The 100,393-nt window shown below is 60.1% G+C and carries 88 protein-coding genes, 1 tRNA gene and 2 pseudogenes; 24 read left to right on the forward strand and 67 right to left on the reverse strand.

Annotated elements, in window-relative coordinates; all coding sequences use genetic code 11:
* The 5 genes from NKH36_RS27175 to argE all read right to left on the reverse strand — a co-directional run.
* Positions 1 to 828: aldehyde dehydrogenase family protein (locus NKH36_RS27175; protein ID WP_352965233.1), on the reverse strand; the 828-nt coding region annotated here is incomplete at its 3' end.
* Positions 829 to 846: 18 nt separating this feature from the next.
* Positions 847 to 1,890 (reverse strand): tartrate dehydrogenase, encoded by a 1,044-nt coding sequence (locus NKH36_RS27180; protein WP_352959548.1) that lies wholly within the window; start codon positions 1,888 to 1,890, stop codon positions 847 to 849.
* 175 nt (positions 1,891 to 2,065) lie between these two features.
* Entirely contained in the window at positions 2,066 to 2,422 is a 357-nt protein-coding gene (locus NKH36_RS27185) for a cupin domain-containing protein (protein ID WP_352959545.1), read from the reverse strand.
* A gap of 13 nt (positions 2,423 to 2,435) precedes the next feature.
* The gene (locus tag NKH36_RS27190; RefSeq protein ID WP_352959542.1) at positions 2,436 to 3,359 is read right to left on the reverse strand and encodes a 2-hydroxyacid dehydrogenase; all 924 of its coding nucleotides are present in this window, start codon (positions 3,357 to 3,359) and stop codon (positions 2,436 to 2,438) included.
* Between the two features lie 17 nt (positions 3,360 to 3,376).
* The gene (gene argE / locus NKH36_RS27195) at positions 3,377 to 4,501 is read right to left on the reverse strand and encodes an acetylornithine deacetylase (protein ID WP_352959539.1); all 1,125 of its coding nucleotides are present in this window, start codon (positions 4,499 to 4,501) and stop codon (positions 3,377 to 3,379) included.
* A 252-nt stretch (positions 4,502 to 4,753) separates the two neighbouring features.
* Between argE and NKH36_RS27200 the strand changes: the two genes are divergently transcribed.
* Entirely contained in the window at positions 4,754 to 5,632 is an 879-nt protein-coding gene (locus NKH36_RS27200) for a GNAT family N-acetyltransferase (RefSeq protein WP_352959536.1), read from the forward strand.
* Positions 5,633 to 5,985: 353 nt separating this feature from the next.
* Here NKH36_RS27200 and NKH36_RS27205 read toward each other — a convergent pair whose 3' ends face one another.
* The gene (locus NKH36_RS27205) at positions 5,986 to 6,213 is read right to left on the reverse strand and encodes a hypothetical protein (RefSeq protein WP_352959533.1); all 228 of its coding nucleotides are present in this window, start codon (positions 6,211 to 6,213) and stop codon (positions 5,986 to 5,988) included.
* A 197-nt stretch (positions 6,214 to 6,410) separates the two neighbouring features.
* Here NKH36_RS27205 and NKH36_RS27210 point away from each other — a divergent pair, with 197 nt between their 5' ends.
* Complete coding sequence (locus NKH36_RS27210) at positions 6,411 to 6,905, forward strand: hypothetical protein (protein WP_352959530.1); 495 nt, start codon at positions 6,411 to 6,413, stop codon at positions 6,903 to 6,905.
* A 122-nt stretch (positions 6,906 to 7,027) separates the two neighbouring features.
* Positions 7,028 to 7,333 carry a beta C-S lyase family protein gene (locus NKH36_RS27215; RefSeq protein WP_352959527.1) on the forward strand — a complete coding sequence of 102 codons (306 nt, stop codon included), beginning with the start codon at positions 7,028 to 7,030 and terminating at the stop codon, positions 7,331 to 7,333.
* A 36-nt stretch (positions 7,334 to 7,369) separates the two neighbouring features.
* Here NKH36_RS27215 and NKH36_RS27220 read toward each other — a convergent pair whose 3' ends face one another.
* The 7 genes from NKH36_RS27220 to NKH36_RS27250 form a co-directional block, all read right to left on the reverse strand.
* Positions 7,370 to 8,275: an alpha/beta hydrolase gene (locus tag NKH36_RS27220; RefSeq protein ID WP_352959524.1), complete on the reverse strand. Its 906-nt coding sequence runs from the start codon at positions 8,273 to 8,275 to the stop codon at positions 7,370 to 7,372.
* Between the two features lie 359 nt (positions 8,276 to 8,634).
* A complete protein-coding gene (locus NKH36_RS27225) occupies positions 8,635 to 9,612 on the reverse strand; it encodes a LysR family transcriptional regulator (RefSeq protein WP_352959521.1) in 978 nt (325 codons plus the stop codon).
* On the reverse strand, positions 9,609 to 10,880 hold the full coding sequence (locus tag NKH36_RS27230; RefSeq protein ID WP_352959518.1) for a glycosyltransferase: 1,272 nt from the start codon (positions 10,878 to 10,880) through the stop codon (positions 9,609 to 9,611). Before NKH36_RS27230 ends, NKH36_RS27225 begins: the two co-directional genes overlap by 4 nt.
* A 277-nt stretch (positions 10,881 to 11,157) precedes the next feature.
* Positions 11,158 to 12,777 carry an ABC transporter ATP-binding protein gene (locus NKH36_RS27235; RefSeq protein WP_352959515.1) on the reverse strand — a complete coding sequence of 540 codons (1,620 nt, stop codon included), beginning with the start codon at positions 12,775 to 12,777 and terminating at the stop codon, positions 11,158 to 11,160.
* Between the two features lies 1 nt (position 12,778).
* Complete coding sequence (locus NKH36_RS27240) at positions 12,779 to 13,900, reverse strand: ABC transporter permease (protein ID WP_352959513.1); 1,122 nt, start codon at positions 13,898 to 13,900, stop codon at positions 12,779 to 12,781.
* Positions 13,893 to 14,816: an ABC transporter permease subunit gene (locus NKH36_RS27245; RefSeq protein ID WP_352959511.1), complete on the reverse strand. Its 924-nt coding sequence runs from the start codon at positions 14,814 to 14,816 to the stop codon at positions 13,893 to 13,895. Before NKH36_RS27245 ends, NKH36_RS27240 begins: the two co-directional genes overlap by 8 nt.
* A gap of 160 nt (positions 14,817 to 14,976) precedes the next feature.
* On the reverse strand, positions 14,977 to 16,569 hold the full coding sequence (locus NKH36_RS27250; RefSeq protein ID WP_352959509.1) for a peptide ABC transporter substrate-binding protein: 1,593 nt from the start codon (positions 16,567 to 16,569) through the stop codon (positions 14,977 to 14,979).
* Positions 16,570 to 16,939: 370 nt separating this feature from the next.
* Here NKH36_RS27250 and NKH36_RS27255 point away from each other — a divergent pair, with 370 nt between their 5' ends.
* Both NKH36_RS27255 and NKH36_RS27260 read left to right on the forward strand, forming a co-directional pair.
* Positions 16,940 to 17,419: a TadE/TadG family type IV pilus assembly protein gene (locus NKH36_RS27255; protein WP_352959507.1), complete on the forward strand. Its 480-nt coding sequence runs from the start codon at positions 16,940 to 16,942 to the stop codon at positions 17,417 to 17,419.
* Positions 17,420 to 19,204 carry a pilus assembly protein TadG-related protein gene (locus tag NKH36_RS27260; RefSeq protein ID WP_352959504.1) on the forward strand — a complete coding sequence of 595 codons (1,785 nt, stop codon included), beginning with the start codon at positions 17,420 to 17,422 and terminating at the stop codon, positions 19,202 to 19,204.
* Between the two features lie 18 nt (positions 19,205 to 19,222).
* Here NKH36_RS27260 and bglA read toward each other — a convergent pair whose 3' ends face one another.
* From bglA to NKH36_RS27310, 10 genes are all read right to left on the reverse strand, one after another.
* The gene (bglA, locus tag NKH36_RS27265) at positions 19,223 to 20,848 is read right to left on the reverse strand and encodes a beta-galactosidase BglA (protein WP_352959501.1); all 1,626 of its coding nucleotides are present in this window, start codon (positions 20,846 to 20,848) and stop codon (positions 19,223 to 19,225) included.
* The gene (gene glgX / locus NKH36_RS27270; protein ID WP_352959498.1) at positions 20,838 to 22,895 is read right to left on the reverse strand and encodes a glycogen debranching protein GlgX; all 2,058 of its coding nucleotides are present in this window, start codon (positions 22,893 to 22,895) and stop codon (positions 20,838 to 20,840) included. Before glgX ends, bglA begins: the two co-directional genes overlap by 11 nt.
* 73 nt (positions 22,896 to 22,968) lie before the next feature.
* Positions 22,969 to 24,597, reverse strand: coding sequence for an alpha-D-glucose phosphate-specific phosphoglucomutase (locus NKH36_RS27275; RefSeq protein WP_352959496.1), 1,629 nt, complete (start codon positions 24,595 to 24,597; stop codon positions 22,969 to 22,971).
* A gap of 3 nt (positions 24,598 to 24,600) precedes the next feature.
* Positions 24,601 to 26,046, reverse strand: a complete 1,446-nt coding sequence (glgA, locus tag NKH36_RS27280) for a glycogen synthase GlgA (protein ID WP_352959494.1) — start codon at positions 26,044 to 26,046, stop codon at positions 24,601 to 24,603.
* Positions 26,047 to 27,315, reverse strand: a complete 1,269-nt coding sequence (glgC, locus tag NKH36_RS27285) for a glucose-1-phosphate adenylyltransferase (protein WP_352959492.1) — start codon at positions 27,313 to 27,315, stop codon at positions 26,047 to 26,049.
* Between the two features lie 36 nt (positions 27,316 to 27,351).
* On the reverse strand, positions 27,352 to 29,565 hold the full coding sequence (gene glgB / locus NKH36_RS27290) for a 1,4-alpha-glucan branching protein GlgB (protein WP_352959489.1): 2,214 nt from the start codon (positions 29,563 to 29,565) through the stop codon (positions 27,352 to 27,354).
* A gap of 58 nt (positions 29,566 to 29,623) precedes the next feature.
* A complete protein-coding gene (locus tag NKH36_RS27295) occupies positions 29,624 to 32,086 on the reverse strand; it encodes a glycogen/starch/alpha-glucan phosphorylase (protein WP_352959487.1) in 2,463 nt (820 codons plus the stop codon).
* Positions 32,087 to 32,376: 290 nt separating this feature from the next.
* Positions 32,377 to 33,159, reverse strand: a complete 783-nt coding sequence (locus NKH36_RS27300; protein ID WP_029355791.1) for an ATP-binding cassette domain-containing protein — start codon at positions 33,157 to 33,159, stop codon at positions 32,377 to 32,379.
* A 2-nt stretch (positions 33,160 to 33,161) separates the two neighbouring features.
* Positions 33,162 to 34,226 (reverse strand): ABC transporter permease, encoded by a 1,065-nt coding sequence (locus NKH36_RS27305; protein WP_352959484.1) that lies wholly within the window; start codon positions 34,224 to 34,226, stop codon positions 33,162 to 33,164.
* Between the two features lie 158 nt (positions 34,227 to 34,384).
* On the reverse strand, positions 34,385 to 35,362 hold the full coding sequence (locus NKH36_RS27310) for a sugar ABC transporter substrate-binding protein (RefSeq protein WP_502912122.1): 978 nt from the start codon (positions 35,360 to 35,362) through the stop codon (positions 34,385 to 34,387).
* 271 nt (positions 35,363 to 35,633) lie between these two features.
* Between NKH36_RS27310 and NKH36_RS27315 the strand changes: the two genes are divergently transcribed.
* The 4 genes from NKH36_RS27315 (at position 35,634) to NKH36_RS27330 (ending at position 39,622) form a co-directional block, all read left to right on the forward strand.
* Complete coding sequence (locus tag NKH36_RS27315) at positions 35,634 to 36,857, forward strand: ROK family transcriptional regulator (protein ID WP_352959481.1); 1,224 nt, start codon at positions 35,634 to 35,636, stop codon at positions 36,855 to 36,857.
* Between the two features lie 2 nt (positions 36,858 to 36,859).
* Positions 36,860 to 37,306: an RbsD/FucU family protein gene (locus NKH36_RS27320; RefSeq protein ID WP_352959478.1), complete on the forward strand. Its 447-nt coding sequence runs from the start codon at positions 36,860 to 36,862 to the stop codon at positions 37,304 to 37,306.
* Positions 37,303 to 38,226: a carbohydrate kinase family protein gene (locus NKH36_RS27325; RefSeq protein WP_352959475.1), complete on the forward strand. Its 924-nt coding sequence runs from the start codon at positions 37,303 to 37,305 to the stop codon at positions 38,224 to 38,226. The genes NKH36_RS27320 and NKH36_RS27325 overlap by 4 nt, the downstream gene beginning before the upstream one ends.
* 253 nt (positions 38,227 to 38,479) lie before the next feature.
* Positions 38,480 to 39,622, forward strand: a complete 1,143-nt coding sequence (locus NKH36_RS27330) for a DegT/DnrJ/EryC1/StrS family aminotransferase (RefSeq protein ID WP_352959472.1) — start codon at positions 38,480 to 38,482, stop codon at positions 39,620 to 39,622.
* 94 nt (positions 39,623 to 39,716) lie between these two features.
* On the opposite strand, the gene NKH36_RS27335 is transcribed toward NKH36_RS27330, so the two are convergent.
* From NKH36_RS27335 to NKH36_RS27415, 17 genes are all read right to left on the reverse strand, one after another.
* Positions 39,717 to 40,145: a type II toxin-antitoxin system VapC family toxin gene (locus NKH36_RS27335; protein ID WP_352959469.1), complete on the reverse strand. Its 429-nt coding sequence runs from the start codon at positions 40,143 to 40,145 to the stop codon at positions 39,717 to 39,719.
* Positions 40,145 to 40,384 (reverse strand): type II toxin-antitoxin system VapB family antitoxin, encoded by a 240-nt coding sequence (locus tag NKH36_RS27340; protein ID WP_352959466.1) that lies wholly within the window; start codon positions 40,382 to 40,384, stop codon positions 40,145 to 40,147. The genes NKH36_RS27335 and NKH36_RS27340 overlap by 1 nt, the downstream gene beginning before the upstream one ends.
* Before the next feature lie 357 nt (positions 40,385 to 40,741).
* Positions 40,742 to 41,530: a 3'(2'),5'-bisphosphate nucleotidase CysQ gene (gene cysQ / locus NKH36_RS27345; RefSeq protein ID WP_352959560.1), complete on the reverse strand. Its 789-nt coding sequence runs from the start codon at positions 41,528 to 41,530 to the stop codon at positions 40,742 to 40,744.
* 10 nt (positions 41,531 to 41,540) lie between these two features.
* On the reverse strand, positions 41,541 to 43,478 hold the full coding sequence (gene cysN, locus NKH36_RS27350) for a sulfate adenylyltransferase subunit CysN (RefSeq protein WP_352959463.1): 1,938 nt from the start codon (positions 43,476 to 43,478) through the stop codon (positions 41,541 to 41,543).
* Between the two features lie 2 nt (positions 43,479 to 43,480).
* Positions 43,481 to 44,386: a sulfate adenylyltransferase subunit CysD gene (cysD, locus tag NKH36_RS27355; RefSeq protein WP_352959460.1), complete on the reverse strand. Its 906-nt coding sequence runs from the start codon at positions 44,384 to 44,386 to the stop codon at positions 43,481 to 43,483.
* Between the two features lie 493 nt (positions 44,387 to 44,879).
* Positions 44,880 to 46,199, reverse strand: a complete 1,320-nt coding sequence (locus NKH36_RS27360) for an O-antigen ligase family protein (RefSeq protein WP_352959457.1) — start codon at positions 46,197 to 46,199, stop codon at positions 44,880 to 44,882.
* Positions 46,196 to 47,455, reverse strand: a complete 1,260-nt coding sequence (locus NKH36_RS27365; RefSeq protein ID WP_352959454.1) for a tetratricopeptide repeat protein — start codon at positions 47,453 to 47,455, stop codon at positions 46,196 to 46,198. Before NKH36_RS27365 ends, NKH36_RS27360 begins: the two co-directional genes overlap by 4 nt.
* On the reverse strand, positions 47,343 to 49,721 hold the full coding sequence (locus NKH36_RS27370; RefSeq protein WP_352959451.1) for a GumC family protein: 2,379 nt from the start codon (positions 49,719 to 49,721) through the stop codon (positions 47,343 to 47,345). Before NKH36_RS27370 ends, NKH36_RS27365 begins: the two co-directional genes overlap by 113 nt.
* A gap of 48 nt (positions 49,722 to 49,769) precedes the next feature.
* Entirely contained in the window at positions 49,770 to 50,504 is a 735-nt protein-coding gene (locus tag NKH36_RS27375) for a polysaccharide biosynthesis/export family protein (RefSeq protein ID WP_352959448.1), read from the reverse strand.
* 47 nt (positions 50,505 to 50,551) lie between these two features.
* Positions 50,552 to 51,361 (reverse strand): tyrosine-protein phosphatase, encoded by an 810-nt coding sequence (locus NKH36_RS27380; protein ID WP_352959446.1) that lies wholly within the window; start codon positions 51,359 to 51,361, stop codon positions 50,552 to 50,554.
* 312 nt (positions 51,362 to 51,673) lie between these two features.
* Positions 51,674 to 52,165 (reverse strand): hypothetical protein, encoded by a 492-nt coding sequence (locus NKH36_RS27385; protein ID WP_352959443.1) that lies wholly within the window; start codon positions 52,163 to 52,165, stop codon positions 51,674 to 51,676.
* A 355-nt stretch (positions 52,166 to 52,520) separates the two neighbouring features.
* Positions 52,521 to 52,994 carry a hypothetical protein gene (locus NKH36_RS27390; protein WP_352959441.1) on the reverse strand — a complete coding sequence of 158 codons (474 nt, stop codon included), beginning with the start codon at positions 52,992 to 52,994 and terminating at the stop codon, positions 52,521 to 52,523.
* A 182-nt stretch (positions 52,995 to 53,176) separates the two neighbouring features.
* The gene (locus NKH36_RS27395; RefSeq protein ID WP_352959438.1) at positions 53,177 to 55,417 is read right to left on the reverse strand and encodes a mannose-1-phosphate guanylyltransferase/mannose-6-phosphate isomerase; all 2,241 of its coding nucleotides are present in this window, start codon (positions 55,415 to 55,417) and stop codon (positions 53,177 to 53,179) included.
* Positions 55,414 to 56,589 carry a glycosyltransferase family 4 protein gene (locus NKH36_RS27400; RefSeq protein WP_352959435.1) on the reverse strand — a complete coding sequence of 392 codons (1,176 nt, stop codon included), beginning with the start codon at positions 56,587 to 56,589 and terminating at the stop codon, positions 55,414 to 55,416. The genes NKH36_RS27395 and NKH36_RS27400 overlap by 4 nt, the downstream gene beginning before the upstream one ends.
* Positions 56,586 to 57,560 (reverse strand): NAD-dependent epimerase/dehydratase family protein, encoded by a 975-nt coding sequence (locus tag NKH36_RS27405; protein ID WP_352965247.1) that lies wholly within the window; start codon positions 57,558 to 57,560, stop codon positions 56,586 to 56,588. Before NKH36_RS27405 ends, NKH36_RS27400 begins: the two co-directional genes overlap by 4 nt.
* A 5-nt stretch (positions 57,561 to 57,565) precedes the next feature.
* Positions 57,566 to 58,390, reverse strand: coding sequence for a class I SAM-dependent methyltransferase (locus NKH36_RS27410; RefSeq protein WP_352959433.1), 825 nt, complete (start codon positions 58,388 to 58,390; stop codon positions 57,566 to 57,568).
* A gap of 7 nt (positions 58,391 to 58,397) precedes the next feature.
* Positions 58,398 to 58,538 carry a hypothetical protein gene (locus NKH36_RS27415; protein ID WP_352959430.1) on the reverse strand — a complete coding sequence of 47 codons (141 nt, stop codon included), beginning with the start codon at positions 58,536 to 58,538 and terminating at the stop codon, positions 58,398 to 58,400.
* 244 nt (positions 58,539 to 58,782) lie between these two features.
* Between NKH36_RS27415 and NKH36_RS27420 the strand changes: the two genes are divergently transcribed.
* Positions 58,783 to 59,586, forward strand: coding sequence for a hypothetical protein (locus NKH36_RS27420; protein WP_352959427.1), 804 nt, complete (start codon positions 58,783 to 58,785; stop codon positions 59,584 to 59,586).
* 16 nt (positions 59,587 to 59,602) lie between these two features.
* On the opposite strand, the gene NKH36_RS27425 is transcribed toward NKH36_RS27420, so the two are convergent.
* From NKH36_RS27425 to NKH36_RS27485, 13 genes and pseudogenes are all read right to left on the reverse strand, one after another.
* Positions 59,603 to 60,679, reverse strand: coding sequence for a glycosyltransferase family protein (locus NKH36_RS27425; protein ID WP_352959424.1), 1,077 nt, complete (start codon positions 60,677 to 60,679; stop codon positions 59,603 to 59,605).
* 213 nt (positions 60,680 to 60,892) lie between these two features.
* Complete coding sequence (locus NKH36_RS27430) at positions 60,893 to 62,188, reverse strand: O-antigen ligase family protein (protein ID WP_352959421.1); 1,296 nt, start codon at positions 62,186 to 62,188, stop codon at positions 60,893 to 60,895.
* Positions 62,189 to 62,192: 4 nt separating this feature from the next.
* A complete protein-coding gene (locus tag NKH36_RS27435) occupies positions 62,193 to 63,341 on the reverse strand; it encodes a polysaccharide pyruvyl transferase family protein (protein ID WP_352959419.1) in 1,149 nt (382 codons plus the stop codon).
* Complete coding sequence (locus NKH36_RS27440) at positions 63,338 to 64,426, reverse strand: nitroreductase family protein (RefSeq protein ID WP_352959417.1); 1,089 nt, start codon at positions 64,424 to 64,426, stop codon at positions 63,338 to 63,340. Before NKH36_RS27440 ends, NKH36_RS27435 begins: the two co-directional genes overlap by 4 nt.
* 2 nt (positions 64,427 to 64,428) lie before the next feature.
* Positions 64,429 to 65,745, reverse strand: coding sequence for a flippase (locus NKH36_RS27445; RefSeq protein ID WP_352959414.1), 1,317 nt, complete (start codon positions 65,743 to 65,745; stop codon positions 64,429 to 64,431).
* Entirely contained in the window at positions 65,742 to 66,257 is a 516-nt protein-coding gene (locus tag NKH36_RS27450; RefSeq protein WP_352959412.1) for an acyltransferase, read from the reverse strand. Before NKH36_RS27450 ends, NKH36_RS27445 begins: the two co-directional genes overlap by 4 nt.
* 86 nt (positions 66,258 to 66,343) lie before the next feature.
* Positions 66,344 to 67,576 carry a glycosyltransferase family 4 protein gene (locus NKH36_RS27455; protein WP_352959409.1) on the reverse strand — a complete coding sequence of 411 codons (1,233 nt, stop codon included), beginning with the start codon at positions 67,574 to 67,576 and terminating at the stop codon, positions 66,344 to 66,346.
* 29 nt (positions 67,577 to 67,605) lie between these two features.
* Positions 67,606 to 68,649: a glycosyltransferase family protein gene (locus NKH36_RS27460; RefSeq protein WP_352959406.1), complete on the reverse strand. Its 1,044-nt coding sequence runs from the start codon at positions 68,647 to 68,649 to the stop codon at positions 67,606 to 67,608.
* Positions 68,650 to 68,652: 3 nt separating this feature from the next.
* Positions 68,653 to 69,441, reverse strand: coding sequence for a glycosyltransferase family 2 protein (locus tag NKH36_RS27465; RefSeq protein WP_352959403.1), 789 nt, complete (start codon positions 69,439 to 69,441; stop codon positions 68,653 to 68,655).
* Positions 69,438 to 70,557: pseudogene (gene gmd / locus NKH36_RS27470) on the reverse strand (GDP-mannose 4,6-dehydratase). The gene NKH36_RS27465 and the pseudogene gmd overlap by 4 nt, the downstream one beginning before the upstream one ends.
* 88 nt (positions 70,558 to 70,645) lie before the next feature.
* A complete protein-coding gene (locus NKH36_RS27475; protein ID WP_352959400.1) occupies positions 70,646 to 71,923 on the reverse strand; it encodes a sugar transferase in 1,278 nt (425 codons plus the stop codon).
* Between the two features lie 283 nt (positions 71,924 to 72,206).
* Complete coding sequence (gene nusG, locus NKH36_RS27480) at positions 72,207 to 72,770, reverse strand: transcription termination/antitermination protein NusG (RefSeq protein WP_352959397.1); 564 nt, start codon at positions 72,768 to 72,770, stop codon at positions 72,207 to 72,209.
* Positions 72,771 to 73,256: 486 nt separating this feature from the next.
* Positions 73,257 to 73,847 (reverse strand): biotin transporter BioY, encoded by a 591-nt coding sequence (locus tag NKH36_RS27485; protein WP_352959394.1) that lies wholly within the window; start codon positions 73,845 to 73,847, stop codon positions 73,257 to 73,259.
* A gap of 220 nt (positions 73,848 to 74,067) precedes the next feature.
* Between NKH36_RS27485 and NKH36_RS27490 the strand changes: the two genes are divergently transcribed.
* Positions 74,068 to 74,976, forward strand: coding sequence for an MBL fold metallo-hydrolase (locus NKH36_RS27490; protein ID WP_352959391.1), 909 nt, complete (start codon positions 74,068 to 74,070; stop codon positions 74,974 to 74,976).
* A gap of 35 nt (positions 74,977 to 75,011) precedes the next feature.
* On the opposite strand, the gene NKH36_RS27495 is transcribed toward NKH36_RS27490, so the two are convergent.
* The 5 genes from NKH36_RS27495 to NKH36_RS27515 are packed head-to-tail and all read right to left on the reverse strand — an operon-like array spanning position 75,012 to position 79,708.
* Positions 75,012 to 75,920: a phosphorylase family protein gene (locus tag NKH36_RS27495; protein WP_352959388.1), complete on the reverse strand. Its 909-nt coding sequence runs from the start codon at positions 75,918 to 75,920 to the stop codon at positions 75,012 to 75,014.
* A gap of 14 nt (positions 75,921 to 75,934) precedes the next feature.
* Entirely contained in the window at positions 75,935 to 76,726 is a 792-nt protein-coding gene (locus tag NKH36_RS27500) for an ABC transporter permease (RefSeq protein WP_352959385.1), read from the reverse strand.
* Entirely contained in the window at positions 76,719 to 77,594 is an 876-nt protein-coding gene (locus NKH36_RS27505; protein ID WP_352959382.1) for an ABC transporter permease, read from the reverse strand. Before NKH36_RS27505 ends, NKH36_RS27500 begins: the two co-directional genes overlap by 8 nt.
* A gap of 8 nt (positions 77,595 to 77,602) precedes the next feature.
* Complete coding sequence (locus tag NKH36_RS27510; RefSeq protein ID WP_352959379.1) at positions 77,603 to 78,640, reverse strand: ABC transporter ATP-binding protein; 1,038 nt, start codon at positions 78,638 to 78,640, stop codon at positions 77,603 to 77,605.
* Positions 78,641 to 78,667: 27 nt separating this feature from the next.
* Positions 78,668 to 79,708 carry an ABC transporter substrate-binding protein gene (locus NKH36_RS27515; protein WP_352959376.1) on the reverse strand — a complete coding sequence of 347 codons (1,041 nt, stop codon included), beginning with the start codon at positions 79,706 to 79,708 and terminating at the stop codon, positions 78,668 to 78,670.
* 201 nt (positions 79,709 to 79,909) lie between these two features.
* Here NKH36_RS27515 and NKH36_RS27520 point away from each other — a divergent pair, with 201 nt between their 5' ends.
* Positions 79,910 to 80,908, forward strand: coding sequence for a LacI family DNA-binding transcriptional regulator (locus NKH36_RS27520; protein WP_352959373.1), 999 nt, complete (start codon positions 79,910 to 79,912; stop codon positions 80,906 to 80,908).
* 236 nt (positions 80,909 to 81,144) lie between these two features.
* Here NKH36_RS27520 and NKH36_RS27525 read toward each other — a convergent pair whose 3' ends face one another.
* Positions 81,145 to 81,927, reverse strand: a complete 783-nt coding sequence (locus tag NKH36_RS27525; protein WP_352959554.1) for a DUF1499 domain-containing protein — start codon at positions 81,925 to 81,927, stop codon at positions 81,145 to 81,147.
* A 79-nt stretch (positions 81,928 to 82,006) separates the two neighbouring features.
* Complete coding sequence (locus NKH36_RS27530) at positions 82,007 to 83,635, reverse strand: fatty-acid--CoA ligase (RefSeq protein WP_352959370.1); 1,629 nt, start codon at positions 83,633 to 83,635, stop codon at positions 82,007 to 82,009.
* Between the two features lie 180 nt (positions 83,636 to 83,815).
* Between NKH36_RS27530 and NKH36_RS27535 the strand changes: the two genes are divergently transcribed.
* Both NKH36_RS27535 and NKH36_RS27540 read left to right on the forward strand, forming a co-directional pair.
* Positions 83,816 to 84,172: a hypothetical protein gene (locus NKH36_RS27535; protein WP_352959367.1), complete on the forward strand. Its 357-nt coding sequence runs from the start codon at positions 83,816 to 83,818 to the stop codon at positions 84,170 to 84,172.
* A gap of 135 nt (positions 84,173 to 84,307) precedes the next feature.
* Positions 84,308 to 84,697, forward strand: coding sequence for a DUF427 domain-containing protein (locus tag NKH36_RS27540; protein ID WP_352959364.1), 390 nt, complete (start codon positions 84,308 to 84,310; stop codon positions 84,695 to 84,697).
* Here the strand turns inward: NKH36_RS27540 and NKH36_RS34920 are convergent.
* The 4 genes and pseudogenes from NKH36_RS34920 to ppdK all read right to left on the reverse strand — a co-directional run.
* Positions 84,658 to 84,895, reverse strand: a pseudogene (locus NKH36_RS34920) (hypothetical protein); the annotation flags it as partial. The gene NKH36_RS27540 and the pseudogene NKH36_RS34920 overlap by 40 nt on opposite strands.
* 177 nt (positions 84,896 to 85,072) lie before the next feature.
* Positions 85,073 to 85,450: a TylF/MycF/NovP-related O-methyltransferase gene (locus tag NKH36_RS27545; RefSeq protein WP_352959361.1), complete on the reverse strand. Its 378-nt coding sequence runs from the start codon at positions 85,448 to 85,450 to the stop codon at positions 85,073 to 85,075.
* Complete coding sequence (locus tag NKH36_RS27550; RefSeq protein WP_352959359.1) at positions 85,447 to 85,731, reverse strand: TylF/MycF/NovP-related O-methyltransferase; 285 nt, start codon at positions 85,729 to 85,731, stop codon at positions 85,447 to 85,449. Before NKH36_RS27550 ends, NKH36_RS27545 begins: the two co-directional genes overlap by 4 nt.
* Positions 85,732 to 85,875: 144 nt before the next feature.
* On the reverse strand, positions 85,876 to 88,563 hold the full coding sequence (gene ppdK / locus NKH36_RS27555; protein ID WP_352965256.1) for a pyruvate, phosphate dikinase: 2,688 nt from the start codon (positions 88,561 to 88,563) through the stop codon (positions 85,876 to 85,878).
* Between the two features lie 207 nt (positions 88,564 to 88,770).
* Between ppdK and NKH36_RS27560 the strand changes: the two genes are divergently transcribed.
* Both NKH36_RS27560 and NKH36_RS27565 read left to right on the forward strand, forming a co-directional pair.
* The gene (locus tag NKH36_RS27560; protein ID WP_352959355.1) at positions 88,771 to 89,115 is read left to right on the forward strand and encodes a VOC family protein; all 345 of its coding nucleotides are present in this window, start codon (positions 88,771 to 88,773) and stop codon (positions 89,113 to 89,115) included.
* Between the two features lie 148 nt (positions 89,116 to 89,263).
* Positions 89,264 to 89,338, forward strand: a tRNA-Gln gene (locus NKH36_RS27565).
* Between the two features lie 131 nt (positions 89,339 to 89,469).
* Here NKH36_RS27565 and NKH36_RS27570 read toward each other — a convergent pair.
* From NKH36_RS27570 to NKH36_RS27580, 3 genes are all read right to left on the reverse strand, one after another.
* Positions 89,470 to 91,242, reverse strand: coding sequence for an SLC13 family permease (locus NKH36_RS27570; RefSeq protein ID WP_352959353.1), 1,773 nt, complete (start codon positions 91,240 to 91,242; stop codon positions 89,470 to 89,472).
* Positions 91,243 to 91,414: 172 nt separating this feature from the next.
* A complete protein-coding gene (locus NKH36_RS27575) occupies positions 91,415 to 91,651 on the reverse strand; it encodes a metallothionein (protein ID WP_352959351.1) in 237 nt (78 codons plus the stop codon).
* Positions 91,652 to 91,759: 108 nt separating this feature from the next.
* A complete protein-coding gene (locus NKH36_RS27580; protein WP_352959349.1) occupies positions 91,760 to 92,692 on the reverse strand; it encodes a complex I NDUFA9 subunit family protein in 933 nt (310 codons plus the stop codon).
* Positions 92,693 to 93,018: 326 nt separating this feature from the next.
* Here NKH36_RS27580 and NKH36_RS27585 point away from each other — a divergent pair, with 326 nt between their 5' ends.
* The 8 genes from NKH36_RS27585 to NKH36_RS27620 all read left to right on the forward strand — a co-directional run bounded on the left by NKH36_RS27585 (position 93,019) and on the right by NKH36_RS27620 (position 100,213).
* Positions 93,019 to 93,630 (forward strand): cupin domain-containing protein, encoded by a 612-nt coding sequence (locus NKH36_RS27585; RefSeq protein WP_095492366.1) that lies wholly within the window; start codon positions 93,019 to 93,021, stop codon positions 93,628 to 93,630.
* Between the two features lie 119 nt (positions 93,631 to 93,749).
* Positions 93,750 to 94,688 (forward strand): ABC transporter substrate-binding protein, encoded by a 939-nt coding sequence (locus tag NKH36_RS27590; protein ID WP_352959347.1) that lies wholly within the window; start codon positions 93,750 to 93,752, stop codon positions 94,686 to 94,688.
* A 74-nt stretch (positions 94,689 to 94,762) separates the two neighbouring features.
* Positions 94,763 to 95,560, forward strand: a complete 798-nt coding sequence (locus NKH36_RS27595) for an ATP-binding cassette domain-containing protein (protein WP_352959345.1) — start codon at positions 94,763 to 94,765, stop codon at positions 95,558 to 95,560.
* Positions 95,557 to 96,567 carry an ABC transporter permease gene (locus NKH36_RS27600; protein ID WP_352959343.1) on the forward strand — a complete coding sequence of 337 codons (1,011 nt, stop codon included), beginning with the start codon at positions 95,557 to 95,559 and terminating at the stop codon, positions 96,565 to 96,567. Before NKH36_RS27595 ends, NKH36_RS27600 begins: the two co-directional genes overlap by 4 nt.
* A 4-nt stretch (positions 96,568 to 96,571) precedes the next feature.
* Entirely contained in the window at positions 96,572 to 97,663 is a 1,092-nt protein-coding gene (locus NKH36_RS27605) for a phosphotriesterase family protein (protein ID WP_352959341.1), read from the forward strand.
* Between the two features lie 40 nt (positions 97,664 to 97,703).
* Entirely contained in the window at positions 97,704 to 98,474 is a 771-nt protein-coding gene (locus tag NKH36_RS27610; protein ID WP_352959339.1) for a glutamine amidotransferase, read from the forward strand.
* 3 nt (positions 98,475 to 98,477) lie between these two features.
* Positions 98,478 to 99,386, forward strand: a complete 909-nt coding sequence (locus tag NKH36_RS27615; RefSeq protein WP_352959337.1) for a PfkB family carbohydrate kinase — start codon at positions 98,478 to 98,480, stop codon at positions 99,384 to 99,386.
* Positions 99,383 to 100,213, forward strand: a complete 831-nt coding sequence (locus tag NKH36_RS27620; protein WP_352959335.1) for a BtpA/SgcQ family protein — start codon at positions 99,383 to 99,385, stop codon at positions 100,211 to 100,213. The genes NKH36_RS27615 and NKH36_RS27620 overlap by 4 nt, the downstream gene beginning before the upstream one ends.
* Positions 100,214 to 100,393 lie beyond the last annotated feature (180 nt).

Below are 100,393 nucleotides of genomic sequence, written 5' to 3' on the forward strand. Positions count from 1 at the left end.
CGCGCCACACACCCCCCGACAACTCCCCCCCCCCCCCCTTGGTCGCCGGGCTCCCGTTTCCCCGGGGGCGGGGCCCAACCCCCCCGCCCCCCCGCCGACGCGGGTCGAACCTGTGAAGGAGATCTTGCGCACCGTTTCGTTGGCCATCAGCTCTTTGCCGATCTCCCCCGGCATGCCGGTTACGATGTTGATAACGCCTGCCGGGATGCCGGCTCGCTCCGCCAGGACGCCGAGCGCGAGCGCCGAAAATGGTGTGAACTCGGATGGCTTGATCACCACCGTGCAGCCGGCGGCAAGGGCGGGCGCCACCTTGCGCGTGATCATCGCATTTGGAAAATTCCACGGGGTGATGACGGCACAGACGCCGACGGCCTCCTTGAGAACCAGAATGCGGCGATCGGCGGTGGGTGATGGAATGGTCGAGCCACCGATCCGGCGCGCCTCCTCCGCAAACCATTTCACAAAAGATGCGCCGTAGCGGATTTCCGCCGACGCCTCGGCAAGCGGCTTGCCCTGTTCAAGCGTCAGCAGAAGCGCGAGATCCTGTTCGTGCTGGCGGATGAGATCGTGCCAGCGCTCCAGCAGACCCGCGCGCTCGGCTTGGGTCCTTTTCTTCCAGCTTTTGAAGGCCGCGGCCGCAGCGCTGATCGCGGCCCTGGTCTCGTCGCCGCCCATATCGGGAACGGTGCCAAGAACGGCCAGGCTGGCAGGATTGATGACATCGACGACGACCTTTGTATCAGCTTCCCGCCACACACCGCCAATCAACGCCTGCTGGCGGAACAGGTCCGCATCGTTATAGGTGCTAATCTTCGTGATCGCATTCATGGTCTTTCCTCTGCCCTTTCAGCTCAATGCCGCAAGCACGGCTTGCGTGATTGTTTCAGTCCGGTCCTTGCCTGCGATCGTGCCTATCCCCTGCGCGGTTACGGACTCGATTGCCGACATCACTTCTGCCGCAGCATGCCGCTCGCCCAGATGCTCCAGCATCATCGCACCGGACCAGATCGCGGCGATCGGATTGGCGACGCCGAGATGCGCGATGTCGGGCGCCGAACCATGGACCGGCTCGAACATGGAGGGTGCGCTGCGATCGGGATTGATATTGGCAGAGGCGGCATACCCCAGCCCGCCCTGAATGGCCGCTCCAATATCCGTGAGGATGTCGCCAAAAAGGTTCGAGGCGACGATCACGTCGAGGCTTTCCGGCGCCAGCACCATGCGGGCGGCAATGGCGTCGATGTGGTAGTGCGAGACTTCGACATCGGCGTAGTCCTTCGCCACCTCGCGGGTGACCTCATCCCAGAAAACCATGGAATGTTTTTGTGCGTTGGATTTGGTGACGGATGCGAGCTTCTTGCGGCGGGCCCGCGCCTGTTCGAAACCGAACCGGATGATCCGTTCGACACCCGCGCGCGTGAAGATCGCAGTCTCAACCGCGACCTCATTGGCCGTGCCGGAATGAATGCGCCCACCGGCGCCGGAATATTCGCCTTCCGTATTCTCGCGGATGCACAGGATGTCGAAACCATCGGAGCGGAGCGGGCCCTGAACGCCCGGCAACAGCCTGTGCGGCCGTATGTTGGCGTACTGCGTGAACCCTTTCCGGATCGGCAGGAGCAGTCCGTGTAGCGATACTGAGTCGGGCACTTCCGCGGACCAGCCGACAGCGCCGAGGTAGATCGCATCGAATTTTCGAAGTGTCTCGATGCCGTCTGGCGGCATCATTGCGCCGGTTTCCAGGTAATATGCGCAGGACCATGGGAAGCGTGTGCCGTCCAGGGCGAAACCGCCCCGTTTGGCCGCCGCCTGCATCACCTGCCATGCCGCCCCGGTCACGTCCTTGCCGATGCCGTCGCCGGGGATGAGCGCTATGTTGTAGGTCTTCATTTGTTGAGGTCCTCATTCGCACTAGCTTTTCATCGGAACAATAATGGACCGCGCGCCGCATTTTCCGTCGAGGATGAGCCGCCCGACGGCGTCGAACCGCGTCAGGCGGAACTTGGAAAGTCGATTGTTCTGGAGCCGCCGCGCGCTCTATTCGGCCGGACCTTGCGCATTAAGCTCAGTCATAAACGCAGACGTAGATCTTGCGCACGGTCTCGATCGTGCGCCAGACGCCGACGAAGCCGGGCTTCATCACGAAGCTGTCGCCGGCGCGATAGGTCTTCGTCTCGCCCGCTTTCTCCTCGATTTCGATCACACCCGAAATGATGTGGCAGAACTCGTAGGTGGTGCCCTTGATCGAATGCGTCTCGCCGGGCGTCGCCTCCCAGACGCCGGTCAGAACCTTCTCACCTTTCGAGGTATCCTGCGCCCAGGTCTTGAAGGATGGAGTGCCGGAAATGAGCCGCTCCGGCAGCGGCAATGCCTCCTTCGGCGTGAAGGCGGGATTTGTGTCAATCGTGGTCAGCAGTGACATGTTGGGTTCCTGGTTAGTAGCCGAGTGTCCGATCGACGAGGCCGATCAGAGCCTTCCCGGCGCGGTGGCGCCGGATGTTGTCCACAGCGGATTGCGCCGCCGTATGCGGTTGCGTCACCGAAGCGATGTGCGGCGTTATCATCACCTTCGGATGCGACCACAGCGGATGGTCTTCCGGGAGCGGTTCTGGGTCAGTGACATCGAGCATCGCCGCAGATAGGTGACCGGTGTCGAGCGCGTCGATCAGCGCGGCCTGTTCGAGTTGCGGACCCCTGCCGAGATGCAGCAGCCGCGCCCCTGCGGGCAGTAGGTCGAAGAGCTTTGCATCGAGCATGCCGCGCGTTTGTTCCGTCAGCGGCAGCAGGCAGACAAGAATATCCGTTTGCTTCAGAAAGCCGGCGAGTTGGCCCGCGCCATGAAAACAGGCGACGCCCTCTAGCCGCTTTTCGCTGCGGCTCCACCCGGCCAGCGGAAACTGGAACGGCTTCAAGCGCTCGATAGCCGCCTGCGCCAGCATGCCAAGGCCGAGAAAGCCAACCCGGCGTTCGGCCGCCTGTCGAGCGGCAATCGGCTGCCAGAGGCACCTTTTCTGCTGCTCGAGATAGGCGGGTATCTCCCGGTGGAGCGCCAACACGCCGAGCGCGACGTATTCCTGCATCATGCGTATGATGCCGTCCTCGATCATGCGCACAAGCTTCACATGGCTTGGCACTACGTCCTGCTTGAACTGGTCGACGCCCGCTCCGATGGAAAACAGCACTTCCAGTTTGCGGTAGCGCGAGATGTCGTCCGGCACCGTCCAGGTAATGAGATAGCACACCTCCTCCGGCTCCATCTCCTCGCCGGAATGGAAGAATTCCAGATCCGGGAGTTCGCGCGCGAAGATCTCGCGGAACACCGCAGCACGCGCCGGATCGGAATTGAAAAGAAATGCCATGGAACCCGCTTCTTCCTTCAGGCCGCGAGACGCGCGCCGAGCCCCTGGATCATCTTCCGGCAAGCGGCGAGTTCACCGGTCTCGATATATTCGTCGGCACGGTGAGCACGGCCGATGTCGCCGGGGCCGCAAATGATCGCATCGATACCGGCCTGCTGATAAAGCCCGGCCTCTGTGCCGTAACTGACCGCTGTGAGCGGCTCCTGCCCCGTCAGCTCGGTCAGAACCGCCGCTAGCTCGCTCCACTTCGCGGGTGCAAGGGCGGGATAGGAACTCAACTCGTGCCAAATTACCTCGAAGCCGCTGTTGCGTAGATCGAAAAGGCGGACCTTGACCGGCTCCAGCAGGAAGGATGGAGAAACGCCCGGCACGGCACGTACCTCGATATCGGCAGTGCAGTGGCCGGCGATGATGTTGACCGCCTGTCCACCGGCGATGACGCCCACCTGCAACGAAGAATATGGAGGCTCGAAATTGTCATCGAGCGGCCCGTCGGCGAGGGATTGGCCGTAGGCCACGGCGTGCGAGATGACGCCGGCCATGGCATGCACGGCATTGAGTCCGAGATCGGGGCGTGACGAATGGCCGGATCGCCCGATCACCTCGAGCCGCGCGGCGGCCTTCCCCTTGTGCGCGCGCACCGGCTGCATCCCGCTCGGCTCGCCGACAATCGCGCCAAGCGGCCTCTCGCATAGGCCTGGCAACGCAGCTAAGAGATGCGGCACGCCACGGCACCCCGCCTCTTCGTCGCAGGAGAATGCGAGATGAATTGGTTGCCGCAGGTTCATCGCCGCAAGTCCTGGGAGCGCGGCCAATGCGCAGGCGAGAAAGCCCTTCATGTCGGTGGCGCCGCGGCCGTAAAGCCTGCCGCCCTGGCGGCGCAGGACAAACGGATCCGAGCTCCATTCCGGCTCGCCGGCCGGCACGACATCCATATGTCCGGAGATGATGTAGCCCCGACCCTCGCGCGGGCCGATCGTGACGAAGAGGTTGGACCGGTCGCCCTCGGGACCGGGCAGAACCGTCACCTCGGCCCCTGCTGCCTGACAGTAGTCGCGGATCCAATCGACGATCGCGCCGTTTTGCGTGCCCACAACAGAGGGAAAGGCGATCAGGGTCGCGAGGATTTCTTCCACGTTCATGGCGGTCGCCTGCTTGCACATTATCACTGGGTGCGACCAGCCTATCCGTAGGCAGCAGTGTTCCCTGCCGAATCGCGTCGTGCTTTGGCTGAAGGTTGCGAAAAAACGCCTCAAACCAGCGAAACCTGCTGGCTTTCCCCTGTAAAGCTGCGGCAAATGAGGCCTGTCGCAAACATGGCTATCGGCGCCAGAATTAACACCGCGTGCCTTGGGGCATATTGGGGCATTCGTTGAAGGAGCGGATCGACTGAGATGCAGAGATCAGTGCGCCTGAAATCCTTTGAACTGGTCGCGCGGGACATCAATGATGTCGACGTTGATCTGCTGCATGCACTATCGATTTCTGTCAGCTGGCCGCATCGGCCCAAGGATTGGGATTTTCTGCGCCGTGCCGGCTGCGGCATCGTCGCCGTGGACGGCATTGGACGCGTTTTCGGAAGCGCGATGTGGTTTCCTCAAGGGGACGATTTCGCCACCATCGGCCTGGTGATCACAACGCCCCGCACACAAGCGCAAGGAGGCGGCCGATGGCTCATGGACCTAGTCCTTGAGCAGTGCGGCGATCGAAATCTCGCCCTGAACGCGACCCATGCCGCCTATCCCCTGTATGTTTCACTCGGCTTCACGAGCGAGGCGATCGTCTACATGCGCCAGGGACAGGTCTCCCAAACACTCCCGCCGATGCCAGCTCTCGATGGTGAACTAAGTGACCTGCCCAGCGACAGGCTCGGCGACATCACCGCGCTGGACGCGCGCGCATTCGGGACAAACCGTGCAAGGCTGCTTGCGTTGCTTTCGGAGGATGCTTCAATCGCCACTTTGAGTCGTGGCGGCGAGGTCGTTGGCTATTCCATGTGTCGCGAGTTCGGGCGCGGCCATGTGATTGGCCCCATTGTGGCTCAGAGCGACCAGGACGCGGTCCATCTCACCGCCGTCCATCTGAAGAAGTCGGCAGGTCGATTCGCGCGCGTCGATTCGCGCGAGAGGGATGGCTTATATGCAGAGTTTCTGCAGCACAGCGGCCTCAGGATTGACGAGACCGTGACGACAATGTCCAAAGGCCGCCGCTTCCTGAACCGGGAAAGCAACGAGCCTTGGGTCTATGGATTGGCCGGCCACGCCCTGAGCTGAAGCACGTTCCGCCCTGGAACACCATGGTCCGCGGCTGACCTTCACGACCGAGCTTTTCTCGGCGCGCTCCGCGTAGGTCGAGATACTGCGCCCGGGAAAGCTTCTGACCGGGCTCCGGATTGACGGACAGGCTGTAGAGATATTCGCGGCATTTGGTGAGGCCTTTTGCGTAGACGCCGGCGATACCGCCAGAAGGTCTGCCGCCCGCCGCAGGGTAATCCATGCGCTAACCATTCATCGTTCGCTTTCAAAGCAAGGTCCGCCGATAGTCAATCGATCGCGAAGGAACTCGGCGTCCGCTATGTCATCGAGGGCAGCGTGCGCCGCGTCGCAGGCCAGGTCAGAATTGGGGTTCATCTCACTGAGGCGACGATGAACAGATGTCTTTGGGCCGAGCGGTTGACGGCGATCTGGCCGACGTCTTTCGTCTGCAGGACCAAGTAGTGCGCAAGGTCGTCGCGGCTCTGGCGAACGTGCTGCCGCTTGAACCAGTGCTCGATGACGCGCCGCCTACCCGGCGCCGGGCGATGATTATCGAGGCGTATGATTTCCTCGTTCGCGGGCGCGTTCCTGTCATGCAATCGCCCGCCGGAAACGATCTTGCTCGTACTCTCCTCGCAAGGCCGCCGAGCTCGATCCGAATCTGGCGGAGGCCCACGCATGGCTCGCCGTTTCGCACTACGGCGCGGCGATCCACTACGGGGAGGACTTTAACGCGAACCAGGCTCTCGGGCTCGCTTACGCTCAGAAGGCTATATCGCTCGATATGAGCGATCCTATGGCGCATAGCGTTCTTGGGTTTGGTCGGCTCTGCAAGGGCTTACTCGAAGAGGCGGAGTCCGCATTCCAAACGACGCTACGGATCAACCCGAACCATGCCGACACGATGGTGAACATGGCGGGCTTGAGGGTCCTGCAAGGCCAACCCCACGATGCCGTCGAACTGGCCGAGAGTGCTCTCCGACTCAACCCCTATCCGCCGGGTTGGTACTACTGGGACCTCGGGTTCGCGTACTATGCTGCCGGCCACTATACCCTGGCGGTCAGGGTTCTCCGCAAGGAGGAGGTTGGCCGGCTACCGGCAAAGCGCATCCTTGCTGCGAGCTTGGCGCAGCTCGGTCAGTTCACCGAAGCTCACGAGGAAGCCTGTCGGTTCCTTGAGGTAAATCCCGGCTTCCTCGCATCTCGTTGGGCAGCTACGCAGCCTTTTAGACGCGATGAGGACCGGCAGCATTTCGTTGACGGCTATATCAAGGCGGGTTTGCCGCTGTAGGCCTAGCCGTCTAGATCGGCCCCAGATCGTCTTCTCCTTTAGCTGGAGTTCCTTCGGCAACCATTTCGGTAGCGAACAAAAAGCGTCGCGACGAGTTCCTTGTCGCAATGCAGGCGTCGTTCATGGTGAATGCGAACTTTTTCGGTCACCTGGCGTTGGAGGTCGCTTACAGCACGGGCGCACCATGGCTCGACCAACTCACGAGCTACATCGCCAGCAACATTGATCTCGTTTGCGAATTCGCCCCTGAACACCTTCCAGGCATTGCCCCTATAAGGCCCGACGCATTGTTTCTGGTGTGGTTGGATGCCCGCGCGCTCGATCTCAGAGTGGGCGGAATCCAGAAGTTCTTTGTCAATCGTGCCTGCGATGTCAGCTTTCAGGAAACGGCAAAGCTGCTCTATACGACCGAGATTGGCCATTCCTGAACGGGAAAATTGCCCCAGCAACTGCCTCACTCTGGGTCATAAATATTCCCGGACAAACATCCCCGCGCTGTGAAGAGCGCGCCGACCGGCACTCAACCCCGCATTCCAAACCGGCCAAGCGTGAATCATATGCGGCCAAACTTCGAGACGTACTTTGACGTCAGCCGCGCCAGCGGCTTCCGCGAGCCGAGTTGCGTCCGACAACAGCGTCTCGGCCGAACCGACTTGTACCAGCATTGGGGGAAATCCGCTCAGATCGGCGAACAACGGCGAGACCAGGGGATCGCGCCGACCGACGCCAAGGGGAACATAGGCGGTTGCCAGTTCCTCCAAATACGCCCGGTGGACGATAGGATCGATCGCGTCCTTAGTTGATAGTGTCGCGCCGGACATCGAAAGGTCCGTCCAGGGGGAAACCAGCCAAAGACATCGCGGCAACCGCTCCCCTGCCGCGCACAATATACTGACCAAGCACAGGGTGAGGTTGCCGCCCGCACTGTCTCCGCCTACCACGATGCGATCCGGCGCGATCCCTTGCCGGCTAAGAAAGCGCCATGCGGTGAGAGCGTCTTCATGTTGCGCAGGGAAAGGATGTTCCGGTGCGCGTCGATAGTCGATCGCGAGGGTGCGCATTCCCATTGCTCGACCTGACTCGGTCACCATTCGACGATGACTTTTGAGAGAGCCGGAGCAGTACCCACCACCGTGGAAAAAGAGCAGAACCTTATCCCTGTCACTCTCAGGCGCTAGGGACCACTCTCCCTCGAGGCCATCGAAAACCGCATCCTCGCATCGGATATCGTCCGCAATCGGCCACACCGAACCAACCTCATCGAGCCGTTCCCGGCGTTCGTCCCAGCCCACCGGTCGTGGCTTTGACGTCAACAATTTGCGGACGGCGTTGATCTCCGTCAGATCGAGGTGTTCGTCCACATCGCTCATTTTGCTTTCCTGGCCTCATCAAGCGTAGAAAACCCGCGGACAGCAGCAGCCACACGTCATCCATAAAGCGCCAATGCCAGCGCTGGGAGTTTTTCGTTTACAATTGCGCCATGGCGAATACACGGGAGACAGGTCGCCCGCAAACCCGCTCGTCATCTTTAGCACTGACCCAGGCCCCCGCACATGGTCGACTATTCCATCTGATATTTGGCCGCTTCGGGGGCTATTTCAGACAGTCGGCTTTCGGAAAGCATATTGCTAAAGCTGCCATTCCTCTTCGACCTCGTTGCGGCCATAACCGACGGACACAATGGAGGCTCGATTGAGCCCAAACCAGACGTTGAGATGAGCGCCTGTTTTCAGAATCCGCGCTCGCTCGGATTGGAGCCCGACCGATCTTCGGCGATCATGTCTACGAAGGCGCGCAAGGGCGCGGGCATAAACCTGCTGGGGAAGTAGAGGCGCGGTCCCTCGAACGATTGCCACCAGTCCGGGAGAACCGGCAGAAGCGCCCCCGTTTCCAGATCGGGATCGAGCCAGTTCCGGAACGTTGCTATGATGCCGCGCCCGGACCGTGCGAAGTCGATTGCAGATTCTACGGCGGTGACCGCCACGATCAGGCGGCCTGGGGGGCCCACAGTTAGGATGTCCTCGCTCCTCTGCATCTCCCATGGGACCAGCGCACCGCTGGAAAAGCGGAGGCGGATGCAGTCATGGCTCAGCAGGTCATGAGGATGGGCAGGCGTACCGCGCTCGGCAAGATAAGACGGTGCGGCGGCCAGGGCCAGCTGCTGGACGCGAGGGCCGATCGGCACCGCGATCATGTCCTGGGCCAGATGCTCGCCGTAGCGGATCCTGGCATCGCAACCCGCTGCAAAGGCATTGACCAGCCGGTCCTCGACCACCAACTCCACCCTCACCCGGGGATGAACCTCTAGGAAGCGGTTGATCAATGGCGGCAGAATGTCAGGCATCATCGCTCCCGGGACGTTGAGCCTCAGATTGCCGCGCACCTGCTGCCGCGAGCTGGCGGCATCGTGCAGCGCGGCCCTTGTCTCGGCGAGCAGGGGCGCGACGCGTTCCGCAAGCCCGCGCCCCGCCTCCGTCGCCATGACGCTGCGCGTTGTTCGCGTCAGAAGCGGAGTGCCCGGTTCTGCCTCCAGCCGCGAGACGGTTTCGCTGACGTTGGAGGGCGACAGGCCCAGCCGTTTGGCCGCTGCTCGAAATCCACCAGCCTCCAGCACGGCAAGGAAAACCGCCAGATTATCGATGGAAGGCTCGCCCTGAAGACGGACCGCAGTAGTCCGGGCGCAACCGCGGCGTTCCACAGCCGTCACTTTGCGGAGTCACTGCGCGTCGCCACCGCGTCCTTGACGGCATTCGCAAGGTTGGCGAGGATTCTCCATTCCTGCTTGAGACCTTCGAGCGTCGCCTCAAACGAACGAGTGCGGATAGCTCGGGCACCGGCATGGCTCGCGACGGCGTGCGAATAGAGATCGATGGTCTGCTGCGCGGTCGAAGATCGTGAATAGGAGGCCGCAGTCAGCCTGGCTTCTTCTTGCAATGCCGCTCGGCCCGGCACAGTGATCGCGCGGATTCTGGCGAGAGCCTTGGAGAAACGGCCTGGGGATGCATCGGCTGACAGGAGATAGCCGTTCTTTCCGTTGCGTACCACCTCACGGACTCCAGGTTCATTAAGCCCAACGACGGGAACGCCGGTCGCCATCGCCTCGACAAGAACAAGACCCTGAGTTTCGGAACGCGACGAGAAGGCGAAGACGTCCATGGCGGCATAGACGTCGGCCAGTTCGGCGCCTTCGACCACGCCTAGCAGATGGCATCTGCCCTGAAGACCCGTCTCGTCCAGCATTCGGCGCATTTCGGACGCCGACGCACCGTCGCCGGCGACAATAAAATGCGCGCGCGCATTTTGCGAAAGAAACAGGCAAACTGCTTCAGTGAGGTAAGTCAGGTTCTTCTCCGGCGCCAGCCGGCCTACATGCCCGACGATGAAATCGGTTTCCACTATTCCCAACAGGCTCCGCAATCTCAGCCGATCTCCATCGGCGAACCTGGCCAGGTCGATCCCGGTCGGGATTATGGTGATCGGTTTGGTGACGTCGTGGTGGCGCAAGAGGTCGGCAATGCTGCGAGTCGGAGCGATAATATGCTCGCACAGATCACAGTAGCCAGCCGCGAGGCTGAGCACGAGCCGTTGGAGGACCGGTGCATCCTGCGCAACGTAGTGGCCGTAGAGTTCGTAGCGGGTGTGATAGGTAAATATCGTCGGCAACGCTCGCGAAGCCGCGATGCGAAGGGCGGTGTCGCCGAGAAGAAACGGGTGGTGCGAATGGACGATATCCGGTTCGAAGGCGTTCAGTGTCTTCTCGAGGGAGCGGGTGAACGGGATCGGCACTGAAAAATCGCTCCCGTTAAAATTCTGGATCGCCGGGACGCGAAGAATGTCACTTTCTGATCGCGCTCTTTCCGCATAGTCCGGCGCGACGATCAGGACTGCATGCCCCAACTCACGCAGCATCTCCGACAACGACGCAACGCTGTGTGCAACCCCGCCGACATGCGGGGTGAATGTGTTGGTAAACATCACAATGTTCATGCAAGGCCTACCGCGCCCTGTCGATCGAAGGGACGCGGCCTCAAACGAATCGGCACGTCCAGATTCTCGGGCCGGCGCCGACCAGGCGGCAGGCTCGGCAACATTCGGGCCAAGCCTCGACCTTGCCCTCACGGTCCACCTTATCATCCTGAACGCCAACGCGGATAAGCCTGAGCTTCCGTTCCGGCCTCGCGCTTCAGCGCTGCCTCGTGCGTTTCTTGATGCAGGATACAACCACCATCTGCTACAGTCCTGACCGGTCGCGCTACGCGCTCAAGCGAAACCGTGTGACGTCGATGGCCGCGGCCATCAGCGTCTGCGTGTAGGTAGCTTGCGGATTGCTGAAGATCGCCTCGGTCGGGCCTTCCTCAACGATCTTGCCCTGCTTCATGACGATGATGTAGTCGGCCATGGCACGCACGACGGCGAGATCGTGGCTGATGAACAGGTAGGACAGTTCATGGTCGGCCTGCAGCTTGCGCAGCAGTTCGACGGTCTGCTTTTGGACGGAGCGGTCGAGCGCCGACGTCGGCTCGTCGAGAACGACCACTTTGGGCTTGAGGATCATCGCCCGCGCGATGGCGATGCGCTGGCGCTGGCCGCCGGAGAATTCGTGCGGGTAGCGATTGCGCGCATTCGGATCGAGCCCGACTTCGCGCAAGGCCTCGACCGCGCGCAGATCGCGTTGCCTGCCCGACAGGGTCGGCTCATGCACCAGAAGCCCTTCGGTGATGACCTGGCCGATCGTCATGCGCGGCGACAGCGAACCGAACGGGTCCTGGAAGACCAGCTGCAATTCGCGCCGCAGCGGCCGCATGGCCTGACGGTCGGCGGCGGAAATATCGCGATCGCCGAAGCGGATGAGGCCGTCGCTTGGCAGCAGCCGCAGCAAGGCCCGGCCGAGCGTCGACTTTCCCGAACCCGATTCGCCAACGATGCCGATAGTCTGATTTCGTTTCAGCCGGATCGAAATGTGATCGACTGCGCGCAGGATCAGCGGCTCTCCGGCGAGAAACCCGCCGCCGATCTTGAAGGTCACCTCGACATTCCTGCCTTCGAGCAGGACGGGCGCGTTTGGCGGCGGCGGCGCCTTGGTTCCGGTCGGCTCGGCGGCCAACAGCATCTTGGTATAGGCATGCTGCGGGTTGACGAAGATCGCTTCCGCCTCGCCCTCCTCGACGACTTCGCCGTAGCGCATGACATAGACGCGGTCGGCAAAGCGCCGGACAATTCCGAGATCGTGCGTGATGAAGACGATCGCCATGCCGAGCTTGCGCTGCAGTTCGGCAAGCAGCATGAGGATCTGCGCCTGGATCGTCACGTCGAGCGCCGTCGTCGGCTCGTCGGCAATCAGAATGTCGGGATCGTTGGCCAGCGCCATGGCGATCATCACCCGCTGTCGCTGGCCACCCGACATTTCATGCGGATAGGATTTCATCCGCCGCTCGGGATCGGGAATATGGACCAGCCGCAAGAGCTTGAGCGCCTCTTCGCGTGCCTCGGCGGCGCTAAGCCCACGATGCCGGCGGATCGGTTCGACCAGCTGATTGCCGATCGAATAGAGCGGATCGAGCGAGGTCATCGGCTCCTGGAAGATCATGCTGATCTTGCGGCCGCGGATCTGATTGAGCTCGGACTTGCTTAGGGTCAAAAGGTTGCGGCCGCGATAGTCGACGACGCCTGTCGCCTCGCCGTTCGAGGCCAGCAGGCTCATCGCAGCCATCATCGTCTGGCTCTTGCCGGAGCCGGATTCGCCAACCACGGCAACGGTTTCGCCTGCATTGACGTGGATGTTGATGCCTTTGACCGCCTCGACCACGCCGTCGAGCGTTCGGAAGCGGACCCGAAGGTCCTTGACGCTGAGGATCGTTTCGGAAGCGACCATCTCAACGATCCCTGGGGTCGAGCGCATCGCGCAGGCCGTCGCCGACGAAATTCAGCGCGAACAGCGTCGAGACGAGAAAGAAAGCAGGGAACAAGAGCAGCCAGTTGGCGGTGCCGATGTTCTTGGCGCCGGTCGAGATCAGCACGCCCCAGCTGGTCATCGGTTCCTGGACGCCGAGCCCGAGGAAGGACAGGAAACTCTCCAGGATAATGACATGCGGCACCAGCAGCGTCATGTAGATGACCACCGGGCCAAGCAGGTTGGGAATGACGTGACGGATCAGGATGCCGCGCTGGCCGATGCCCATCGCCTCCGCCGCCTGGACATATTCCTGCCGCCGGATCGACAGCGCCTGACCGCGCACGATGCGCGCCATGTCGAGCCACAGCACGGCGCCGACCGCCAGGAACATCAGCACGAAGTTCCGGCCGAAGAACACCACCAGCATGATCACGAAGAAAATGAACGGCAGCGAATAGAGCACATCGACAATGCGCATCATCACCTCATCGACCTTGCCGCCGGCGAGGCCGGCCGTAGCGCCGTAGAGCACGCCGATGACGCCGGCGACGACCCCGGCGAGCAGGCCGATGGCCAGTGAGATGCGCCCGGCCATCAGCGTCCGCGACAGGAGATCGCGGCCGGTATTGTCGGTGCCGAACAGGAAATATTGCTGCCTGATCGAAGCACTCATCACCGCCTCAAGGCCGTCAGCCGATTTGCTCTCTATCTTCGTGTTGTCGAAGGCATCGGAACGGTCGAGGTAGCGGACATTGCGGTCATCGATCGGCTTGGGCGATGTGACGGTGACGAAGATGCGATTGTCTTCCTGCCGCCACTCCTTGATGTCGACACGCATGCGCTTGATCGCCTCATTGAGCGCGGTTTCTATCTTGTCGGCCCTCGGATAGGCCGAGAAGCTCGGCGGTGTGCGCACATAGTCAGCGTAGATGGTGGTGTATCGATGCGGCACCAAAGAGGGTCCGAACACGCTGAGGATCGCGATGAAAGCAAGATAATACAGGCTGAACATGGCGGCGCGGTTGGCCTTGAGGCGCGCCCAGGCATCGCCCCACAGGGAGCGGCCGACGACGGCCGGAGCGGTGGCTGCGATATCAGTCATAGCGCACCCTCGGATCGACGAAGGCATACATGACGTCGACGATCAGGTTGAAGACGATGGTGAACAGCGCGATCACCACCACAGTGCCCATGACCAGCGTGTAGTCGCGGTTGAGTGCGGCCTCGACGAAATAGCGGCCGATGCCGGGAACGGCGAAGATCGTCTCGACGATGATCGAGCCGGTGAGCAGTGCCGCCGCCGCCGGGCCGGTGAAGGAGACGATCGGCAAAATGGCGCCGCGCAGCGCATGCTTGACGACCACCGACCAGTCCGACAGGCCGAGCGCGCGTGCGGTGCGGATGTGGTGCGAGCGCAACGATTCGATCATCGAGCCGCGCATCAGGCGAGCGACGATGGCGATCTGCGGCAAGGCGAGCGTCAGCACAGGCCCGACCTTGTTGAGCAGGGCGCCATCGCCCCAGCCGCCGATCGGCAGCAGCTTCCAGGTCAGACCGAACAAAAGCTGGATCACCGGCGCAATGACGAAGGTCGGAATGGTGCTGCCGGCGGCAGCCAGCGCAATCACCGAGTAGTCGGCAAGCTTGTTCTGGTTGAGCGCGGCAATGGTGCCGAGGAGGCCGCCGAGCAGCAGCGCCAGGATCAGGGCCGAGGCGCCGATCTGGATCGAAACGGGCAGGCCCCTGGCAAACAATTCGGTGACGGTGAAATCCGGCATGTTGTAGCTCGGGCCGAAATTGCCGCGCAGCAGATTGCCGAGATAGTGGACATATTGCAGCCAGAGCGGGTCGTTGAGGCCGAACTGCGCTTCAAGATTGGCCTTGATCTCGGGGCTCAGGCCCCGCTCCTGATTGAACGGGCCGCCAGGCGCGACACGTATCAGGAAGAACGCCATGGTCACGATGACGAACAGCGTCGGGATGGCGGTCAGGAGCCGCCGGAATACGTATCGTAGCATCGGTTCCCCGCTTTGCTGGCAAACCGGAGCCCGCCGCCCCTAACGCATGACCCGAAAAGGTTCGGAAAGGATCACGCGCAAAGTCAAGGCGTTACACCGCCGTGTGCGCGTCCCAAAGGACGCGCGGCGCTGTAAAGGAGCGGCAGTCCGGCCAAGGAGATCAGTCCTTGGAGATGAAGCGGGACGGATGCACGTCCATAACGTTGTCCTCGAAGCCATGAAGCTTCGGAGAAACGATATCCTTGTAGCTATAGTAGAGAAGCGGGATGTTGCCGACCTCGTCGACGAGGATGCGCTCGGCCTCGGCGAGTTCTTTCATGCGCTCTTCGGGCTTGCCGCCGGCGGCGGCAGCCTCGTCCATGGCCTTCTCGAATTCCGGGCTGTTGTAGCCCGAATAGTTGTTGCCGCTTGCCTTGCGGGAGATGCCGAGGAAGGTTTCCGGATCCTTGTAATCCGCAATCCAGCCGGCACGCGCCACGTCATAGTCGCCCTTCTGCTCAAGGAAGGAGTAGTGGGTCTTGGTGTCGGTGTTGAGCAGCGTGACTTCGACGCCGAGCGGCTTCAACTGCTCCTGGATGGCGACCGCAGTGTTCTTGTGGTTTTCCGACGTGTTGTAGCGGATTTCCATCTTCAGCGGTTTCTCGGGCGTATAGCCAAGCGTCTCGAGTACCTTCTTGGCCTCATCCTCGCGGTCGATCTGCGACATGTCCGCGTATTTGGCCATTGCCGGCGTATAGCCTTCAATGCCCGGAGGCACCATCGAATAGCCGGGCAGCATTGAGTTCTGCCAGACCTTTTCGGCAAGGAAATCGCGGTCGACTGCCATGGAGATGGCATTGCGCAGTTCGACGTTGTCCCACGGGGCCTTGTCGGTCTTGATCGCAAAATAGTAGGTGCCGAGGTAAGGCCCGACGCGAATCTGATCGCCAAACTTGGCCTTGAGGTCGGCGAGCTGCTCGGTCGGGAGGTCGTCGTAGCTGTCGAGTTCGCCGGCCTCGAAGCGCTTCATCGCCGACGAACGATCTTCGGTCGGGATGTAGTTGACGACGTCGAGCTTGACGCTTGCAGCATCCCAGAATTTCGGATTCTTGGCCAGTTTGATGTGGTCGTTGGGAACCCACTCCACCAGTGTAAAGGCGCCGTTGGAGACCAAATTGCCCGGCTTGATCCAATCGGCGCCGAGCTTGTCAATGGAGGCCTTGCTGACCGGATAGGCCGCCTGGTGGGTCAGCATTTCGAGGAAATAGGGCGTGGGCGCCTTCAGCGCCACTTCCAGTGTGTTTGGGTCGATTGCCTTGACGCCCATCTCCTCGGGCTTCGCCTTCTTGGTGTTCACCTCCTCGGCATTCTTCACGGGATAGAGCATCGAAGCGTATTCGGCGCCGGTGGCCGGATCTTCCAGCCGTTGGAAAGCGTAGACGAAGTCATCTGCCGTGACCGGAGCGCCATCCGACCAGACGGCCCCCTTGCGCAGCTTGAAGGTGTAAACGGTGCCGTCGTCCGATACTGTCCAGCTTTCGGCGGCGCCCGGGATGAGGTTCGCCTTTGCGTCCTGCATGGTCAGCCCCTGGAACAGGTCACGCAAAATATTGGCTTCGTAGATTGTCGAGGTCTTGTGCGGGTCGAGCGACTCCGATTCGGCGGCGGTGCCGCGGTTATAGACGACCTCGGCGAAGGCCGGCGTGTAGAACGTGCCGGCGGCCAAAGCCATGGTTGTGGCGAACACCGTCGCCTTCAGCATGTTTTTCAGCATGAAGTTCTCCCTGTCGAGGCGGCCGTTCAGCTGCGCCTCTTGAGTGTTGACGCCCCGAAACCGATTAGCTGGCCTCTTTGAGCGCGCCGCTGGTTCCCTTTCCGGCGGCTGGTGGCCAAACAGTAACGTGGTGATTTTTTATTTCAACAGCCTCGTGAGGTCACCCTAAGTAAGGCGCACGGAAAGCCACTTCGGGGCCGGCAGAACAGCAGTCGAAACCATGGGCTTGCTCCGTTTCCCTTCTTCAAGCCTTCGTTTCCGGCAAGAAACTTGTCGTCGATTCCACTTTGCCGAAATGTCTTAATGCGTCTTTAAACAACCATGGGTTATATTTTTCGTGAGCTTCGGTATGTCTCGATGGGCGAAGGACATGAACAGCGAAGAAACCAAGACAATCTCTACAAAGCGGCATAAAACGCGGCAGTTAAAACTAAAATTGTGCCAATTTAGAGAGCAGTCTGGAACTTCCGCGATCGAATTCGCGATGCTTTCGCCGATTTTTATCTTACTTTTGCTCGGAATGGTTGCATATGGAATCTATTTTGGTGCGAGCCACTCGGTGCAGCAAATCGCAGCGGACGCCGCCCGCACGGCGATTGCCGGGCTGAACGAAGGCGAGCGCCAGGCACTGGTGACCAGTTTCGTCAACAACAATGCCGGCGGATATCCCTTTGTCGAGTCCGACAAGCTGACCTATCAAGCCAAGGACAGCACGGCCGACGGAAGTCAGTTCGTCGTGTCCATCCAATATGATGCCCGCAACTTGCCGGTCTGGAATCTGTTCCCGGCGCTGCCCATGCCTGGAACCACGATCTCACGCCAGTCGACAATCCGGGTTGGGGGCATCTGAATGTCGGAACCTTTGCTGGGGAGGATCGGCCGGGTCACTCGCTCGATGCTTGGCGACGTGAAGGCGAATTTCGCCGTGATGACGGCGCTGTGCGCACCGGTCGTGCTGGCGCTGGCTGCCTTCGCCATCGACGAAGGCTCGATCTACACGGAGCGCCGGGAAGCCCAGGCAATGACCGATCTGGCGGCAATCACCGCCGCCTCCAACATCAATAACATTGAGGCCGCAGTGGTGACCACGCTCGGCGACAACGGTATGCCGGGTATCGTTGTTCAGAAGGCAGGACAAACGATCGCCCCGGCCCTCGGAAAAACCATCGTGTCGGTCACCGCCGGCCGATATTCACCGGAGTCGTCGCTCGGCGTCGACAAGCGCTTCGAGGCCGGCAAGACGCCGTACAATGCCATCCATGTCGCGCTGAAAAAGATTCCTACCCGCTATTTCGCAAGTTCGCTTATTTCTACGCCGGTCATCGGCACCGAAGCACTTGCCAGCGTCACGCCACAGGCGATGTTCTCGGTTGGGTCCAGGCTTCTCAGCGTCAATGGCGGCATCCTGAACTCGCTTCTCAGCGGCCTCCTGGGCACTAACATCTCGCTCAGCGTCATGGACTATAACGCCCTGATCTCGGCCGATGTGAATGTGCTTTCGTTCGTCGACGCTCTTGCCGTCCAGTTGCAACTGACAGGCGTCAGCTATTCAGACGTGCTGGCATCAAAAGCGACTGTGGGTCAGGTAGCCACGGCCCTGGCTAACGTTTCAACGGTTGGCAGCAGCAGCAAGCTCGTTCTCCAGACAATCGCGTCCAGAGCCACCAGCACGGTCAAAATCCCGCTCAATCATCTTGTCGACCTTGGATCAATTGGCCAGTTGGGTCTCGGACAAAAGCCGGCCGGTTTTTCGGTCGACGCTAGCGCCATGGGAATGCTGACCACCGCCGCCGCACTGGCCAACGGCTCGAAGCAGGTCGCGCTCAATCTCGGAGCCACCATTCCGGGGCTTACCTCGACCACGCTTGCCATCGCCATCGGCGAACCTGCGCAATTCTCGCCATGGCTGACAATCGGCGAGAAGGGCGCTGTGGTGCGCACGGCACAGACGCGGATCAAGCTGGTGGCGTCCGTCGGTGGCAGCAATGCCAATCTCGGTGGTGGCATCAGCCTGCTGGCCGTCAAACTGCCGCTGCATGTCGAGGTGGCCTCTGCCGAAGCCACGCTGACCGACATCAGCTGCCCGACGGGGCGCCCCGACAGTTTGAAGGTTACCATTGCCGCACGTCCGGGCCTTGCCTCGCTGCACCTTGGCGCCAGCGATGCCGACAACAGTCCCTCCGCCTTCGCCGATTTCAGCAACCCACAGTCATTTCAAAATGCCGAAATCGCGCAGGTCAGCGTGAAGCTTCTGTTTCTCACCCTCAATCTGATCGGCGTGAATGGTTCTGCAGCCGTTGAGATCGCCAACAAAGATCCGACGATATTGACCTTCAACAGCACCGAAATCGCAAACAAGACGATAAAGACCGCCTCCACGAAAAACCTGACGCAATCTCTCACCACGTCGCTGGTCAACAATTTGTCGCTTTCGGTCAGTGCGCTGGGCCTCGGGCTTGATGTAACCGCCTTGCTTGGAACGGTGAAGCCGGCAGTGGTGGCGCTGCTGAACGGCGTGACGGCGCCTGTCGACGAATTGGTTTACAACGTGCTTGCGGCACTGGGCGTGCGCGTCGGCGAGGCCGATGTCCGGGTCATGGGCGCGACTTGCGGGCGCTCCGTGCTCGTTCAATGAACTGACCAAATAGTGAAGTCAGCCGGCTCTTCCGAGGAAGCAGCCCAAGGGCGGCAGCGACAGAGTTTTTTCCTGAAACGCGGCACTAGCGCCAAGATCGATCGTCTCTGCGACGTCGATATCCTGCGGCAACGGCCAGCTGGCCGGCTTCTCGGCGAAATTGAAGACGCAGAGCAGCTTCTCGCCGCCGCCTTCGCGAATGAAGGCAAGCACATCGCGCTCGGCATCGAGAAAGCGGATCGAACCCTGCACCAGCGCCGCATGCTGCTTGCGCAAGGCGAGCATCGCCCGATAGCCGGCGAGAACCGACTTCTCCTCGCCGTTCTGGATATCGACCGCGCGGGCGCGATGGCTTTCCGGGATCGGGAGCCACGGCTCGCCTGTTGAAAACCCGGCGTTGTCGGCGCCCGCTTCCCAGACCATCGGCGTGCGGCATCCATCCCTGCCCTTGAACCCGGGCCAGAAGCGGATGCCGTATGGATCGCGCAGATCCTCGAATGCTAATTCGGCCTCCTCCAAGCCGAGCTCCTCGCCCTGATAGAGGCAGATCGATCCGCGCAGGCACGACAGCAGCACGATCGAGAACTTCGCCATTCTTTCCAGATTGCCGCCGGGCCTCGTCCAGCGTGTCACATGGCGAACGACATCGTGGTTGGAAAACGCCCAGCAGACCCAGCCGTCCAAGACCGTACTCTCGAAAGCCTCGACACATCCGCGTACATGTGCTGCCGAGAATTGCGCACCGAGCAGGTCGAACGTATAACACATGTCGAGCTTGTCGCCCCCGCCGGTGTAGGCGGCGAGCGTCTGCAACGAACGGGTTTCGTCGCCGACCTCGCCGACAGCGGCGCGGCCCTCATACTCGTCGAGCAGCGCCCGAAAACGCCTGAGGAATGCGAGGTTTTCGGGCTGCGTCTTGTCGAACAGATGTTCCTGATAGAGGTAGGGATTGGTTTCGGTGTTGGTGCCGGCGACGCTCGACGCCAGGGGCGGGTTGCTGCGCAGCCAGCGGTCATGGACATAGTAGTTGACGGTATCGAGCCGAAAGCCGTCGACGCCGCGCTCCAGCCAGAACCGCACCGTTTCCAGCAAGGCGTCCTGAACCTCCGGATTGTGGAAATTGAGGTCCGGCTGCGAGGCAAGGAAATTGTGCAAGTAATATTGCCTGCGGGTCGCGTCCCACTCCCAGGCGGGACCGCCGAAGACCGACAGCCAGTTGTTGGGGGCGGTGCCGTCAGGCCTCGGATCGGCCCAGACATACCAGTCCGCCCTAGGGTTATCGCGGCTCGCGCGGCTTTCGACGAACCATTCATGCCGGTCGGACGAATGCGACAGGACTTGGTCGATAATGACTTTCAGGCCGACACGGTGCGCCTCGGCGACCACCGCGTCGAAATCCTCTGATGTGCCGAACATCGGATCGACGGCTGTATAGTCGGATACGTCGTAGCCCATATCGGCCATCGGCGACTTAAAGAAGGGCGACAGCCAAATGGCGTCGGCGCCAAGCGATGCGACATGCGCCAGCCTCGATGTGATACCGCGCAGATCGCCACTGCCGTCCCCCGTCGTGTCTTGGAAGGAGCGCGGGTAGATCTGGTAGATGACGCAGCCGCGCCACCACTCGGTGTTGTCACTTGCCACCGCCGTTTTCCTCTATCTGAGCCTGCGCGGCTTTGTGTTCGATCATGAAAATCACCGATCGCCCCGGCACCGGCCGTGAAATTCCTGCTGCGCCGTCCGGTGTTTCGATGGCTGGCTCCCAGCGAAATCCGTCGCGCTCCGGCAGCGTGAACATACACGCCCGGCGATCGCCATTGACGACCACGGCAACGCAGCAATCATCGCCGCCGAGCACCATGACCAGGCGGTACCGCCCCGGATCGCGCCAGCCTGCGTCGTCGAGCGGCATGCCGGTTTCAGTGAGCCAGACGACGTCCGGTATTTCTGACCCGGGCCGCGACTGCCCAGTCAGGAAGCGCGTGTCGGAAAGCGTCGGCACGGAACGACGCATCGCAGCGAGCAAAACAGTGCATTGTTCCAGCGCCTGATCGCGGCCGGTCCAGTCGAGCCAGGTGATCTCGTTGTCCTGCGCATAGGCGTTGTTGTTGCCTTGCTGGGTGCGGCCGAATTCGTCTCCGGCCGTCAGCATGATCGTGCCGCGCGAGGCAAACAGCGTGGCCAGCAGCGCACACTGGTCATCGAAACGGGCCGTAACGATCCCCCGGTCGTCGGTCTCACCCTCGATGCCATTGTTCCAGGACAAGTTGTCGTCGTGGCCATCGCGGTTCTGCTCGCCATTCGCCTCATTGTGCTTGTGCTCGTAGGCAACAATGTCGGCCAGAGTCATGCCGTCATGCGCGGCGATGAAATTGACGCTGCGGCTCGTCTGCTGGCCTGGCTTGGCAAACACGTCGGACGAGCCGGCAAGCCGGGTCGCCAGCGCGCCGACCATGCCGCTATCGCCGCGCCAGAACCGGCGGATGTCGTCGCGATATCTGTCGTTCCATTCGAGGAAGGGCGGCGGAAAATTGCCAAGCTGATAGCCGTCCGGGCCGATATCCCAAGGCTCGGCGATCAGCACCCTGTCACCAAGGACCGGGTCGTTCCGAATTGCCATGAGCAACGGTGCCGCGGCGTCGAATACGCCATCGATCCGACCCAAAATGGGCGCCAGATCGAAGCGGAAACCGTCGACGCCAGCATGGCAGACAAAGTGACGAAGCGTGTCGAGGACCATTTCCTGGACGATCGGATGATCACAGGCGACCGTATTGCCGGTGCCGGTGTCGTTAACCAGGCTGCCGTCCGGCCAATGTCGGTAGTAGGCGCGGCTGTCGAGGCCGCGCAGCGACAGCGTCGGCCCAAGCCTGTCGCTTTCGCCGGTGTGGTTGAAGACGAGGTCGAGGATGACGCCGATGTCCGCCTCACGCAGCGTGGCAACCGTCTGTCGCAATTCGGCGAGACCGCCGGGCGCCAGGCGCGGATCGAGCGCCATGAAGGTCACGGGGTTGTAACCCCAGGCGTTACGCAGCCCGAGCGGCGGCAGATGCCGCTCATCGATCGATGCCGTCACCGGCATCAGTTCGACCGCCCCGACCCCGAGTTTTTTCAGGTGCTCGACGATGGCCGGATGGGCAAGGGCCGCAATCGTCCCGCGCTGGGGCTTCGGGATGTCCGGATGCAGCATGGTGAGGGCGCGCACCGGCACCTCGTAGATCAGGCCACCGGGCTGGAATAGCGGCGGCAAGGCAGGCACCGGTTGCGGCAGGATGGCGGCAATCGCCTTCGGCAGCAGCGGCGCGGTATCGGTGCCCTCGCCCCGTCTTGCGGCGAGCCGGCCGCGATAGACGTAGGGCCTGTCGATCTCGACGGCATATGGGTCGGCCAGCAGCTTGTCGGGATCGAACCAGAGCCCTTGCTCGGGTGCATTCTCGCCATCGGCGCGAAACCCGTATCGGGTGCCGGCAGCGAGGCCGGCAACGGAAAGCGCGTGAACGCCCTCGCCTTCCGGCTGGAGTTCGAGCCGGTCGATCTCCCCGTTACCCTGCTCATCGAAGATCGAGACCCAGAGCCGGCGGGCCGCGGACGACCATGCGGCAAAGCGAACGCCGCCTTGCCCGACAAGTCCGCCAAATCGCGGCCGATACGGCCGATTACCGGCCGGTATTCTATCTTCCTGTTTGGCCATGATCCTTTCCGAAAACCGGCTCCCACCTTTCGCTGACGCGGACCGTCGGTTCGGGATTATGGTCTAGATGGCATCAGGTGATCACGCTCGGCTTGGCGCGGCCGGTATGGCTGCGAATCCCGGCGATGTCATCGGCTGCCGCAATCAGATCGGCAAGCGCCTCCTGCGTGTCGAGATCGTGCCTGGATTTGTCCGGTTCGTAGCGCTCGATATAGACGCGCAGCGTCGCTCCCGAGGTGCCGGTGCCGGAGAGACGGAAGACGACGCGCGATCCGCCTTCGAATAGCACCCTGATGCCCTGGTTCCTGGCTATCGAGCCGTCGACCGGGTCGTGGTAGGCGAAATCGTCGGCGCTGGCGATCTTCATGCCACGCACGCTGGCGCCGGGAAGTGATGCGAGTTTCGTTCGCAATTCGTCGACCAGCGCGTTGGCGCGGTCGGTCTCGACCTCCTCATAGTCGTGGCGCGAGTAGTAATTGCGGCCATAGGCGGCCCAGTGCTCGGTGACGATCTGCTTGGCGCTTTCGCCGCGGGCAGCAAGGATATTGAGCCACAAAAGCACGGCCCACAGCCCGTCCTTTTCCCGAACATGGTTGGAGCCGGTTCCCGCACTTTCCTCGCCGCAGATCGTTGCCATGTCGGCATCGAGCAGATTGCCGAAGAATTTCCAGCCGGTCGGCGTTTCATAGATGCCGATGCCGAGCTTTTCGGCGACGCGATCGGCCGCGCCGCTGGTCGGCATCGAGCGCGCGATGCCTTTCAGGCCGGCCTTGTAGCCCGGCGCCAGATGGGCGTTGGCGGCAAGCATGGCCACCGAATCCGACGGGGTGACGAAAATGCCCTTGCCAATAATCAGGTTGCGGTCGCCATCGCCGTCGGAAGCAGCGCCGAAATCAGGCGCATCCGGTCCCATCATCTCGTCATAGAGGTGTTTGGCGTGAACCAGATTGGGGTCGGGATGGTGGCCGCCGAAATCCGGTAGGGGAATGAAGTTGCGGGCGGTGCCCTTCGGCGCGCCGAGCCGGTTCTCCAGGATCTCCTTGGCGTAGGGACCGGTCACGGCATGCATGGCGTCGAAGCGCATGCGGAAACCCGATTTAAACAGTGCGCGCAAGGCATCGAAATCGAACAGGCCTTCCATTAGCTCGGCATAGTCGGCGACCGGATCGATCACCTCGACCGTCATGCCGCCCGCCTCGACCGTACCGATCGTGTCGAGGTCGACCGTGCCGATGTCGGCGATCTTGAAGCTCGAAATCATCTTGGTCTTGGCGAAGATCGCGTCGGTCAGCTTTTCCGGCGCCGGGCCGCCATTGCCCGCATTGTATTTGATGCCGAAATCCTCGTGTGGGCCGCCCGGATTGTGGCTGGCCGACAGGATGATGCCGCCGAAGGTCTTGTACTTGCGGATGACATGCGAAGCGGCCGGCGTCGATAAGATGCCGCCCTGGCCGACCATCACCTTGCCGAAGCCGTTGGCAGCCGCCATGGCGATGGCCTTCTGGATGACCTCGCGATTGTAGAAGCGGCCGTCGCCGCCGATCACCAGGGTCTTGCCCTTAAACCCGTCCAGTGCATCGAAGATCGACTGGATGAAGTTCTCGGCATAGTACTCCTGCTGGAACACCGGCACTTTCTTGCGCAGCCCGGAAGTGCCGGGCTTCTGGTCTAAGTAGGGCTTGGTGGCGACGGTGCGTATCATGCTTCAGGCAACCCTTTTCGAAAGCAGCAAGCGATAGAGTTCGAGGTATTTTTCTGCGCTTTTGTCCCACGACACATCCGCCTTCATGCCCTGCCGCTGCATCGACGTCCAGACGGTGGGGTTGGCGTGCGCCGCGACCAGCCGGCGGATGGCGTGCAGCAAGGCGCCGGCATCGGCGGGCGCGAACTGGAAGCCGGTTGCGACGCCTGCCGAAACGGCCGCTTCATTGGCGTCGATGACCGTGTCGGCAAGGCCACCGGTGCGGGCGACGATCGGCACACAGCCATAGCGCAGGCCGTAGAGCTGAGTCAGCCCGCAAGGCTCGAAGCGCGACGGGATGACGATGGCGTCACAGCCGCCCTGCATGGTGTGGGACAGCCCCTCGTCGTAACCGACCACGACGCCGATGCGACCGCGATGGCGGGCGGCGGCGGCCAGCAGCGCACCTTCGAGGCCGGCGTCGCCGGACCCCAGGATCGCCAGGCGCGCACCCCTCGCAACGATCCCGTCGATCACCGTCGCCAGTATGTCCATGCCCTTCTGCCAGGTGAGACGGCTGATAACGCAGGCGATCGGACTGTCGTCGCGGTCGAGGTTGAAACGATCTTCGACCGCGGTCCGGTTGGGGTGCCGCGCCTTCAATGACTTGGCCGTGTAGTTGGAGACCAGATGCTTGTCGGTTTCAGGGTTCCATATTTCGGTATCGATGCCATTGACGATACCATAGAGATCGACGGATCGCATGTTGACAAGGCCATCGAGCCCCATGCCGAATTCCGGCGAGCGGATCTCCTGCGCATAGGTCGGGCTGACGGTGGTGATGGCCCAGGCGGCCTGCAGGCCGGCCTTGAGGAAACCGACGCCGCCATAATATTCGACGCCGTCGAGCGCCATGGCCGCCGCCGGCAAGCCAAGCTCGCCAAAGATGCCGGCGCCGAACTGACCTTGGAAAGCGAGGTTGTGGACGGTGATCATCGACGGCGTGCCGACCGCCTTGCCGTAGCGCATATAGGCCAGCGTCATCGCCGATTGCCAGTCATGGGCATGGACGATGTCCGGCTGGTAGCCCGAGATGACGCCGCCGGCGATGTCGCCGCCAACCTGGCTCACGGCCGCGAAACGCCGCCAATTGTCCGGCCAGTCGGCGCCGGTGGCATTGCCATAGGGGCCGCCGGGACGATCGAACAGATGCGGCGCGTCGAGCACGAACAGGTCGAGCCCGGCAATCTGGACAGCATGGACCGACGCCTTGCCGCCCTGCAGCAGCGGATATTGGTGAACGGGTTTTTTCTTCTTGAAGGCATCCATCACCTGGGGATAGCCGGGAACAAGCGTGCGCATCGTCACGCCCTTGCCGGCGAGCGCGAGAGGCAACGCGCCGGTCACGTCGGCAAGCCCACCAGTCTTGATCAGAGGGAATATTTCGGGCGTGACCGACAGAACTTGCATTCATTGCAATCCCAGTTTGTCGATCATGGCCTGCGTGACGAGGCAGATGCCCTTTTCGGAAACGCGGAAGCGCTTGGCGTCGAGAACGGGATCCTCGCCGACCACGAGCCCCTCCGGTATCCTTACGCCATGATCGATCACCACGCGGTTCAATCTTGCGTTGCGGCCGACATGGCAGTCGGGCAGCATGACGACTTCCTCGAGCGTCGAATAGGAGTTGATGCGCGCGCCGGTGAAGATCAGGCTTCGCTTCAGCGAAGCACCAGAGACGATGCAATCGCCCGAGACGAGCGACGACACCGCCGAGCCGCGGCGGCCATCCTCGTCATGCACGAACTTTGCCGGCGGTTTCAGCTCGGCATAGGTCCAGATCGGCCAGTCGCGGTCGTAGAGGTCGAGCTCCGGCGTGATGTCGGTCAGGTCGATATTGGCTTCCCAATAGGCGTCGACCGTTCCGACATCGCGCCAGTAGGCTTCGTTCTCGGCCGTCGAGCGCACGCAGGATTTGGCGAAGCGGTGGGCGATCGCCTTCCCGTGCTCGACGACATAGGGGATGATGTCCTTGCCGAAGTCGCGGCTTGAGCCAGGCTCGGCCGCGTCGCGGCGCAGTTGCTCCATCAGGAACTTGGTCTTGAACACGTAGATGCCCATCGAGGCCAGGGCAAAATCCGGTTTGTCGGGAATGCCGGGCGGATCGGCCGGTTTCTCGATGAAGGAGATGATGGTGTCCTTGGCATCGACATGCATGACGCCGAAGCCGGTCGCCTCCATGCGCGGCACTTCGAGGCAGCCGACGGTGACATCGGCGCCGGCGTCGACATGCTGGCGAAGCATCAGCTCATAGTCCATCTTGTAGACGTGGTCGCCGGCCAGGATGACCATGTATTCGGGCCCGTAGGCCTCGATGATGTCGATGTTCTGGTAGACGGCATCGGCCGTGCCCTCATACCATTGCGTTTCCGAAACGCGCTGGCTGGCCGGCAGGATGTCGAAGCTCTCGTTGCGCTCGGGCCGCAGGAAGTTCCAGCCGCGCTGCAGGTGGCGGATCAGCGAGTGCGCCTTGTACTGGGTGGCGACGCCGAGGCGGCGAATACCGGAATTGAGCGCATTGGAGAGCGCAAAATCGATGATGCGCGTCTTGCCGCCGAAATAGACCGCCGGCTTGGCGCGCCGGTCGGTCAATTCCTTGAGGCGGCTGCCACGGCCGCCGGCCAGCACATAAGCCATGGCATCGCGCGCCAGCGGCTGAGTCCGTTTTATCTCTGCCATTTTTATCCTCCCAAGTTACCCGCTGCGAGACATCGCTTAGTCCGGAGCAAATTCGAGCATGATCGTCGACAGCGGCGGCAACAGCATCGTCGCCGAGATGCCTCCTCCTTCCGCCCGAGCCTCGACGGCACCGCCATTGCCCTTGCCGGAACCGCCATAGTCGAAGGCGTCCGTGTTGATGATCTCGCGCCATCTTCCAGCCGTCGGCAACGGCACGCGGTAATTATCGCGCGGCACGGGTGTGAAATTGGAGATGACAGCGACCGGGTTTCCGCCCGGCGCGCTGCGCAGCCAGGCAAAGACAGAGTTCGCGCTGTCGTCGACGATCAGCCAGGAAAAGCCCTCCGGCTCGCAATCGCGCGCATGCAACGCCGGGCGCGAGCGGTAGAGATAGTTGAGATCGCGCACCGTCTGCCAGACGCCGCGATGGGCCCGAAAATCGAGCAGGCTCCAGTCGAGCGCGCGTGCCTCGCTCCACTCGCGGCGCTGGGCGAATTCCTGCCCCATGAACAACAGTTTCTTGCCGGGGTAGCCCCACATGAAGGCGTAGTAGGCGCGCAGCGTTGCGAATTTCTGCCAGTCGTCCCCGGCCATCTTGCTAAGCAGCGTCCCCTTGCCGTGCACGACCTCGTCATGGGAGAGCGGCAGCACGAAATTCTCGCTGAAGGCGTAGACCAGGCCAAAGGTGATGTCGCCATGGTGATGCTTGCGAAAAATCGGCTCCTTGGAGAAATACTCCAGCGTGTCGTGCATGAAGCCCATGTTCCACTTGAAGCCAAAACCCAGCCCGTCCTCATGCACCGGCTGCGAAACTTTTGGCCATGAGGTCGATTCCTCGGCAATCGTCATCACGCCAGGATGATGGCCGTAGACCTCTTTGTTCATCCTCTGGAGGAAGCTGACCGCCTCAAGGTTTTCGCGCCCACCCTTTTCGTTAGGGATCCATTCGCCGGCCTTGCGCGAATAGTCGAGGTAGAGCATCGAGGCGACGGCATCGACCCGCAAACCATCGACATGGTATTTCTCGGCCCAAAACAGCGCGTTGTTGACCAGGAACGAGACCACCTCGCGCCGGCCGAAATTGTAGATCGCGGTGTTCCAGTCGGGATGGAAGCCCTTGCGCGGGTCGGCATGCTCATAGAGCGCGGTGCCGTCGAAATTGGCCAGGCCATGCGCGTCCACCGGAAAATGTGCCGGCACCCAATCGAGGATGACGCCCAGGCCGGCGCGGTGGGCGCCGTCGACGAACCGGGCAAAACCGTCCGGATCGCCGAACCGGGCCGACGGCGCGTAGAGGCCGGTCGTCTGGTAACCCCAAGACGGGTCATAGGGATGTTCGGAGATCGGCATGAATTCGATGTGGGTGAAACCCGTGTCGACGACGTACGGGATCAGCCGGCCGGCAAGCTCGTCCCATGACAGGAAGCTGCCGTCGTCGTGAAGCTGCCAGGAGCCGGCGTGCACCTCATAGATCGACACCGCCTCGCGGCGGGGGTCGGCGTTGCGCCAGAAATTGCGGTGCGCCTCGTCACCCCATTGATGCGCCGGCGGAAGCGCCGTCACCGAAGCGGTGGCCGGGCGCAGTTCGGACTTGAAAGCGAATGGATCGGCCTTCAGCGGGAGTCTCACGCCATCGGGCCCGATGATCTCGTATTTATAGGGCCGGCCGGCGCCGATATCGGGGATGAACAACTCCCAGATGCCGGTGTCGCGGCGGACGCGCATCGTATGCCTGCGGCCGTCCCATTCGTTGAAGTCGCCGACCACCGAAACACGCCTTGCATTGGGAGCCCAGACGGCGAAATGCACGCCGGACGCACCCTCGTGATCGATAAGATGCGCACCAAGCTTGTCGAACAGCCTGAGGTGCGAACCTTCGGCGATGTAGTAGTCGTCCAGCGGACCAAGCACCGGACCGAACGAATAGGGATCGGTAAGCCACCAGTCACCGCCGGCATTGCGCGCGTGATAGCGCAGCGGCTGACGCTTTCTGAGCGACAGGCTGCCCTCGAAGAAGCCGCCTTCGTCGCGCCTGGAGAGTTCGCCGGCTTTCTTGCCGGTCAGCGTGTAGGCAGTGACGAACTCGGCATGAGGGACGAAGCAGCGGGCGACAAAGCTCTTGTCGACCTCGTGCACACCGAGGACAGCGAAAGGATCACCATGCGTGCCGGCGACAATCGCCGCGACATCACCGGCTGAAGCCAGTCCATCCGGCCCGCTTGTCGCAGCGGTCGCGCGCGGCTTCCTCATCAGGCAGTGACCCTCCCCGGCACCCGGACCACGTTGTTCGTGGCCTCATGCAATCATATCAGACCGGCACGTTCCAGATTTCTTTCGCATATTGGCGGATCGTACGGTCGGACGAGAACCAGCCGACGCGGGCGACATTGCGGATTGCCTTGGCGTACCAATCCGGGCTGTTGCGCCAGACGGCGTCGACATCGCGCTGGGTGGCGGCGTAGGCATCGAAATCCGCGGCGACCATGAACCAGTCGCTCTGATAGAGGCCGTTCATCAGGTCGCGATAGCGTTCCGGATCGTCAGGCGAAAAGACGCCGGACGAAACGGCAGCCACGGCCTGCGCCAGTTCGGGAGAGGCTCCGATCACCGATCGCGGATCATAGCCGTTGCTGCGCCGCGCGGCGACCTCTTCGGTGGTCAGGCCGAAAATGAAGATGTTGTCGTCGCCGACGCATTCCTTGATCTCGACATTGGCGCCGTCGAGGGTGCCGATGGTCAGGGCACCGTTCAGCGCGAACTTCATGTTGCCGGTGCCTGAGGCTTCCATGCCGGCGGTCGATATCTGCTCTGAAAGATCGGCGGCCGGCATCATGATCTCGGCCAGGCTGACATTGTAGTTCGGCACGAACACCACTTTGAGCAAGCCGCGAACGGCCGGGTCGCGGTTGATGACCTTGGCGACGTCGTTGGCGAGTTTGATGATCAGCTTGGCGTTGTGATAGCTGGGCGCCGCCTTGCCGCCGAAGAACTTGACGCGGGGCATCCAGTTGCGCTCCGGATGGGAGCGTATCTGGTCGTAGAGGGCGACTGTTTCGAGGATATTCAGGAGCTGGCGCTTGTATTCGTGGATGCGCTTGATTTGGATGTCGAACAGCGCCGAGGGATCGACCTTGATGCCGAGGCGGTCGGCGACGAGATTGGCAAGCTTGGCCTTGTTCGCCCGCTTGACTGCTGCGAACTTGTCGCGGAAGGCGGCGTCGTCGGCAAAACCATCGAGCTCCTTGATCGCGTCTATATCGTCGAGGAAGCGGTCGCCGATCGCCTCGCGGGTGAGCGCGGTGAGACCGGGATTGCACTGGATCAACCAGCGCCGCGGTGTGATGCCGTTGGTCTTGTTGTTGATGCGGTCGGGGTAGAGCCTGTGGAGCTCGGCAAACACCGTTTCCTTCATCAGCTCAGTGTGAAGGGCAGAGACGCCGTTGATCGAGTGCGAGCCGACAAAGGCTAGATTGCCCATGCGCACCCGGCGCTCGCCGTTTTCCTGTATCAGCGAGATCTGGCTGATCTGCTCGTCAGAAAACTGGTCGGAGGCGCGCGCCTCCAGCAGCACTTCTGCGTTAATGGCGTAGACGATCTGCATATGGCGCGGCAGTAGCCGCTCGAACAGCGGCACCGGCCAGCTTTCGAGCGCTTCGGGAAGCAGCGTGTGGTTGGTGTAGCCGAAGGTGCGCTTGGTGATGCTCCAGGCCTGGTCGAAATCCATGCCGTGGACATCCATCAACAGGCGCATCAGCTCGGGCACGGCGATGGCCGGATGGGTGTCGTTCAGATGGATCGCCGCTTTGTCGGGCAGCGACTGCAGGTCGCCATACTGGCTGAGATGACGCTGAATGATGTCCTGCAACGATGCGGTGGAAAAGAAATACTCTTGCCTGAGCCGCAGCTCCTGACCGGCCTTGTGGGAATCAGCAGGGTAAAGGACGCGCGACAAGGCATCGGCCTTGTTGCTTTCGGCGAGCGCACCGATGTGGTCGCCGGCGTTGAACTTGTCGAGCAGGATCGGATCGATCGGCATGCCGGACCAGAGTCGCAGCGTGTTGACGCGGTTGGCCCGCCAGCCAACCACCGGCGTATCGTAGGCAACCGCCAGAACATGTTCGATCGGCTTCCAGACGTGGCGCTCAAGCCTGCCGTCCTTCGAGGTGATCGATTCCACCGAGCCGCCGAAACCGACCTCGAAAGAGCGTTCGCGCCGCTCGAACTCCCAGGGGTTGCCGTGATCGAGCCAGGTCTCGGGCAGCTCAACCTGCCAGCCGCCATGGATTTCCTGACGGAACATGCCATTGGCATAGCGAATACCATAGCCATGCGCGGGGATGTCGACGGTTGCCATGCTTTCCATGAAGCAGGCGGCGAGCCGGCCGAGACCGCCATTGCCAAGCGCTGCATCTGGTTCGAGGGCCGCGATGAGGTCGAGGTCGACGCCGAGAGACCGCAGCGCTTCGCGCATATTGTCCATCAGGCCGAGATTGGAGAAGGCGTCGCGCATCAGGCGGCCGATGAGGAATTCCAGTGACAAGTAATAGACGCGCTTTTCCTGATGGGCGTAGGCCTCTTGCGTCGCCTGCATCCAATGATCGACGATATGGTCGCGCACGACCTTGATCGAGGCGGTGAGCCAGTCGTATTGCGTCGCGACGCTGGTACCCTTGCCGAGCCTGTATTTGAGGGCCTTCAAGACTTCATCGGCAAGCGCCTTGGGATCGGAGTTTTCGAGAATGGGAGCTTTGGATGTCATCGCGCGCGTCATGCTGCCTCTCGTGCGGTTGCCATGATCATACCGGCTTTCACCATTCCTCCCAGCCCATGCTAGCGCATATTGTTATGCATTCAATCGAGTTAGATTGCCGCGGGGAAGCTTACCCTGCGGCAATTTAAAAACTTAAAGGCATCGTGTGGGGCGGCCTATGCGACGCGCCTTAGTTCTTAATTATGCGCATATCGCCATCCCAAACCGCCATGCACTTTTGGGCGACATGTATTTCTCTTTGATGCATGTCGTTATTCCAAAAACCGCTGCGCACTTTTGGGCGACATGCATCAGGCCGCCAGCGCCGCCTCCGGCGGAAGCTTCGCTCCAGTCATGAAGGCGACGGCGTCGGACATCGTATATTGCTTGGGATCGATGACACAGAGGCGACGGCCCAGGCGATGGATGTGAATGCGGTCGGCAACCTCGAAGACATGCGGCATGTTGTGCGAGATCAGCACGATCGGCAGGCCGCGCTTCTTCACGTCGAGGATCAGTTCGAGCACGCGGCGGCTCTCCTTGACGCCTAACGCCGCCGTCGGCTCATCCATGATGACCATCTTCGAGCCGAACGCGGCAGCGCGCGCCACCGCCACGCCCTGGCGTTGGCCACCCGAGAGCGTTTCCACGGCCTGGCTGATATTCTGGATGGTCATCAGGCCAAGTTCGGTGAGTTTGTCGCGGGCGCGCTTTTCCATTGCCGGGCGGTCGAGCATGCGCAGCCAGTCGCCCAGAAAACCCGGTTTGCGGATCTCGCGACCGAGGAACATATTGTCGGCGATCGAAAGCGCCGGCGACAGCGCGAGGTTCTGGTACACAGTTTCGATGCCGGCTTCTCGGGCTTCGATGGGCGACTTGAAGAGCACCTGCTTGCCGTCCAACTCGATGATCCCCTCGTCCGGAATGACGGCGCCCGAGATCGCCTTGATCAGCGTCGACTTGCCGGCGCCGTTGTCGCCGATCACGGCCAGGATTTCTCCCGGATAGAGATCGAAGTCGCAGCTGTTCAGTGCGGTAACGCGGCCGTACCGCTTGACGAGGCCGCGCGCGGTGAGGATGGGCTCCTGGGTCATGGTTACACCGAAACCTTTCTGATCCACTGGTCGATCGCTACGGCGCCGATGATCAGCACACCGGTGAGCAGCACTTTCCATTGCGGATCGGCGCCCAGCATGTTGAGGCCCATCGAGACGACGCCGACGATCATCGCGCCGAACAACGTGCCCAGAATCGAGCCGCGTCCGCCGAAGAGGGAAATACCGCCGATCACCGTCGCGGTGATCGCCTGCAAATTGTAGTCGGTGACGGCGGCGGACGGCGAGATCGAGCCGTTGCGGCCGATGGAGACCCAGGCAGCGAAAGCGGCGATCAGCCCGGCAAGGGTGTAGACCGAGATCAGCACCTTCTTGGTCTGGATGCCCGACAGCTTGGCCGCCTCCGGATCGTCGCCGACAGCGTAGACATGGCGGCCCCAGGCCGTGTGATTGAGCACGTACCAGAGGATCAGCACCAGCACGACCATGGCAATGACGCCAAATGTCAGCACCGCCGTGCCGATCCTGAAGTTCAGGCCAAACAGATGCAGCAGCGGCGCCTGGACGTCGACGTCGGCGTCGCGGATCGTCTCATTGGCCGAATAGATGAAGTTCGTGGCCATGACGATGTTCCAGGTGCCGAGCGTGACGATGAACGGCGGCAGCTTCATGTAGGCGACCAGCAGCCCGTTGAGCAGCCCGCAGGCCGCGCCGGCGCCAAGCCCGATCACCACGGCAAGCAAGGTCGGCAGACCGTAGGTGACGGCGCAATTGCCCATGATCACGGCCGATATCACCATGATCACGCCGATTGACAGGTCGATGCCGGCTGTCAGGATGACCAGCGTCTGCGCGGCTCCGAGAATACCGACGATGGCGATCTGCTGCAGGATCAGCGTCAGCGTATAGGACGAAAAGAACCGTCCTCCGATGGTGACGCCGAAGACAGCGATCGACAGAACCAGCACGATCAGCGGCACCGCAGCCGGAGTGGAATGCAGGAAATGCTGGATGCGCTTGACGAGCGACGTGCCGTGCTCGTCAAAAGCGGCAACGCTTGTCTCGCTGTTCGCGAGAGCCTTTTCGAATTCCTGAACCTGAGACATGTTTCCTCCCATGAGGCTTCAGCCACGCGCCGACGCCCGTCCAACCATTCCCGATCTGCCGCCGGAATTGTTCGCGCTTGCGACTACCGCATCGTCCACCCGAAGCGGCCGGGGATCAAGCCCCTGACCGCTTCGGTCTGTTGCCTGTCAGACCGGCATCAGCCCCAGCACTTGGCGAGGCCTTCCACGGTGTCGATGGACTTCACACCGGCTGCCGGCTTGTCGGTCACGAGATTGACGCCGGTGTCGAAGAAATCCTTGCCTTCGGTCGGCTTGGGCTTCGTCCCGTCCTTGGCGAAAGCGGCGATCGCTTCGATGCCGAGCGCCGCCATCTGCAGCGGATATTGCTGTGAGGTCGCACCGATTACACCCTCGGCGACCGACTTCACGCCGGGGCAGCCGCCGTCAACCGATACGATCAGCACGTTGCCTTCGAGGCCCACTGCCTTGAGCGCCTGGTAGGCGCCGACGGCTGCCGGCTCGTTGATGGTATGGATGACGTTGATGCCGGGGTCCTTCTGGAGAAGGTTCTCCATCGCCTTGCGGCCGCCTTCCTCATTGCCGTTCGTGACATCGTGGCCGACGATGCGCGGATCGTCCTCGTCGCCGATCTTGTTGGGATCCTTCACGTCGATGCCATAGCCCATCATGAAGCCCTGGTCGCGCAACACGTCCACCGTCGGCTGCGAGGGTGTCAGGTCGAGGAAGCCGATCTTGGCATCCTTCGCCTTATCGCCGAGCGTCGCGGCGGCCCACGCGCCGATCAGCTTGCCGGCCTCCAGATTGTCCGTCGCGAAGGTCGCATCGGCGGCGTCGAGCGGATCAAGCGGCGTGTCGAGCGCGATCACGAGCAGGCCGGCGTCACGTGCCTTCTTCACCGCCGGGACAATGCCCTTGGTGTCGGACGCGGTGATCAGGATGCCCTTGGCGCCATCGGCGATGCAGCTTTCGATCGCCGCCACCTGGCTTTCGCTGTCGCCGTCGATCTTGCCGGCGTAGGCTTTGAGGTCGACGCCGAGTTCTTTAGCCTTGGCGGCCGCGCCTTCCTTCATCTTGACGAAAAACGGGTTGGTGTCAGTCTTGGTGATCAGGCAGGCGCCGACGTCGGCGGCGGACGCAGCCGAGGTGAACGCCATCAGACCCAGTCCGGCCGCGGCAAAAACGGTGGACTTCAATAGTGCTGTCTTGGTCACGATTTTCCTCCCAGTGGAACCATTTCGGATGCCGGCCAACCGGCATCTGCACGAAGCATCCAGCGACTTCTCCCAGCGTGGACGCCTGCCCCAACACAATACCAGACCGGGGTTCCTGTCAATAATTAAATCACTCTTATTTATTATTGACAGCGTTGCATCGTTCACTCATTCTGACCCAAAAGCATTGAGGGGAAGCGACGGGAGGAACGGGGTGGAGACCGGCACTACAAGGCACGGTTCGCCCGAGGCCGAAAGCCGCATTCACCGCGGCACCAACCAGAGTGGCATGCGGGACCACAATGAGCGGCTGGTGCTGTCGCTGGTGCGCCAGCACGGCAGCCTGGCCAAGTCCGACATTGCGCGCATGACCGGACTTTCTGCTCAGACAGTTTCGGTTATCATGCGTGAGCTCGAGGAGGATAACCTTCTTGTCCGCCAGGCGCCGCTGCGCGGCAAGATCGGCCAACCTTCCATTCCGATGGCGCTCAATCCCGATGGCGCCTATTTCATCGGCCTGAAGATCGGCCGTCGCAGCGCCGAACTCGTGCTGATCGATTTTCTCGGCAATGTCCGCTCGATGCTGCAGCATTCCTACCGCTATCCGGCGCCGCGCGAGACGGTCGAGTTCGTCACCTCCGGCATGAAAACGATGCGCGGCGAACTCACCCCGGCACAGGACAAGCGCATTGCCGGACTTGGCATCGCCATGCCGTTCGAATTGTGGAACTGGGCCGACACGGCAGGTGCGCCGCGCGACGTCATGGACGAATGGCGCCACCGCGACATCCGCGCCGACATCCAGGCGCAGTGCGAATTCCCGGTCTACCTGCAAAATGACGCCACCTCGGCTTGCGGCGCCGAACTGGTGTTCGGCAAGGCGGGTGCGGCGCGCGACTTCGTCTATTTCTATATCGGTGCCTTCGCCGGCGGCGGCATCGTGCTGAACGGTCACCTTTTCGGCGGACCGACCGGCAATGCCGGCGCGCTGGGTTCGATGCCGGTGCCTGGACCGGACGGCAAGCCGACCCAATTGATCGACGTGGCGTCGATCGCCATGCTGGAAAAGGCGCTCAACGCGCGCGGCGTCGAGGCCTCGCATCTGTGGACGTCACCGGAGGATTGGGGCGAAATCGGCGTCGAGCTCGATGACTGGATCGCCTGCGCCTCGCAGGCGCTCGCCTATGCCGTCGTCGCGGCGTCATCGGTTATCGACTTCGAGGCGGCGGTGATCGACGGCTGGATGCCAAAGGCCGTGCGGCGCCGACTGGTCGATGCCGTTGTCGAAGCCATCGGCAAGATCGACGGTGAAGGCCTGAAGCTTCCGGCCATTCGCGAGGGGACTGTCGGCATTCATGCACGTGCCCTGGGCGGCGCCAGCCTGCCGCTGTCCGAGCGCTTCCTTATTGGCTCGACCATGATTTCCAGGAGTGCCTGAGCATGCTGATCGGAATCCCGGTGCTGCTCGGTCCGGAGCTGCTGGCGACGCTGCGTGCCATGGGTCATGGCGACGAGATCGCCCTTGTCGACGGCAACTACCCGGCGAAAGAGCAGGCACAACGGCTCATTCGCGCCGACGGTCATCATCTTCTTCCGATGCTCGACGCCATCCTCAGCGTATTGCCTGTCGATGACGCAGTGCCGGAGGCGCTGTTTCGCGCCTCGGTCAAAGGTGATCCCCTCCTTGCCGATCCCGTTCATCACGAGATGGAGGCGATCTGCGCCAAGCGTGCTCCGGGCCGCAAAGTGGTTGCGCTTGCCGGCGCCGACTTCTATCAACGGGTCAGGTCCGCGCACGCGATCGTCGCGACAAGCGAGCCGCGGCTCTACGCCAACATCATCATCCGCAAGGGTGTGATCTATCCGCCGGAGAACAGGAAATCATGATCCTCTGTTGCGGCGAAGCCCTGATCGACATGCTGCCACGCACCACGACGGCGGGCGAGCCGGCCTTTGCCCCCTATGTCGGTGGCGCGGTCTTCAATACCGCCATTGCGCTCGGCCGGCTGGGAGCTCCCGCCGGTTTCTTTTCCGGTCTGTCGTCGGATTTGTTCGGAGGCCAGCTCAGGGACGCGCTCGGGGCAAGCAGGGTCAGTTCCACCTATGCGCACACATCGCCCCGGCCGACCACGCTTGCTTTCGTGCGGCTGGACAACGGTCAGGCGACCTACACGTTCTACGATGAAAACACGGCGGGACGCATGCTGACCAGCGATGATCTGCCAAAGCTCGGCAGCGAGATCGAAACCATGCTGTTCGGCGCCATCAGCCTGATCTCGGAGCCGGCCGGATCGGCTTATGAGGAATTCATGCGGCGCGAGCACAGTCGCCGCGTCATGATGCTCGACCCCAACATCCGGCCCAATTTCATCCCGGACAAAGCCAAGCATCTCAGGCGCATCCGCTCGATGATGGCCATGGCCGACATCGTGAAGCTGTCGGACGAGGACCTCAACTGGTTCGGCGAAGCCGGCTCGCACGAGGACGTCGTCCGCAACTGGCTGGATCGCGGCCCGACCCTGATCGTCGTTACCCATGGCAGCGAAGGCGCTGTCGGCTACGCCAGGGATCACAAGGTCACGGTCGTGCCGGACAAGGTCGAGGTGGTCGATACGGTCGGCGCTGGCGACACGTTCAACGCCGGCATCCTGGCCTCGCTGCACGAGCAAGGCCTGCTGTCGAAGGAGGCGATCGCCAATCTGCCGGAAGACGCCATCCACAAGGCGCTGGCGCTTGGCGCCAAGGCTGCGGCGGTAACCGTGTCGCGGGCCGGCGCAAATCCGCCCTGGCGGCATGAAATCGCCTGATTGGACGGCCATGCGCTGAAGACGCGCTGGACATCAATCACTTTATGTTTCGCCCAGCTGGGCGCGAGCGCCACAAAGGCCGTGTGGTGTGCAACAAAGCCCTGGATTCCCGGCGTCTGACGGGGACCTGTCGGACTGAGAGGTAACAGGCTGCGACATTTGAGCAATTCGTGGGTTTGTTCGTCCAGCTTTCTCGGCTGGCGCAACTCTGCTACCAGCGGCCATTCTCTGGCTGGAACATTTTGAGGCCGACATGCAGTTCATCGATCTAGGCGCGCAGCGCGAACGAATCCGCGACAGACTGAAGGCGGCAATCGACCGCGTGGTCGACGAGGGGCGCTATATTCTCGGACCTGAGGTCACCGAATTCGAAAACAAGCTCGCCGCCTATATCGGCACCAAGCATGTCATCGCCTGCGCCAACGGCACCGACGCACTGCTGCTGCCGCTGTTTGCGGCCGGCATCGGCCCAGGTGACGCGGTGTTCGTGCCAAGCTTCACCTTCGCCGCCACGGCGGAAGTGGTGGCGCTGGCCAAGGCAGAGCCGGTTTTCGTCGATGTCGATCCCCAGACCTACAACATCGACATCGCCAGCCTCGAGGCGGCCATCGCCATGATCAAGGCGGAAGGCCGCCTGAAGCCAAGGGCGATCATTCCCGTCGACCTGTTCGGGCTCGCTGCCGATTACGAGGCGATCATGGCAATCGCCAACCGCGAAGGGCTGATGGTGATCGAAGATGCCGCCCAGGCCATCGGCGGCTCGATCGGCGGCAAGATGTTAGGTTCGTTCGGCGCGGTCGGCTCGACCAGCTTCTACCCGGCAAAACCGCTCGGCTGCTATGGTGACGGCGGCGCGATGTTCACCAATGACGATGCGCTGGCCGAGCAACTTCGCTCGTTCGCCTTCCACGGCAAGGGCGAAACCCAATATGACAATGTCCGTGTCGGCATCAATTCGCGGCTCGATACGTTGCAGGCAGCGATCCTGATCGAGAAGCTGGCCATTCTCGAAGACGAGATGGTTGCCCGGCAAGCGGTCGCCAATCGGTATGCCGAAGGCCTCGGCGACATCGTCAAGGCGGCGCGCAACCTGGACGGCGGCCGCTCGGCCTGGGCGCAATATGCCATCGAGACGCCGAAGCGCGACGGGCTAAAAGCACATCTCGGGGAAAAGGGCATCCCGTCGGTCATCTATTACGTGAAGCCGCTGCACAGCCAGATCGCCTACCGCGACTATCCGCGCACGCCGACGGGTCTTACCGTTTCGGAGGAACTGCCGAAGCGCATCCTCTGCCTGCCCATGCACCCCTATCTTAGCGAGGCCGACCAGGACCGGATCATCGAGACGGTTCGCAACTACATTGGCTCGAATTCGGCGCACACCGCCGCGGCGTAGAGCCTCACGTGCGATCACGGTCGAGCCCGGTATGCTCTACAGCAGTACGCCAATCGCGGCACCAGCGCATGGCGGAAGCCGCCCCTCAGGGATCTCAGGTCTTGGAGCCCACTGTCGCGACATCGGTAAGCGCAAATCCCGCATCTATGGTCAGGATCGGCGCCTGGTAGGATTTCGCGGTGGCATAATGGAAGCAGTCGGCAAGATTGAGCGCACTATTGCGTTCAGCGTCCGGATAGCGGTGCCGCCCATAGCGATCGAAGGCTTGCAGCGCAGCGGTCAACTCACGGCTCGAAATCGCCAGAACCTCGACCCCAGCCGCTTCAAGGAACTCCTGCACTCGCGCTTCAGCTTCTGCCATGGGAATGGGCTTTTTGCGAAACAGCCCAACAGTCGCTTCCCATACAGCCACGACCGACGTGATCGGCCGCGGCGAGCGCGCGGCATCGAGCGCCGCCGCAAGGTCCTCGGCCTCAGGCTCTTCCGTCATAATTGCGATGATTGCCGACGCATCGACGAACATCAGTAGTCACCGCTGAGGTCGTCGAAAAACGCCCTGTCTGCCGCAAGGCCGGTGTCCGGATAGGCCGCAATTTTCGCGCGCAAAGGCTTCAGCCGCTCCCACAGAGGGATCGCCTCCTCGGCACGGCGCAGTTCATTTTCCAGGGCCAGCTTCACGGCAGCCGTTTTGTTCAAGCGTGTGCGCGCCGCCAACTTTGCGGCAAGCACGTTTACCTCTTCACTGCGAATGTTGAGCGGCATGGCGAATTCTCCTACGTGTAGACGTACATATAGAAACGTCAATACGTGATGGCAACGGCCCACCAGGAGAGCATAAGGTTTTGGTGCGGCGGATGATGGGAACGTACCCAAAGAAGAACCTGTTCTTGGGGCCACGTCTGATTGCCCCACAAAACCGTATATTCCCCATCATGACGCTCTTGGATTTGAGCCGTGGCCGGTTCATGTATTTTGACTCGAGCGACGATGTTTTGGACGAAATCGTTTCTGTGCGCCAGATGCCACGACCGAGGCGGGGATCGTGACGCGCGCGGTTTCAGCCGGATTTATGTTTCGCACGGCGATCCACGCCCTGCAGCGCCAGCGACGCCATAGTCATCAGATTGGCCCGACTGGCTTCCCGCTGGCGATGAAATGCGGATTTGCGAAGTCCTCGTCATCGCTCTGCTGGCGCTTGCCGTAGGCCAGCGGTTTGCCGTCAAGCGTGCGCGTCATGCCGCCGGCGGCGCGCAGCACCGCATCGCCGGCCGCGGTATCCCATTCCATGGTACGGCCGAAGCGCGGATAGACGTCGGCCTCGGCGCCGGCGACAAGACAGAATTTGAGCGACGAGCCGACCGAGACGATCTCGGCGGCGCCTACCGTACGGATATAGGCTTCGGTCTCGGGCGTGTTGTGGGACCGGCTAGCGACGATGGTCAGTGGCGCCACACCGGTCCTGGCCGAAATCGGCCGACGGCCGATGATCTGGTAGTCGCCATTGACTTCGATTGCTTCCGCCCTGCCCGGTCGGCCGGAAAAGAAGCGTCCGGTGCATGGCGCAAAGACGACACCGATCTCCGGCACGCCGTGGCGAACGAGCGCAATGTTGACGGTGAAGTCGGTCCTGCGGTTGACGAATTCCTTGGTGCCGTCGAGCGGATCCACCAGGAAGAAGGCGTCGTCGAGGTCGGGCGGTACGATGCCGGCCGATGCCTCTTCCTCAGCCACGCAAGGGATATCGGGGAAAGCCGCGCGCAACCCAGTGAGAATGATCTTTTCGCTCTCGCGATCGGCCTCGGTCACCGGCGAGCTGTCTGATTTCTGGTCGACCGCGCAGCCGGCCTCGAAGACGCGCATCACCTCTCGCCCCGCCGCCAGAGCAAGGCGCTCGAACGTGCCGAGCATCAATTCGTCGTCAGATACCGCCGCCGCTATCGTATTGGTTTTCGGCAATGTCGCGCTCGTTCAGCCAGAGTTCCAGGGCCTCTACCATCTCCTCGGCAGACTTGCCGAGTGTCTCGAGATGGATTTCGGGGTTTTCCGGGGCTTCATACGGCGAATCGACGCCGGTGAAATTCTTGATTTCGCCATTCAAAGCCCGCGCATAGAGGCCCTTCGGATCGCGTCTGGCGCATTCCTCAAAAGGTGTGTCGACAAACACCTCGACGAACTCACCATTGGCCATCAATTCCCTGGCCATGCGCCGCTCGGCGCTGAATGGCGAAATGAAGGAAACGATTACGATCAGCCCGGCATCGGCCATCAGCCGCGCCACTTCGGCCACGCGGCGAATGTTTTCGACGCGGTCGGCGTCGGTGAAGCCAAGATCGCGATTGAGGCCGTGGCGGACATTGTCGCCATCCAGGATGTAGGTATGGCGGCCGGTGGCGAACAGCTTCTTCTCGAAAAGATTGGCGATGGTCGACTTGCCCGAACCCGAGAGCCCGGTGAACCAGAACACTGCGGGCCGCTGGTTCTTCAGATCGGCGCGGCCGTGTTTGCCGACATCGAGCGATTGCCAGTGGATGTTTTCGGCGCGGCGCAGCGAATGCAGGATCATGCCGGCGCCGACCGTGGCGTTGGTGATGCGGTCGATCAGGATGAAGGCGCCGGTCGTGCGGTTCTCGGCGAACGTATCGAAGGCGATCGGCGCCCGCGTCGAGATGTTGCAGATGCCGACCTCGTTCATTTCGAGCGACTTGGCCGCCTCATGAGCAAAGTCGTTGACGTTGACGCGGTATTTCAGGTCGGTGACGGTTGCGCTGGTCTGATCGGTCTCGGTCCGCAGGATATAGGAGCGGCCCGGCAGCAGCGCGTGCTCGTCGAACCAGACGATGTTGGCGGCGAACTGATCGGCGACCTGCGGCCGCGCCGACGGCGACACCAGCATATTGCCGCGCGAGACCTCTACCTCGTCGTCGAGGACAAGAGTGATGGCCTGGCCGGCCACCGCTTGGCTCAGGTCGCCGCCATGCGAGACGATGCGCCTGACATGAGAGGACTTGCCGGATTTGGCGACAACGACCTCGTCGCCTGGTGAGACGGAGCCGGACGCAATCGTGCCGGCAAATCCGCGAAAATCGAGATTGGGGCGGTTCACATACTGCACCGGAAAACGGAACGGCAGTTCGACAACGGCTTCATCGACCGACACGGTTTCCAGATGTTCGATCAGCGTCGGGCCGGAATACCATTCTGTCTTGTCCGAGCGTCTGGTGACGTTGTCGCCGTAACGGGCAGACATCGGGATGGGCACGATCGTCTCGAAGCCGAGCTTGTGCGAGAACTGCCTGAAATCCTCGATGATCCGTTCGAACACGGCCTTGTCGAAGCCGACGAGGTCGATCTTGTTGACGGCCAGGACGATGTGCCGGATGCCCAGCAGCGAGGCGATGATCGAATGGCGCCTGGTCTGGCGCAGCACGCCCTGCCGGGCATCGATCAGAACGATGGCCAGATCGGCGGTCGATGCGCCCGTCGCCATGTTGCGCGTGTACTGTTCGTGGCCGGGCGTGTCGGCAACGATGAACTTGCGTTTCGGCGTGGCGAAAAAGCGATAGGCGACATCGATGGTGATGCCCTGCTCGCGCTCGGCCTCGAGGCCATCGACCAGCAGCGCGAAATCGACGTCGTCGCCCGTCGTCCCGTGCTTGCGCGAATCACGCTCGAGCGCGGCAAGCTGGTCCTCGAAAATCTGCTTGGTATCCGAAAGCAGGCGCCCGATCAGCGTCGACTTGCCGTCGTCCACCGAACCGCAGGTCAGGAAGCGCAGCAGCGACTTTTGTTCCTGCACCGCCAGATAGTCACGAATGCCATCGGTGGGCGCGAGGCTCTCGGCCGTGATGTGGCGCATGCTCAGAAATACCCCTCGCGCTTCTTCTTTTCCATCGAGCCGGCTTCATCACGGTCGATCAGGCGGCCCTGCCGTTCGGAGGTGCGCGCCGTCAGCATTTCGCCGACAATGGCCTCCAGCGTATCGGCGTCGGATTCGATCGCACCGGTCAGCGGATAGCAGCCGAGCGTGCGAAACCGCACCAGCCGGTTCTCCACCGTCTCGCCGGGACGCAGTTCCATACGGTCGTCATCCTTCAGAATGAGCATGCCGTCGCGTTCGACGACCGGTCGCTCCTTGGCGAAATAGAGCGGCACGATCGGGATGTCTTCCTGGAGAATATACTGCCAGATATCGAGTTCGGTCCAGTTCGACAACGGAAACACCCGGATCGATTCACCGGTCGCGATGCGGGTGTTGAATATCTTCCACATCTCCGGCCGCTGGTTCTTCGGATCCCAGACGTGCTGGGCGTTGCGGAAGGAGAAAATCCGCTCCTTGGCGCGCGATTTCTCCTCGTCGCGCCGCGCCCCGCCGAAGGCCGCATCGAAGCCGTATTTGTCGAGCGCCTGCCGCAGCGCCACCGTCTTCATCACATGCGTATGGGTGTTTGAGCCATGGTCGAACGGATTGATGTTGTCACGCACACCATCGGCGTTGACGTGGACAAGGAGATCGAAGCCGAGCTTCTGCGCCATCTGATCGCGAAACGCGATCATTTCGCGGAATTTCCAGGTCGTGTCGACGTGGAGAAAGGGAAAGGGCGGCTTGGCCGGATAAAACGCCTTCATCGCAAGATGCATCAGCACGGAGGAATCCTTGCCGACCGAATAGAGCATGACCGGCCTGGCGAAGGCCGCCGCTACCTCGCGAAAGACATGGATGGATTCAGCCTCGAGCCGCTGAAGGTGCGTAAGCGCGATGTTCATGGACTGTAAGCGTTCTCTCGTGCCAATCCAGACCTTGCATCGATGCATCAGGCGCAATTTTCAGCGGCCTGGTTCAAGCTTCACTTCTGGACGATCTCATTTTCGTGCAGGCGTTCTAGCAGATCGCCATGGTTTATAACAATGCGGGACAGGCCTGACCTGGAGTGGTTCGGGAATGAATTTTCCACGCGGGGACCAGAACCCGGAAATTCCTGCTCAACGGGCTGATGGGCTTGGTGGCCCAAGAAAAATATTCCTGGAGGGGCCGAGATCAGCGCCAACTCGGCTACACTTTCCTGCGGTTACGAGTGTGGCCTGCGGTTACGAGTGGTGGCCTGCGGTTACGAGCGGTGGATTGAGTAGCATCGATTTTGATGGCAGCCCGACCCTACCGCGCTCGAAATCCATGATCAGTCGCTATACCGGCCCCTAGAATATAGGAGAGCGACCCGACGGTCGCGAACGGCAGCTCGCAGAGCCGTCCCAAGAGGCGCTACGCCGAAGTTCCGATAGGAACAAACAACTTGTCACCGTTGTGGTCGATCTCGATCAATTCGTTCTTCTGGGCCATACGGTCTGCAAATCCTTTGTGGAAAATAATGGCGTTCATATAGGCGAACGTTATGGCAAGCGCCGCGGTCCGCAATGGATAATCGACGAGTGAATGGATTAGAAGGAAAGATACCGAGAGGAAAGCTGCCTTTTGAAGTGGATCGCGGCGGATTCTCGCAAGCCCCGCAAGAAGTAATATGAAATAAGACATCATCAGTAGAATTGCAATAACCCCGCCCTCGAAGGCTATTTCAAGGTAATCGTTGTGGGCATGATTTACATATTGCTTGAAAATCATCCCTTCCTTTTCATATATCTGATAGGCCTTTTGAAAATTCCCAAATCCAACGCCAGTAGCCAAATTCTCTTTGATTCCCTCAATAGTGGTGCGCGCAAATTCTCCTCGCCCAAAAGCCGGATCAACCACCTCGGCATCGATCCTAGTCCACGCGCCTATCGTGTAGACCGAGAGCCCTATGAAAATCGCGAGGATGCTCAATCCACTCACCCTCGAACGCGTTGAAAGAAACACAATCGATAGTACGGTAATCGCCAACCCAATCAGAACACCAGCACGCGAACCGGCAGCCAAAAGGAGCAGCAAAAGCGAGACCAGTCCGAGCGATCCTGACAGGAGATGTCCACGGAACAGACCGTAATAAACGACGAAGGGGATAGAAACAAAAAGCAACGCCGCAAAATGATTCTGGTTGGCAAAAAGCCCGGCGTTGATCGTAAAAGGCAACAATCCCTCTATGGCGACGTCGTCAGAGAGCGAATATTGAATCGCTCCCGCTAACCCATTGCAGATAACGCCCATAAAAAAGAACGGCAGAAGCCCTTGAACCTGCTCGGTGCGCAAACGCAATACGCTCAAGAAAAACGCGGCTGACGCCACCAGATACAACAGACATTCGATCGTCCGTCCGACTCCGACGCTGACGAAGCGAAATCCACTCTGTCCCGCCAGCCATGAATCTCCGAGCAACAGCTCCGGTCGCAATCCGTTGAATATGGTCGCAGGCAACGGAACGATTTGTAAAATCACCAATGCCACAGCGAAGATAAGCAGCCACAGAATTGTAGACGGGATTCGTTGGCCAGAGGTCTGTGAAAAGACAGCCGCCGCCGTGATGATTGCCGCGACCTCAATCAGCGTATCCGTATAGAGGCCGCTCGCAGTCCCCCCGCCGATCAGCAGCGATATAAACAGAACCGATCCGAGGAGATATTTATCCCATTCCGATGGCCGGTCGCTCAAGATGAAAGTCTCTCGATGCTCAATTTGTGCATTACCAACGTTCCGACGTAGCGAAATCGCCAGCTCTCAGCAATGGCGGCCGTCTCCAGCCGTAACAATTGCATGGGGCACCCAGCCGGTCCAACCGAAAAATCCTGACTCAGGGCCTTACGATTGTATGTACCCTCCGGAATATTGAACCGCGCTATTTCGCCAGATGGGCCCAAGCACCTGATCGACCAGAATAATTCCTTTGGAAGTTTCAGGTTCCTTGCAGAGGCATTCAGAGAAATCTTGTACGAGCCTGGAGGGAGTTCAATATACTGCTGAAGAGAAGCGTTCTTGACGGGCGTGTTCAGGAAGCGAACCGTCGCACCACCCTCACCTTCAACCGCATGCTGGGATGTTACAAAGGTAACTTCCAAACCTGACTGCTCGCCGACTTGCCAATCGAAAGGTTTACCACTGGGTACCGGTTCAAAGGTACTGTTGAAAATGTAGCCGCCCAACTTCCGTTCCTGATCAGACAGGCTGAAAAGAAACAAGCGATACGCCTGTTCAAATTTCTTCTGACGAATATGTTCGTAGATCACCCGGGACAATTCGCTCGAGTTTGGCGGCGCGCTTGATCCCGTCAAATCGAGCAGCAGCCGGTTTGCGAAATCGAGCCCCTCGGGGGTTTTGCCAAGCGCGACGAACAGACTTGCTCTCCAAGGTGCCTCCGCCTCGATGGCTGCCAGAACGGCCTGGTATCCGTCGGGGCTTGAGAGGATTGTCGGCAGGCCCTCGGCGATAGCCGGAAATCGATCTGGCCATCGCCGTAGCAATATATCGATCTCGCCGACAGCCTTTGACAGGTCGCCGGTCTCGATCGAGTGGCCAATGGACCTTTGGAGCGCGTGGATTTCGGTCTTGGATAACTTTCGAGCTTGATCGAAGAAGTCATAGGCTTCTTCTTTTTTGCCCTGTCGGTATTTGATCTCGCCAATCAGGCTGTAGAGACGCGCATCTGCCACGTCAAAGCGAAGCGCGCCTTCGGCCTTGGCGAGCAATGCGTCGAAATCGGGAGTGTTGCTTGTATCGTTCAGGTCGCCGGTGATTCCGCCTATCAAGGCATTGACGTTCAACGGATCCAGCGCGAGGGAAACGGCCGGCGTTTCAGTTTCAAGAAACCGACTTAGCCCGATCGACGAAGCCGCCAACACTAGAACGGATGCGACGAACCAAACGCCTGAACGCCGGAGATTTCGCAAAAGCGGGCTGGTCTGCTCCATCATCGACTTTGCCCTCAATTTTCGGGGTGCTCGTGCCGTAGTCGTAATACTGGTAATTCATATACTTATAGGCGTAGTTGTAATCGAACTTGTTCACCGCGAACTTCGACATCGCAGCTCCCACCACGTTCGCGCCGGCAGCTCGCAGACGCTTCAACGCTGTCTTCGCCGACTTGCGTGTCACCTGATTGGTGGAGATGACCATCAATGTGCCCTCGGCAAGCCGGCTGAGAATGGGGGCATCTGAAAGGCCGACGACCGGCGGGGCATCAATTATGACAAGGTCAAAGCGCTTGCCAAGATTGGTAACGATCAGTGCCATCTTCGGCGAAGAGAGCAGGTCCGCAGGGTTGGGCGGGATCGTTCCGGAGGTCAGGACGGTCACATTAGGATATTTCGTCGCCCTGAAAATGCTTGCCAGATCCTCTTTGCGGACAGTGTTCGTCAGGAGATTGCTCAGTCCGATTGTGTTGTCGAGACCAAACAGCCGATGAAGGTTGGGCTTTCGAAGATCGCCATCAACAATAACAACTCTCGCACCGAGCGCTGCAAAATCCTGCGCGAGCTTGAACGAGGTGGTCGACTTGCCTTCCGACGGCTCCGAACTCGTGACCAGCAGCGATCGCGGCGCACCTTCGGCGCCGGAGAACTGCAACGAGGTTCGAAGCGAACGGTAGGCTTCGGACAATCCTGATTTCTGGTCAGTGATACTGGCTATGAGTTCCCGATCATCAACAAGCGGCAAGATGCCAAGCATCGCCAATCCCAACTCCTTCTCGATCTGCTCAGGATTGGTAAAGGTGTTGTTCAATAACTCGATGATGTAGATAATTGATGCACTCAGAGCCAAGAAAAGAGCCAAAGCGACCGCAAGATAGATGCTCAAGCGCGGAGAATAAGGATTATTAGGCTGCGTCGCGAAATCGACGATTGCCGCGCTTTGTGTCTTGAGTTCAGAGCTGACGCCGACCTCGTTCAGCTTGGCAATAAGATTATCATACTGGGACCTATTCGAATCAACCTCGCGCTTCAGGATCGTGTATTTGATGTTTTTGTCATTGAAGATAACCTGCTGCTTCTCCATCTCGGCAAGCTTGGACTTAAGGTCGGCCTCCTTGTTCTGAGCCTCCTGGTACTTCTGCCGCAACGAATCGGTTATGGTCAAAACGCCATTGTTATAAAGCCGTTGCAGTTCCTTGATCTGCGCCTGAAGCTGCTGCATTTCTGGAAAGCCAGGCTTCAATATGCCTAGTTTCTGCTGATACTGGCTGGTCAAATCCGCCAGTTTATCGGTGATCTTCTGCAGACCTTCGCTTTCCAAAACCGGGCCAAGACTCGACCCGCGACCTTTGTCTATCTGGTCCACCATCCGTCCGGCATCGAGACGTTCCTGGATTGCTGTCGCGAGCGCGGTGTTCAGGGCCTCGATGTTCGACCCAATCAGCGATTTGTCATCGCCGGTGATCGTAATGCCAACATCCTTTGCATAAGCGACCAGATCCTCTTCGGATTTCTGAAGCTTTTGCTTTACCTGCAGGACCTGTTCCTGGATGAACTGCCGTGCCAGGTCGGAAGTCTCGCTGGTCTGATCGAGGCGTTGATCGATAAAGCTTTGTGCGACCTGATTGGCTATGTCACTCGCATATTTCGGGTTCTGGTCGGCAAACGCAATCGACAGCAGGCTTGTGTTGGTGACAAGAGTGACCGTGAGGTCTTTCATAACGCGACCGATCGCGATCTTCTCACGTTCCTCCGGGGTTTTCTCTTCTATGGAAGGCGATTTTGAAATTCCGAACGCACGATAGAAAATATTGCTAGGCGAGAAGTTCGGAGTTGGAAACAGAAAATCCGGCTTTTCGCTGAGCCCCAGTTGGAACACCACGCGTTGCGCCAATGCACGGCTTTTGAGCTTTTCACGGGCAGTTTGAAAGGCCCGCAGGTCGCTGCTTTCAGAAACCACCTCAATGTCCTGGAAGACCTTGGCCGAAGGAACCAACACTTCCAATTGCGTTGTTGCCAAATATTTTGGCGTCTGCATCATGGTAACAACGGTGCCGGCAACCAGCCCGGCTGCCGCCATCATGACGATCAGCCACCGATACTGCACAACGTAAAACAGCAGCCTGAGCGGATTGAAGCCCTCGTCCTGCTCCGAATAATCGCGGCCATACGAGCTATAGTTTTGCGCACCGTCATAATACAGGTCGGGAGACAAGGCTTGGCCATGTCCTGGGCCTGCAATTTGATGCTGCCTGTTGCGATCGAGCATAGCGCTAGATTATCCTAGGTTGCCTGTGTTTGGCTGGACGGAAAGCATCTATGGAACCAGCGCGCCAATTCGGGCTGCACTCGAGGCGACACCGAGGGCGTCCTTGAGATTGTTCAGCGCTATCTTGGATTTCGAGGCGAAGACGACAATCTTGTCGCCACCATAGATGCGTGGATTGCGGCTCTTGCCGGCGCGAATCTGCTCCACATTGTAATTTGCAACCAACGTATTTGGGCCGACATTGCGATAGACAAAGACTTTTTTCGCGTCTCCAACATTGTTGAACCCTCCGGCAAGGGCGATCGCATCGATGAGAGAAGAATTGCTCGACACCGGAAAGATACCGGCCTTGGTGACTTCGCCGTCGACGGTAACGCGCTGTCCGATCGATTCCTTCACGAAAACCGACACATCGGGCGACTGCAGATAGTTGGCGCCGTAAGCCGATTCGATTTCCTGCTCCAGCTGGCGGACGGTCTTTCCCGCCGCGGTGACGGTCCCGATAAGTGGAAGCGAAATCTGCCCGCCGGCGTCGACTTGGACGATTCTGTTCAGATTGTCGACCTGGAATACATTCACCTCGAGCACATCATTGGGAGACAAAGGCTGCTCGCTGCCGTTCTGCGTATTTTGCGGCGCAGGCAGGTCCTTTACGACCTGCAGAGCACCGCCGCCCGAAAGCGACGACGTTGATGTCAGTTGCAGCGCATCGACCGAGGTCGGCGAAGATGATGTCGTCGACGAGGTGCTGGTGCAGGCAGACATTGCGAGTGAAGCGAGCAAGACACATATCATGCCCGAATAGCTTTTTGCGAAATGAAAAACGCCCATCACGCGGTCCCGCCCTTCAACAAGCGACCCAATCCCGCAAAGCGACCTACATTGCCGGGGCTTGGCTTTTTCGAGCGTGCCTTTCCGACCGGCTCGAGAGGCCGGTTCGCCAATATTTCGCCTGGACGTTTCAACACCATATTGCGGGCCTCATCTTCCCCACACCGCTTCGCGGCAACGGCGACTGCCTGCGAAAGCCCAGGCGGCCGACGGGTGGCGCCATGAGTGTCCGATGCGATAATATCTACCCTGCCCTCGTCAATCAGCTTTTCCGAATAGTAAAGCGCCGTGCGCCCAAAAGCACCAACAATCGAGTCTGCGGTAAGCTGAACAAGGCAGCCGATTGCATTCAACCTCTCGACAACGTCGTAATTTGCCTTGATCCAGGTCAACCGCTCAGGATGGGTAAGAATCGGAATGAACCCGGCGTTTATGAGGCGCAGAGCAAGATCTTCCATTCTTGGCGGCAAAACGTGATGCGGCGGTTCGAAGAGAAAATAACGAGATCTGTTCAAGGTCGGCACGCTACCCAGCGCCAATTGCTCCGGAAGATCCGGCGCTATATGCACGTCGGCCCCAACGTAAAGAGCAAGCGGTATTGCCGCGCGGCGCAGCGCCTGCTCCAACTCTTGAACCGCTCGGGCAATATTTGCCGATCCGTTTTCGTACATGCCTGGCACGATATGCGGCGTACACGCCATATGCGTCGTTCCATCCGCCACCGCCAGCCGCGCCATTTCCAGCGATTCAGCAAGACTGGGCGAGCCGTCATCAAGACCGGGCAAGATGTGGGAATGCAGGTCGATCATTGGCGTTTGTGGCCGCACTGAAGCAACGTGACGATTTCTCCCGGATAACAGGCAAATGCGCCACGCGCACGATAGCGAATGGCGCATTCGTCAAGTTCATGCAATGCGGTAGATGCCAGATTCAAGCTATTCGCTGACAGCGTTGTCGTCATCGTGCAAGCTAATGATCAGCGTTGCCGCACCCACCTGTCACAGCGCCCACCCAGTCGGGCGAGATGAAACCGCCCAGCCGGCACGCCAAGGCACAGAGACGCCGCCAATATAAAACAGCAGAGGCAGGCACATGCCTCTGCTGTATCGTCTTAACTGCGCCTATTGGCTGACGCCGCCGTTGCCGTCGCCATCATCCTGCGTTGCAGCAAGAATACCAGCCGCACCAGCCATGCCCCCAAAAATAAAGAGCGGAGTGTTGGACCGGTCGTTGTCCCCCGGGGGAACCTGAGCCGTATGCTCAGAGCCCAACATTCTCAGGCAGATATTGTTCTCGACACGAGAAATGTCGAGGCTTGAGTTCGCAGGCACATCCAGGTTGCAGCCCCCGACATTGACGGAAGCCGATCCCCGGGCACCGATCACTACGCGGCTGCCGAAATCCAGAGCACTTCCCGCCTTGGCCGGGCCATAGCCAGCGGCTTGCGAAACCATTACGTCGCCATTGGCGGTCGCGATGGAACCAATCGAATTCGCTGCTGCCTGATAAGGTGTCGTACATGTGCATGGCGCGTCTTGAGCGAAAGACGAAACCGGGCCGAAGCCGATCGAGGCGACAAATCCGGCCAACGCAATTTTTACAGTAAGGTTCATTCGTTTCGATCCTTTTTTCCCGCCGTACCTCGGCCCCGCCCAAGCACTAAGGTATTAAACAAGCGCGTAACAGCTTTTTGCTTTGATTCCAACCTGTTTCGCCTTTGCGAGATGACTTTTTGGTTTCCGCTGTGTTTCAATGGACACACTCACTTGGCAGGTTTGAATCTTCCATTTTCGCTGCCGGCCCCACTGGCAGTTGTCGGAAGGCAGGTTCATTTGGTGGCCTTTGACAGTCGCCATCGCGCCAACCCTTCGTGCAGGGTCAGGCGTTATCGCACATCCTGTCTTTCATTTTATGACAGTCGCATTTCGCGGGAATCACGGACGCCTGGGCGGTTGGCGAAACCATAAGCTACGAGCCCGACAAACAAGATTTGTAGGTCGAACCCGCTTGCGCGGGCTGTCCGCACAAGATGCCATTCTCGGCAAGTTTCGCGGCTAAATCCATGCCATCGGACGTGAGGCACTGCACAACGATGGCATCACCAAACTTTGAGGCGACATTGCCGTCGCAAGGTGTCCCCGTGCCGACCGGCTTGCAGGTCAGGGCGAGCCCTTGGTAATCCCGGCGCGCCGCCTCCGTTACCATGGCACGCATGGATCGCGGCTTGGTAAACGCCACGCCGCACAGCACAATCTTGCGGCCGGCGACGCGAAGATCATCGACTGCCTGGACGAAAAGCTTGCCCTCAAACGGCTCAAGTGCCGCTTGTGGCTTTGGGGGTTGCGGACGGACAGGCGTCCCTTTTTCCACGATAATGGCAAAGAAGCCAACCGCAAACGCCAAGGCAACAAGTGCAAGCAAGCCTATTTTCGTGAGCGACAATATCCTACTCCCTCCGTGGCCAAGCACTCATCTCTATCGCCAACGGAAACGCCCGCGCAACCACACCATTTGTTTGGTCGCCTTGATAACGGCTGAATGGGGCTCCGACATTGGGTCGATGTTTGGCTCGAAAAACATCAGACCGATTTCAATCGAAGAGACTTCTTATTCTGTCAACCGCTCTACCGAGATTCGCCGGCGGTGCTGTCGAGATACTGGGTCAGCGCACAGACCAGATGGTAAAAGATGCTTGCCGGCACATCGGTCGCCAGCGAGCGGCCACGTTCGTCGATCCGGTCTATCCACAAGCCGAGCGGCGCTGGGTCGATGTGCCAACGGAACAGGCGGCCGACACGCGCTTCGATCTCGGGTTTGAGGTCAGGTCCGCCTGAACCGTCCAGTGCAATCGCCGCCTTGATTGCCTCGGCCTGGGGCCAACTGCGCGAGACACGGTCGAGTGGCAGGCCTTGCCGCGAGACGGCGCCATAGGCGAGACCAGTGGCGCGATTGAGGCCGTTGGCGATGGCCGAGGCATAGAGCTTTCTGGCAAAGCCGGTCAGTTCGCTCTGGCCGGTGCGCCCGGCAAAGTCGACCAGCAGCGAGGCCCATTCGAAATGGTGGCCGGGTTCCGTCCATTCGCCTTTCTCGCCCTCCGACGGGCTCCACTCGGCGTCGAAATATTCGCCCAGCGTCCAGCTTTCCGGATCGAAGAAATGGCTGCGAAACAGATCGACGATGCGCGCGGCGCGGCGAAGATAGGCGAGCTCGCCGGTCGCTTGATGCCAGGCCAGAAAAGCCTCGAGCAGGTGCATATGCGGGTTGGAACGCCGGTCGCCCGCGCCGCTCGAGGTTTCGAGAAAGCCGGTCATGCGGTGATCCTCGAGATGCGCGTCGAGAAACGAAAACGTGTCTTCGGCCAGCCGGAATGCATCAGGATTGCCGACCATATGAGCATGCGCCAGCGCCAGGAGCACGCAGGAATGATCATAGGCATCCTCGGCGGCGTCGGCGACCGTGCCGTTGACATTAAGCGTGCGCACCCAGCCGCCATTGTCGGTGCGGCCGTTTCTGGCCATGAACTCGAGGCCGTGGCTGATCAACCGGTCGGCAGGCCCGTCCCAGCCGCGCGCCTTGGCGACAGCGAAGGCGTAGACTTGCCTGGCCATGGTGCGCATGCGCTTGGGCTTCTTCAGCGGTGTGGCGTCAAAGCCGAGCGCCTCGTGGAAACCGCCATGGCGCTCATCGACCCCGACCGTGGACCACAGCGGCACCGTCTCTTCAAACAACCAGTGGTGCACACGGCGCCGCCAGGCGCCGCTTTCGATGACGCGGTCGGCGGCGGGCGTGAACCTGGTTTCCAGCCGACCGCTCTTTTCGAGCTGCTCGACGATCTTCTTGACGTTCTGGCTGCGGTTGACCGGGGCGACGAAGGTGGCATCGGCGGTCGAGACGACGGCAACGTCCTTCAAGCCGATGGCCGAGAGCAAGCGGCTGTCGCTGCGGATGTAGGAGTTCTCGCAGTCGATGGCGACGACATCGCCGACGATGACGTTGCCGTCATTGTCGGACGGACCGACATCGAGCAACGACTGCCAGGAACCGAGATCGTTCCAGCGGAAGCCGGCCGGCACCATGGCGATGTGGCTGGCGCGCTCCATGATCGCATAGTCGATCGACGTCGAGGGAATGGCGGCGTAGAGCTCCAGAGGCATATAAAGACCGGAAAGATCTGATGTCGCGGCCTGGTAGGCAATTTCGGTGGCCTGCCATATCTCGGGCTCGAAAGCCGTGAAGGCGTCGCGCATGGCGCTGGCGCGAAACAGGAAGATGCCGGTGTTCCAGTAGAAATTACCTGCAGCCAGGTAATTCTGCGCGGTCGCGAGGTCCGGTTTCTCGACGAAACGCGAGACATCGCAGATGCCATCCCTCTCGCCGGCGATCTCGATATAGCCGTAACCGGTCTCGGGGTGGCCAGGCTTGATGCCGAATACCACCAGCCGGCCCGCACGCGCCGCGCCGGTGCCGTTTTCCACGCTCTGCCAGAATTGCCGTGCGGTCGTGATCTCATGATCGGATGGCACCACCAGCACCAGGCTGTCGCCATATTCGGACAAGGTGCGCAGGGTCGCCAAGGCAACGGCGGCGGCAGTGTTGCGGCCGGTCGGCTCGAACAAGGGGCCGCCACCGGAAAGGTCGAGACCAGCGAGGTCGGTGTGGACGCGGTCGGCGTGCCGCTCCGAGGCGATCAGGAAAACCGGCGTTTCGCCGTCCGGCCGCGCCGTCAGCCGGCGCAGCGTCTTGGCCAGCATCGAGCCATCACCCGAAAAATCGTGGAACTGCTTGGGATTGTCCTCGCGCGACAGCGGCCACAGCCGAGAGCCAACGCCGCCGCTCATGACAAAACTGACGATCCGCTCGGTCATGGGGTGACACCTCTGACATTCTCAAACAAAGCAAGGAGCGCTGCCGCATAGTCTCGGCGGCGCATTTGTTGCCGACTTTGCAGCACGGCGACACTGTCGCGGGCTAAGCGTGGGCGCTGCCCGGCTTCCAGGAGGCGCTGCGCCAGCGCTTCTGCACTATCGGGTGCGAAGAAGAGCGATTCCGGCGCCTGCTCGCGATGCAGTGGAATGTCGGACAGCAGCATCGGCGTGCCCAGCGACTTCGCTTCCTCGACCGTGGTTGACCACCCCTCGAAGTGCGAAGGGTTCAGGAGATAGTCCGCGGCACCGATCAGGGCGACGACATCGTCATAGGGAATCAATCCGAGGTGCCGAAAATGGCTTCCGAGCCGGTGCGTTTCCGCAAGCTCCATCAGGCGCTTGAACAATGTCGGGTCGCGCGGATCGGTGGTGCGCCCCGTGAGGATTATCGGCGGCAAGGAGCCCAGCGCCCCGATATGGTCGATATGTTTCAACGCCTCTATGACCAGTCTATGGTTCTTGTGGATCCAAAACTGGTTGGGGAGAAAGAAGAAACGCGCGGGCAGACCATGTGCCTGGCGCGCCTCATCGGCACGCGCCAGGATGGCACCGGGATCGAGATCGATAGCGAAACGCACGACGGCGGTCTTGTTGCGCGAGGCCGGATAGAATGTTTCGCAGTCCGCGAGCGCATCCCCGCTGGAGAGCATTATGGTGCGATTCCCGGACGTCTGCAGGCGATAGCCGAGATCCCTGCGCCACCAAGCGTTACGCGGAAAGAGGTGCGGCAGGCGACGGTGCTGGAAATCTGGAATCCAGGAAACGACCGGCACTGGAAACCGGTTGCCGAACCACTGGGCGACTTCAAACACAACATCGATGCCTTGCGCAGCGACAAGATCCGCGAAGGCACGGTCACTTCCGCCAGCAAGTGCGATCAGCCCTCGCCTGCCGAGCCCGGCGCCCGTGACCCCGTGATCAACAATAGCAGGCGCAGCCAACATAGGATCGAAGGACGCGCCAATGCTTGAATGCTGCTCAGGTGCAAGAAACAGTTTCGCCTGCACCTTACCACGCAACTCAGAGGCGATGACGCTCAGCATGTTGCGTAGATAAGACTCGCCGCCTGACCAAGTTCCGCGGCCGATGAGAGTGAAGCCGACGGTAATCAAGGCGCGGAGCGTCGCAGATGGCCGACCGGCTCGGCGAGAATTTCAGCGCGATACCAATCGACATAGCCGGCAATGCCCCTGCTGAGCGGCACCTGCAACTGAAGCCCCTCCGGGACGCCGGAGGGATCCGAGATCAGATTGACAGGGTCGCCCCGCCGGGATTCTCCAGAAAACGAGAGGCGATGGTTCCCTCCCCAGGCCTCCAAAACCATCCTGGAAATCGTGCTGACGGACGCAGGAGCGCCCGCACCGCCATTGTAGACGGCGAAGCGCGGTTCGCCGGCAGGCAAAATGCGATGGATCAACCGCACGACATCCGAGACATGGTGCCAATCCCTCATTTCCCTACCCGTGCCGCCAAGCACAATGTCGGTTTCGCCTGCCGCGAGCCTTCCGCAGAGATCCCAGAGCAATTGCTTGCGCAACCCTTCGCCATAGACCGAAAAGAGGCGAGCCACCGTGACTGGCTGGCCGTATGCGGCACAATAAGACCGGCCAAGCTCCTCGACCATGCGTTTGTGATAGCCATAGGGAGAATAGGGATCGAGCGCCGCGTCGACCCTGATCGAACCGGCATGGCCGCCGCCATAGACGGCCGCAGAGGATGCAAGAACGACAGGTGCGTCGGGTGCGCGTCGGCGCAAGAAATCGAGGACACGAGCCGCAGAGACAACGCTTTGTTCAAAGTCCTGCAGGGGATCGGCAATCGACTGGCCGACCGTCGCGCCACCCGCCAAATGATACACGGCCAATGGGCAACCATGTGCTGCCAGAGCCGCATCCATTGTTTCCACGGCTATTCCACCGGAAAAAAATACGCCGCCGGTCGACAAAGCAAAACCCGGTGCTTCTTTTCGACCGAAGCCGATGACGTGGCAGCCCTTTCGAGCAAGGAAACGAGCGAGGTGCAGGCCGATAAAACCGCCAGCTCCAGTCACCCAGACAGGCTTAGCCTCTTTTGATTGTGTCAAGAAAATCAGTCCTTCCCGTGCTTGTGGCAAAGGAAAGAGACCAGGCGCCCGGGCCGGCGGTCAAGCGAGGCGGCGACCCTGGCGAGGACACCAAAGGGCACAGGCGAAAGAGCCAGGCGAACAACCGGGGAAAACGGACCAAAGATTTTGGCGAGCCTGTCGCGAATCTCGGATGGTGTCATTGGGTCATAATTCACGACGGACTGGAACGAGATCAATTCGCGATCGATCGTCAGCCCGGCCCCCTGGATTGCAGCGCGGTAGCCCGCCAGCGTAAAAGCATTCTCTCCACCATAGAGATGATGAAGCGGGTGAGCGCGCAGGAAAGGCTCGAGTTGCTGCGGCCCGGAGACCACGTGGTCACGCAACGACAGCACCGTCGCACCTTTGCGAGAGAGCCGCGCCATTTCGCGGCAGAAAGCCGGAAGGTCATGGGCATGATGAAGCACCTGCCGTGCGACGACCAAATCATAGCCTGCGGCGGACAAAGGGATCGCCTCGCCAAACGCTTCGACCACATTGATGGGCGTGGCTGTGCTTTCGGCAAGCGCCCGGATCGCAGCAGCGCCGACGAGTGCGCTCGGATCGGGCTCAACAGCGGTTACAGCCCAGCCCTCGCGCGCCAAGGCATAGGAGAGAATGCCGTTGCCGGCGCCAAGATCGAGAGCACGGCCCGCCTTGCGCGGGATCATGCTGCGAACCGCGTCGAACTCCGCGCTTTCGTGATAGCGCTGTGCGGCCACGACCGGGTCGTCGAAATAGGCGGCGCGGGCGAGCTCTTTCATCGAAGGCTCGCTCATGCACCAGCGGACGGCGTCTTCCCAAGTCATGGCCGCTTCAGGCATCGAGAGAAACCATATGGTGGGTCATCCGCGCCGGATTTTCGGCGACCACTGCGTAAAGCGGCACGTTCTTTGTCACAACGATCTCTGTCACAGCGATCTCGATCTCCTCGTCAGATTTGTCAGATGCGCCCACGACAGCCGCCGCCAAGGCTCAGCTTAACGAATGCGACAGCGCGTTCGGTCATAGGCTTGCATGCTTCGCCCGTCCACCGTTCCAGGCGGATAATTTCCAGCGTCGATCACGCTTCAGTCAGGAGGTTGTTCGAGACGTCCAGCTAAGCTACCGTTTCCAGACTCGTCAAGTTCAGGTCACGAGAATTAGAACCGCGCGAATTTCGTCCGCGTAAAACTCACCCCGTTGACGGCTCCGGAGCATCATGTTTTTCAAGACAGTATTCTGTGCGATATGCCTTCTAGCCAGTTCATGGCCGGCGATGGCGCAAACGCGCACCCCATTCAGGCTTTTCGAGGCTATGAACTTCGCCGGCGGGCCCGATTTCCGCTCGTTCGGCCTCGAGCATCTCACGATCGTGGACCCTCATGTTCTGGGGCCGGATATCCCTGACGCCGGCCAAGTGCAGAAAGCTCTGGCACGGCCGAGGAGCAACGAATATCTCAATATAGACATTGAAAGCTGGCCCTTGGAGGGCCCGGATCAAGCATCGTCAATCGCGAAATACCAGAAGACGCTCAGCGCATTCAGAAAGGCAGACCCGAGCGTCAAGCTCGGCCTGTATGCTGTCTTGCCGCTCAGGGATCATTGGAGAGCGATCGGCCATCAGGGCGCCATTGCACTGGACGACTGGAAGCAGCAAAACACCACCATCGCATCCTCCCTCGTCCCTTATGTCGATGCGCTATTTCCCTCCCTGTATACATTTTATGGCGACAAGGACGCTTGGGTGGCCTATGCGCAAGCCAACATCGGGGAAGCACGAAGAATCGCCCAGGGAAAGCCGGTCTACTGCTTTCTATGGCCGCAGTTTCATAAGACCCTTGCGTTTCTGCCGGGCGACCTCTGGTATACCCAACTGGACACTTGCAGGAGGTTGGCTGACGGAATCGTACTATGGGGTACCATCGGCAGCAATTCGCCTTATCGACCAGCGAAATGGGATGAAAAAGCGGAGTGGTGGCAAGCTACCTTGAGATTCCTTCGGGAGATGGGAAAGACCCCATAGGCTGATTGATCGTCAGCTATACCAATTCGAGAAACCGCTCAAACTGGCGTTTTTTGCTGTATTCTTCCCGAATTGCGCGGTTCCCCGCCCGGCCGATCTCATCCCAGTTTCCGCTATCCAATTGCTGTTCGATTCTATCCAATGCGTCCTGCGGTTGCTCGTAGACGACCATGGTTTCCCCGTCGCGCATCGGTGCGGGATAATTGCCGGAATCGGACATCAGCAGAGCGCCAGCGCCCATCGTCTCAAAACAGCGCATGTTGCCACGGTCCGGACCCGCCATATCGATCGACGCGTTGACCACGACTTTGGCCCTTCCGAGTTCGGCATACATGGCGCGCCCGAATACAGGAGGCGCGCTGACATCGCGGATCGCGCGCGGGCGGCGCACCGCTCTCAGGGGGCCGAACCAGCCAAGCGGCGTCTCGGCGAGCGGCGTATAGCGTGACAGGTCCAGATGAAAAACAACCTTGCGGCGGTTGGAAAGGCGCGCCACGGCTTCCAAAATCTGCCTCCGGCGCTGGTGATGGCGACTGTAGCCACCGAAGAAAAGGATATCGATGTCCCTGTTCCGATTCGCGGCCACGGTGTCGAGTTCCGGATCGTGAGCAGGAAAGAAGTGAGCCGTCCTGGCGCCCTGCTCTTCCCAAAGCTTTCGCATCGACTGGAAATTGCAAACAACGAGATCATAACCGGAAAAATCAATCCTGCCTGGCGCAGCACGCCATGCAATCTTTCGCTTCACATGCCCCGGCAACCGTCGCAGAAAAGAGGCGTCGTAACGAAATGGGTCAAGATTGTAGAAAATCTCAGTCTTGTGGTGCTCGATCTGGGCAAGAAGGATATCGGCCAGCGATGCATCTTCGCCCAGCCCATTTTCGAGCGCCCATGCCCGCTGCAGCGATCCGTCGTCTCCGTTCGTAAAAAAGGCTTCAGGGCTGCCGGCTTGCATCGGCAGCAGGATATGCGCCGCGCCGTAGCGATCGCTCAAAAACACTTGTTTCTGCGGCTCGAACCCGCGAACCCCCGCCACGAGTTCCGCAAGTCTGGCCTGATAGCTGGGCGAGATCCCGGAATTTTGAAAAATGCGCATGGCTGGTTCCCGTTGGAATTCAAACTCGGAGTCCTGGAGCGCTGATAGCGATCCGTGTTGGCCGACCAGCGGCGTCCCGGAGGCACGGCGCGAGGTGCTTGCAGCCAATCAGGCAGAGTTCGACCACATCGAGGACGAAACCAACGCTGGTACCGATCGAAATAGGACTTCAATTCACTATCAGCCTACCGATCGGTTATGGGACACTCAACTCTAATAGGCCCCCTCGTAAGCCTTGATTTTTGGGCTGCGGTTTTTGGCAAGGAATCCCTGGTATCCATACCAAAACGATATCGTCAGGGCGGAGGTGACCCAGAAAAGCGAATTTCCCCATAGGCTGCCGCTCGCCATGCCGGCGATCGCTTCCCTGATGAATAGCACCGCAGCCAGCACCGCAGCGAGCGGGAATTTGCCGGACCGAATGATACCGACCGTCGATCTGAGTGCCAACACTATGTGAGCCACAAACGGCAATGATCCGAGCGCCCCTACCGCCATCAGGGATTCAAGATAAATGTTGTGAGGATAGAAATTGAACCGCATCTCGACCGCATAACGCCCGAACACCGGGCTTTCTAGAAACTGCGACCAAGCGCCAGCAAACAATTGGCTGCGTACCATTGTGGATTGATCGACATCCACGTTGATCGTCTGAAGTCTTGCAATGACAACGTCGACGAGCTCCACACCGCTGGTCGCCAAAATTGCCATGGCGACAACCAATGCTCCCAACACAGCGAACACTCTTTTTGAGCCTTTAAGCAACAGTATGTAGACTAATAGTGCCCCCGCGCCGGCAATGTATGCACCGCGAGACCGAGAAAATACAACAACTAACAATAGCATCGGACCCAGTATCGCGGATTGGATCGTTAGTCGTTTTGTCTTTCCCAAGACAAGGAAAAAGTATATCAAAAATGCGAAAGCCGTATGCCCCATTGCTATCGGGTTGATTTTGTCGAGAGATATCCTTTCGCCCTGGGCCAAGAACAGCATGTCTATATTTAGATAAAGACCAACAAGAAAAAGAACACAAAGAGTATTCATAGCGAGAATCATGTCAGTATTTTTAATCGCCCTATCCATCGATGCCAGAAGGAGCGTGGTGCCGACACTAGTCACCAAGAAAATACTAAATACCATCATAGGACCAGGAGATATGCTTATCGATGATAAGTAAACATTCTCAACGAGTCTGCACAGATACAGTACGAAAAATATTTTCATGGGAATAAGTGCGGCTGTTGATGATCGCACCTTTGCTGGAAGAAGTACATAGGAGCCAACAGTGATCAGAACAATGGCTAACCTTACCAAAATTGACCAGGTACTACCTTCTGGATCAAACCAGTTTATTAAACCCGCGAAAGAATATATGCCACAAATCGCGAGAGCGAACGCTGTCGCAGGAGAAAGTAAAATGCGCCGGTCAACGTAAGGCGCCAATCGATGACCGATCCCTCCTCGAGTGGAATCGGCGTCGTAGCGAACGTTGGTCCTCTGCGTCATGAGACTAGTCCACTTCAAAAAGCCGGAATACATCCTCCCACATCTGCCGTACACCGTCCTTAATTCGCGCGCCGGGCGCTGCGAGCCCTTGTGAGAGCGCGGCACGTTGGCCATCATCAATCAGGGAGCGAAGCCCGGCTTCGATGTCATCCTCGCCAGCCGATACATCGACCAGCATGTTTTCGCAGCCATAGTCCTCGAACAGAGCCCGGTATTTATGGCTCCAGCCCGTGCCAATCACGGGCACGCCCTGAGACAAGGCGCTGATCAGGGCGTGGTAGCGGCTGCCAACCAGCCCGCTGCAGCTACCGATCAGCCCTTTCGCCTCGAGAGGATCCCCTGCCACCCATATCTGAAGGGGCTCGGAGAGCTGTGCGTTGACCTGCTCGGCCAGCGCCCGATCCCCGGCGCCCTCATGAATCAGGAAGAAGGCAGTCATTCCGGCCGACTGAAACTTGCTCGCCGCCCGTCGCAGAAAGCCCGTATAATTGTCGCTTACGTCGCTGCTGGTCTTGTCCACCATCCGCGCGTTCGGCACAATCGCCACCAGTTTCTCGCCTCGCGGGGGATTGGCGGGCGGACTAGCTGCCAGCAGATTGGTGAAGTCCGGCGCAAGCCGGATCGAAGCACGGTCGCCTACGGCGCCGACCAGATTTTCCATCGAGTATTTATCGCGCGCGAAAATGAGGTCCGCATGGTCGGCAACGACGTTGATTGCACGGCGAATGCGATCCGTGCCAAACGGACCAAGTGCCTGAGGCAGCAGGATGAGGTGCTTGCCAGCGCGCTTCCATGCGACGGCTCGGCGGGCCAGGTCCTCGGTATGCTGCGCCCCCCACTGGTCCGAATAGGCTAGACCGGCGGCGTCGAGGATAACATCCACCTCCGATTCCGTTACAAATCCGAAACGGTGACGCAGCTTGCCCGGGACGATCTGGACGATCTTGCCGAGATCAACGCTGCGGCGGACGAGCTCGGCCCTGTGCCAAAGACCGTACCGCGCCCGAAATTCATATGGGCTGGTCGCATCGGGCGCCATCGCAACCCGCGCAGCGGGGTAGCGCGCCTTCACGTTCTGTGAGGCTGCGATGAGCATCATCGCCGCCCCCTTGTTCTCGAAGCCGGCTTTTCTGATTTCAAATGTCAGTGTCATAGCGCTTGAAGCAATACGTCCGCCCCTTTTTTCTGAGAGTATGGTATCTGACCATCCTGATCGGCGTAGCCCACTGCAATGAACATGATCACCCGCTCATGGGCCTTCAATCCGACGGCTGCCTGGAGGGCCTTTTCATTTTCCTCGACATCGGGCCAGTTGATGGCGCAGGTCGATAGGCCCAGTGTCTGGAAAGCGAGCATCAGCTGAGCCGAAGCAAGCGACGCGTCGATATAGACCAGGTGCCTGTCGCGTTCATGGACATAGTAGGAGAGGTCTCCCACAATCAGAATCAGGCATGGGATGTTTTTCGAAAAACCGCCTGTCCCGCCGGCGAGGGAGGCGATGCGGGCTGCCTTTTCCGGATCCCGGAACAGCAAGAACGAATAGGGTTGGCGGTTGCAGGCGGAGGAAGCGAGAGAGGCGGCCGAAACGGCCTTCTCGACAAGATGCTGTGGAACGGGCGTGGGAGAATACCATCGAACCGAACGCCGTTCCGAAAACAGCGCATAGAGCTGATCGAAGCTGATGTCGCTGCGTGCACGGCTGGAGCTTGGATAAGGCACGAAACTTGGCGTCAGCGCCTGACCGGGCCATGCCAGGAAACGCTCCTTTGCCTTCCCGATCCTCGGTGTCTCGGAAACCACCGAGAAATAGGTCGTCAGCACGTCCGCCGCCCATTTCAGCTCATCCCGGTCGAGCGCCGCTCCTGCCGCGCCGCGCAGGAACAGAGATACCGTGGCCTCGATGTAGTCCTCGGCAAACACTGCCCTTCTCGGGCGCATGATCAGCCCCTTCTCAAGGCGATGGATGTTGCGGCGCAGCTGCGACGAGCTCCTCTGGAGGGCGATGTCGCTGTTCAGATTGGCAACGATCCCGGACAGGACGGCGCGATGCTCCCGATAGAAACGACTGCTGAAGAAAGTGAAATAGACCGACGCAAGGAATCCGCTGCGACTTGCAGGCCTGATCAGTCCGGCGCGCAGGCGACCGAGCAGGACCAGGAAAAGCGCCTTGACCGCCTGGCGGGGAGAACGCCTTGCGAACCTCTGGAAACGTGCCGCCTTGTCGATGAACTCAGTCATCTTCAGCCATTCCTCAGTTTTTGGAAAAGTACCGTTAGTTTTCGGATGCCGCGCCATGGTTGGAACAGCGATCTGGTCATCATGTAGAAGATCGGCTTTGTGCCGGGGGAAAGGAGCAGGGCGAAGTAGGATGCGGCAGCGTAGGAGATGAGCGTCGCAACTGCTGCTCCCATGCCGCCAAATTGGGGAATGAGCACGAGGTTCAACCCAATGTTGAGCAGCGCCCCGGCGCCCTGGGTGACCATAGAGAACTTGGCCATGTTCTTGATGATCATCCAGCGACTAAACCCTTGGCGCAGGAATATGAACGGCAACGACAATACATGGACCAGAAAGATCGGGACGGCAGGAGAATAGGATGGACCCATGGCGAGGTTGATTGCCAGAGGGCCCAGAGCCAACAGTCCGACCAGCACAATCAGTGCCGAGGTCGCGAGGATGTCGAACACATCCTGCAAGCGTTCCGCGAATGCCTCGGGGTCGCCGGCATTGATCTGCACAAGTCTGGGAAATGCCGTTCCGGCTATCGCCGCCGGAATGAAGTAAAGTGACTCGGAGAGGAGCGATGCGATCGAATATATGCCGACTGTTTCGGGGCCTTGCATGGCCCGCAGCATCACTTGATCTATCTTGAGATAGATGACGGCGAATATGGACCCAACGAAGATCATCGCGCTCTCGCCAAGCATGGCCCTGGCCCGCTTCCGCGAGAAGGACCAGGTGCCTGGCGCCGGGCCTCCGTGCCGCAGGAACATCACGACCAGCAGTACGGCCCCGACCGCTATGCCCAAGGTCTGTCCCACTCCCACGGCGACCACTCCCGCCCCGGCGAGCACGGCACCCACCTTGAACACTCCCCCCACCATTACGCCGACGAAGTTGGAAACCACGGCATAACGCGCCTCGACGCGCGAGCGGAACCAATTGCCCAGCACGGCGCTGACGGGCTGAATTGCGACGGCAAGGCTTGCCAGGACGAACAGCCAACGTTCCGCGGGAAGATTGCCAGGCATCAGCAGCCCGAACATCAGGAGCCCCAAGGCGGCCAGACCAAAACCGACGCTCTTCATGACGAACGCAATGCCGAGCGTCTCGGATTGCATCCGGGGCTCGTCGAGCAGTTCGCGGATCAGGAGTCCGTCCAGCCCCATATGGCCAATGACACCGAACAGGGCGACCATGGACATGACATAGGCGTACATTCCAAAATCTTCGGGTCCCAGATATCGCGCAACGACGACTGTGACCAGAACTCCCATGACCCGGCCAACGACTGTGTCGGCCATCATCCATGCGCTGTTGAGGAAATAGATCCTCATTCAATCGACGCGGCATGCGCGGGTGCTAGGGAACGTATGACTTTGCAGGGCATGCCGCCGGCCAGGCAATTCGGCGGGATGTCGGAGGTGACGACGCTCCCCGCCGCAATGACGGAGCGCGCGCCAATCCTCACCCCTTTCAGGACGGTCACGTTGGCGCAGAGCCAGACATCGTCCTCGATCACGATTGGCGCGGAAAGAGTGCCACGCCCTTGCCGCCGGTCCAGATAATCGACAGCGTGAAAGTCGGTGTCGAAAATATTGCAATTCACTCCGACCAGAACATTATTTCCAATTGCAATATTCTCGACACAAAAAATAGAAGCTCCGGAAATCCCGACATTATCCCCTATGGAGAGTTTTCCTGATGCCCCAACAACCAGCTGAGTGGGATGATTTATACCGGCTCGATTGAACCTTGATTTGCTGACGATGGTTACGTTATCTCCGATCTCGAGTTTGCCCGCCCCTCCTAGCCCAACTGGCCCGAGGACCGACAAGCCACGAGGCATCTTTCTGCGCCTAACCGCAAACTGAAGCGCTGCAAGTGCATTCCAGAATAGGCGCTCACATCGATCAAGTAACGTAAAGGGGGACATCAACGGCCTGATTCTGACAGATCGCGGTAAAGCTTTTGAATTGCCGCGACGTTTTGATCGATGTGGAACCTGGCCATTGCGAACTGGCGTGCGCTCCGGCCCATATCGAGCCGGGTATCGCGCCGGCAGAGTTTTTCAATCGCTTCAAGAAGACCGCCGGAAGAGGACATTTCGAAGCTCAAGCCGGTTCTACCTTCTTCGATCAGTTCAAGCAAATTCGGCAAGCGGGTGACCAAGCCCGGGCGTCCTGCCGACGCTCCTTCGAAAATGCACCGAGCACTGTGACTTGTTAGAAAAGGGGCAATGACGACGTCACTGGCCGTGAGAACGGGAACGATGTCATTTATGAACGGCATGGCGCTGCACCGGCGGCTTGCGTTTATCGCCTCCAATGCTGCTTTTCCATAGCTTTCTTCGTTTTTTCCAAAACCCGCAAACACAAACCGAGCGCATTCGGGAAGGTTTGCCTCAAGCGAGTTGACCGCCTGTACGAACGGCAGAATGCCATTCGACTCCGCAATTCGTGACAGTGACAGGAATATGACATCGCCATCCCCCCATCCAAATTTCCGCCTCAATTCAGCAACGCCTTCCTCCGGCGTACGGAAGAGACTGCTGTCGACACTGTTGTAGACAACCGATCCCGGGGTGGCGGAAGCGCCAATGCTATCCAGACCTGCTTTGTCGATAGCAACGAAATAATCAACGTGCTTCTTATTTAAGTTGCGAAGAATGTTACCCCACCAGTTGTGCAGGATCGGTTCACGGACATGGGCAATAACGGGGATTGAGGGATCGGCGTCATGCGCGCCCTTGGCGGCGGCCACCATACAGGTGGAGTTCAGGTGAACAATGTCCGGCCGTATGTCGCGAACAAGCTTCCTGGCGCACCTGACGAGAAGTGGAAAGGACAGTATCGCATGTATCCTCGACTTCACGTCCTTGCAGGGCGCGACCGTCGATCCATGGAAAGGTCGAATGTCCCTTTCCTCGATTACCTCCGCCCCGGCATCTTCGAACAGTTGGCGGACGGCGGAATTACCTGGACGAAGCGGCATCGCAACTATTGGAGAGAATTCTTTGCGATCCAGTGATTTTATCAGTAATGCCAAACTCTTCGGCGCACCTCCCAGCGCGGTCGCATGATGAAAAAACAGTATTTTCTTCACCATTTCAGGAGTAGCCACAATGCTCCGGTCCGGATTACGAGATCGGGCATCAGACATGTTCATGACGCCCCTCGGTATTTGACGCCCGCGGGTCAAAGGGCCGCACGGATTTTCTGCACAAAATCGGCCCGCCAGCCGCCGACGATTTCGCCCAGCCGCCCGGGCTTGTCGGATCGATTGGCTGCGGCGGCTGCGATACTGGCTGCAGCGTCACGGGTGTCGCCGTAAACCAGACACACCGGCGCAACTGCACCTTCTTGCGCATATTTCTCGAGATACGCGCCCTTGCGGATGATCGGACGTGTGCCCAGTTGTACGCTTCGTCCGAATATGCCGGAGGCCTGGTCGTAGTCCGGCTCGTAGCAGCACCAGGCGAAATCGCAGGTTTTGTACAAGCTCAGAAGTTCGTCGTCCGACACGAACCGGTCGACCACCATCCCCCCGGCAGCAATCAGGCGAGCGCAGTCCTCGCCACAGGCTGGGTCGACGCGCCCGACAGCCACCACAAAAACATCTTTCGCGAGATCTGGGTGGTCGGAGACGATGTCAGCCAAGAATTCGAAGCCCTTCGACTTTCTCACGCTGCCCAGGAAGCACAAAATGGCGCGCCCGCCGGCTGCGGTCAGCACGTCGCGTGACAGTTGGCTAGCTTCGGTAAGCGCCGCGCGGTCATGCATGTCCCACATCTGAGGGTCGTGTACCCACCCGTGCGCGACCTGGGCAAATCGGCGATCAAATTTGAACGGCAGAATCGTAAAGAGCGACAGGTGAGGCAAATGCCGCAAGCACCGGAAAGTCCATCTCTTGAGACGATAAACGGGCCTTCCGCTCTCGAAGCATTTGGACGGCCTGAGAAAGAGCCCAACCGTCCGCCGTCCAATCAGCGATCTTGCCAACGCAACTGCTATAAAACCAGCGTAATCATCGTCGATGGTGGCGAACAGGAGATGGCGGGCCCGAACCAGGTCAAGCCACAGTCGAGGTCCAATGCGTCCCATTACCGGTTCGAGGCCAAATAGGCCGGCAAAGAGATCCTGATAGAATTGGCGGTGGCCACCGGGCGCAGACACGTGAACGTAGTTGCGCTTCACCTCTGGGCCGACCTTCGAGGCATGGATATCACCTGCCGAAGCCACTATTCAGCGTACTCCATGCCGGCTTTGCTTCGCGGTTCCGGCACTGTTGATGCCGAAAAACTGCCCTAGCTTGCGCATTGGCTTCGCCACAAGCGCGTAGTCGATTGGACCGGAGCGCAGCCATTGGCGCCGCGACCGCAAGGCCTCAAAATTGTGCCCGATATAGGAGCCGAGGCTCCGTGTGCTGGCCCCGCCAACCATCATGTCTACCAACACATGGTTGGTGGTAGCGGACCCGAATCCATGAAGCTCAACCGCTCTCAGCATCCAATCGTAGTCCGATGCCACTTTGAGACTGAGGTCGAACGTGCCGACCGTCTCGGCCACCTTCCGCCTGACATAAAACGTTGGATGGGCCGGCATCCAACCAGTCCGGAACCCCTTGGTGGGTCTGGGGGCGGCACGCCAACGCCGGATGACCCGCTTGTTGAAATGATTTTCAACAAAATCCAGATCGCCATGCACAATGTCGGCCTGTTCGAGTTCTGCCGAAATTCGCGTCAGCACAGTCTTGTCATGGAAACAATCGTCGGAATTCAGCACGCCTACTGCGTCGCCGGTGTAGAGGCGCAGCCCTTTGTTGAGTGCATCATACATTCCACGATCGGGCTCGCTGACCAACTGAATCTGGTCCTGCGGATAGGACCGAACGATCGTCAGCGTTTCGTCCGATGACCCGCCATCGACGACCACCAGCTCTTTGTCCTGATGGTCCTGGGCAAAGAAGCTATCGACCGTATGCCTGATTGTTGCGGCCGAGTTCCAGCAGACCGTCAAAACCGAGATTTTCATGTCAACTCGGTCCAACGTTCCTTACTGTGCCGCAACGCGAATGCGATCCTCGTCCAAGCGCCGGTGCTCGGATTCCCGTCTTACCGTTTCGAGATCGGACTGAACCATTTCCTGGACCATTGCATCGAGCGAGGTTGTTGCCTTCCACCCGAGAACGCGCTCCGCTTTCGAGGGGTCGCCGATCAGAAGCTCTACTTCGGTCGGCCTGAAGTAGCGCGGATCCACCTCGACCAGAACAGCGCCGGATCTTGCATCGATGCCTTTTTCGTCGATGCCGGAACCGACCCATTGGATCTCTGTCCCAACTTCGCTGAATGCAAGCTCGACAAAGCGACGGACCGAGTTCTTTACGCCGGTAGCGAGGACATAGTCGTCGGGCACATCCTGCTGAAGGATCCTCCACATGCCTTCCACGTAATCGCGGGCATGGCCCCAATCTCGCTCGGCAGACAGATTGCCGAGATAGAGTTTGTCCTGAAGGCCCAGGCTGATCGCGGCAGCCGCGCGCGTGATCTTACGCGTCACAAATGTCTCGCCGCGCATCGGACTCTCGTGATTGAACAGGATGCCGTTGGAAGCGTGAATGCCATAGGCTTCGCGGTAATTTACCGCAATCCAGTAGGCATAGATCTTTGCTGCCGCATAAGGCGATCGCGGATAGAAGGGCGTCGTTTCCCTTTGTGGGATCTCCTGCACCTTCCCGTAGAGCTCGGATGTCGATGCCTGATAGAAACGCGTTTTCTTTGTCAGGCCAAGCAGCCGGATGGCTTCCAGAAGGCGTAGCGTGCCTATCGCGTCTGCATTTGCCGTATATTCGGCGGTCTCGAAGCTCACCTGAACATGCGATTGCGCGGCGAGATTGTAGATCTCGTCGGGCTGCACCTCCTGGACGATGCGGATGAGGTTCGTGGCATCAGTCATGTCGCCATAGTGGAGCGACAGCCTTACGTCCTTCTCATGCGGATCCTGGTAGAGATTGTCGATGCGACCGGTGTTGAACGACGAGGAACGCCGCTTGATGCCGTGTACGTCATAGCCCTTTGCCAGCAGAAGTTCCGCCAGATAGGCGCCATCCTGGCCAGTGATACCGGTTATGAGAGCGATCTTCCTGGTCATTGTGCTTCTCCGGCGATTTCTGGAACGCGATTGTGAGTGTCTTCCAAGCGAATAATAATCTTCCCGCAATCAGTAAGCCTCTTCGGCTCTACCGAGCACCAAATCCTGTCAGCATGGTTTGGATCGTACGAAACACAATCAGCACGTCGAGCCAAGGCGAAAAATTCTTGATGTAGTAGAAGTCGTAGTGAAGTTTTTCCAGAACGTCGTCCACCGCCGCAACATGGCCCTGATTGACTTGCGCCCATCCGGTAATGCCAGGCCGGACGATGTGCCGATATCGGTAGAATGGCAGCTCAGCCTCATACCATTTCGACAGCACGAGTGCCTCCGGCCGCGGTCCGATCCAGCTCATTTCGCCGCGCAAAATGTTGATCGCTTGCGGCAACTCATCGATCCTGGATTTTCTCAAGAACTGTCCTAAGCGAGTGATCCGCGTATCGCCGGCCTTTGTGATGGCCTCGTCCTTTTCATCGCCAGCAGCGGTGCTGAGTTTCATCGTCCGAAATTTGTAGACTTCGTAGATATTTCCTCTGTATCCTATCCTTTTTTGCTTAAACAAGGCTGGGCCAGCTGAGTCGAGCTTTATTGCTATCGCCACAAATAAAAGCAGCGGCGAGAAAACAACAAGGATAAACAGCGCCGAAAACCAATCAATAGCCTGTTTTATTTTCAAATAAGCCTGGTTTGGATTCAGGGATCCCAGAGTATTTTCGGAAAGATGTTCTATCTCCACTCGACCTGTGAGCGACTCGCTGATTTGTTTGACGTGGTAGACTGGCGTTCCCGAGAGCGCGCGATCGGCGATATACCGTTCCCATTCATCCGAAAGATCGGATCGAAGATCGGCCACCACACCGCTCGCATATTCGACAATCGTCTCGGGCGAATGAATCCGATGCCAACTGACGCCTGGTATGCTTTCCAGCCTATCGACGTCTCCGCCTGGAATTACTGCCAACCGGTATGGGTCGAGCCGTCGCGTGGCCAAACTCAGCCCAAAATACCACAATGTCGACTGAAAGAAACTTGCGGCGGCCTGGAACCGGCTATAGTCGAACCTGAAAAAAAAGATGGTGACGAAGACGAGGCCATAGGTCAGGGCGAAGGTCGGTAAGATGTAACCAGCCGCCGCCACACCCGGAAAATTGCCGATGCGCTTGTAAAGTAAATAACCCGCCGCATGAGCGATGAATGCCGCGACAATTGTAACCTGCATATTCGATTGCAAGATTACTTGTTGGTTGAACGACATGCGGACCAGTGCGGGGAGCAAGATCGCGAAGGTCAGCCCACCAAGCAATTGAAAGCGCATCCGAAGCAGAAGATGCCTTTGGCCAGGAAGGTTGATGGTGGTGGTGTTCAAATTCGTCAGGTCGCTCTCTGGGGTTGCCCATAAATAAGCCAGGAACTCTCAGATGTTCAACGCAAACCGCTGAGATTGATTGTCAGGCGCCGTATTCCATTTCACGCGATAGGCGGCCCGACAAATCACGATCTGGCCCAGCGCGTGAAAAACACCAAGCTGCGGCAACGCCGTTCGTTCTGCCGGTATGCTTCGGCTCCAACGATGGCTACCGCACTCCCGGGTGAAACCCGAGAGCCGACTTTGCTACAGCTTGCATCGCATAACCGAGCGTCAATTGCGGTTATGCGATCGCGACGAGTTCCCTTGAGTCCATGTCAACAGGGATCTCGCCATTCATGATGGCAACGAGGACTCTGGCCCTTCCGGCTGGATCGAGCCGGTCGAGGCGACCGATCATCTCCGCGAAAGGACCTGAAAGAATCCGAACCGATGCGCCCGCAGCGAGGCCTCCGCTGAAATCAAGCAGGCCGCCCCTGCCAGTCAGAGCTATGAACCGCTCCACCAACCCCGACGGGACTGGCAATGGCCGTTCGCCCTGCATGATGAGTGAGCGCACGCCGAACGTTCCATTGACTGAGCGCCACCGCTGCAGCGCGACATCCAGGGCGATGAACATATAACCTGGAAAATAGGCCGCCGGTCGCGTCTCGATGCGCCGGGCATGACGTGTGGTCTTCTCGCAGCGAGGCGTAAACGGGTGAAACCCCTGCATCCGGAGATGCCGTTCGGCGACGTCTTCCTTTCCAGGAAATACGCTGGCGGCATACCAGCGTGCTGCGGTGCCGGCTGCGGGCCGTTGCAATGATACAGTCGCCTTAACAGCTGTTTTTTCCGAACTAATCACGCGTCTCGCTTTCGGCGGGTTTCGGCATGGTCGATGTCAAGGGTTACGACAGCGTGAAGATACCAGCAAGCAACTATCTCGCGGGAATCGAGGCGGTTCGACGAATAAATTCCTGGCAATTGTCCATCAACTTTAGCTGTGCCTAAAAATTGTCGAGCCGCTCTCTTTTTTAGCTATCAAATCAGCAGTATCGAGCAATTGCGTCGATCTGTAGCTGCTTGGTTACGCTGGCTCGCGACGAATCGCCGGCTGTTCTGGTCCTTAATCCGTCGATTTGAACATAGTGTGACGGTATCGTTAGCAAATCGTTGCGGAGCAGAAGCCGAACCAATTGGGGGTTCTGTCCAGCCCTTCATTGTTCGCCGTCGTCACGCCGGCGTGCGTTGACGAAAGTCAAACAGGCCGTCGCAAAAACAGGACCACCCAACCGCACGCCTGTGGTTGCGTGGACTCGATCCGAGCCGCGCTCAATCCGTCGGCCGGAGTTCAGGAGCGTTTGAGCAGCGACCAGACGGCTGGCACAAGGCTCGCCGCCAGGCCGACCTTGATCAGGTCGCCGACGATGAAGGGCACGACGCCGAACTGCCATGACTTTTCCGGGCCGATGAGCAGCGCCAGCCAGGCAAAACCCATCGCCATCATGATGATTTCGGCAACCAGAATCGCGTTGAAGAGCTTAATCGGATGGCGATCCCAACCGCGATCGGCGGCCCAACCGACGATCGCCGCCATGACCACGAAGCCGGCAAGATAACCGCCGGTCGAGCCGAGCATGTAAGCGATGCCGATGCCCTTTTCCGGCGTGCCCTGGAAGACCGGCAAGCCCATGGCGCCCTCCGCCATGTAGAGAAGCAGCGTGGCGACGCCGAGGCGCATGCCGAATGCCGCGGCGATCAGAAAGACGGCTAAGGTCTGCATCGAGATGTCGACCGGCCCGAGCAAAACTCTGGTCTTGGCCGACAAAGTCAGCACCAGCGTTCCAATGATCGCCAGCAGAAGCTGCGTCGCCAGGCGGGCCGCGCCCTTTTCAGGCAAAGCGAGAGAAACAAGCGGACGCATCGTCGTTGCAATTGCCATGGTCTTCCTCATATCGGACTGCCGCAGATCGCGGCCTTTGCGTTTTCCTATATTGGCTTCCGTGTTATGCGGCAATCAGTTTTGCCGTCTCTAAAGCGCGTCGCGTTTGACCGGCCTCATGCGACGCGCTTTAGGTTGTTGTTTTATGCATGTCGTAATCGCAAAACCGCTGCACACTTTTGCGCGACATGCACTAGAACAGAGCTGAACGACATTCGCCATGGCGCTGAAATTCGACATAGACTTCGATCCGTTCTACGGCCAGGGCGCGAGCGTTGCGCCCGACGTGCTCCGGATTACCGCGAAAAATCCCGGCCCGTTCACCTTTTACGGCACCAACAGCTACATCGTCGGGCGCAAGACGCTGGCGGTGATCGATCCCGGGCCGGATGACGATGCGCATCTCAAGACACTGCTCGAGGTGATCGGAGACAGACCAGTCAGCCACATTTTCGTCAGCCACACGCATCGCGACCATTCTCCGCTGGCAGCGCGGCTGAAGCAGCGCACCGGTGCAATTGTCCTGGCGGAGGGTCCGCATCGGCCGGCGAGGCCGCTGCGCATAGGCGAGGTCAATCCGCTCGACGCCAGCGCCGATACCGCCTTTTATCCGGATATCGTGCTTCCCGACGATACGATGGTCGACGGCGACGGTTGGGCGATCAGAACGGTGCTGACGCCGGGTCACACCGCCAATCACGCGGCCTTTGCGCTGGAAGGAACCGGTGTCCTGTTCTCGGCCGATCACGTCATGGGTTGGGCGACCTCCATCGTTGCGCCGCCGGACGGCGCCATGGCCGACTATATGGCCTCGCTGGATCGGCTGATCGAGCGCGACGACCGCCTGCTGCTGCCCGGCCATGGCGGGCCAGTGACCGCGCCGCGCTGTTTCATGCGCGAGTTGAAGACGCATCGCAGGATGCGCGAGCAAGCGATCCTGGAGCGCCTCCGGGGCGGAGACTGCACGATCAAAGAGATGGTCGCGGCGATCTACAGGGATACCGACCCGCGCCTGCACGGCGCGGCCGGCCTGTCGGTGCTTGCCCATCTCGAGGACTTGGTGGCGCGCGGCCTCGTCACCACCGACGGCGACCCGGCTATCGACGGCATTTTCAGGCTGCCTGGCTAGATCCCGCCACGAGCTCGCACTACGCTCCTGAAAGCTCAGAACCGGCTGGACCGCTCTGCTGGTTGAGGCGACTTTAAACCCTGGCAAGAGCATTCCGGATTGGCCGGAAGTCGCGCGGCGGTCTCCAGCGCGACCCGCGAGGCTGTCATGGAGAGATTGGGCAGCACGTCCTCCTGCAGCAATTTCTGGCGATTGCGGTCCATATAGTCGTTGAAGCCCGCCGTGACGAATGCACAGGGCACGAAGCAAGCGCCGATCTCGCGCGCCAAGGTGGCCTCAGGGGCGATCGAATGGTTGAGTACATCCGCCCCCATGCCGCGGTACGCCAAAGCCTCGGCCGGCGTTGTCAGTCGCGGCCCGTAACAGTGGGCAGCCACCAACTGCTGTTCGATGCCATGAACGCGGCATTCGGCCGGCCAATGACGGCGGGCCGTTTCGACCAGAACCGCCGCACATCTTGGACATACGATCTGCTTGCCCGAACAGTCGAAGCTCTGGCGGTCCGGAAGCAGTGAAAACGGGGTCTGCGTCAGTTCGATGATATCGGCGGTCACCACCATGTCGCCGGGCTGGATCGCCTTATTGACGGCGCCAACGGTCGAGCAGGCGAGAACTTGCCGTACACCCGCCCGCATCAATACCCAGAACGCGCGGCGATGGCAGGAATGGTCGATATGATCGCGGGGGTTGCCGTGCGAATACATGCACAGCGCCCGCTTCGCTCTCCCTTCGGCTGTAATCGAGGCATCGAACTCGAGCAGCTTCCAGTTGTCGGTACGACCGAAAGGCGTTTCAAAACTCAAGTCGCGCAGCAACGTGCGAACACCTTCGAATTCGACGTCTTCCGGGAAGGCAAGCCCCCAGTTTGCCGACCCGGTGATGATGGCCAACCCTACCTGAGGTATGTCCGTCAGATCGTCGGCTGCGTGATGATTTGCAGGCATGCTTCCAGTCTCGGTCAGGATTTTTGGCGAAGGGCGACGATCAGGACGACGACCACAACAATAGCGGTCCACAATGTCGAGATCGCCGCAATGGTCGGATCGATCTGATCGCGCAGCGACACGAACATGAGCTTCGGCATCGTGCTGTTGCGACCACTTGCGACGAAGATCGAAATCACAGACTCGTCGAGCGACGTCAGGAAGGCCATCAATGTCGCCGACAACAGACTGATCCGCAGTTGCGGGACGATTATTCCGCCAATAGCTCTGGCCCAGTTCGCACCGAGGCTACGCGCCGCCTGAACCTGGTTCCAGTCAAAGCGAGCCAGGGCGGGCAGCAACACAATGCACGCCACCGGAACGGCCAGCACCACATGTCCGACCAGCACACCGAATAGCGTTCCGACCAGACGTTGTGCCGCCAGCACAAAAAAGAGGCCGATCGCAAGCAGGATCCCTGGGGTGATCGAGGGGATTAGCAGGACGCTCTGGATGGTCGCAGCGGTCTTTCCGCCCAGCCGATTCATTGAAATGCAGGCGAGCAGCGCAAAGGGCACCGCGATCAACGCCGTCAATGTCCCAAGGATCAAACTCGTTCTGAGCGCAGCCATCCACGTTGCCGAGCCGAAGAAGTTCTCGTACCAGCGCAACGAGTAGGCGTGCGGCGGAAACTCGAGGAGATTCGACGCCGAAAACGAAAGCGGCACCACCACGAGCGTCGGCAACACCAGAAATGCCATCACCAGAGCAGCGAAGCTCCAGAGGACAATGCGGGCGAGCCTGTTGTGCGGATAGGCTTCAAGCATGGGAGGCTTCCACTGTGTTATGGGCAAGCAGGTGGCGTGCCGCCAGCAGCATCACACCGATCAGCGCCATCAGAACGAGGAGCAGAATGCCCAGGACGCTCGCCGACCCCCAATCCTGAAAGGTCGATAGCGCACGTTCGATCCGGGTAGAGAGAGGATTTACCTTGCCGCCGCCAAGCACCGCCGGCGTGATGAAAAAACCTATGGAATAGATGAGAACGATGATCGAACCCGAGAAGATTCCGCCCGCCGAAAGTGGCAATATGACTGTGCGCATCACCTGCCCGAGTGTGGCTCCCATGCTCGCTGCCGCGCGAATGAGGTTTGGGTCGATATCGCGCATCGCGGCATAAACGGGCAGCAGAAAGAGCGGCAGCATGTAGTGAACCATGCCGATCAGCGTTCCGGTGAAGTTATAGACCAGCGGCAAAGGCTCCGCCGTCACGCCCGAACCAGTCAAAGCCGCGTTGATCAGGCCATCACGCCGCAAGAGCACGAGCCAGCCATAGGTGCGCACCAGAATAGCGGTCCACAACGGCAGCATGACGAACGCCATCAGCACGTTGGCGACCCTTGGTCTGACGCTGGCCAGAGCCAGCGCCAGAGGGGTGCCGAGAAGAATGCACGCCGCTAGCGTACCCAAGGACAGTTCGAGGGTCGTGACGAGCGCCGACCATGTCAGTCCGCTCGAAAGCACTTTCGCGTAGTTGCCGACGGTGTACTCACCCCCGGTGGTCAGGAAGGATTGCCGGATGATCCAAAGGATGGGCAGTATCGCCGCCAGTCCAACGATGAACAGCGCCGGGAGCGAAAGTGAAAGGAAGAATCGCCGCTCGCGTCGCGCATCTGCGGCGAGCGCAGGATCCACCGTGACAGTCACGCCATCGCTCCCGGTATCGCGTGAACCTTCGCTGCTGGTGCATATGCGGTCATCCGCTGACCGGCGGCAAGCTCGGTGCAGCTGCCGGCCAGCGCTGCCGGAATGCAGACAAGAACCTCTTGCCCGCTGTCAAGCGCCAGCGTCAAAAGCCAGTTCTCGCCGCGAAAGGCCTTGGCGCGCAGTATCCCTTCGAGCGCCACTCCGTCTCGCCCGACGAGCTTCGCATCAAGATGGAGGCTTTCCGCGCGGATCATCAAAGTCTCGCGTGACGCTTCGGCGCCATCGATCCTGCGCACCGAGCCTGGGGCCACAATGTTAGCCTCGCCCATGAACTCCGCGACGAAGCGGGTCGATGGACGATCATAAATCCACTGCGGCGTATCGATCTGCTGGATGCGGCCGGAGTTCATCACCGCAATCCGGTCAGACATAATCAGCGCTTCGCGCTGGTCATGGGTCACGTAGATTGTGGTGATCCCCAGATCATCGTGCAGACGCCGAATCTCGTACTGCATGGTCTCGCGCAGATTCTTGTCGAGCGCCGACAGCGGCTCGTCCATCAACATCACGCGCGGTTCGAAGACGATAGCCCGCGCCAATGCCACCCGTTGACGCTGGCCGCCGGATAGTGCGGCAACATTGCGCTCCGCCAGACCATCCAGCTTCACGCGGGCCAAGGTGGCAAGCGCGCGCTGACGCGCCTCCCCTCTCGGCGTCTTGCGCAGCGCCAGCGGATACGCGACATTCGCCAGGACATTCATGTGGGGAAACAAGGCGTAATTCTGGAATACTATGCCGATGTCGCGTTTGTTGGGCGCCAGGCGAGTAATGTCCCGATCGCCCAACGAGATTTTACCGGAATCCGGCCGGACAAAACCGGCCAGAGCCATGAGTAACGTGGTCTTGCCAGATCCCGATGGCCCCAGCAGCGTGAGGAATTCGCCAGCTTGAATGTCGAGCGAAACATCATCCAGTGCGACGTAGGTCCCGTAAGCCTTGCTGACGCTGTTGATGGTGATCGGGAGCGACTTCATCATCTGCTCCAGCCCTACAGCTGAGACTCAGCGGGCCATCATCTCATCGAAGGCTTTTTGGGCAGCCTCGCCGTTCTTGACCCACCATTCTGAATTCGAAAACACCGAAGTGCCGGCATTTTCGGGCGCGGTCGCCAGCGTCTTCAGGCGGTCCTCGGGAATAAGGCCACCCTCATATGCTGCAGGATTGACTGGGCCATAGGCGATGAAATCGGTCAGTTTCGCAACACGCGCGGGCTGCGTCATCGCTGCGATGAGCTTCATCGCGGCTTCCTTGTTCGGCGCTCCCTTCGGCACCCCAAGGCAGTCCGTGCCGATGACCGAACCCTTGAACGTGTAGTCAGCCGCGCCGCCATCTTTTTTCACAGTCTCTGCCCGCCCGTTCCAGGTAACGACCAGATCCGCCTCACCGTCCTTCAGCAACTGCGCGGACTGAGCTCCCGAGGTCCACCACACGGCGACATTTGGCTTGATCGCTTCAAGCCGCTTGATGGCGCGCTCCAGACCTTCCGGCCTGCTGAGCACGGAATAGACGTCCGCCGGCGCTACGCCATCGGAGAGAAGCGCGATCTCGATCGAGTCTTGCGCATTGGCGCGCAACGCGCGGCGGCCCGAGAATTTGGCAACGTCCCAGAATTCCGCCCAGGTCTTCGGCGGGTTCTCACCATAGGTCTTGGTGTTCCACGACATGACGGTGCCATAGGAATCGAACGGATAGCAGTAGTCGGACTTTGCGCCATCCGGCACGGATTTGGGATCTATAATCTTGTAGTCGAGTGGCTCCAGCAGCGACTGTGCGGCCGCCTGGGCGCCTTCCGGTGAGCCCAGGTGAATGACGTCGGTCGTGACCGCACCCGAGGTGACCTGCATCTTCAAGGCGGCCAGGCCGTCGCTTAGCGTCTCCTCAAGGACATCATAGCCAAGCTCTTTTGCAGCAGGGCCCCACATGGCCTCTTTCATGGCGTTGCCATAATCGCCACCTGCGGTCGTTATGGTGACTGTTTGCGCATGGACGGGCAAGGCAGCCGAGATTGCGAATGCTGCTAAGGAAATGCGTAGCCAGGACATAGGTTCTCCTCCCCAACTTCTATCAAATGTTGCTCGAAATGGCCATTTATTTGTAATCGTAACGTTACGATTGCATCTGAATGAGCCAGAGTCAAGCTGCTTTCCTATGGGAGTTTGGATTGACCGGGATGTCGAATCCGGTAACGCTATGGCGGTCAGCAAATCAGCCGGCGCTTTCGCAAAATGAAGTCGGGGCGAACAATGGCCAACCTAAAGCAGATCGCGGCGGAACTTTCCCTTTCGGTGACCACGGTGTCCCGCGCTCTGAAGGATGGGCCGGAAGTGCAGCCCTCGACCATAGCCCGCGTCAAGGAGGCGGCTAAGCGGGTCGGCTATCTACCAAATCATCATGGTCGTGCGCTCAAAACCGGTCGAACGCTGACGCTGACGGCAGTACTCCCGATGGAGACACGAGACCATCTCTCCGATCTGTTGAAGCTTCCTTTAATCGAAGGCATGACGCTGGCGGCGCGGCAAGCCGGTTATAGCCTGTCCATCTATTCCACCACTCCCGACGACGATCCCATCGAGAGTGTGCAGCGGCAGCTTCAGGCGCACAGCACAGACGGACTGATCATCACGCGCCTGGTGTCGGGTGATCCGCGCGTCAAGCTGCTGCTGGATAAACGCATGCCATTCGTCGCGTTTGGAAGAACCGACCTGGATACCGCGTATCCTTATGTCGACGTCGACAATGAACAGATTGCCTACGAGGCAACCCGACGGCTCATGGATAAGGGCTGTCGACGCATTGCACTGCAACTTCTCGTTCCGGAGGATCAGGCAAGTGCCATGCGTCTTTCCGGCTATGGAAGGGCAATGGCCGAGGCCGGTGTTCCGATCGATCAATCGCTGATCGGTCATGGCATGTTCACCATGGAATCGAGCGCAGCCTGGTTCGATCGCTTGCTGGCGTCGTCGGATCCGCCGACAGGCTTGGCATGCGCCAACGAACTGGGCCTTCTAGGGGCGTTACACGCTCTTGGCAGAAGAGGTCTTGCGCCGGGGAGCGACGTCCACATTGTCACTCGTGACAGCACGCGGCTGGCACGCTTCCTGCCGGCAAGGATCGGAATTCATTCCGTGGACATGGCGGGTGTCGGACGAAAACTTGTCGAAGTCCTGGAGAACCGGATCATGAATCCGCTTGGGCCGGTGGAGACAGTCTTGATGCAAGGCAGATTCGAGCCGGCCGAATAGTCTGCCCGCAGGTTTAATCAACCGACCTAAGGACGGCGAACCAACCTCGCGCGGTTGCTTCGCGGCGCGATCCCACAACTGCCCCGTCGAGTGAAGCACGTACATTTCGACCGAAGGGAAAGGCCCGCTTGTGGACGCAAGGCGACCGGCGAGACAAGTCGAATAGACTCTGATTGTATTAGCCGCATTTCTGTGGGCGCCGAGCAATACCGCTTAGCTGTAAAATGCTCTGGACATCACTCGGCCGGGGCCGTGCCGACCTGGCCGGCGACTTCCTGATCCAGCTCGGCGAGGAAATCCACGATGCGGGCCGCATTGTCGCCAAGGTCGTAGCGGCCGTAACGGGAGGCCGAACGCATGTCGACAATGATCGCATCGCCATCGTCGGTCACACGGATGGCGACGTCGGCGGGAAGGCTGAGGATGAAGCTCTTGGCCAGGGCGTTGATCGTCACCTCGCTTTGCCCGATCGCACGGGGAACCGGCGCCGTAAGCTGCCAATCCCCCCGATCGAGCACGGTTTCGACTGCTTCCAGAACCCGATCGAAAGGCAGGTTGTAGCTGCGTCCGGTGACAAGCGGATAGGTCTCGGTCTGCAGGCGTTGCTCGCCCGGGGTCGGTGGCGAAAGCGCGTTCATATCCCCGTTCCGGGTGCTGGTGTCGAGCATCGGCGGATCGTCGAAGTCAGTCGAGATGTCCTTGAGCGGCGGGTAAGTCGCTGCCCAGTAGGCAGCAATGCCAAAAGGAGCAAGCACCAGCAATGCCAGCAACGTGCCGACGGTGAGATCGCGACCGCCACGGTCGCCAAAATTCCACAGTCTCGAAAAGGCAAATCCGGCGAACAGCAGCGCAAAGGCGGCAAGCAGAGCGACAATGCCGAGCACCCAAAGGAAAGCCGGCGTTTCAACAAGCTCATATCGGTGGCCGACGAGAACGGTCAGAAGCAGGACCGCCGAAAAAGCGCCTGTCCGCCGCGACCAGCCGGCAGCCCTCGACGTCTGTCGCTCGGGATTTTCCATTGTTTTCAGCACTGCTCGACCCCGAACGGGCGCTTGGAGCCGTTTAGCGGCGGCTTTAAGGCGAAAGACGTCATCTCCGTCAATCCGTCGGCAGGCGATAGTCCCCGAACTGCTGGCGCAGGGTGGTCTTCTGGATCTTGCCGGTAGCGGTGTGGGGAATTTCGCCGACGAAGGCGACGTCATCCGGCATCCACCACTTCGCCACCTTGCCGGTCATGAAAGCGAGAATATCCGTCTTGGTCGGCTCCCGGCCCGGCTTGCGGACGACGACAAGCAACGGCCGTTCGCCCCATTTCGAATGTCGGATACCGATTGCGGCCGCCTCCGCCACATCCGGATGACCGACAGCGAGATTCTCGAGCTCGATGGTCGAAATCCATTCGCCGCCCGACTTGATGACGTCCTTGGCGCGATCGGTGATCTGCATATAGCCGCTCGGGTCGATATGGGCGACATCACCGGTATCGAACCAGCCTTCTTCATCGAACTGTTCCGATCCGACGCCGCCATAGTAGGCGCGCGCGACAGCCGGTCCGCGGACCTTCAAGCGTCCGAATGTCTTGCCGTCCCATGGCTGCTCCTTGTTGTCATCGTCCGTCACCTTCATTTCGACACCGAAAGGCGGATAGCCCTGCTTGCCCTGGACGTCGAGCCGGGCTTCGCCTTCAAGCCCGGCATAGCCCGGCTTCATGGTGCACAGGGTGCCGAGCGGCGACATTTCGGTCATGCCCCACGCATGGATGACCTCAACATCGTAATTGTCCTGGAACTTCGTCGTGATCGCACGCGGGCAGGATGAGCCGCCGATGACGACCCTCTTCAGATAGGGAAGTTCCTTGCCGGTCTCCTCCAGATGCTGGAGCAGCATCAGCCATACTGTCGGCACGGCGGCGCTGAACGTCACCTTTTCGGTGTCGAGCAACTCATAGATCGAGGCGCCGTCCATCTTGCAGCCAGGCATGACCAGCTTGGCGCCGATCATCGGCGCGCTCTGGCCAAGGCCCCAGGCGTTGGCGTGGAACATCGGCACGACCGGCAGTATGGTGTCGCGCGACGAGAGGCCCATCGCATCGGGCATCGCGGCGATCATGGCGTGCAGCACGTTCGAGCGATGGCTGTAGAGGACGCCTTTCGGATCGCCTGTCGTGCCCGAGGTGTAGCACATGCCGGCGGCGGTGTTTTCATCGAACGTCTTCCAGGTGAAGGCGCCGTCGGCTTCGTCAAGCCATTCCTCATAGGCAACGGCATTCGGCAGCGCCGTTTGCGGCATGTGCGCCTTGTCGGTCAGCACGATCACCTTTCTCAGCGATTTGACCGCGCCGGCGATCATTTCAAGCAGCGGCATGAATGTCAGATCGACGAAGATCGCCTTGTCCTCGGCATTGTTCATGATCCACACGATCTGCTCGGGAAAGAGGCGCGGATTGAGCGTGTGATAGATCGCGCCAACACCCATGATGCCGTACCAGGCTTCGATGTGACGCGCCGTATTCCAGGCCAATGTGGCGATGCGGTCGCCAAGCCCAAAGCCGTCACGCTCGAGCCGCTCAGCGACCTGCAAGGCGCGGCGATGAATTTCCGCGTAAGTGGTCCGGACGATCGGGCCCTCGATCGAGCGCGACACGATCTCGCGTTCGCCGTGCTGCCTGGCTGCGTTGTCGATGAGCTTGTGGCAAAGTAGCGGCCATTCTTGCATCAGTCCGAGCATTCTTTTCCTCCCATTGGTTTTTCATTCCATTGTGGGACGAACAAGCGGATTGTCCAGCCATGACCGGGCAGAAGCGTTGCATTGATCGAAAAGACAGGGAAATCCGCCACAATCCGGCCATCGTCGGCGTTAACTTTGATTAATGGGCAGGGGTGCGATTGGCGAATGAAAGAGGTTCGCATGGACGCGCAGCTCGAAGACAAGACTCTCGAAGATACGCTCGCCGAAAGCCTGACTGATTTGGTGCCGGACGCCAAAACCGTTTCCGAAGACGAATTCGTCGAAGTTGTCGGCGGCGCCCTTGAGGCGGTCGGTGGCACGCTGTTGTTCAAGATGTGCGTTCAGAACGAAGGCGAAGCCCAGCACGTTGCCGCGGCATGCGTCGGCGATGGCGGCAACCGCCAGTTCCTGCTTCTTACCCTGCCGACCGGCGGTGGTGCGCTCAAGGTCGAAACCGCGTCGAGAAGCACCAATCCGGTCGCCGGTATCGCCGCCGCCTATGCCGGGCTGATGGATGCATTTCAGGCTGCCGCCTGATTGTTCATCGGCAGGGCCGATTTGACGAGAGACCTGGCAAAGCCAAAGGCGATGGTTTTCGAGCCCTACATCGACGGCCGCCTTGCGTAGCGTGCGTGCCCGACACACCTTAGGTCGACGCAAGGAGAACCCGTCATGGACCAGATCGCCAACCCGTCACCCGGCTTTCAACGCAACCCGGGTAAAGTGATTACGGTCGAGCCCTACACCGGAACTGTGACCGTACGCGCCGGCGACGTGGTCATTGCCTCGTCCACGAAGGCCAAAATGTTGACCGAATCCCCCTACCCCCGGGTCCCCTACATTCCATTCGAAGACATCGATTTCGACCAGCTTCGCAAGACGGAGTTCTCGACTCATTGCCCTTACAAGGGCGATGCGAGTTATTGGAGCGTGCTGCCTGCCGGGGAAGCAGGCAAGGATGCGATGTGGGCGTATGAGCAGCCTTTCGACGAGATGATCGAAATCCGCGATCACGGCGCGTTCTATCCCAACAAGGTGACGATCGAAGCCAAGCCAGCCTGAGCAGGGACGGCCCGAGACCTGTCTTGTCGATCAGTCGGGGTGCGATCATTGCCGATGTCGAGCCGCACGAAGGCGAGACCTTTGTCCTTCAGCGCCCACGTGTCCTTCAGCCGCCACGCTTTCACCGGGGGGCGTGGTCGGCTGGTTGATATGAGCGATGATGACGTCACCCGCGGCAATGCGACGTGCTGTCTCTTTTCCTCACAGAACGCCGTGGGCGGTCAGGGAGCTCGCGAAGTGAGCCTCGCAGAGAAACACGATCCTGGCGCTGGGGCGTTCAAGATGGCGGTGCCGGTGACCGTCGAGACGTCACTCAGCAACGGCTTACGCGTTCGGAGCCGAGGACAACGCGAAACGCGGAAATGACGGCCGGACCTATGATCGCTGGATCACGGCATGAGGGAGCGTTCGTATCAAACGACAGTCAGCACGGCCTGCAAGGAATTGATCGGTCGCCGTCCGGCATCCGCCGTAGTCGTTGTAATCGTCAAGGATCATGAACCCACCTGGGCTCAATACCTCGATGGTCTGCTCAAGACAGAACTTGACTGGATCATGCCAATCGCAATCGAGATGAGCCAAAGCCACTCTGCTTTCCGGATGAAAGCGCACCGTGTCTTCGAATAGGCCCTTGTGGAAGACGATCCTTTCGCCATCGAGGGGGACGCCAAAATCCATGAAGCTGGCACTCACCCTCTCGAACAGGTCGCCTTGATACCCGTAATATTTGTCACCGCCAATGCCTTGGATCATCCCGATCGGATGGTCTCGTAACGGGCCTTGGATTTTTCGTCGTCCTGTTCGGTCGGGCTTGGAATCATGCCAAACACATCGTAGCCGTGGAAATGACGGTCATCGTCGAGTTCGGAAGCGATGTAGATTGCCGAGCCACCGAGCGCGATACCGTATTCGATAAAGTCGCCGGGGACCTTTTCACGCCTCACTTGCCTGATCGCATCGCGGAGGCTGATAAACTTTTCGTCCGAAAGATACGTCAGCCGAGCGCGCCGCACCGAACTGGCGATGGCCGGCACTCTAAGCCTGTTTGCTTCCCTCAGGAGGCGTCCGGTCAACCTTGACAACATGGTGCAATGCTAGACAGCGGCCCCTGGATTTGCAAGCGGCTGACGACCTTGATGCCGGTTAATTCCGAACACAGTTATCGTCTGCGACTGCGCCTAGAGGGCGAGCGGTGCTGCAGCCTTTGCAGCCTGCACCGCCGCCTGCGCGGCAGCCAGCCTGGCGATGGGCACGCGGTAGGGCGAGCACGACACGTAGTCGAGGCCGACCTCCTCGCAGAAATGGATCGACGCCGGATCGCCGCCATGTTCGCCGCAAATGCCGAGCTTGATCTCCGGCCGCGTTGCCCTGCCTTTTTCGGCCGCCATCCGCACCAGTTCGCCGACGCCCTCAATGTCGAGCGACACGAACGGATCCTGCTCGATGATGCCCTTCTGACGATAGGTCTCGAGAAACGAGGCCGCATCGTCGCGTGAGATGCCGAAGGTGGTCTGGGTCAGATCGTTAGTGCCGAAAGAGAAGAATTCGGCCGCCTCGGCAATGACATGAGCGCGGATCGCGGCGCGCGGCAGTTCGATCATCGTGCCGGTAAGATAGGTGATCTTGACGCCGGTTTCCTCCATCACGCTCTTGGCGACGGCATCGATCCGCGCCTTGACATAGTCGAGTTCCTTCACCAGACCGACCAGCGGCACCATGATTTCCGGAACCACCAGCGCGCCGGCCTTCCTGCCGGCCTCGACGGCGGCCTCGAAAATCGCGCGCGCCTGCATCTCGGCAATTTCGGGATAGGAAACCGCAAGCCGGCAGCCGCGATGGCCAAGCATCGGGTTGAACTCGTGCAGGGCCTCGGTGCGCTGCCTGAGCTTGTCGGGGGACACGTTCATGGCGGCGGCGACTTCGGCCACCTCTTCCTCGGTCTTGGGCAGGAATTCGTGCAGCGGCGGATCGAGCAAGCGGATCGTCACCGGCAGGCCGGCCATGATCTCGAACAGTTCGAGGAAATCCGAGCGCTGCATGGGCAAGAGTTTTGCGAGCGCCGTTCGCCGGCCCTTTTCCGTGTCGGCCAGGATCATCTCGCGCATGGCAACGATACGGTCGCCCTCGAAGAACATGTGCTCGGTGCGGCAAAGCCCAATGCCTTCGGCGCCGAAGGAACGCGCCATGCGCGCGTCGAGCGGCGTTTCGGCATTGGTGCGCACCTTCATGCGGCGCACGGTATCGGCCCATTCCATGATGGCGGCGAAATCGCCCGAGAGCTCCGGCTGCAGCATCGGTACGGCGCCTTTCAGCACCTGGCCGTTACCGCCGTCGATGGTGATGATGTCGCCCTTGCGGAACGTCGATCCCATCGCCATCAGGGTGCCGGCTCTGTAGTCGACGCGCAGCGAGCCCGCGCCCGACACACAAGGCTTACCCATGCCGCGCGCCACCACCGCAGCGTGGCTGGTCATGCCGCCACGCGTGGTCAGGATGCCTTCCGCCGCATGCATGCCGTGGATGTCCTCGGGACTGGTCTCGATGCGCACGAGGATCGCCTTGCGGCCTTGCGTCTTGAGTTCCTCGGCGTCATTGGAGGAAAAGACGATCTCGCCGGTGGCAGCACCCGGAGATGCGGGCAGGCCAATGCCGATCACATCGCGAGCCGCCGTCGGATCGATGGTCGGATGCAGCAACTGGTCGAGCGAGGCCGGATCGATTCGGGCGACGGCCTCCTCCTTTGAAATGAGCTTGTCGCGCGCCATGTCGACGGCGATTTTGAGCGCCGCCTTGGCAGTACGCTTGCCGGACCTCGTCTGCAGCATCCACAACTTGCCGCGCTCGATGGTGAATTCGAGATCCTGCATATCGCGGCAGTGCTTTTCCAGACGATCGGAGATGGTGACGAAAGACTGGAACGCATCCGGCATCAGCTTCTGCAGCGACGGCTTGTCGGAGCCGGCGGCAATGCGCGCCGCCTCGGTGATGTTTTGCGGCGTGCGGATGCCGGCGACGACATCTTCGCCCTGCGCATTCACCAGGAACTCGCCATAGAGCATCTTTTCGCCGGTCGACGGATTGCGGGTGAAAGCGACACCGGTGGCCGAAGTCTCACCCATATTGCCGAAGACCATGGCCTGAACGTTGACCGCCGTGCCCCAGCTTTCGGGAATATCGTGCAGGCGCCGATAGGTGATGGCGCGGTTGTTCATCCAACTCGAAAACACGGCGCCGATCGCGCCCCAGAGCTGCTCGTTCGGATCTTGCGGAAACGGCTTGCCGAGTTCCTCCTCGACCTTGGCCTTGTAGAGTGCGATCACGCCCTGCCATTCGATGGCCGTCAGTTCGGTATCGAGCTCATGGCCGAGCCCGCCCTTCTGGTCTTCGAGGATTTCCTCGAATACCTCATGGTCGAGGCCCATGACGACATCGGAATACATCTGAATGAAACGCCGGTAGCTGTCATAGGCAAAGCGCGCATCGCCTGAATCGGCGGCCAGCGCTTCGACCGTCTCGTCGTTCAGACCGAGATTGAGTACGGTGTCCATCATGCCGGGCATCGAAGCGCGGGCACCGGAACGCACCGAGACCAAAAGCAGTTTCGAGGGATCACCGAAACGGCGCCCGGTCAGCCGGCTGATGTGGTCAAGCGCAACCGCGACATCCGCCTCCAGCGAGGCCGGGTACGTGCGGCCGTTGGCATAGTAGGCGTTGCAGACCTCGGTGGTGATGGTGAACCCCGGCGGCACGGGCAGGCCCAGGCTACACATCTCGGCCAGATTGGCACCCTTGCCGCCCAGGAGGTTCCTATCGCCGGCACGGCCTTCTGCTGCGCCGTCGCCAAAGGTGTAGACCCATTTGGTCATGCTTGCTCTCCGGTTGCAGGAGATTGAAAAGATTGACGAAGCCGAAGTTCCGCCGTGTACCTATCCGAGCGATATGATGCTGCAGTGCGAAAGGCAAGCGTCGGCAAAGCCAGCCGGCTTCTACAATCGATTAAGAAAAAGCGATGGCGAAAAGACTTGCGGCTCGGCGGTCACTTGAGTAGAACATAACAGGAACTAGGGGTAACCATGAAACTGACCGGAAAACTCGATTATCTGGAAATGCCGGCAACCGGTGGAACGCTGGACAGGCTCAAGGCTTTTTACAGCGCCGCCTTTTCCTGGTCGTTCACCGACTACGGGCCGACCTATTCGGCCTTTTCGGAAGGTCTTGACGGAGGCTTCCAGGCTGATGCCGGCGAAGCGCCCGCCAAGCCGCTTCCGGTGCTTTATTCCGAGCACCTGGAAGAAACCCTGGGCTCCGTCGAAAACGCCGGCGGCACGATCGTTAAACCGATCTTCTCATTCCCCGGTGGCAGGCGGTTCCATTTCGTCGATCCGGCCGGTAATGAAATGGCCGTCTGGGGTGAATAGACGCCATCGCCCGACAGCAGACGATGATATGCGAACGCCAATCTGCGGGAACCGGTGGATCAGTCCCGCGCACTTGCTATTCTCGGCATTGAGCTTTTCGCCGGCTCGTCCTATAAGGCCGCGCGCGCAACGGGCATGTTCCCGTTTCTGGGGCGTAGCCAAGTGGTAAGGCATCGGTTTTTGGTACCGACAATCCCAGGTTCGAATCCTGGCGCCCCAGCCATCGCTCACATTGTCCGTTCCGGACACATGTGTAGCAGCCCGTTTAGTAATGCGACAGTTGAGCAAGCTTGAGATGCGACAGTTTTCGTCGGCCGGCGAAAGTTCGAGCCGGATTGGTCCGTCCATCGCATATTAGTTCATTGGCCATACGATCATTAGCATCGGCACAGCAACAATGACGACGAGGAACGATAGCGGCAGCCCCAGACGTGGATAATCGCTGAAACAGTAGCCGCCCGGCCCCATGACGAGCGTGTTGCACTGGTGGCCTATCGGGGTGAGAAAATCGCAGCCGGCGCCAATGGCGACTGCCATCAGAAATGCTTCCGGCCTGTAGCCGAGATTGCCAGCAAACTCGGCGGCGATAGGCGCCATGACCAGCACGGTGGCGGCATTGTTGAGGAATGGCGTAACGGCCATGGCGGCGACAAGGATGAGCATCAGTGCGCCGGGCGCCGGAAGAATGGTCCCCAGTTTGGCAAGCTCGCCGGCAAGCACTTCTGTCGCCCCTGTACTGCGCAGCGAATCGCTCACCGGAATGAGAACGGCGAGCATGACGAGGATTGGACCATCCAGCGATTGGTAGACCTCCCGGACCGGGATGACCTTGAAAAGCACCATCCCGACCGCGGCCGCAAAGAAAGCGACGGAGACCGGTAGCAGCCCAAACGCAGTCGCCACCATAGCGAGAGCAAGGATGGTTACCGGCACGACACCCTTACGGACGCTACCAAGCAGGATGGCCCTTTCTGCCAGCGGCAGGCAGCCGAGTTCACGCAGTATCTCGGGTATCGTCGCTGCATTGCCCTGCAGCACGACGACGTCGCCGAGCCTTAGCTGGACTTCGGCCAGCCTGCGGTCGAGGCGCTCGCCGTGACGGCTGACAGCCAGGAGGTTGACATTGAAGCGGTGGTAGAGGGCAAGGCGCTGGGCTGTCCAGCCGATCAAAGGGGAGCTTTCACCGATGACGGCTTCGATAGCGACCAGCTCGCTGGTCGTGTCGTCCCCGCTGGCCCTGTTGCCCGTAACGCTGAGTTTGCCCTGTGAGACAAGGCGATGCAGCGCCCCTGGGTCGCCCTCGAGCAGCAGAATGTCGTTCACTTTGAGGACAACGTCGGGCAGTGGCGTCATCCGCATAGTCCGGTTGCGCAGGATCGACGTCACGATAGCATCGCCGCCGGAAAGCTTCATGAGGTCTGCGACGGTTTTCCCGAGCACCGTCGATTCGCGGACAATTCGGGCCTCTGTCAGGTAATTCTTGATGTTGATGGCTTCATTCACCGACCCGCCCAGCTTTTCGCGCACCGGTAACAGCCAATAGAAAAGCACCAGGAAGATCGTTCCGGCGGCGGCCAGCGCGGCTCCAACAGGTGTAAAGTCAAACATTGTGAAGGCGGTGCCGGTCAGTTCCTCCCGCACACGGGACACAACGACATTGGGAGATGTTCCCACCTGCGTCATGAGTCCACCGAGCAGTGACCCGAACGCCATAGGCATCAGGAATATTGAGGGCGAAACGCTCGACCGGCGCGCGAACTGGAAGGCTATCGGAATCATGATAGCGAGCGCACCGATATTCTTTACAAAGGCAGACAGGATCGTGACCACGATCACCAGCAGCGCCAGCTGTGACCGAACGCCCGATAGGTTCGGAGCAAAGCGCTTGATGGCAACTTCCATAATGCCCGAGCGGGCTATCCCTGCGCTCACCAGCAGGGCACTCCCGACAATGACCACGATATCGTCGCTGAACCCGCTGAAGGCCTCGTCAAAAGGCACGATGCCAATCGCGAGTGCAAGCAACAGTGCCGCGGCAGCGACCAGATCATATCGATACCGACCCCATACGAGCGCCGCCATCATCACGAAGATGACGGCGAACGACAGGATTTGCGGCGTAGTCATGTCTTCGGATGCTCCGCCGCTAATGCGGCTGATCAGAACGGCCAAACCGCCCTTTTGTTGCTTTCGCTGATCACGGCTTTGCTAGCACGGTTCTGAGTGCTGAGCTTCCATGCTTGCCAATAAGCCCGTGTCGAGCGATGTGGCTCTTGGGCGTCATCCTGGCAGCGTTGCATTAAGGTGCGCGATCGGTCAGCGCGCTCGCGCCCTCCTCCGCGGCGCAATGTGCGCAGCAGTAGATGATGTCATCTTGTTCGACACCATGTCCGATGATCCGGCACCCGCAATGCGGGCAGAGCGGCGCAAGTTTCTGGATCGCGCATTCGAAGCTGTCGAATGTATAGATTTCCTCAGCTAGCTTCACTTCGAAAGCCTTGTCGTAGTCATTCCGGCATTGATCGCATCTGGCCATAATTCTTTTCCTTCTCCATTGCTCAAGCTCGACCAACCTGTCGCATGGCAATAGGTTCCCGTCAGGATCGCAGAATCCTCCTAAGCAGGAGACGAGCGCGAACCGGCGTCACCCGCGCCGTTCGATCAAGCGGATCACCTCCTCGATGCCCCGCGGGTCGATGTCGAGTTCCTTCAGGCCCGGTGCGCCGGTTGCTGCCACATTGTCGTGCCGCATAAGATCGACCTGGTTGCGCGTTATAGGCGCGGCCGGAAGGAGTTCCGCGACGCCAGCCAAGGCGTCCCAAGCCGCAAACGGCACCGGCATCAACCTGACGTGGGTATCGAGTTGTCGGGCGATATCGCGAAGCAGTTCTTTATAGGTGTAGATTCGAGGGCCACCGAATTCGAATATCGATGAACCCTTGTGGTTTCGCCCGTCGATCAGCCGGCTCACCGCTTCTGCGACGTCTGCCACATAGACCGGCTGAAGCCGTGTGGCACCATCGCCGAACAGCGGATAGACCGGCAGCAGGCGTATCAGCCTGACAATGGTCGTGAGGAAAACGTCGTCAGGTCCGGTCATGACGGCGGGACGCACAATGATGGCGCCGGGAAATGCGCTCGCCACCGCCTCTTCTCCGCGCCCACGAGCCCTAATATAATTCGAGTCCGATTGAGGATCGGAGCCGATCCCCGAAATCTGGACGAACCGGTCAACCCTGCCATCGCGCGAGGCGGCGGCAAGATCAGCGGCAGCTTTCACATGCACGCGTTCAAACGTCTGGGCGCCCTGCTCGACATAGAGACTGACGGCATTCACGATCGCCCGTGATCCGGCAATGGCCGAGCCGATCGAGGAGGCATCCAGTATATCCGCCTCGATGGCTTCGGGCATCCTTGCAGTCGAAGAAAAGACCGGGCCAACCCGAGCCGGGTGGCGGGATGCAGCACGGACCGTGAAACCCCTCTCAAGGAGCCGCTTCACGATCCTGCGCCCGAGAAAGCCTGTTCCGCCGAACACAGTGACGATCCGTTCTGTGTTGAGATCGTCAGAATCCATCTGCCTCGCCTTATTTTCGCGTAGCCGCCGAGCGCCTGCCGCAAGGATTGCCCTTGGACGGCGTATGAACCAGCCGTGAAACATCAGGACGGTTGGAGAACAACGCAGGAACGCTTTTTGTTCCAGCCAGCGCTGGGTTGATCGCGGGACCGCCGATGTCGCTATTAAAAGGCGAATGTTTGACGCTGAGTTGCTTTATCCGTGCTATCAAAACTGGTCGAGGCACTGCAGCGTCGAAATTGACAAATCATCCCTTGCAAATCGGTCGCCGCTGTCTTTTGCTCGCGCGACAGTTGTCCCATGACTGTTGAATGGTTGGCGAACGGATGAACAAAATCGATCGGCGACGGCCGGAGTCCGAAGCAGATGGCACCGTCAATGCCGCGCGGCTTGGGACGCGGTTGCGCCTCGCCCGCCAGACACGGGGCATGACGCTGAAGACCCTGGCGACAGCTGCAAACTGCTCTGAAAGCCTTTTGTCCAAGATCGAGAACGGCAAGGCTTCACCATCGCTGCCGATGCTTCACCGCCTGGTCGAGGTTCTGGAGACCAACATCGGCTGGATGTTCGAACAGGTCGACGACGACGAGGCGATCGTGTTCCGCGCCGGCGCGCGGCCATTGATCTCGCTCGACGCGCTGAGGCGCGGCGAGGGCATTTCGCTTGAACGCATTATTCCGTATTCGCCCGGTCACCTGCTGCAGTGCAACATCCATCATATCGAGGCAGACGGCGAAAGCGAAGGTCCCATCCAGCATGTCGGCGAGGAAGTTGGCTATGTGCTCGCCGGCCGGATCAAGCTGATCGTCGATGGCAAGAGCCATGATCTCGCCACCGGCGATGCGTTCGTATTCAGGTCGGAGCTGCCGCACCATTACCGCAACATCGGCAAGGAGAGAGCCAGCATTTTCTGGGTCAACACGCCAGCGACGTTCTGACGGGCGCTCAGCGATCAAATTCGTTGACAAATATTCAAGTCTCTTGAATGTTTGCCTCGTGCCTGTAGCACCAATGGGCCAGCCGAACAGGTTTGGCCCGCAAGCAAGGGGAACCGTAAATGCGTCCGTTCAAACTTCTTGTCCGTTGCGCCGCCATCATCGCCATCTGCTCGACAGCGATGGGGTCGGCGTTCGCCGATACATTCGCTCTCGTCAACATCAACCAGCAGGCCCTCTTCTTCAACCAGATCAATGAGGGCGCGCAGAAGGCGGCCGACGCCGCCGGCGCCAAGCTGGTCATCTTCAATGCCAACAACGTGCCGAGCGCGCAAAATGACGCGATCGAGAACTACATCACACAAAAAGTCGACGGCATCATTCTGGTCGCCATCGACGTGAACGGCGTCAAGCCCGCGATCACTGCCGCGAAGGCGGCCGGCATACCCGTGATCGCCATCGACGCACAGATTCCCGACGGGGACAACGTTTCGTTTATCGGCGTCGACAACGCCAAGGCCGGCGAGGATATCGGCAAATTCTATGCCGACTATGTGAAGTCGGAGATGGGCGGCACTGCCAAGATCGGTATTGTCGGCGCGCTCAATTCGTTCATCCAGAACCAGCGGCTCGACGGCTTCAAGAAAGCGGTCACTGACAGCGGCCTGGCGATCACCTTCCTCGACACGGTCGACGGGCAGAATGTTCAGGAGACCGCAATGAGCGCTTCAGAGAATTTGATGACCGCCAATCCGGACATGACGACGCTATACGCGACCGGCGAGCCGGCGTTGCTTGGCGCTGTTTCAGCCGTGACCAGTCAGGGCCGCACCGGCGACGTCAAGGTGTTCGGCTGGGATCTGACCAAGCAGGTCATTCAGGGCATTGACGATGGTTGGGTGGTGGCGGTCGTCCAGCAGGACCCGGCCGGCGAAGGCAAGGCCGCTGTCGAAGCATTGGTCAAGCTCAAGAAGGGCGAAACGGTCGAGCCGATCATCAATATTCCGGTGACGATCGTGACCAAGGACAATGTCGACCAATACCGCGCGATGTTCCAGTAAACTGCGTCGATGACCGGTCCGCGGCGCCGCTCGAGGCTACGCCGCGGACGCTTCGCAAAGCCCGTGGATCGAAGATGAGCACTAGCGAGACCTATCGGGTGCGGATGAGCGGCATCTCAAAGCGCTACAACGCCATTCAGACGCTCGATGACGTGTCCCTGGTGCTGAGGCCGGGCGAGGTCCTCGGGCTGGTCGGCGACAATGGCGCGGGAAAGTCGACGTTGAGCAAGGTGCTGTCGGGGGCGGTGGTTCCCGATGCCGGCACGATCGAGATCGATGGCATGCCGGTGACCTTCACTTCGCCGGCGGACGCGCGTGCAGCGCGCGTCGAGATGGTCTATCAGGACCTGTCGCTCTGCGACACAGTCGATGTCGCCGGCAATCTGTTTCTCGGCCGCGAGCCGCGCCGCCGCATCGCCGGCATTTCCTTTCTCGACAAGAAGCGCATGCACGAGCAAACGCGCCAGATGCTCGACCGTCTCGGCATCGTTATCGCCGACACGCGGCTCAAGGTCGAAAACCTGTCCGGCGGACAGCGGCAGTCGATCGCGATCGGCCGCGCCGCCTCTTTCGAGCCGTCCGTGCTGATCATGGACGAGCCGACGGCAGCGCTTGCCGTCGCCGAGGTCGAGGCTGTGCTGGACCTGATCCGCACCGTGAGCGCCCGCGGCGTCAGTGTCATTCTGATCACCCACCGGCTTCAGGATCTGTTCCTCGTATGCGACCGCATTCAGGTCATGTACGAAGGACGCGCCGTCGCCGAGCGGCTGATCGGCGAAACCAATATCGAGGATGTCGTCAATCTGATCGTGGGTCGCAAGTTCAACGCGCGTTCGGCCGCCAACGCCCATCGCGATGGAGCGCCAGCATGAGCGACGTGAGTTCGGCCCACTCCGCTCAGTCTCGAAGGGTCCGCGAATCCACATGGCGAGATGCGGTGCTCGCCAATGGCAGTGTCGTGTCGATTGCGCTGTTTTTTGTGATCGTTTGCATCATCTTCTCGGTGGCGACAGACGCCTTTCTGACGTCGCCCAATCTGCTGAACATCCTGCGGCAGTCGGCACCATTGCTGATCGTCGCCGCAGCGATGACCTTCGTCATCACGACGGGTGGCATCGACCTTTCGGTCGGTTCCGTGCTGGCACTGGTGGCAACGTTGTCGGCGACACTGCTGCAGCTGGGCTTGCCATGGCCGGTGGTCATCCTGGCCATGCTTGCGCTGGGCGCCTTGCTTGGCGCGGTGCAAGGCTACTTCGTCGCATATGAGGGCATCCCGGCTTTCATCGTTACTCTTGCCGGGCTTTCGGTGATCCGTGGCGTGGCGCTGCTGATCACCGGCGGCTACTCCATCCCCATCGAGCCGGGAAGCCTTTTCACGGTGTTGGGCCGCGCCTGGCTGCTCGGCGTGCCGGCGCCGGCGCTGATCGCGCTGGCAATCCTCGCGATCGCCTATATCGCCTTCAACGAGACGCCGTTCGGCCGCTATGTGACCGGCATTGGCGCCAACGCCGAAGCGGTCAGGCGCGCCGGTGTGGACACGCGGCTGACGACGCTTTTCGTCTACGTGATTTCCGCCGCTGCGGCAGCACTTGCAGGGATCATCATTGCAGCCCGGCTCGGATCCGGATCATCGAACGCCGGGCAAGGTTTTGAGCTCGAAGTGATCGCTGCCGTCGTGCTTGGCGGCACCAGCCTGTTCGGCGGCCGCGGAACGATCGTCGGCACGGTGCTCGGCGCGCTTACCGTGGCCGTAATCGGCAACGGGCTGATCCTAGCGCATCTGTCGCCTTTCCTGACGCCGATAGTCACCGGAACGATCATCCTGATCGCCATCTGGCTGAACTTCCGCCTGTTCCGCGGCGCCGTGCGGAGCCGTTGAGCCTATGAGTGATCTCTTCGATGACACAGCTCCCAGCCAGCGGCTGGCGATCGGGATCGAAACCGGCCATGTGATGACCGTGCTCGGCCCCGTTCCGGTCGAGGATATGGGCATTACGCTGATGCACGAGCACATCTTGCTCGACGGCGCGCGCAACTGGAAATGTCCCTGTTATCCCGACGACATGGCGCTCGCCGAGCAGCCGGTGAACATCGAGATCATCGGCGAATTGCGCATGAACCCTTACGTCAACCGCGACAATGTTTCGCTCGACGACAGCGATCTCGCGCTGTCGGAGCTGCAACGCTATCGCGCGCTCGGCGGCCACACCGTCGTCGACGCGACCAATATCGGCATCGGCCGCGAGCCGGAAAAGCTTGCCCGCATCAGCCGCATGTCCGGCCTGAAGATCGTCATGGGCACCGGCTTCTATCTGGAGCACACCCATCCCGAATGGCTGAAGGCGATGGATGTCGACGCGGTGACCGAGTTCATCGTCAACGATGTCGGCGGCGGCGAGACGCAGCCGCCGATCATGGCCGGGTTGATCGGCGAGGTCGGCGTCAGCAAGAATTTTACACCCGAGGAGCGAAAGTCGCTGAAAGCTTCGGCGCGGGCCTCGCGCATCACCGGCGTGCCGCTGTCGATCCATCTGCCTGGCTGGGAGCGACTGGCGCACGAGGTGCTCGATATCGTCGAGGCGGAGGGCGCCGATCTTCGCCACACCGTGCTCTGCCACATGAACCCCAGCCACAGCGATCCCGGCTATCAGACAAGCCTCGCCCGGCGCGGCGCGTTCCTCGAATACGATATGATCGGCATGGACTATTATTATGCCGATCAGGACGCGCAATCGCCCTCCGACGAAGAGAACGCGCGAGCAATCGCCGCGCTTATCGAGGCCGGCTTCGGCGACCGCCTACTGCTGTCGCAGGATGTGTTCCTCAAGATCATGCTGACCCGCTTCGGCGGTTTCGGTTACGGCTATATCCTGAAGCATTTCATACCGCGCCTGAAACGGCATGACGTCCAGCAGCCAGCCATCGACCGCATGCTGATCGCCAATCCGAAGGCCGTGTTCGCGCGGCAAAACTAAGCGGCCCAGACTTACGGCTTAGACTTACGACGGAGTTCAAATGTCCAAGAAAAAGATCCTGCTTGCCGGCGAATCCTGGGTGTCGACCGCGACTCATATCAAAGGCTTCGACCAGTTTCCAACGGTCACCTACCATACCGGCGCGGACGAATTGCTGACGGCGCTGAAGGCCACCGACTTCGACGTGACCTTCATGCCGGCGCATGAGGCACAGCGCAACTTTCCCCAAACAATGGAGGTGCTTTCGGCCTATGACGCGGTGGTGCTCTCCGACATCGGCGCCAACACGCTGCTTCTGCATCCCGACACCTGGGTCCACTCGAAGCCGACGCCGAACCGCCTGCGTCTGCTGCGCGATTATGTGCGCAATGGCGGCGGGCTTTTGATGTTCGGCGGCTACTATAGCTTCCAGGGCATCAATGGCGGCGCGCGCTACCGCAAGACGCCGGTCGAGGAGGTGCTGCCGGTGAACTGCCTCGCGTTCGACGACCGCGTCGAGGTGCCGGAAGGCTTTGCACCTGTCCTGAAAGGCTCCTCGGACCATCCGATCTTGAAGGGTCTCGGTTCGGACTGGCCAATCCTGCTCGGCTTCAACGAGGTGACGCCGAAAGACGGGGCGGAAGTTCTGGCAACCGTGTCGTCGGATTATGGCTCGCTGCCGCTGCTTGTCACCGGCCACTACGGCAAAGGCCGCACTGTGGCCTGGACATCCGATGTCGGGCCGCATTGGCTGCCGCCGGAGTTCATCGCCTGGAAGGGCTACAAAACCCTGTTCGAACAGATGCTGAGCTGGGCGACCGGTGAGAGCTGAGCGATGCATGTCCATGTCGTCGGCAACGCCTGCGTCGATACGATGTTTCGCGTCGGCCGCTTCCCTGCTGCCGGCGAGACTTTGAACGCCAGCAGCTATGCCGACGGCCTCGGCGGCAAGGGTGCAAACCAAGCGGTTGCGGCCGCGCGCACGGGTGCTGCGGTGACGTTTTGGACGGCGCTCGGTAAGGACCGCGCAGGCGCATGGATCAGGGCCTCTCTCGACCGGGAGTTGCCTGACCTCGAGGTGAGCGAATTCGACCTGCCGAGCGACCGCTCGACTATCGTCATCGATGCCGGCGGCGAGAATTTCATCGTCAGCGGCGTCGCCTGCAGCGAAGCGTTCGATCCGATTGCGCAAACCGCACTTGCGCGCCGGATCGCGTTTGGCGACATCCTTGTCTGCCAAGGAAACCTGCGAGGTAGCGCGATAAATGCCTGCCTGCGGGCAGCACAGGAAAATGGCGCACGCACCGTCCTGAACGTCAGCCCTATCGATGCGGCGGCTCTGCCTGACTTCGGTCTGGCGCAGGTGTTGGTGGTGAATCAATCCGAGGCGAAAGCACTGACCGGCCAGGGTGATATGGTAGCCGCGGCCGAAGCGCTCGCGGCCAAAGGCGCCGGGACTGTCGTGATCACGCTTGGCGCTGAAGGTTGTCTCGTCCTTGGCCCTGACCGGGGAGGATCGCTTCGTTTGCCGGCGCCACGTGTCGAGGCGCTCGACACCAGCGGCGCCGGCGATGTGTTTTGCGGCTGTCTGGCCGGCGGGCTTGCCAAGGGCATGCCGGTTATCTCAGCGCTGAAGTTCGCGCTCGCAGCCGCGGCAACTGCGGTCACTCGCCCGGGCACACTGATGTCCTGTCCTTCCGCGTCTGAAATGGTGGCGCTCATCGATCAAACGGAGTTCTCATGACCCAACTCGGTCAATCAGGCGGCGACGCGCTCGTAGACCTTTTCGGCCGCACAAAGGTGGTGATCGGCGTCGTTCATCTTGCGCCGCTTCCTGGCGCGCCGCGCTATGACGGCGATGCGGTCGAGGCGATCTACCAGCGAGGGCTCGACGATGCGAAAGCCTATCTCGATGGCGGATGCGACGGCGTGATCGTCGAGAATCATGGCGACATCCCCTTCGCCAAACCTGACGATATCGGGCCGGAGACAGCGGCCTATATGGCTGTTGTCTCCGACCGTATTCGCCGCGAACTCGGCAAGCCGGTCGGCATCAATGTGCTTGCAAACGCCGCGATCCCTGCCCTTGCGATCGCCAGTGCCGCTGGCGCGGGCTTTATCCGCGTCAATCAATGGGCGAATGCCTATGTCGCCAACGAGGGTTTTGTCGAGGGCGAGTCGGGTCGCGCGGCGCGCTACCGCGCCAAGCTTCGCGCCAACGGCATCCGCATTTTCGCCGATGCTCATGTCAAGCATGGCGCGCACGCCATCGTTGCCGACCGCCCGGTGGAGGAACTGGTCAAGGATCTGGTCTTCTTCGACGCCGACGCCATCATTGCGACCGGTCAGCGCACCGGGCACGCTGCGGATCTGAGCTATATCAGCATGATCAAGGAGGCCGCCGGCCTACCGACGCTGGTCGGCAGCGGCGTGACGCCCGATAATGCAAACGATATTCTTGGGATCGTCGATGGCGTCATCATCGCCAGCGCGCTGAAGCATGACGGAGTCTGGTGGAACCAGGTCGACCCCGCCCGGGTGAGAACGTTCATGACCGGGCTGAAGCGATGACCAAGCCGCTCGATCGCATCGCAACGATCAGGACGCTCCCAAGCGCATGATGGATCACGCCGACAGCCTTAGGTGGTGTGGACTCTTAGGATTCCCTTTTTGACCGTAGCATGATTCAAGACTGCTTTTGGAGGCAGCCTTGGGTGTAATGGATCGGTTGATATTGAGTGACGCGGCGTG

The organism is Mesorhizobium sp. M1312, assembly GCF_040318115.1.
Lineage (GTDB): Bacteria > Pseudomonadota > Alphaproteobacteria > Rhizobiales > Rhizobiaceae > Mesorhizobium.

Bases quoted from the DNA above. Each gene is read 5' to 3' on its own strand.
- NKH36_RS27450 (WP_352959412.1), bottom strand. From the start codon at position 66,257: ATGCCTCGTGGCTTGTCGGTCCTCGGGCCAGTTGGGCTAGGAGGGGCG.
- NKH36_RS27490 (WP_352959391.1), top strand. From the start codon at position 74,068: ATGGCGCTGAAATTCGACATAGACTTCGATCCGTTCTACGGCCAGGGC.
- NKH36_RS27220 (WP_352959524.1), bottom strand. From the start codon at position 8,275: ATGAGCGATGTGGACGAACACCTCGATCTGACGGAGATCAACGCCGTC.
- NKH36_RS27420 (WP_352959427.1), top strand. From the start codon at position 58,783: ATGTTTTTCAAGACAGTATTCTGTGCGATATGCCTTCTAGCCAGTTCA.
- NKH36_RS27605 (WP_352959341.1), top strand. From the start codon at position 96,572: ATGAGTGATCTCTTCGATGACACAGCTCCCAGCCAGCGGCTGGCGATC.
- cysQ (WP_352959560.1), bottom strand. From the start codon at position 41,530: ATGCTCGGCACGTTCGAGCGCCTTGCTCTGGCGGCGGGGCGAGAGGTG.
- NKH36_RS27320 (WP_352959478.1), top strand. From the start codon at position 36,860: ATGCTGATCGGAATCCCGGTGCTGCTCGGTCCGGAGCTGCTGGCGACG.
- NKH36_RS27370 (WP_352959451.1), bottom strand. From the start codon at position 49,721: ATGCTCGATCGCAACAGGCAGCATCAAATTGCAGGCCCAGGACATGGC.
- NKH36_RS27385 (WP_352959443.1), bottom strand. From the start codon at position 52,165: ATGAACCTTACTGTAAAAATTGCGTTGGCCGGATTTGTCGCCTCGATC.
- NKH36_RS27335 (WP_352959469.1), bottom strand. From the start codon at position 40,145: ATGTTCGTCGATGCGTCGGCAATCATCGCAATTATGACGGAAGAGCCT.
- NKH36_RS27180 (WP_352959548.1), bottom strand. From the start codon at position 1,890: ATGAAGACCTACAACATAGCGCTCATCCCCGGCGACGGCATCGGCAAG.
- NKH36_RS27300 (WP_029355791.1), bottom strand. From the start codon at position 33,159: ATGACCCAGGAGCCCATCCTCACCGCGCGCGGCCTCGTCAAGCGGTAC.
- NKH36_RS27260 (WP_352959504.1), top strand. From the start codon at position 17,420: ATGTCGGAACCTTTGCTGGGGAGGATCGGCCGGGTCACTCGCTCGATG.
- cysD (WP_352959460.1), bottom strand. From the start codon at position 44,386: ATGAACATCGCGCTTACGCACCTTCAGCGGCTCGAGGCTGAATCCATC.
- NKH36_RS27230 (WP_352959518.1), bottom strand. From the start codon at position 10,880: ATGTTTACCAACACATTCACCCCGCATGTCGGCGGGGTTGCACACAGC.
- glgA (WP_352959494.1), bottom strand. From the start codon at position 26,046: ATGCAAGTTCTGTCGGTCACGCCCGAAATATTCCCTCTGATCAAGACT.
- NKH36_RS27620 (WP_352959335.1), top strand. From the start codon at position 99,383: ATGACCCAACTCGGTCAATCAGGCGGCGACGCGCTCGTAGACCTTTTC.
- NKH36_RS27430 (WP_352959421.1), bottom strand. From the start codon at position 62,188: ATGACGCAGAGGACCAACGTTCGCTACGACGCCGATTCCACTCGAGGA.
- NKH36_RS27485 (WP_352959394.1), bottom strand. From the start codon at position 73,847: ATGGCAATTGCAACGACGATGCGTCCGCTTGTTTCTCTCGCTTTGCCT.
- NKH36_RS27530 (WP_352959370.1), bottom strand. From the start codon at position 83,635: ATGCTCGGACTGATGCAAGAATGGCCGCTACTTTGCCACAAGCTCATC.
- glgC (WP_352959492.1), bottom strand. From the start codon at position 27,315: ATGGCAGAGATAAAACGGACTCAGCCGCTGGCGCGCGATGCCATGGCT.
- NKH36_RS27325 (WP_352959475.1), top strand. From the start codon at position 37,303: ATGATCCTCTGTTGCGGCGAAGCCCTGATCGACATGCTGCCACGCACC.
- NKH36_RS27190 (WP_352959542.1), bottom strand. From the start codon at position 3,359: ATGGCATTTCTTTTCAATTCCGATCCGGCGCGTGCTGCGGTGTTCCGC.
- NKH36_RS27465 (WP_352959403.1), bottom strand. From the start codon at position 69,441: ATGAAAATCTCGGTTTTGACGGTCTGCTGGAACTCGGCCGCAACAATC.
- NKH36_RS27545 (WP_352959361.1), bottom strand. From the start codon at position 85,450: ATGATCCAAGGCATTGGCGGTGACAAATATTACGGGTATCAAGGCGAC.
- NKH36_RS27425 (WP_352959424.1), bottom strand. From the start codon at position 60,679: ATGCGCATTTTTCAAAATTCCGGGATCTCGCCCAGCTATCAGGCCAGA.
- NKH36_RS27305 (WP_352959484.1), bottom strand. From the start codon at position 34,226: ATGTCTCAGGTTCAGGAATTCGAAAAGGCTCTCGCGAACAGCGAGACA.
- NKH36_RS27310 (WP_502912122.1), bottom strand. From the start codon at position 35,362: ATGGCGTTCACCTCGGCTGCGTCCGCCGCCGACGTCGGCGCCTGCCTG.
- glgX (WP_352959498.1), bottom strand. From the start codon at position 22,895: ATGGCCAAACAGGAAGATAGAATACCGGCCGGTAATCGGCCGTATCGG.
- NKH36_RS27440 (WP_352959417.1), bottom strand. From the start codon at position 64,426: ATGACTGAGTTCATCGACAAGGCGGCACGTTTCCAGAGGTTCGCAAGG.
- NKH36_RS27520 (WP_352959373.1), top strand. From the start codon at position 79,910: ATGGCCAACCTAAAGCAGATCGCGGCGGAACTTTCCCTTTCGGTGACC.
- NKH36_RS27590 (WP_352959347.1), top strand. From the start codon at position 93,750: ATGCGTCCGTTCAAACTTCTTGTCCGTTGCGCCGCCATCATCGCCATC.
- NKH36_RS27510 (WP_352959379.1), bottom strand. From the start codon at position 78,640: ATGAAGTCGCTCCCGATCACCATCAACAGCGTCAGCAAGGCTTACGGG.
- NKH36_RS27340 (WP_352959466.1), bottom strand. From the start codon at position 40,384: ATGCCGCTCAACATTCGCAGTGAAGAGGTAAACGTGCTTGCCGCAAAG.
- cysN (WP_352959463.1), bottom strand. From the start codon at position 43,478: ATGCGCCACATCACGGCCGAGAGCCTCGCGCCCACCGATGGCATTCGT.
- NKH36_RS27410 (WP_352959433.1), bottom strand. From the start codon at position 58,390: ATGACTTGGGAAGACGCCGTCCGCTGGTGCATGAGCGAGCCTTCGATG.
- NKH36_RS27255 (WP_352959507.1), top strand. From the start codon at position 16,940: ATGAACAGCGAAGAAACCAAGACAATCTCTACAAAGCGGCATAAAACG.
- NKH36_RS27540 (WP_352959364.1), top strand. From the start codon at position 84,308: ATGGACCAGATCGCCAACCCGTCACCCGGCTTTCAACGCAACCCGGGT.
- NKH36_RS27585 (WP_095492366.1), top strand. From the start codon at position 93,019: ATGAACAAAATCGATCGGCGACGGCCGGAGTCCGAAGCAGATGGCACC.
- NKH36_RS27595 (WP_352959345.1), top strand. From the start codon at position 94,763: ATGAGCACTAGCGAGACCTATCGGGTGCGGATGAGCGGCATCTCAAAG.
- NKH36_RS27580 (WP_352959349.1), bottom strand. From the start codon at position 92,692: ATGGATTCTGACGATCTCAACACAGAACGGATCGTCACTGTGTTCGGC.
- NKH36_RS27275 (WP_352959496.1), bottom strand. From the start codon at position 24,597: ATGATACGCACCGTCGCCACCAAGCCCTACTTAGACCAGAAGCCCGGC.
- NKH36_RS27435 (WP_352959419.1), bottom strand. From the start codon at position 63,341: ATGACACTGACATTTGAAATCAGAAAAGCCGGCTTCGAGAACAAGGGG.
- NKH36_RS27250 (WP_352959509.1), bottom strand. From the start codon at position 16,569: ATGCTGAAAAACATGCTGAAGGCGACGGTGTTCGCCACAACCATGGCT.
- NKH36_RS27240 (WP_352959513.1), bottom strand. From the start codon at position 13,900: ATGACTGATATCGCAGCCACCGCTCCGGCCGTCGTCGGCCGCTCCCTG.
- argE (WP_352959539.1), bottom strand. From the start codon at position 4,501: ATGAACGTGGAAGAAATCCTCGCGACCCTGATCGCCTTTCCCTCTGTT.
- NKH36_RS27200 (WP_352959536.1), top strand. From the start codon at position 4,754: ATGCAGAGATCAGTGCGCCTGAAATCCTTTGAACTGGTCGCGCGGGAC.
- NKH36_RS27245 (WP_352959511.1), bottom strand. From the start codon at position 14,816: ATGCTACGATACGTATTCCGGCGGCTCCTGACCGCCATCCCGACGCTG.
- NKH36_RS27455 (WP_352959409.1), bottom strand. From the start codon at position 67,576: ATGAACATGTCTGATGCCCGATCTCGTAATCCGGACCGGAGCATTGTG.
- NKH36_RS27495 (WP_352959388.1), bottom strand. From the start codon at position 75,920: ATGCCTGCAAATCATCACGCAGCCGACGATCTGACGGACATACCTCAG.
- NKH36_RS27610 (WP_352959339.1), top strand. From the start codon at position 97,704: ATGTCCAAGAAAAAGATCCTGCTTGCCGGCGAATCCTGGGTGTCGACC.
- NKH36_RS27235 (WP_352959515.1), bottom strand. From the start codon at position 12,777: ATGGTCGCTTCCGAAACGATCCTCAGCGTCAAGGACCTTCGGGTCCGC.
- NKH36_RS27210 (WP_352959530.1), top strand. From the start codon at position 6,411: ATGGCGCATAGCGTTCTTGGGTTTGGTCGGCTCTGCAAGGGCTTACTC.
- NKH36_RS27380 (WP_352959446.1), bottom strand. From the start codon at position 51,361: ATGATCGACCTGCATTCCCACATCTTGCCCGGTCTTGATGACGGCTCG.
- ppdK (WP_352965256.1), bottom strand. From the start codon at position 88,563: ATGACCAAATGGGTCTACACCTTTGGCGACGGCGCAGCAGAAGGCCGT.
- NKH36_RS27515 (WP_352959376.1), bottom strand. From the start codon at position 79,708: ATGTCCTGGCTACGCATTTCCTTAGCAGCATTCGCAATCTCGGCTGCC.
- NKH36_RS27600 (WP_352959343.1), top strand. From the start codon at position 95,557: ATGAGCGACGTGAGTTCGGCCCACTCCGCTCAGTCTCGAAGGGTCCGC.
- NKH36_RS27395 (WP_352959438.1), bottom strand. From the start codon at position 55,417: ATGACCGAGCGGATCGTCAGTTTTGTCATGAGCGGCGGCGTTGGCTCT.
- NKH36_RS27615 (WP_352959337.1), top strand. From the start codon at position 98,478: ATGCATGTCCATGTCGTCGGCAACGCCTGCGTCGATACGATGTTTCGC.
- glgB (WP_352959489.1), bottom strand. From the start codon at position 29,565: ATGAGGAAGCCGCGCGCGACCGCTGCGACAAGCGGGCCGGATGGACTG.
- NKH36_RS27535 (WP_352959367.1), top strand. From the start codon at position 83,816: ATGGACGCGCAGCTCGAAGACAAGACTCTCGAAGATACGCTCGCCGAA.
- NKH36_RS27575 (WP_352959351.1), bottom strand. From the start codon at position 91,651: ATGGCCAGATGCGATCAATGCCGGAATGACTACGACAAGGCTTTCGAA.
- NKH36_RS27445 (WP_352959414.1), bottom strand. From the start codon at position 65,745: ATGAGGATCTATTTCCTCAACAGCGCATGGATGATGGCCGACACAGTC.
- NKH36_RS27525 (WP_352959554.1), bottom strand. From the start codon at position 81,927: ATGGAAAATCCCGAGCGACAGACGTCGAGGGCTGCCGGCTGGTCGCGG.
- NKH36_RS27570 (WP_352959353.1), bottom strand. From the start codon at position 91,242: ATGACTACGCCGCAAATCCTGTCGTTCGCCGTCATCTTCGTGATGATG.
- NKH36_RS27330 (WP_352959472.1), top strand. From the start codon at position 38,480: ATGCAGTTCATCGATCTAGGCGCGCAGCGCGAACGAATCCGCGACAGA.
- NKH36_RS27560 (WP_352959355.1), top strand. From the start codon at position 88,771: ATGAAACTGACCGGAAAACTCGATTATCTGGAAATGCCGGCAACCGGT.
- NKH36_RS27500 (WP_352959385.1), bottom strand. From the start codon at position 76,726: ATGCTTGAAGCCTATCCGCACAACAGGCTCGCCCGCATTGTCCTCTGG.
- NKH36_RS27295 (WP_352959487.1), bottom strand. From the start codon at position 32,086: ATGACGCGCGCGATGACATCCAAAGCTCCCATTCTCGAAAACTCCGAT.
- NKH36_RS27185 (WP_352959545.1), bottom strand. From the start codon at position 2,422: ATGTCACTGCTGACCACGATTGACACAAATCCCGCCTTCACGCCGAAG.
- NKH36_RS27215 (WP_352959527.1), top strand. From the start codon at position 7,028: ATGGTGAATGCGAACTTTTTCGGTCACCTGGCGTTGGAGGTCGCTTAC.
- NKH36_RS27365 (WP_352959454.1), bottom strand. From the start codon at position 47,455: ATGATGGAGCAGACCAGCCCGCTTTTGCGAAATCTCCGGCGTTCAGGC.